Origin of the sequence: Nocardia sp. NPDC049220, assembly GCF_040647855.1 — a bacterium.
Taxonomy (GTDB): Bacteria; Actinomycetota; Actinomycetes; order Mycobacteriales; family Mycobacteriaceae; genus Nocardia.
In genome coordinates this window covers 173,014-288,356 of sequence record NZ_JBEZDA010000004.1, presented here as the reverse complement: position 1 = coordinate 288,356, position 115,343 = coordinate 173,014, and the positions used below count along the sequence as shown (strand labels likewise).

General features: G+C 65.9%; 103 protein-coding genes, 1 tRNA gene and 1 pseudogene (2 of these 105 only partly in view). 57 read left to right on the top strand and 48 right to left on the bottom strand.

The genetic code is table 11. The features are described from left to right. The 4 genes from AB0C34_RS15195 to AB0C34_RS15180 all read right to left on the bottom strand — a co-directional run. Positions 1-210, bottom strand: partial view of a hypothetical protein gene (locus tag AB0C34_RS15195; RefSeq protein ID WP_357072077.1) — the beginning only. 492 nt of this gene lie to the left of the window's left edge; the window shows 210 of its 702 coding nt (coding positions 1-210); the start codon lies at positions 208-210; its stop codon lies beyond the left edge, outside the window. 218 nt (positions 211-428) lie between these two features. After that, entirely contained in the window at positions 429-1,469 is a 1,041-nt protein-coding gene (dmpG, locus tag AB0C34_RS15190; RefSeq protein WP_357072074.1) for a 4-hydroxy-2-oxovalerate aldolase, read from the bottom strand. A 2-nt stretch (positions 1,470-1,471) separates the two neighbouring features. Further along, positions 1,472-2,398, bottom strand: a complete 927-nt coding sequence (locus tag AB0C34_RS15185) for an acetaldehyde dehydrogenase (acetylating) (RefSeq protein WP_357072071.1) — start codon at positions 2,396-2,398, stop codon at positions 1,472-1,474. Then, a complete protein-coding gene (locus AB0C34_RS15180; protein ID WP_357072068.1) occupies positions 2,395-3,207 on the bottom strand; it encodes a fumarylacetoacetate hydrolase family protein in 813 nt (270 codons plus the stop codon). The genes AB0C34_RS15185 and AB0C34_RS15180 overlap by 4 nt, the downstream gene beginning before the upstream one ends. 426 nt (positions 3,208-3,633) lie before the next feature. On the opposite strand from AB0C34_RS15180, the gene AB0C34_RS15175 reads away from it, so the two are divergent. The 5 genes from AB0C34_RS15175 (at position 3,634) to AB0C34_RS15155 (ending at position 10,469) form a co-directional block, all read left to right on the top strand. Then, a complete protein-coding gene (locus AB0C34_RS15175) occupies positions 3,634-4,422 on the top strand; it encodes an enoyl-CoA hydratase-related protein (protein ID WP_357072065.1) in 789 nt (262 codons plus the stop codon). Positions 4,423-4,452: 30 nt separating this feature from the next. Then, positions 4,453-5,430, top strand: a complete 978-nt coding sequence (locus AB0C34_RS15170) for an ABC transporter substrate-binding protein (protein ID WP_357072062.1) — start codon at positions 4,453-4,455, stop codon at positions 5,428-5,430. A gap of 140 nt (positions 5,431-5,570) precedes the next feature. Then, complete coding sequence (locus tag AB0C34_RS15165) at positions 5,571-7,916, top strand: CoA transferase (protein ID WP_357072059.1); 2,346 nt, start codon at positions 5,571-5,573, stop codon at positions 7,914-7,916. 44 nt (positions 7,917-7,960) lie between these two features. Further along, the gene (locus AB0C34_RS15160; protein ID WP_357072056.1) at positions 7,961-8,908 is read left to right on the top strand and encodes a zinc-binding dehydrogenase; all 948 of its coding nucleotides are present in this window, start codon (positions 7,961-7,963) and stop codon (positions 8,906-8,908) included. Between the two features lie 4 nt (positions 8,909-8,912). Then, a complete protein-coding gene (locus AB0C34_RS15155; RefSeq protein WP_357072053.1) occupies positions 8,913-10,469 on the top strand; it encodes an AMP-binding protein in 1,557 nt (518 codons plus the stop codon). Positions 10,470-10,481: 12 nt separating this feature from the next. Here the strand turns inward: AB0C34_RS15155 and AB0C34_RS15150 are convergent, their stop codons facing one another. The 15 genes from AB0C34_RS15150 to AB0C34_RS15080 form a co-directional block, all read right to left on the bottom strand. Further along, positions 10,482-11,378, bottom strand: coding sequence for an IclR family transcriptional regulator (locus AB0C34_RS15150; protein WP_357072050.1), 897 nt, complete (start codon positions 11,376-11,378; stop codon positions 10,482-10,484). 125 nt (positions 11,379-11,503) lie between these two features. Beyond that, complete coding sequence (locus tag AB0C34_RS15145) at positions 11,504-12,343, bottom strand: alpha/beta hydrolase (protein ID WP_357072047.1); 840 nt, start codon at positions 12,341-12,343, stop codon at positions 11,504-11,506. Next, positions 12,343-12,663 carry a ferredoxin gene (gene fdxA / locus AB0C34_RS15140; protein WP_357072044.1) on the bottom strand — a complete coding sequence of 107 codons (321 nt, stop codon included), beginning with the start codon at positions 12,661-12,663 and terminating at the stop codon, positions 12,343-12,345. The genes AB0C34_RS15145 and fdxA overlap by 1 nt, the downstream gene beginning before the upstream one ends. A 3-nt stretch (positions 12,664-12,666) precedes the next feature. After that, the gene (locus AB0C34_RS15135) at positions 12,667-13,677 is read right to left on the bottom strand and encodes an NAD(P)/FAD-dependent oxidoreductase (protein WP_357072041.1); all 1,011 of its coding nucleotides are present in this window, start codon (positions 13,675-13,677) and stop codon (positions 12,667-12,669) included. A 161-nt stretch (positions 13,678-13,838) separates the two neighbouring features. After that, positions 13,839-14,624, bottom strand: coding sequence for a class II aldolase/adducin family protein (locus AB0C34_RS15130; RefSeq protein ID WP_357072038.1), 786 nt, complete (start codon positions 14,622-14,624; stop codon positions 13,839-13,841). Between the two features lie 13 nt (positions 14,625-14,637). Beyond that, entirely contained in the window at positions 14,638-15,474 is an 837-nt protein-coding gene (locus tag AB0C34_RS15125; protein ID WP_357072036.1) for an ABC transporter permease, read from the bottom strand. After that, the gene (locus AB0C34_RS15120; RefSeq protein ID WP_357072033.1) at positions 15,471-16,277 is read right to left on the bottom strand and encodes an ABC transporter ATP-binding protein; all 807 of its coding nucleotides are present in this window, start codon (positions 16,275-16,277) and stop codon (positions 15,471-15,473) included. The genes AB0C34_RS15125 and AB0C34_RS15120 overlap by 4 nt, the downstream gene beginning before the upstream one ends. Next, a complete protein-coding gene (locus tag AB0C34_RS15115) occupies positions 16,274-17,257 on the bottom strand; it encodes an ABC transporter substrate-binding protein (RefSeq protein WP_357072030.1) in 984 nt (327 codons plus the stop codon). Before AB0C34_RS15115 ends, AB0C34_RS15120 begins: the two co-directional genes overlap by 4 nt. 202 nt (positions 17,258-17,459) lie before the next feature. Next, positions 17,460-18,413, bottom strand: a complete 954-nt coding sequence (locus tag AB0C34_RS15110) for an NAD(P)-dependent oxidoreductase (RefSeq protein WP_357072027.1) — start codon at positions 18,411-18,413, stop codon at positions 17,460-17,462. An 88-nt stretch (positions 18,414-18,501) separates the two neighbouring features. After that, positions 18,502-19,374 (bottom strand): alpha/beta fold hydrolase, encoded by an 873-nt coding sequence (locus tag AB0C34_RS15105; protein ID WP_357072024.1) that lies wholly within the window; start codon positions 19,372-19,374, stop codon positions 18,502-18,504. Further along, positions 19,371-20,339: a catechol 1,2-dioxygenase gene (locus tag AB0C34_RS15100; RefSeq protein ID WP_357072021.1), complete on the bottom strand. Its 969-nt coding sequence runs from the start codon at positions 20,337-20,339 to the stop codon at positions 19,371-19,373. Before AB0C34_RS15100 ends, AB0C34_RS15105 begins: the two co-directional genes overlap by 4 nt. Then, positions 20,339-21,685: a deacylase gene (locus AB0C34_RS15095; RefSeq protein ID WP_357072018.1), complete on the bottom strand. Its 1,347-nt coding sequence runs from the start codon at positions 21,683-21,685 to the stop codon at positions 20,339-20,341. Before AB0C34_RS15095 ends, AB0C34_RS15100 begins: the two co-directional genes overlap by 1 nt. 121 nt (positions 21,686-21,806) lie before the next feature. After that, positions 21,807-23,096 (bottom strand): aromatic ring-hydroxylating dioxygenase subunit alpha, encoded by a 1,290-nt coding sequence (locus AB0C34_RS15090; RefSeq protein ID WP_357072015.1) that lies wholly within the window; start codon positions 23,094-23,096, stop codon positions 21,807-21,809. A 79-nt stretch (positions 23,097-23,175) separates the two neighbouring features. Further along, positions 23,176-23,598, bottom strand: coding sequence for an acyl dehydratase (locus tag AB0C34_RS15085; RefSeq protein WP_357072013.1), 423 nt, complete (start codon positions 23,596-23,598; stop codon positions 23,176-23,178). Next, complete coding sequence (locus AB0C34_RS15080) at positions 23,595-24,080, bottom strand: MaoC family dehydratase N-terminal domain-containing protein (RefSeq protein WP_357072010.1); 486 nt, start codon at positions 24,078-24,080, stop codon at positions 23,595-23,597. The genes AB0C34_RS15085 and AB0C34_RS15080 overlap by 4 nt, the downstream gene beginning before the upstream one ends. A gap of 102 nt (positions 24,081-24,182) precedes the next feature. Here AB0C34_RS15080 and AB0C34_RS15075 point away from each other — a divergent pair, with 102 nt between their 5' ends. Both AB0C34_RS15075 and AB0C34_RS15070 read left to right on the top strand, forming a co-directional pair. After that, entirely contained in the window at positions 24,183-25,034 is an 852-nt protein-coding gene (locus AB0C34_RS15075) for an alpha/beta hydrolase (RefSeq protein ID WP_357072007.1), read from the top strand. Further along, positions 25,015-26,274, top strand: coding sequence for a multidrug effflux MFS transporter (locus AB0C34_RS15070; RefSeq protein WP_357072004.1), 1,260 nt, complete (start codon positions 25,015-25,017; stop codon positions 26,272-26,274). The genes AB0C34_RS15075 and AB0C34_RS15070 overlap by 20 nt, the downstream gene beginning before the upstream one ends. A gap of 211 nt (positions 26,275-26,485) precedes the next feature. Here the strand turns inward: AB0C34_RS15070 and AB0C34_RS15065 are convergent, their stop codons facing one another. The 3 genes from AB0C34_RS15065 to AB0C34_RS15055 form a co-directional block, all read right to left on the bottom strand. Beyond that, on the bottom strand, positions 26,486-27,019 hold the full coding sequence (locus AB0C34_RS15065; RefSeq protein ID WP_357072001.1) for a YbhB/YbcL family Raf kinase inhibitor-like protein: 534 nt from the start codon (positions 27,017-27,019) through the stop codon (positions 26,486-26,488). Positions 27,020-27,039: 20 nt separating this feature from the next. Continuing rightward, positions 27,040-28,401: a M20/M25/M40 family metallo-hydrolase gene (locus AB0C34_RS15060; RefSeq protein WP_357071998.1), complete on the bottom strand. Its 1,362-nt coding sequence runs from the start codon at positions 28,399-28,401 to the stop codon at positions 27,040-27,042. A 184-nt stretch (positions 28,402-28,585) separates the two neighbouring features. After that, the gene (locus AB0C34_RS15055; protein WP_357071995.1) at positions 28,586-28,942 is read right to left on the bottom strand and encodes a helix-turn-helix domain-containing protein; all 357 of its coding nucleotides are present in this window, start codon (positions 28,940-28,942) and stop codon (positions 28,586-28,588) included. Positions 28,943-29,093: 151 nt separating this feature from the next. Between AB0C34_RS15055 and AB0C34_RS15050 the strand changes: the two genes are divergently transcribed. The 3 genes and pseudogenes from AB0C34_RS15050 to AB0C34_RS15040 form a co-directional block, all read left to right on the top strand. Next, positions 29,094-29,963, top strand: coding sequence for an NAD(P)-binding domain-containing protein (locus AB0C34_RS15050; protein WP_357071992.1), 870 nt, complete (start codon positions 29,094-29,096; stop codon positions 29,961-29,963). 138 nt (positions 29,964-30,101) lie between these two features. Next, positions 30,102-30,186: transfer RNA gene (locus tag AB0C34_RS15045), tRNA-Leu, on the top strand. Between the two features lie 424 nt (positions 30,187-30,610). Then, positions 30,611-31,098, top strand: a pseudogene (locus tag AB0C34_RS15040) (IS30 family transposase); the annotation flags it as partial. On the opposite strand, the gene AB0C34_RS15035 reads toward AB0C34_RS15040, so the two are convergent. Beyond that, positions 31,084-32,451, bottom strand: coding sequence for a lipase family protein (locus tag AB0C34_RS15035; protein ID WP_357071989.1), 1,368 nt, complete (start codon positions 32,449-32,451; stop codon positions 31,084-31,086). The pseudogene AB0C34_RS15040 and the gene AB0C34_RS15035 overlap by 15 nt on opposite strands. Before the next feature lie 571 nt (positions 32,452-33,022). On the opposite strand from AB0C34_RS15035, the gene AB0C34_RS15030 reads away from it, so the two are divergent. Further along, positions 33,023-34,543: an alpha/beta fold hydrolase gene (locus AB0C34_RS15030; protein WP_357071986.1), complete on the top strand. Its 1,521-nt coding sequence runs from the start codon at positions 33,023-33,025 to the stop codon at positions 34,541-34,543. Between the two features lie 260 nt (positions 34,544-34,803). Here the strand turns inward: AB0C34_RS15030 and AB0C34_RS15025 are convergent, their stop codons facing one another. Continuing rightward, entirely contained in the window at positions 34,804-35,454 is a 651-nt protein-coding gene (locus AB0C34_RS15025) for a GntR family transcriptional regulator (protein ID WP_357071982.1), read from the bottom strand. A gap of 401 nt (positions 35,455-35,855) precedes the next feature. On the opposite strand from AB0C34_RS15025, the gene AB0C34_RS15020 reads away from it, so the two are divergent. From AB0C34_RS15020 to AB0C34_RS14995, 6 genes are all read left to right on the top strand, one after another. Then, the gene (locus AB0C34_RS15020) at positions 35,856-35,978 is read left to right on the top strand and encodes a hypothetical protein (protein WP_357071979.1); all 123 of its coding nucleotides are present in this window, start codon (positions 35,856-35,858) and stop codon (positions 35,976-35,978) included. 154 nt (positions 35,979-36,132) lie between these two features. After that, positions 36,133-37,506, top strand: a complete 1,374-nt coding sequence (locus AB0C34_RS15015; protein WP_357071976.1) for an NtaA/DmoA family FMN-dependent monooxygenase — start codon at positions 36,133-36,135, stop codon at positions 37,504-37,506. Continuing rightward, positions 37,503-38,351, top strand: a complete 849-nt coding sequence (locus AB0C34_RS15010; protein WP_357071973.1) for a rhodanese-like domain-containing protein — start codon at positions 37,503-37,505, stop codon at positions 38,349-38,351. Before AB0C34_RS15015 ends, AB0C34_RS15010 begins: the two co-directional genes overlap by 4 nt. Next, the gene (locus AB0C34_RS15005) at positions 38,348-39,223 is read left to right on the top strand and encodes an ABC transporter permease (RefSeq protein ID WP_357071970.1); all 876 of its coding nucleotides are present in this window, start codon (positions 38,348-38,350) and stop codon (positions 39,221-39,223) included. Before AB0C34_RS15010 ends, AB0C34_RS15005 begins: the two co-directional genes overlap by 4 nt. A 43-nt stretch (positions 39,224-39,266) precedes the next feature. After that, the gene (locus AB0C34_RS15000; RefSeq protein ID WP_357071968.1) at positions 39,267-40,223 is read left to right on the top strand and encodes an ABC transporter substrate-binding protein; all 957 of its coding nucleotides are present in this window, start codon (positions 39,267-39,269) and stop codon (positions 40,221-40,223) included. After that, positions 40,220-41,029 (top strand): ABC transporter ATP-binding protein, encoded by an 810-nt coding sequence (locus AB0C34_RS14995; RefSeq protein ID WP_357071965.1) that lies wholly within the window; start codon positions 40,220-40,222, stop codon positions 41,027-41,029. The genes AB0C34_RS15000 and AB0C34_RS14995 overlap by 4 nt, the downstream gene beginning before the upstream one ends. A 347-nt stretch (positions 41,030-41,376) precedes the next feature. On the opposite strand, the gene AB0C34_RS14990 is transcribed toward AB0C34_RS14995, so the two are convergent. The 7 genes from AB0C34_RS14990 to AB0C34_RS14960 are packed head-to-tail and all read right to left on the bottom strand — an operon-like array spanning position 41,377 to position 49,046. Continuing rightward, positions 41,377-42,366: an Lrp/AsnC family transcriptional regulator gene (locus AB0C34_RS14990; RefSeq protein ID WP_357071962.1), complete on the bottom strand. Its 990-nt coding sequence runs from the start codon at positions 42,364-42,366 to the stop codon at positions 41,377-41,379. After that, positions 42,359-43,201: an alpha/beta hydrolase gene (locus tag AB0C34_RS14985; RefSeq protein ID WP_357071959.1), complete on the bottom strand. Its 843-nt coding sequence runs from the start codon at positions 43,199-43,201 to the stop codon at positions 42,359-42,361. The genes AB0C34_RS14990 and AB0C34_RS14985 overlap by 8 nt, the downstream gene beginning before the upstream one ends. A 24-nt stretch (positions 43,202-43,225) precedes the next feature. After that, entirely contained in the window at positions 43,226-44,392 is a 1,167-nt protein-coding gene (locus AB0C34_RS14980; protein WP_357071956.1) for a Xaa-Pro peptidase family protein, read from the bottom strand. A 3-nt stretch (positions 44,393-44,395) separates the two neighbouring features. Beyond that, positions 44,396-45,286: an ABC transporter permease gene (locus AB0C34_RS14975; protein WP_357071953.1), complete on the bottom strand. Its 891-nt coding sequence runs from the start codon at positions 45,284-45,286 to the stop codon at positions 44,396-44,398. After that, complete coding sequence (locus AB0C34_RS14970; protein WP_357071950.1) at positions 45,283-46,248, bottom strand: ABC transporter permease; 966 nt, start codon at positions 46,246-46,248, stop codon at positions 45,283-45,285. The genes AB0C34_RS14975 and AB0C34_RS14970 overlap by 4 nt, the downstream gene beginning before the upstream one ends. 5 nt (positions 46,249-46,253) lie before the next feature. Then, complete coding sequence (locus tag AB0C34_RS14965) at positions 46,254-47,837, bottom strand: ABC transporter substrate-binding protein (RefSeq protein ID WP_357071947.1); 1,584 nt, start codon at positions 47,835-47,837, stop codon at positions 46,254-46,256. Further along, positions 47,838-49,046, bottom strand: coding sequence for a membrane dipeptidase (locus tag AB0C34_RS14960; RefSeq protein ID WP_357071944.1), 1,209 nt, complete (start codon positions 49,044-49,046; stop codon positions 47,838-47,840). 244 nt (positions 49,047-49,290) lie between these two features. On the opposite strand from AB0C34_RS14960, the gene AB0C34_RS14955 reads away from it, so the two are divergent. Both AB0C34_RS14955 and AB0C34_RS14950 read left to right on the top strand, forming a co-directional pair. Beyond that, positions 49,291-50,292 carry an ABC transporter ATP-binding protein gene (locus tag AB0C34_RS14955; RefSeq protein ID WP_357071941.1) on the top strand — a complete coding sequence of 334 codons (1,002 nt, stop codon included), beginning with the start codon at positions 49,291-49,293 and terminating at the stop codon, positions 50,290-50,292. Then, positions 50,273-51,292 carry an oligopeptide/dipeptide ABC transporter ATP-binding protein gene (locus tag AB0C34_RS14950; RefSeq protein ID WP_357071938.1) on the top strand — a complete coding sequence of 340 codons (1,020 nt, stop codon included), beginning with the start codon at positions 50,273-50,275 and terminating at the stop codon, positions 51,290-51,292. Before AB0C34_RS14955 ends, AB0C34_RS14950 begins: the two co-directional genes overlap by 20 nt. A gap of 171 nt (positions 51,293-51,463) precedes the next feature. On the opposite strand, the gene AB0C34_RS14945 is transcribed toward AB0C34_RS14950, so the two are convergent. Both AB0C34_RS14945 and AB0C34_RS14940 read right to left on the bottom strand, forming a co-directional pair. Further along, a complete protein-coding gene (locus AB0C34_RS14945) occupies positions 51,464-51,715 on the bottom strand; it encodes a hypothetical protein (protein WP_357071935.1) in 252 nt (83 codons plus the stop codon). Positions 51,716-51,807: 92 nt separating this feature from the next. After that, positions 51,808-52,026 (bottom strand): hypothetical protein, encoded by a 219-nt coding sequence (locus AB0C34_RS14940; protein WP_357071932.1) that lies wholly within the window; start codon positions 52,024-52,026, stop codon positions 51,808-51,810. A 534-nt stretch (positions 52,027-52,560) separates the two neighbouring features. On the opposite strand from AB0C34_RS14940, the gene AB0C34_RS14935 reads away from it, so the two are divergent. The 3 genes from AB0C34_RS14935 (at position 52,561) to AB0C34_RS14925 (ending at position 55,581) form a co-directional block, all read left to right on the top strand. Continuing rightward, positions 52,561-53,490 (top strand): IPT/TIG domain-containing protein, encoded by a 930-nt coding sequence (locus tag AB0C34_RS14935; RefSeq protein ID WP_357071929.1) that lies wholly within the window; start codon positions 52,561-52,563, stop codon positions 53,488-53,490. Positions 53,491-53,728: 238 nt separating this feature from the next. Continuing rightward, positions 53,729-54,031 carry an IPT/TIG domain-containing protein gene (locus AB0C34_RS14930; protein ID WP_357071926.1) on the top strand — a complete coding sequence of 101 codons (303 nt, stop codon included), beginning with the start codon at positions 53,729-53,731 and terminating at the stop codon, positions 54,029-54,031. Then, the gene (locus tag AB0C34_RS14925) at positions 53,989-55,581 is read left to right on the top strand and encodes an HD domain-containing phosphohydrolase (protein ID WP_357071923.1); all 1,593 of its coding nucleotides are present in this window, start codon (positions 53,989-53,991) and stop codon (positions 55,579-55,581) included. The genes AB0C34_RS14930 and AB0C34_RS14925 overlap by 43 nt, the downstream gene beginning before the upstream one ends. Before the next feature lie 376 nt (positions 55,582-55,957). On the opposite strand, the gene AB0C34_RS14920 is transcribed toward AB0C34_RS14925, so the two are convergent. After that, a complete protein-coding gene (locus tag AB0C34_RS14920) occupies positions 55,958-57,769 on the bottom strand; it encodes an ATP-binding cassette domain-containing protein (protein ID WP_357071920.1) in 1,812 nt (603 codons plus the stop codon). Between the two features lie 219 nt (positions 57,770-57,988). On the opposite strand from AB0C34_RS14920, the gene AB0C34_RS14915 reads away from it, so the two are divergent. The 4 genes from AB0C34_RS14915 (at position 57,989) to AB0C34_RS14900 (ending at position 59,801) form a co-directional block, all read left to right on the top strand. Then, positions 57,989-58,180, top strand: coding sequence for a hypothetical protein (locus tag AB0C34_RS14915; RefSeq protein ID WP_357071917.1), 192 nt, complete (start codon positions 57,989-57,991; stop codon positions 58,178-58,180). Positions 58,181-58,198: 18 nt separating this feature from the next. Further along, the gene (locus AB0C34_RS14910) at positions 58,199-58,360 is read left to right on the top strand and encodes a hypothetical protein (RefSeq protein ID WP_357071914.1); all 162 of its coding nucleotides are present in this window, start codon (positions 58,199-58,201) and stop codon (positions 58,358-58,360) included. A gap of 372 nt (positions 58,361-58,732) precedes the next feature. Further along, positions 58,733-58,903 carry a hypothetical protein gene (locus AB0C34_RS14905; protein ID WP_357071911.1) on the top strand — a complete coding sequence of 57 codons (171 nt, stop codon included), beginning with the start codon at positions 58,733-58,735 and terminating at the stop codon, positions 58,901-58,903. Between the two features lie 22 nt (positions 58,904-58,925). Continuing rightward, positions 58,926-59,801, top strand: coding sequence for a hypothetical protein (locus tag AB0C34_RS14900; protein WP_357071908.1), 876 nt, complete (start codon positions 58,926-58,928; stop codon positions 59,799-59,801). Between the two features lie 619 nt (positions 59,802-60,420). Here AB0C34_RS14900 and AB0C34_RS14895 read toward each other — a convergent pair. Then, complete coding sequence (locus AB0C34_RS14895) at positions 60,421-60,648, bottom strand: hypothetical protein (RefSeq protein WP_357071906.1); 228 nt, start codon at positions 60,646-60,648, stop codon at positions 60,421-60,423. 55 nt (positions 60,649-60,703) lie between these two features. Beyond that, positions 60,704-61,168 (bottom strand): carboxymuconolactone decarboxylase family protein, encoded by a 465-nt coding sequence (locus AB0C34_RS14890; RefSeq protein WP_357071903.1) that lies wholly within the window; start codon positions 61,166-61,168, stop codon positions 60,704-60,706. Positions 61,169-61,246: 78 nt separating this feature from the next. Here AB0C34_RS14890 and AB0C34_RS14885 point away from each other — a divergent pair, with 78 nt between their 5' ends. The 4 genes from AB0C34_RS14885 to AB0C34_RS14870 all read left to right on the top strand — a co-directional run bounded on the left by AB0C34_RS14885 (position 61,247) and on the right by AB0C34_RS14870 (position 66,142). After that, positions 61,247-61,720 (top strand): Rrf2 family transcriptional regulator, encoded by a 474-nt coding sequence (locus AB0C34_RS14885; protein WP_357071900.1) that lies wholly within the window; start codon positions 61,247-61,249, stop codon positions 61,718-61,720. Positions 61,721-61,811: 91 nt separating this feature from the next. Continuing rightward, positions 61,812-63,131 carry a wax ester/triacylglycerol synthase domain-containing protein gene (locus AB0C34_RS14880; protein WP_357071897.1) on the top strand — a complete coding sequence of 440 codons (1,320 nt, stop codon included), beginning with the start codon at positions 61,812-61,814 and terminating at the stop codon, positions 63,129-63,131. 703 nt (positions 63,132-63,834) lie between these two features. Then, on the top strand, positions 63,835-64,932 hold the full coding sequence (locus AB0C34_RS14875; protein ID WP_357071894.1) for an SDR family oxidoreductase: 1,098 nt from the start codon (positions 63,835-63,837) through the stop codon (positions 64,930-64,932). A 94-nt stretch (positions 64,933-65,026) separates the two neighbouring features. After that, the gene (locus AB0C34_RS14870; RefSeq protein WP_357071892.1) at positions 65,027-66,142 is read left to right on the top strand and encodes a cytochrome P450; all 1,116 of its coding nucleotides are present in this window, start codon (positions 65,027-65,029) and stop codon (positions 66,140-66,142) included. A gap of 39 nt (positions 66,143-66,181) precedes the next feature. Here AB0C34_RS14870 and AB0C34_RS14865 read toward each other — a convergent pair whose 3' ends face one another. From AB0C34_RS14865 to AB0C34_RS14855, 3 genes are read right to left on the bottom strand one after another with little or no spacing between them, the layout of a single operon-like run. Next, positions 66,182-67,138: an aldo/keto reductase gene (locus AB0C34_RS14865; protein ID WP_357072243.1), complete on the bottom strand. Its 957-nt coding sequence runs from the start codon at positions 67,136-67,138 to the stop codon at positions 66,182-66,184. Positions 67,139-67,198: 60 nt separating this feature from the next. Then, positions 67,199-68,569 carry an aldehyde dehydrogenase family protein gene (locus AB0C34_RS14860; RefSeq protein WP_357071890.1) on the bottom strand — a complete coding sequence of 457 codons (1,371 nt, stop codon included), beginning with the start codon at positions 68,567-68,569 and terminating at the stop codon, positions 67,199-67,201. Beyond that, positions 68,569-69,669, bottom strand: coding sequence for a phenazine antibiotic biosynthesis protein (locus AB0C34_RS14855; RefSeq protein WP_357071887.1), 1,101 nt, complete (start codon positions 69,667-69,669; stop codon positions 68,569-68,571). The genes AB0C34_RS14860 and AB0C34_RS14855 overlap by 1 nt, the downstream gene beginning before the upstream one ends. A 130-nt stretch (positions 69,670-69,799) precedes the next feature. Between AB0C34_RS14855 and AB0C34_RS14850 the strand changes: the two genes are divergently transcribed. From AB0C34_RS14850 to AB0C34_RS14835, 4 genes are all read left to right on the top strand, one after another. Continuing rightward, positions 69,800-76,450: an SDR family NAD(P)-dependent oxidoreductase gene (locus tag AB0C34_RS14850; RefSeq protein ID WP_357071884.1), complete on the top strand. Its 6,651-nt coding sequence runs from the start codon at positions 69,800-69,802 to the stop codon at positions 76,448-76,450. Positions 76,451-76,522: 72 nt separating this feature from the next. Further along, entirely contained in the window at positions 76,523-76,789 is a 267-nt protein-coding gene (locus tag AB0C34_RS14845) for an acyl carrier protein (protein ID WP_357071881.1), read from the top strand. 34 nt (positions 76,790-76,823) lie between these two features. Beyond that, positions 76,824-78,071, top strand: coding sequence for a wax ester/triacylglycerol synthase domain-containing protein (locus AB0C34_RS14840; protein WP_357071878.1), 1,248 nt, complete (start codon positions 76,824-76,826; stop codon positions 78,069-78,071). Between the two features lie 151 nt (positions 78,072-78,222). After that, on the top strand, positions 78,223-79,392 hold the full coding sequence (locus AB0C34_RS14835) for an acyl-CoA dehydrogenase family protein (RefSeq protein ID WP_357071875.1): 1,170 nt from the start codon (positions 78,223-78,225) through the stop codon (positions 79,390-79,392). Here the strand turns inward: AB0C34_RS14835 and AB0C34_RS14830 are convergent, their stop codons facing one another. Next, positions 79,393-80,022, bottom strand: coding sequence for a hypothetical protein (locus AB0C34_RS14830; protein WP_357071872.1), 630 nt, complete (start codon positions 80,020-80,022; stop codon positions 79,393-79,395). It lies immediately after the preceding gene. A 239-nt stretch (positions 80,023-80,261) separates the two neighbouring features. Continuing rightward, entirely contained in the window at positions 80,262-80,477 is a 216-nt protein-coding gene (locus tag AB0C34_RS14825) for a hypothetical protein (RefSeq protein ID WP_357071869.1), read from the bottom strand. 29 nt (positions 80,478-80,506) lie between these two features. Here AB0C34_RS14825 and AB0C34_RS14820 point away from each other — a divergent pair, with 29 nt between their 5' ends. Further along, positions 80,507-81,163, top strand: a complete 657-nt coding sequence (locus tag AB0C34_RS14820; RefSeq protein WP_357071867.1) for an SDR family oxidoreductase — start codon at positions 80,507-80,509, stop codon at positions 81,161-81,163. 293 nt (positions 81,164-81,456) lie between these two features. On the opposite strand, the gene AB0C34_RS14815 is transcribed toward AB0C34_RS14820, so the two are convergent. From AB0C34_RS14815 to AB0C34_RS14805, 3 genes are all read right to left on the bottom strand, one after another. Continuing rightward, positions 81,457-82,077 (bottom strand): hypothetical protein, encoded by a 621-nt coding sequence (locus tag AB0C34_RS14815; protein ID WP_357071864.1) that lies wholly within the window; start codon positions 82,075-82,077, stop codon positions 81,457-81,459. A gap of 70 nt (positions 82,078-82,147) precedes the next feature. Then, positions 82,148-82,909 carry an alpha/beta hydrolase gene (locus AB0C34_RS14810; RefSeq protein WP_357071861.1) on the bottom strand — a complete coding sequence of 254 codons (762 nt, stop codon included), beginning with the start codon at positions 82,907-82,909 and terminating at the stop codon, positions 82,148-82,150. Between the two features lie 265 nt (positions 82,910-83,174). Beyond that, positions 83,175-84,038 carry a LysR family transcriptional regulator gene (locus tag AB0C34_RS14805; protein ID WP_357071858.1) on the bottom strand — a complete coding sequence of 288 codons (864 nt, stop codon included), beginning with the start codon at positions 84,036-84,038 and terminating at the stop codon, positions 83,175-83,177. A gap of 112 nt (positions 84,039-84,150) precedes the next feature. Here AB0C34_RS14805 and AB0C34_RS14800 point away from each other — a divergent pair, with 112 nt between their 5' ends. Then, on the top strand, positions 84,151-84,861 hold the full coding sequence (locus tag AB0C34_RS14800; protein WP_357071855.1) for an SDR family oxidoreductase: 711 nt from the start codon (positions 84,151-84,153) through the stop codon (positions 84,859-84,861). A 264-nt stretch (positions 84,862-85,125) separates the two neighbouring features. On the opposite strand, the gene AB0C34_RS14795 is transcribed toward AB0C34_RS14800, so the two are convergent. Together AB0C34_RS14795 and AB0C34_RS14790 are read right to left on the bottom strand one after the other, a co-directional pair. Further along, on the bottom strand, positions 85,126-87,555 hold the full coding sequence (locus tag AB0C34_RS14795) for an SDR family oxidoreductase (protein WP_357071852.1): 2,430 nt from the start codon (positions 87,553-87,555) through the stop codon (positions 85,126-85,128). Between the two features lie 156 nt (positions 87,556-87,711). Continuing rightward, entirely contained in the window at positions 87,712-88,179 is a 468-nt protein-coding gene (locus AB0C34_RS14790) for an SRPBCC family protein (RefSeq protein ID WP_357071849.1), read from the bottom strand. Positions 88,180-88,516: 337 nt separating this feature from the next. Between AB0C34_RS14790 and AB0C34_RS14785 the strand changes: the two genes are divergently transcribed. The 4 genes from AB0C34_RS14785 (at position 88,517) to AB0C34_RS14770 (ending at position 93,948) form a co-directional block, all read left to right on the top strand. Further along, a complete protein-coding gene (locus AB0C34_RS14785) occupies positions 88,517-89,923 on the top strand; it encodes a cytochrome P450 (RefSeq protein WP_357071846.1) in 1,407 nt (468 codons plus the stop codon). Between the two features lie 961 nt (positions 89,924-90,884). Beyond that, the gene (locus AB0C34_RS14780) at positions 90,885-92,141 is read left to right on the top strand and encodes an acyl-CoA dehydrogenase family protein (RefSeq protein WP_357071843.1); all 1,257 of its coding nucleotides are present in this window, start codon (positions 90,885-90,887) and stop codon (positions 92,139-92,141) included. Beyond that, the gene (locus tag AB0C34_RS14775) at positions 92,138-92,914 is read left to right on the top strand and encodes an SDR family oxidoreductase (protein WP_357071840.1); all 777 of its coding nucleotides are present in this window, start codon (positions 92,138-92,140) and stop codon (positions 92,912-92,914) included. The genes AB0C34_RS14780 and AB0C34_RS14775 overlap by 4 nt, the downstream gene beginning before the upstream one ends. Continuing rightward, positions 92,911-93,948 (top strand): phosphotransferase family protein, encoded by a 1,038-nt coding sequence (locus tag AB0C34_RS14770; protein ID WP_357071836.1) that lies wholly within the window; start codon positions 92,911-92,913, stop codon positions 93,946-93,948. The genes AB0C34_RS14775 and AB0C34_RS14770 overlap by 4 nt, the downstream gene beginning before the upstream one ends. Positions 93,949-94,091: 143 nt before the next feature. On the opposite strand, the gene AB0C34_RS14765 is transcribed toward AB0C34_RS14770, so the two are convergent. Together AB0C34_RS14765 and AB0C34_RS14760 are read right to left on the bottom strand one after the other, a co-directional pair. Continuing rightward, positions 94,092-95,021, bottom strand: coding sequence for a TetR family transcriptional regulator (locus AB0C34_RS14765; protein WP_357071833.1), 930 nt, complete (start codon positions 95,019-95,021; stop codon positions 94,092-94,094). 192 nt (positions 95,022-95,213) lie between these two features. Further along, a complete protein-coding gene (locus AB0C34_RS14760) occupies positions 95,214-96,008 on the bottom strand; it encodes a methyltransferase domain-containing protein (protein ID WP_357071830.1) in 795 nt (264 codons plus the stop codon). A 367-nt stretch (positions 96,009-96,375) separates the two neighbouring features. Between AB0C34_RS14760 and AB0C34_RS14755 the strand changes: the two genes are divergently transcribed. From AB0C34_RS14755 to AB0C34_RS14675, 17 genes are all read left to right on the top strand, one after another. Then, positions 96,376-97,239: an IclR family transcriptional regulator gene (locus AB0C34_RS14755; protein WP_357071827.1), complete on the top strand. Its 864-nt coding sequence runs from the start codon at positions 96,376-96,378 to the stop codon at positions 97,237-97,239. A 439-nt stretch (positions 97,240-97,678) separates the two neighbouring features. Next, entirely contained in the window at positions 97,679-98,836 is a 1,158-nt protein-coding gene (locus AB0C34_RS14750) for an ABC transporter substrate-binding protein (protein WP_357071824.1), read from the top strand. 83 nt (positions 98,837-98,919) lie between these two features. Beyond that, on the top strand, positions 98,920-99,801 hold the full coding sequence (locus AB0C34_RS14745) for a branched-chain amino acid ABC transporter permease (protein ID WP_357071820.1): 882 nt from the start codon (positions 98,920-98,922) through the stop codon (positions 99,799-99,801). 4 nt (positions 99,802-99,805) lie between these two features. Continuing rightward, complete coding sequence (locus tag AB0C34_RS14740; RefSeq protein ID WP_357071817.1) at positions 99,806-100,726, top strand: branched-chain amino acid ABC transporter permease; 921 nt, start codon at positions 99,806-99,808, stop codon at positions 100,724-100,726. Beyond that, positions 100,723-101,523 (top strand): ABC transporter ATP-binding protein, encoded by an 801-nt coding sequence (locus AB0C34_RS14735; protein ID WP_357071814.1) that lies wholly within the window; start codon positions 100,723-100,725, stop codon positions 101,521-101,523. Before AB0C34_RS14740 ends, AB0C34_RS14735 begins: the two co-directional genes overlap by 4 nt. Before the next feature lie 66 nt (positions 101,524-101,589). Then, entirely contained in the window at positions 101,590-102,300 is a 711-nt protein-coding gene (locus AB0C34_RS14730) for an ABC transporter ATP-binding protein (RefSeq protein ID WP_357071811.1), read from the top strand. After that, positions 102,297-103,871: an alpha/beta fold hydrolase gene (locus tag AB0C34_RS14725; protein WP_357071808.1), complete on the top strand. Its 1,575-nt coding sequence runs from the start codon at positions 102,297-102,299 to the stop codon at positions 103,869-103,871. Before AB0C34_RS14730 ends, AB0C34_RS14725 begins: the two co-directional genes overlap by 4 nt. Positions 103,872-103,888: 17 nt before the next feature. Continuing rightward, positions 103,889-104,851: a cyclase family protein gene (locus tag AB0C34_RS14720; RefSeq protein ID WP_357071805.1), complete on the top strand. Its 963-nt coding sequence runs from the start codon at positions 103,889-103,891 to the stop codon at positions 104,849-104,851. A gap of 18 nt (positions 104,852-104,869) precedes the next feature. Beyond that, positions 104,870-105,799 (top strand): phosphoglycerate dehydrogenase, encoded by a 930-nt coding sequence (locus tag AB0C34_RS14715; RefSeq protein ID WP_357071802.1) that lies wholly within the window; start codon positions 104,870-104,872, stop codon positions 105,797-105,799. Then, the gene (locus tag AB0C34_RS14710) at positions 105,796-106,638 is read left to right on the top strand and encodes a fumarylacetoacetate hydrolase family protein (protein ID WP_357071799.1); all 843 of its coding nucleotides are present in this window, start codon (positions 105,796-105,798) and stop codon (positions 106,636-106,638) included. The genes AB0C34_RS14715 and AB0C34_RS14710 overlap by 4 nt, the downstream gene beginning before the upstream one ends. Beyond that, on the top strand, positions 106,635-108,248 hold the full coding sequence (locus AB0C34_RS14705; protein WP_357071796.1) for an FAD-dependent oxidoreductase: 1,614 nt from the start codon (positions 106,635-106,637) through the stop codon (positions 108,246-108,248). The genes AB0C34_RS14710 and AB0C34_RS14705 overlap by 4 nt, the downstream gene beginning before the upstream one ends. Positions 108,249-108,440: 192 nt before the next feature. Further along, positions 108,441-109,313, top strand: a complete 873-nt coding sequence (locus tag AB0C34_RS14700) for an isocitrate lyase/PEP mutase family protein (RefSeq protein WP_357071793.1) — start codon at positions 108,441-108,443, stop codon at positions 109,311-109,313. Between the two features lie 2 nt (positions 109,314-109,315). Continuing rightward, a complete protein-coding gene (locus AB0C34_RS14695) occupies positions 109,316-110,581 on the top strand; it encodes an aconitase family protein (RefSeq protein WP_357071790.1) in 1,266 nt (421 codons plus the stop codon). Further along, positions 110,581-111,126 carry a 3-isopropylmalate dehydratase gene (locus AB0C34_RS14690; protein ID WP_357072240.1) on the top strand — a complete coding sequence of 182 codons (546 nt, stop codon included), beginning with the start codon at positions 110,581-110,583 and terminating at the stop codon, positions 111,124-111,126. The genes AB0C34_RS14695 and AB0C34_RS14690 overlap by 1 nt, the downstream gene beginning before the upstream one ends. A 36-nt stretch (positions 111,127-111,162) precedes the next feature. Continuing rightward, positions 111,163-111,597, top strand: coding sequence for an organic hydroperoxide resistance protein (locus AB0C34_RS14685; RefSeq protein WP_357071787.1), 435 nt, complete (start codon positions 111,163-111,165; stop codon positions 111,595-111,597). Between the two features lie 44 nt (positions 111,598-111,641). Further along, complete coding sequence (locus tag AB0C34_RS14680) at positions 111,642-113,312, top strand: AMP-binding protein (protein WP_357071784.1); 1,671 nt, start codon at positions 111,642-111,644, stop codon at positions 113,310-113,312. 533 nt (positions 113,313-113,845) lie between these two features. Then, a protein-coding gene (locus AB0C34_RS14675) for a serine/threonine-protein kinase (RefSeq protein ID WP_357071781.1) crosses the window boundary here: on the top strand, positions 113,846-115,343 show its 5' portion. It continues 584 nt past the right edge of the window; 1,498 of the gene's 2,082 nt are visible here — the first part of the coding sequence; its start codon is at positions 113,846-113,848; the stop codon falls past the right edge of the window.

Sequence of the window (115,343 nt, the reverse complement as noted above, 5' to 3'; positions counted from 1 at the left end):
GAGCGTGGTGCCGTTGGCAGCCTTGATCTTGAAGGTGTCGTCCTCGATGACCATGGAACCGGCATCGGTCTTGATGATGGACTGACTGTCGGTGGCGCTGGCGGTGAAGCCGACCGGGCTGTCGTCGGCGACGGGTTGCGCGCCGGCAGTGCCGGACGCGATCCCGACCGCGGCGACCAGACCGGCGGTCACTGCTACGAATTTCCTCATCATTTTTCTTTCTTCTCGGGGTTTCTCATGAAGGTCGGGCACGCCGAGCGCGCCGGATGCCGGGCGCGGATCGCACCGGCAGGTCTACTGTCGGGCCGAGCACGTGGAAGCTGGCCCAGGCGACGTGCGGCATCGCCGGTGGCGCCGCCTGCCGCATCGTGCGCACCGGGTGGCTGCCGGCGGCTCGGGAAGTACGCGGGAAGTACGCGGTGGAGTGATCAGTGACCGACACGGTGACGCAGGTCCAATGCAACATCGGTGATCATGTCCTCTTGCCCGCCCACGAGACCTCGTCTTCCGACTTCGATGAGGATGTCGCGGGTGTCGAGCCCGTAGGTCGCCGCGGCATTCTCGGCGTGCCGGAGGAAGCTCGAGTACACGCCCGCGTAGCCGAGCGTCAACGTCTCCCGGTCCACCTGCACCGGCCGGTCCTGCAGTGGACGGACCAGGTCGTCGGCCGCATCCTGCAACGCGAACAGGTCGCAGGAGTGCTTCCACCCGGCAAGGTCGGCGACTGCCACGAAGGGCTCGATCGGACAGTTGCCGGCTCCGGCGCCATGTCCGGCCAGCGACGCATCGACGCGGATCACTCCTTCTTCGACCGCGACGACGGAGTTGGCGACCGACAGCGACAGGTTCTGATGCGCGTGGATTCCGATCTGGGTGCTCGGCTCGAGGACGTCCCGATAGGCGCGGACCCGATCCCGGACGCCGTCCATGGTGAGTCGGCCACCGGAGTCGGTGACATACACGCAGTGCGCGCCGTAGGACTCCATCAGCCGAGCCTGGGCGGCGAGTTCTTGCGGCGATGCCATGTGCGACATCATCAAGAACCCGGACACATCCATACCCAGCTCGCGGGCGGTCGCGATGTGCTGGGCGGAGACGTCGGCCTCGGTGCAGTGTGTGGCCACCCGCACGGAAGCCACACCCAGGTCGTGTGCTCGCTTCAGTTCGTGAATCGTGCCGATTCCGGGCAGGAGCAACGTGGTGAGTTTCGCCGAATGTATCGCCGACGCGGCCGCTTCGAGCCATTCCCAGTCGGTGTGCGAACCGGGGCCGTAGGTCAGCGAGTGCCCGGCGAGCCCGTCGCCGTGTGATACCTCGATGGCGGCGACGCCGGCCCGGTCGAGGGCGCCCGCGATCGAGGCGACGTTCTCGGGAGTGATCCGGTGCCGAATCGCGTGCATCCCGTCCCGCAGGGTCACGTCCTGGATGTACAGCGCTGCTCCGTCGGTGACGGTTTCTCGTGTCGTCACGGTCAAGACGCCACCTTCTTCTGTGCCGCGATCTCGCGCGCCACACCGAGTGCCGCCGAGGTCATGATGTCCAAGTTGCCGGCGTACGCGGGCAGATAGTGTGCGGCGCCCTCGACTTCGAGGAATACCGACACCTTCCACAGCGGACCGGTGTGATCGGTCAACGTCGGCACCGGTTCGCTGATCGGGGTGAACTGCACCTGCTGCTTGAGCCGGTATCCCGGAACGTACGCGGCCACTTTCTCCGTCATCGACATGATCGAGGCGGCGATGTCGTCCTTGCGGTCCTCCCCCACCAAGGCCAAGACGGTGTCGCGCATGATCAGGGGCGGTTCGGCCGGGTTCAAGATAATGATCGCTTTACCTCGCGCCGCACCGCCGACCCGCACGATCGCTTCCGACGTCGTCTCGGTGAACTCGTCGATATTCGCCCGGGTCCCCGGTCCCGCGGACTTGGAGGCGATCGACGCCACGATTTCCGCCCAGTACACCGGCGTGACCTGTGCGATCGCCGCGACAATGGGGATGGTCGCCTGACCACCGCAGGTGACCATGTTGACGTTCGGCGCGTCGAGGTGTTCGGTCAGGTTCACCGGTGGGACCACATATGGTCCGATCGCCGCCGGCGTGAGGTCGATCAGCCGTTTTCCATAGGGTCGCAATGCGCTCGAGTTGAATTCGTGTGCTTTCGCCGACGTCGCGTCGAAAATGATCTCGATCTCGTCGAACCGAGGGTGGTCGATCAGTCCTTGTACCCCCGTCGAGATCGCGTCGACTCCCAGACGCGCGGCACGCGCCAATCCGTCCGAAGTCGGATCGATGCCCACGAGTGCGAGAACCTCGAGTTCGCCCTCGGCGAGTCGCTTGATCTTGATCAGCAGATCCGTGCCGATGTTCCCGGGCCCGATGATGGCCACTTTGGTGCTCACGCCGATGCTCCCTCGGTGAAAAGGGTCGACACGGCGCCGATACCGCTGATCGTCGCGGTGTAGGTGGCGCCGGGGGTGACCGGGGCCATCGGTCCGAGGGCGCCGGAGAGCACCACCTCTCCAGCGCGCAAGGGGGCTCCGAGTTCGCGGGATGTGTTGGCCAACCAGGCCAAGGCCGCCCACGGCGAACCGAGACAGTCCGCACCCTTACCTTCCGACACCATTGTGCCGTTTTCGGCCATCGACATCGCGATTGTGGTCAGGTCTGGTAACTCACCGACCGGAACCCGGTCCCCCAGCGCATACAGGCCGGATGACGCGTTGTCGGCGATGGTGTCCCCCAGCGTGATGTCCCATCCCGCGACTCGCGAATCGACGATCTCGAGGGCGGCGACGCCGCACTCCACGTACGCACGCACAGTGACCGCGTCCACCTCGACGTCGATGTCGCCGCTCAACACGAACGCCACCTCGGCCTCGACTTTGGGCTGCAGCAGTCGGCGCACATCGACCGGTTGCGTCGTGGGGCAGTTCATGTCCGAGAACAGGACGCCGAAGTCGGGTTGGTCCACTCCCAGCTGTGCTTGAACGGCAGGCGATGTCAACCCGATCTTCCGGCCGACCGGCGTTCGGCCGCCTGCCACGAAGTCCGCGATGATGCGGGATTGCACCGCGTATGCCGCCGCGATGTTCGCGGGGCCGATCAGGTCTCGCACCGGGGCACACGGCACACCGTCACGCTGCGCGGTCGACAACCGCGTTGCAGCCGCAACGATCTGTCCGAAATCCACCGTCGATACGCTTGCCATCGATTCGCGCCTCCGCCAGGTTGTGTCCCGCACCACTACCGTGCGAGTGATAGCTGCAAGGTGCACGAGACGGCGTGTCTGGTCAATACCCGCGGTCCGCTCAGCTGACCGGTCGCGGAATTTGCGGACACTTGTGCGGAACGATCTGCCCGAAATCCACCGTCGATCGGCTTGCCATCGATTCGCGCCTCCGCCACTTGTGTCCATCATCACTGCCGTGTGAGTGATAGCTGCAAGATGTACTAGACGGCGTGTTTGGTCAATACCCGCGGTCCGCTCAGTAGACCGCCTGCGGAATCTGCGGAAACTTAAAGGAGTGCGCTGCCGGTTTACTCACCGAACCCTCGTTCGTGTCGTCACCGACCGATGGGTCGATACTGGCTTGACTCTGTTCGACCGTCACTTCCACATCGAGGTAGGTACCTGATGCCCGAGCAATCGAGACTCACCGCTTTCCTCCGATCAACGGTGTCGGAGGGGATCGCGACGATCACCATCGACCGACCGCCGGCCAACGCCTTCGACCCCACAGTCATCAGGGAATTTTTGAGCGTGCTTCCGCCGCTCGTCGACGACCCCGACGTCCGGTGCATCGTTGTCCGGGGCACCGGACGGTTCTTCGTGGCAGGCGCCGATATCGCGGTCATGCGGGACCTCACCGAGGCCACGCAGCGTGCGATGCGCCCGTGGGTCGAGGTGCAGCGGTTGCTCGAGACCGCCCCGAAGCCCGTGCTGGCAGCCCTGAACGGGCACGCGCTCGGCGGCGGCGCCGAACTGGCTCTGGCCTGTGACATGAGGGTGATGGCGGAGTCGGCGACCATAGGCTTTCCCGAGATCTCCCTCGGTCTGTTCCCGGGCGCGGGTGGCAGCCAACGGCTGCCCCGGCTGCTCGGTGCGCATCGGGCCAAGCTGCTGATGATCGAGGGCACCCGGCTCACCGCCGCGGACGCGCTGCGCATCGGACTGGTGGACCGGGTTGTCGCCGACGCCGAATTCGATGAGCACATCCGCTCGACCGCACGCACGCTCGCCGACCAGCCGACCCGGACGATCGGCCTGCTCAAACGTGTTGTGCAGGAGGGCGCGGCGCTGCCCCTCGATCAAGCGCTGGACCTCGAATTCGCCGCGGTGCTCGAGCTGATCGCAACCGCTGACGCCGCGGAGGGTCTGCAGGCCTTCCTCGACAAGCGCGCGCCGACCTTCACCGGCCGCTGACATACGCACTGGGAACTCGAAGGGATCCAGATGAAGAAGAAGTTTTGGCGACGCGGAGCAGCAGCCGTGGCGGTCCTTGCCGCGTTCGCCGCCGCCACCGCGGCCTGCGCCCGGCCCGCCACCAACACCGCCGCCGCCAACACCGCAGGTGAGCGGGTTCGTATCTCGGTGGGTGTCGACCCTTCCTACGCACCGTTCTTCCTTGCCGACCGCGAAGGGCTGTTCAAGGCGGCGGGCCTCGATGTACAGATCATCCAGACCGAGGGTGGTGCGGCAGGCGCGCAGAACGTCGTCGCGGGGACGTCGGAAATGTCCGGCAACGCCAACTCGACCGCGCTCACCGTCATGGCTGGTAACCCCAAACTCCGGGCGTTGGGTGTGTATGAGGAGTCCGACCGATACTTCCAAGTGGTTCTGCGCGACGGTGTCACGCCCAACTCGATCAAGACCATGGGTGTCTTCCCTGGTATCGGGCTGTACTTCACCGACCTGTACCTGAGGAGTCTCGGGCTCGATCCGGCCTCGATCGCGCTGGTGACGACCAGTCCACCCGAACAGCCCGCGCTTCTCGCGCGCGGCGACATCGACGGCTTCATCTCGTTCGACCCTTGGATCACGCAGGCGGTCGGCAAGGGAAGCCATGTCGTCGGGACGACGGGTAATTTCGGAGCCAAGTATTCGCAGTGGCTTGTGGCGTCGGACAGTTGGCTGTCCGGTCACCAGGAACTCGCAGGCCGAGTGTTCCGTGTGTTGGCGCAAGCCGCCGACATCGTCGCGTCCGATCCTGACCGGGCTGGGAAGGCAGTTGCCGCAGCGATTCAGATGGATCCGATCGAAGCGCGCAAACAGGTCACCCAGATCGACTTCAAGGGACGGGATTTCACCGCCGACGATCTCGACCAGGCGCGCCGGCTGGTCGACTTCTTCCGCGGTCAGGGCAAGATCAACGGTGACATCGATCCGCAGAAAGTGCTGCTGAGCGGCTGGTTCAACCAGAACGCCAAGTAGCCGACCGCCCCGCGGTGCTGACCGGCCGGTACGGGTCCGGTCAGCAGAACGCAACCATCCCACTCCGCCCCGGCCGGTCATAGTGTCGGTCTCATGCTCCCGGCGGGAGGGCACGCACACCAGTACGGAATGGAGCCACCGTGGTCGAATCCACTATTCGTGTCGTGGAGCTGTCGAGCCCGTTCGCCCGATTCGCCGGTCGAATACTTGTCGGTCTCGGGTACGAGGTCATCCTCGTCGAGCCCCCGGAGGGCGACCCGACGCGCCGCGAACTCGACGGATACGCCTTCGCTCACTGGCATGCGGGTAAGCGCTCGATCGTGCTCGACCTGTCCACCGATGCCGACCGAAGGGTCCTCGACGACTTGGTCGCGGGGGCGGACATCCTTCTCGACGGCAGCGATGTCGGCTCGGAACCGTCTGTTGCTCAGCATGATTCGCTCGTCCATGTCCGCGTCACGCCTTTCGGTGTGACCGGCCCGCGGAGCGGGTGGGCGGCGACGAACCTCACGGTGGCTGCGCTGGGCGGCATGCTGGCGCAGGTCGGCGAGCCGGATGGGGCCCCGCTGAGCCTGCCCGAAGCGCAGGCCGAGCAACTTGCCGGGGTCAATGCGGCGATCGGTGCGCTGCTGGGCTTGCGGGCCAGACGGTTCGGCCGTGCGCCGATGATCGATATCTCGGCCCAGGAGTGTGTGGCAGCGAGTCTGGAGGCGGGAACCCTGGCATACGTGCACGAAGACCGTGTTCCGGGTCGGCCGGGCCGGGTGCATCCACTGGTCCCACACGGGTTGTTCCGCGCCGCCGACGGGTTTCTCGGGGGCGGGCTCGGCGGCAGTCCCCGAATGTGGGACGCCACGCTGCAGTGGCTGATCGAAGAAGGCGTCCAGGACGACTTGGATCACCCACGCTGGAGTGATCCCGTCGAACGCAAGACGCACCAGGCGCACCTGTTCGAGGTTCTGCAGCGCTTCCTGTCGAAATGGCCGAAGGAAGAGTTCGCTGTCCGCGCGCAGGAACGCAAACTTCCGTGGGCGGCGGTGGACGGACCCGCCGAACTGCTGATCAATCCCCAGCTGAACGATCGGGACTTCTTTCTCGATGTGGTCTCCGGGGACGAGGTGACCCGCGATCTCGGATTCGGATTCGCCTTCCCCGAGGGGCGGCGGATTCGTGAGCTCACGGTCGCGGAACTCGGCGCCGACCAGTCGGTGACCATCGAATCCCGCACCCACACAGCGGTATCCGCCGCCGAGGCGTGGCCGGGCAGACGCAGTCTCGACGGGATTCGAGTGCTCGATCTGACCTGGGTTCTCGCCGGTCCCTACTGCACCCGAATCCTCGCCGACCACGGCGCCGAAGTCATCAAGGTCGAATCGTCGGGTCGGCCGGACCCGACCCGGTTCGCCCCCGCCATGCACCTGTCGCGCGGTCCACACGACGATCCCGACACCAGCGGCTACTTCAACGATGTCAACCGCAACAAGCGCAGCATCACCCTCAACACCCGTTCCGCCGAAGGACTCGAGGTGCTCGCCGACCTGATCGCCGCAAGCGACGTCGTAATCGAGAACTTCAGCTCTTCGGTGATGGCGAAGATGGGACTCGGCTACGAGCAGTTGCGTGCCCTGCGTCCTGACATCGTCTATGTCTCGATGTCCGGCATGGGCCATACCGGTCCGCGTAGCAGTTGGGTGTCGTACGCGGACATCGTGTCGGCCAGCACGGGGCTGACCGCGTTGACCGGATGGAGCGCCGACGAAGTTGTCGGCGTCATCTACGGTCACGGCGATATCGTGGCCGGTCTGCAGGCGGCGACCGCCACTGTGGCCGCGCTCGAACACCGGGATCGCACCGGCCGAGGGCAGCACGTCGACCTGTCCCAACTCGAGGCGATGGCCGCGCACATGGGGACCAGCGTCATTCAGTCCACCGGCACAGGTCGACTGCCGGAGCCGACCGGAAACGCTCATCCCGGGTTCTCGCCGCACGGTGTGTTCCGGTGTGTGGGCCCGGACCGCTGGGTGGCGATCGCCGTGCGCGACGAGACCGATTGGCGCGCCTTGTGCGAGCTGATCGAGCGCCCGGAGTGGGCCGCGGCCGAGGGCTATCGCACTGCTGGGGAACGCGAGGCCCGCAGACCGGAGATCGCGACGGCGGTCACGGCGTGGACGAGGACGTTGCCCGCCGACGCGGTCACCGAGTTGCTGCAGCGGGCGGGTGTGCCTGCCGGCACCGTGCAGGACGGCAGAGACCTGATCGAGGCCGACACGCATCTGCGCGCCCGTGGCTTCTTCGTGCGGCGAACGCACCCGCGCGCAGGCGCGTTCCTGCATGAGGGGGTGCCTGTCCGGCTCGATCATGCGTCCGGTGCAGTACGTAGCGCCGCACCACTTCTGGGTGCCGACACGGACTCGGTGCTCGGCGACATCCTGCGGTACCCGCAGGACAAGATCGCACGTCTTCGTGCGGGTTCGGTTCTGTCTTGAGCCCTCTCCGCTGAACCATTCGCAACCTCATTCGAAGGAGATCCATGCGCGCCGCGCGGTTACACAGTTTCGGTCAGAGTCCCGTCATCGACGAGGTCGACATTCCCACCCGAGCGGCAGGGCAGACGTTGGTCCGGATCGACGCGGCAGCACTCGGTCACCTCGACATGACCGTCGCGAGCGGCAAGTTCAACGTCAAGCCCTCGCTGCCGCACATCGGCGGCACCGACGGCGCCGCGACAGTGGTCGAATCGGAGACGTTCGCACCCGGAACCAGGGTGCTGGTACGCGGCGGCGGCATCGGTCTGTTCAAGAACGGATGCTGGGCCGAATATCTGGTGGCGGCCGACAAAGCGTTCACACCGTTCGATTCCGCTCTCGCGCCGGAGGTGGCCGCGACGTTCTTCTTGCCGAGCACCACCGGCTACGTGACCGTGAACGATATCGCCAAGATCGGTCCCGGTGAACGGGTCGTGGTTTCTGGCGCCTCGGGCGCGGTCGGCTCGATGGCCGCTCAGTTCGCCAAGCTCGCTGGTGCCGGGGAGGTGATCGGAGTCGTTCCCCGACCGGACCAGGTACATTTGCTTCCCGCCGGCGTCCGGCCGGTCGTGGGTCGCGGTGCGGAACTGGCGAAGAAGCTCGGTGACGGTCCCGTGGCCGATGTGCTCATCGATACGCTCGGTGGTGACTCGCTCCCGCCGTTGCTCGAGCGGGTCGAACCGGGTGGGCGGGCCGCGCTGATCGGATACACGCTGGGCACCGAATTGACGCTCGATCTGCCCAACTGGCTGCTCAGTGACGTACAGATCCTGCCGGTCAACATGATGCGCAGAACAGCCCGCCAAGCCGAACTCGCTCCCGAACTGATCGGCAAGCTGGTCGCGGGTGAGGTGTCGCTCGCGGTGCAGACATTCCCGCTCGATCAGATCGCCGAGGCCCTGCAGTTGATGCGGGAGGGCAAGGTGGCCGGGCGCGCCGTAGTCGTACCCTGAGCCCATGCCTGCACCGAACGTGTGGTCGCGGTTGCCGGCGGTGATGACCATTCCGGCGCTGCTCATCGCCAGGGCCGAGGAGTGCGGTGATCGGATCGCCGTGCGCGCCGGCGCTGTCGAGGTGAGCTATCGCGAACTGGCGCACCGGGCGTCGTCCATGGCGAACTCGTTGCACGCGCATGGTGTTCGAGCCGGTGACCGGGTCGCCGCGCTGGCGGGCAATCGGCTCGAACTCGTCGATCTCTTGCTCGGTTGCAGCTGGTTGGGGGCCACGGCGGTCCCACTCAACGTCGCGTTGCGGGGCGATGGTTTGACGCATGTGCTCGTCGAGTCCGGCGCGCAGTGGTTGCTCGTCGAGCCACGGTATGTCGAGTACGTGAATTCGATCGTGTTCAGCGGTGAGTGCTGGATCGTCGGTTCCGCATCCGCGCCGTGCGTCGATAGCGCCGACCTCGATCCACTCCGTGATCCGGCGCCGGCTGACGCTCTCGATATCGCCGTGGTGCTGTTCACCTCGGGCACCACCGGGATGCCGAAAGGTGTGCGCTGCCCGCACGCCCAGTTCCTCTGGTGGGGTGACGGGGTCGGACGTTCACTCGGCCTCGGCACCGGCGACGTTTTGTACACCTGCCTTCCGCTGTTCCACACCAACGCCCTCGGCGCCCTGTTCCAGGCCCTGGTGTGTCGCAGCACATTCGTCCTCGGGGGACGATTCTCGGCAAGCCGCTACTGGGCCGAGGTGACGGAATCCGGTGCGACCGTGATCTACCTGCTGGGTGCGATGGTCGCCATGCTGATGAACCGGCCACCGTCGCCGACCGATCGTGCGCATCACGTCACCCGGTCGCTGTCGCCCGCGACGCCGGCGCACCTGTACGAGCCGTTCCGCATCCGATTCGGCATCGAACTCGTCGACGGATTCGGCAGCACCGAGACCAACCTCGTTCTGGGGTCGATGCCGGGGTGTCGCCGGGACGGTTTCATCGGCACGGTGATGGACGGTTACGAAGCCGCCGTCGTCGACGAAGGCGCGGTCGTCCCGGACGGCACCCCGGGCGAGCTGGTGGTCCGCAGTCTGCGCCGCGGCGGGTTCGCTCAGGGATACCTGGGTGAACCGACCCCGGCGACAGGTACCTGGCTACCGACCGGCGACCGGGTTGTTCGCGGATCCGACGGCTGGTTCCGATTCGTGGATCGCATCAAGGACGTGATCCGCCGACGCGGCGAGAACATCTCGGCGACTGAAGTGGAGTCGGTCCTGGCGCAACATCCCGGCGTCGCGCAGGTGGCGGTGTTCGCGGTGCCGTCCACGCTGGCCGAGGACGAGATCATGGCGGCGGTCGTGCCGCGCGACGGCAGCACCCTCGACCCCGCCGATCTATTGCGCTTCGGCGAGCAGAACCTGGCCTACTTCGCGCTTCCCCGCTACGTCGACGTTGTTGCGGTGCTACCGCTCACCGAGACGGGCAAGGTGCGCAAGCCGCAGTTGCGCTCGCGCGGTGTCGGTCCGGACACCTGGGATGCGCAGCGGCAGGGGTTCCGGCCGACGCGAGAGCGATGAACGAATCCGGAATTATTTTCCGCACCCGTTGAACGAGCACATCGCGGGACTGCACGCGCGGTCGCGGGCTGCGCTGTCACCCGGCGAGTGGGTGCATCGCATCGCGTGCAACGTCCGGGTGATCCCGACGCCGGCGGTCCGCAACGCGCCGGTGATCCGACTGACATTGAGCCTGGCGGTGGGCGCGGTGACCGACAGCGCTCCGGCCAGCGTCCGAGGGCCACTGAATACCGGGACGGCGACGCTCATGTAGCCGAGCCGGGTTTCCTCGACCTCGACGGCCAGTTGCTCCTTACGCATCCGCTCGAGCTGCTGTCGGAGCACACCGACCGACATCGTGGTGCGGTTGGTGAGCGCGGTGAGTCCTTGTTCGACGACTTCGTCGAACACCGACTGGGGGGAAAACGCCAGAATCATCTTTCCGGTGGCGGTGCAGTAGAGCGGCAATCTGCCGGCCACGCGGGACTGCTGATTGAGTCCGCGGTGCCCGACGATCTTCTCGATGTAGAGCACGTCGATCCCGTCGCGGACCGCGAAATGCACCGTCTCCTGTGTGGCCAGCAGGAGATCCTCCATGTAGGGCAGTGCCGCGTCACGAAGGATGCGCTGTCGGGGCACCAATTGACCCAGCTCGAACAGCCGCAGCCCGAGCCGATATTTCGTTCCCGCTCGTTCGAGCAGGCCCCACTCGACCAACTCGCCGGCCAGCCGATGCACCGTGGCCTTCGCGACGCCACTGCGGCGGGCGAGTTCGGTCAACGACAGGTCGTTGTGCTGACTGTCGAAGGCATCGAGGATCAGGCGCGCCTTGCCGAGCACGGAGGATATGTCCCCGCTCGTTTGCTGAACGGCCGTCTTGATGGGTACTACCGATCCGAGTTCAGTGGATCTTCGTGCGGCTGTGGTCAACGGGCTGCCTCCTGGCCGGTCGAGGTCGAACGAGCGTTGTCACGACAAGCGACGCGCTCACCTGACGTTGCGACGCTACGGTACCGCCACGGCGAGAACCACGTCACATGGTCCGGTCAGTGGACTCATTCCACAGAATTTACCTTCGACGGTCCGCTTTCGATGGTTGCCAGGAAGTCGCGAACCACCGACGCCACCGCTGCTGCCTCGCGTTCGACAAGTGCCACCGTGCCGTTCTGGATGACGACGCGGCGCACCGAGGCCGCCCCCGTCAGACGCGACTCCAGGATCGGCAGGTTCGGCATCGAGAACGGGTCCTCGCTCGCGCCGATCAGCAGCACCGGCGCGGTCACCGAGCCGATCCGATCCTCCATCCGGTAACGGGCGCAGGCCCGGTGGCCCTCCGCCGGATCGACTCCGGGTGCGAGCGCGTCTCGGATGAACCGGTCGAGCAGTCCGGCGACCGGTTGCGGGTAGTACGGTCGACGCAGGTCCCACAAGGTCTGCAGGTGTGCCCCGTCCTCGCTCCGCTCGGCCTGGTCGACACCGACTGCGACGGCGTGGTCGGCGCGATACCGCTCATCGGCCCACGGGCACGACGACAACATCACCGCACCGATTCGGTGGCTGTCCCCGGCGGCCATTTCCATCGCCACGGCCGCACCGGTGTGGTGTCCGAGGACCGCCGCGAGTCCGACACCGAGTGCGTCCAACAGCTCCCACGCTCCACGCGCGAAGGCCTCGATGGTCTGCGGCGCCGGCAGCGTGGCGCTGGCGCCGAAACCCACCATGTCCATCGCGATCACCCGGTGATCGACGGCGAGCAGGGGAATCAGTTCCCGGAATTCATCCCAGGACCGGGGGGTCTGGTGCAGCAGGAGCAGCACCGGACCGTCACCTTGCTCGGCGTAGTGCACTTGACCGAATGACGTATCCGCGTAGGCGAATCGGAAGTCGGCGCCCATCAGTACGCCGCGACCATCGGTGTGTCGACGCCGATCACGTCGATCTTCGCGGCGCCCCCGGGATTGCCCACGGGTTCGGTGCGGGTCGGCAAGATATCCAGGAAGAAGCGTTTGTTGTCCTCTTTGAATTCTGGCTCGGCCTTCCGATCCACCGTGATCGCCTCGACGGGGCACGCCAGTTCGCAGGCGCCGCAGTCGATGCATTCGTTCGGATTGATGTACAGCTTGCGGTCGCCTTCGTAGATGCAGTCGACCGGGCATTCCTCCATGCACGAGCGATCGGTGTAGTCGATGCAGGCCTCGCCTATCACGAAAGTCATTGTTCAGCCCTCCTGTTCGGTGGAATGTCCGGGGAAGATCTCCGCGTCGGGGTCGAGTACGGCTGCGGCGTTGTTGACGGCGGTGGCGGCTTCGCCGAAGCCGACGGAGATGAGCCGCACCTTTCCGGGATAGTCGGTGATGTCGCCGGCCGCGTAGACGCGCGCGACGTTGGTCTGCATGCGGGTGTTCACGACGATGTGCCGAGAGTCGATGTCGATCCCCCAGTCCAGCATCGGACCCAGATCCGCGGTGAAACCCAGTGCCGCGATGACCGATTGAGCGCGGAGGGTGGTCGTGGACTTGTCGAGCTTGTGGGCGATGTCCACTTCGGTGATCCAGCCGTTGCCGCGAACGTCCGCCACGTCCGCGTTGACCAGGACCTGTACCGAGCTGTCGTACACCTTGGTCACGCTCGATTTGTGGGCGCGGAACTTGTCGCGCCGATGCACCAGGGTGACGGAGTTGGCGATCGGTTCGAGGTGCATCGCCCAGTCGAAGGCGCTGTCGCCGCCCCCGACGATCACCACATCCCTGCCCTGGTGTGCCGACAGGTCGGGGACGAAATAGCTCAGTCCACGATCGAGGAAATCCAGCCCTTTCGTCAACGGACGGGGTGTGAAGGTCCCGATTCCGCCGGTGATGATCACCGCACCCGCGGTGATGGTGCGGCCCTTGCTCGTTCCCACGACGGCGTTGCCGGACACGTCGTGGGCCAGGCTCTGTGCCTGTTCTCCCATCAGGTAGATCGGATCGAACGCAGCGGCCTGTTCCAGGAGTCCCGTGATGAGATCGCGCCCCTTCACGGCGGGAAAGCCGGCGATGTCGAGGATCGCCTTCTCGGGGTACATCGCGCTGACCTGGCCGCCCGGCTCCACGAGCGCGTCGACCACGGCGACGCGAAGGCCACGGAAGCCCGCGTAGTACGCGGCATAGAGCCCCGCTGGGCCAGCTCCGATGACCAGAATATCGACGTCGAGCTCGGTATCCGTCGACGAGGAGGACGATGTATTCACTGTGGGAACGCTAATCAGCGTGCGGCGCTTCATAAATGAAACCGGTCCGGTCAGCAGACTCCGTTCGGCCCGGGAGTGACACACGAAAACGGGCCCGTCGGCCATAGGTGTGGCCGGCGGGCCCGCGATAACGGACAGCGCGCATCTGCGTGTGCGACCGATCAGGCGCCGAAGATCTCCGGTTCCTCCGCGGCGATTTTCTGGATGATGGTCGAGTAGGCGAACCAGCCGACCTTCTCGGTGCCCACTGCCTCGTAGGTCTGGGCCGCGATCTTGTCGTGCAGTGTGATCGGTTCGCCGGCGGCGCGTGCGGCGAGCTCGGCCTGCATCGACCGTTCCATCGACACGTACCACCACACCGCGCTCTCCACCGACGTGCCTACGGTCAGGTGTCCGTGGTTGCTGAGGATCACCGCCTTGTTGGCGCCGAGCGCCTGCGCGATCCGTCGGCCCTCCTCCTCGTCCAGCGCGACACCGTGGTATTCCTCGTAGATCGAGTGGTCGTCGTAGAACGCGCACGCGTCCTGCGTGATCGGCGTGAGCAGCCGGTGCAGCGAAGAGAACGCCTTACCCTGCAGTCCATGGGCGTGGACAGCGCCGATCACATCGGGTCGGGCCTCGTGCACTTTCGAGTGGATGACGAACGCGGCACGGTTGAGTGGTCCTTCTCCGGACAGGATCGTGCCGTCGGAGTCCACGTGCAACAGTTCGTCCGGCATCACCTTCGAGAAGTGACGTCCGAACGGGGCTGTCCAGAAGGTGTCGGTGCGCTCCGGGTCGCGAGCGGTGATGTGGCCGGAGATTCCCTCATCCAGCCCGAACCGCGACAGGATTCGATAACCACCGATCACCGCTACCTTGCGGCGACGGCGCTCCTGGTCGAGATTCGCCGATTCCGGTGCTCCGGGAATGCCCGCCAGTTCGGCGATCGTCGGAGACTGAGTCATTGTGTGCTCCTACTCATTTGACGCCGTATCGGGAGAGGAACGTCGTCGAGAAGATCCGCAGGATGCGGTCGAAGATGAAACCCATGATGCCGAGAACGATGATTCCGACGAACGTCCAATCGATGCGACCGTAGTTGCGGGCCTGCCAGATCATCGACCCGATCCCGTGGTCGGCGGCGACGATCTCGGCGGAGACGATGGTGAGGAAGCTGTTGCCCATCGCGAGCCGGGCGCCGGTCACGATGCCGGGCACCGCCGAGGGCAGCACGACGGTCTTCATGAGCTGGAACTTGTTCGCACCCAGACTGGTCGCGGCCTGGAATTTGTTCTCACTGATCGCGACGGTGGCGGCGATCGTGCTCACCGTGACGATGAACACCGAGGTGTAGAAGATCAGGACGACCTTGGAGGTCTCGCCGATCCCGAACCACACCACCGCGAGTGTCACGAAGGCGATCGGCGGGATGAAGCGGAAGAACTCGATGTAGGGATCCAGCAGTTGACGCACGATGTTGACGCGCCCCATCAGGATTCCGATCGGGGCGCCGATGACGACACCGAGGCTCCAGCCGATGAGGATCCGCTGCGCGGATGCCCAGATCGAGGTCCACAACACTCCGCGCTGCGCGAGTTCGACCGCGGCCGTCCACACCGCGCCGGGCGAAGCGATGGTGGTGGGTCCATACCACCACGCGAGAAACGACCAGACGGCGAGACCGAGCACAGCCGACGCCACCCACAGCAACGCGGTGCGTGTTGCCTGGCCGGCGACGCTCGCCGATTTGCTCCGGGTCCGTCTCGACTTCGCTTTTCCCGCCGGCACTGCCGGCCTCTGCACGACCGCGGTCATAGCACGTCCTCTTCGATACCCTGATTACGCAACGACGTCACGACCTCGGCACGGATGTCGTCGCGCAGTTGTTCATACAGATCGATCACATCCGGATGGGTGCGGTCCCGCGGTCGCGGTGCACGGACCTCGTAGATGCTCTTGATGCGCGCCTGGGGTCCGGCGGACATCACCACCACTCGATCGGCGAGTGTGAGCGCCTCGTCGATGTCGTGAGTGACGAACACGACGGTGCAGCCGGTGTGCCGCCAAATCTTGTCCAACTCGATCTGCAACACCTGCCGGGTTTGCGCGTCCAAGGCGCCGAACGGCTCGTCCATCAAGACGAGCGAAGGCTGATTGGCCAGTACCCGGGCGATCTGCACCCGCTGGCGCATACCACCCGACAGCTGGGACGGGAATTTCTCACCCGAATGGGGCAGGCCCACCATAGCGAGGTATTCGGCCGCGATTCGTGCCTGCTCCGCCCGGCTCGCACCGTGCATGCGCGGGCCATACGAGACATTCTGGTTGACGGTCATCCATTCGAAGAGCGCCTCCGAACTTTGGAAGACCATGCCCGCGTGCGCGTTGCTTCCCTTTACCTCATCACCGTCGCAGATTATTTCGCCCGCGGTCGGTTGGATGAATCCGGCCATCGACGACAGCAGCGTCGACTTTCCACACCCGCTGGGGCCGAGGAGACAGATGAATTCTCCCTCCCGGACATGCAGGTCGATTCCCGAAACGATCTCTGCAGCCCCGAAGCTGATCCCGAGATCTCTGATGTCTACGGGAACACCTTTGATCGCTGTCACACTCATTGAGCACTCTTCTTGTACCAGTCGACGAGCATCGTCGATTTGAGGTCCGGCTGCACGGTCATTACTCCGAGTTTCTTGTAGAAATCGACCACTGATTGGGCCGCCTCGATGTCGCCGGTGGCGAGATTCTCTACAGCGAAGTCGATTTCGTCGACGGCGGTGATGGTCTGGTCCTGGGCGACATTCACTGCGGATTCCGTCGCCGTGGCGGCCAGCTTGGGGTCTGATTCGACCAACTGCGTCGCCTTGTCCAGAACCTGGGCGACCTTGCGGGCCGTCGAGTCGTTCGCACTCAACCACGGCTGTGTGGTGATTGCCCAGTGGTGGTAGAACCAGTCGAAATCGCCCGTCCGCGCGACGACGTGTCCGATGCCCTGGCTCAGCGCGGCAGCCGGCCACGGCTCCCACATCACGTAACCGTCGATGTCGCCGCGGCCGAGCAACGCGGGCATGTCGTTCGGCGTGGCCGTGACCATCTTGACCGAATCGGGCGATACGCCGTTCGCCTCGAGGTATTTGTTGGTCGAGATCTGGCTCAGTCCGGGAACGATACCCATCGTCTTCACCTCCGCCGCCGACTCGACACCGTTGCGCAGGACGACCTTGATGTACCGGCCAGATGCCTCGTATGCGTACATCGCGCGCAGCGACGGGTTCTGCTGGAGTTGCTGAATCGTGGTGGTGTCGGAGCTTCCGGCGATCTGAACCTGACCGGTAGCGAGAGCGTCGACCGCTTCGCCGCCTCGCCCGAACTGCACGAGCTGCACATTCAGGCCCGCATCCTTGAACAGACCTTTCTTGTCGGCGACAAAGAACGGGGCGTAGGAAGCGTCGATGCCGACCGCGATCCGGACAGGTCCACTACCTGCCGTATCGGCGGTGCTCTGCGTCGCCGGGCGACTGCACGCACCGATGGTCATCGTGAGAAGTACTGCCGCCGACGCGAGAGCAGTTTTGCCGAGTTGGGATCGCCAGGCCATGTGCCGACACCTTCGTTCTGTGATCTGGGCCGCAATTGCGGGCTTTGTGTGAAGCAACCTAACCGCGGTGACCAGGCCCGAGAATCATCTCGGTCCGCCGTGCGGACCATGGACCAGAACTTACCTCGGCGCAACTCGGGGTGCCCATATGGTGTGGTTTCCGAAAACATCGATGAAACATTCGCGTCGTCGGGCTTTCTGTCTACAGCGTCCATCGCGGTCGATCGCCGGCGCAGACTCGTGCCACATTCTCGGCGGTCATCGCATAGATCTGTTGTCGCGCTGTACTGCTGCCACCGGCGACGTGCGGGCTCAGCAATACGGTGTCCAGGGTGCGCAGGGGACTGTCGGAGCGGAGCGGCTCGCTGGCGAACACGTCGAGTGCGGCCCCGGCGATTGCGCCCGAACGCAGCGCCGCGACGAGTGCCGATTCGTCCACCACATGTCCGCGCGCGACGTTCACGACCAGCGCCCCCGCCGGCAGCATCGACAGTTCTGCGGCGGCGAGCAGCCCGTGGGTTTGCGTGGTCAAAGGCACCGCCACAACCAGCACATCGGCGACCGGCAGCAGATCGTCCATCGGCAGGTAGCGTGCCGTCGCGGTCTGGTGGCGGGTTCGCGCGGTGTAGGCGACCTCGCATCCGAACGCGGCGAACAGCGCTGCGCACCGACGGCCGACCGCGCCGAAGCCGACGATCCCGACCCGGAGCTCACCGAGGTCACGGCAGCCCTTAGCCAATATCGTCTCCTGAGGCCAGCGCCCCTCCGAAACTTCCGTGTGAGCCCAGGGCATGGACCTGCTCAGGCTTGCCGCCGCGACAACCGCCCATTCGGCGACCGACGCCGCGTTGGCGCCCGGGGTGTTGGCTACCGGGACCCCCACGGCGGCCCACGCGGCCAGGTCGATGAAGTTCACGCCGGCCCCGGGTTGCTGAATCAGTTTCAGTCGGCCGGCGAGAGTCGCCTCGGTCGCGCCCAGCGGCAGCGCGCCACTCCAATCGCCGACCACGATATCGGCGTCCGGCAGCAATCCACGCAGTTCATCGACGGTCCGGTACGTCGGACGCAGTACCTGCCCGGCCCCGCCGACGGCCGCGCGGATCGCCGCACCGAGTCCGTCGTCCTCATCCGCGGCCAACACTACGATCCGGTTCATCGGCCGTCCTACTCTCTTCTGCTGAGCACCGCGGGCCGACCACGCGCGCGATGCGTGACCGGCCCGCGGCGGCACGGCCTGGATCAGCTCAGGCCGATGCCTTCGCCTGCGCGGACGCCTTCGCCAGAAAGTCCAGGCTCAGCGGGTTGTACAACGCTGCCTGCTCGTGCTGCGGCCAGTGGCCGCACTCGGCGTAGAGCTGCAGCTGGGCGCCGGGAATGTCCTCCGCCATCTTCTTGGCTTCCGGCACGTCGCCGAACGGATTCTCGTGGCCCCACACCACCAAGGTGGGTGCCTGAATTTTCGCGAGACGCTCCGGACGCAGGAGGTTGCGTTGCCGGACCTCCATCTCCTGCAGCGACAGCAGGTTGTGGATGTTCGCGACGAAGTCCGGCTGGTGGTAGATCCGGTGTCGGACCTCGACGAGTTCCTCGGTGGCATCGGCCGGGTCATGCATCAGCAACCGAAGGCGGGCCCTGGTGAGTTCGATGTCGTCGCTGCGCACCGCCTTGGTGGTGGAGGTCTTGATCCGTTCCATGATGGTGGGGTTCGCGACAGTGCCACCGGCGGCGAGCAGCTGCAGTGACAGCACCCGGTCGGGCTGTTCGCTGGCGAGATGAGCGGCGACCCAGCCACCCAGCGACTCGCCGACCAAATGTGCCCGCTCGATCCCGACGGCATCGAGGTAGTCGACCAGATGCTGGACGTAGCGGGGGATCTCGTAGGGGTAGTCCGGCTTGCCCGTGTAGCCGTGGCCGAGCATGTCGATGGCGTGGCACCGGTAATGCGGCGCGTGCGCGGCGATGTTGCGGGCGAACGCTTCGAGGTGACCGCTGGTGCCGTGTAGGAACACCACCGCCTCGTCTCCGGAACCGGCTTGCAGTGCGCGGGTGGGGATGCCGTTCGCGTCGACCGTCCGCAGTGTGAAGTCCAGTCCGGCCAATTCGTTCCAGATTGTCATGATTGCGTCCCTCGTGACGATGAGTGGGGGGTGGTGGGGTCCAGAACCGCAACGCCCATTCCGGTGAGCCATTCCGGAATAGCCTCATAGGCGAGGCGCTCGGCGGGGATGTAGTCCATGATCGCGGCCATCATCAACCACGTGCGCAGTTCCTGTGCGCCGTTACCGGCCGCATCCTCGACGTAGCTGGTGGAGTACTCGGCCAGCTCCGAACCCTTGCCGGCCACCAACAGATCGAGGACATGGTCATCGAACTCGGGAGTGATGGCGGCCTCGGCGGCCCGAATGATCTGTCGGCGGCGCACGTCGTAGTCCGACCAGTTCTCCCGGCCGTCCAGCCAGGCCTGGACCATGAAGTCCTCGTCCTCGCCGTGCGGGTCGCGCCAGTCCGGCCACGGCAGTCGGTGCGAAAGGCCACCGGAGGCGATGACAACGACCCGCTTCTCCTCGGGGTAACCGGCGATCGCCGAGCGCAGTGCGATGGCGAGTTCCGCGCACCGCTGAAAAGTCGGCAACGGTGGTGCGAAGACATTGACGACCAGCGGGACGATCGGCACGTCGAGCCCCTCGAGCAGGTACTGGATCGCGTGGGACTGTCCGTGATCGATCTGCAGCCGTGCCGAGTACGCCAGGTCGAAGCGCCCGCCCTCGATCACCTCGTTCGCCAAGTGCCGGGCGAAATCGACATCGACCTGCTGCGGGCCCTTCGGGGTTCCGGATTCGCCACTGGAATTCACTTCGCCCACACCCAGCGTGAAGGCGGGAATGAGATCGAGCCAGAACCCACGGAAGTGGTTGGATCCGATGATCAACACCACATCCGGTGCCGCGGCCGCGATCCGGTCCCGCGTGGCGTACAGCGCGTCCCGGAAACGGCAGGCCTCCGCCTTGTGCGTCGTCTCCTCCCAGTGGGTATTCATCAGGGTGCTGTGCGAGGCGCCGACACCCAACACGATTGTCGCCATCAGTAGCTCCCTACTTCGTCGAGTGTGCGTGTGACCGTGTCGAGGGCGACACGGATGAGATACTTGGTGAGCTTCTCCGCTTCCCGGAGATCCACCGTGTTCATGCCCATGGCGAAGTCCACCTCGAAGGGCGCGTCTACGACCTTCGGCATGCCTACCCGCACCGTGGGGATTCCACGTCCGCGCAGAATATTCGCGTCGGTGGCGCCGCTGGCGTCGTGGAACTCCTGATGCGGCGCGGCTTCGGCCGCTTCCCACGCTTCGATCGCCTTGCGGCACAGCCACATCTGCGGATCAGAGCCCGCACCGGGAATCGCCAGGACCTGTTCCACGTCGATCCGGATGCCGCCGAGGTCGGCGGCGATCTGCCGTACCGCCGCGACGAGTTCGCGTTTGGCCACAGTAGGAGTGGTGCGTGGGCTGAGCCGAAGATCGACCATCATGCGGACGTTCTCCGGAGTGAAGGACGCGGTGCGCTCCCAGCCACCCCGAATGTTCGCCACCATGCCTTGCGGCAAAACCAGGCCGTCGCGGTGTGCCAGCGAATACTGCGGGAACCACTCTTCCAATCGCGTCGCGACCGCCCCGGCCGCGGCGACCGGATTCTGGTACGGCAGTCGATGGCGGGAACCCACATAGGTGTGGCTGCCATGCACCGTGATCTCGAACCAGGCAAGTCCGACTTCTTCCCAGGACACGGTCCATCCCGGTTTCGCGATCAGCGCGAAGTCTGCCCACACACCCTGCTCGAGCAGGAAGGAACAGCCGACACCTTGGCCGGTGTTGCGGCGCGGATTACCCACGCCCGGGCGCGCGTTGGTCGGCATCCCACCGGCGCCGAAGCCGAGCAAGAGGTCTCCGGTGAGCGGAATTCCAGCAGCGCGAATCGCTTCTCCGGCCGCCAGCACACACGCCGCGTGCCCCTTGGGATTCGAGGCACCGAGTCCGATGACGTAATCCTCGACGGATGCGGCCCGCGCGACCATGTCGGCGCGGAGCGATTCGCCGACCCACGGCAGATCTTCCTCGGCGTTGCCACTGGTCACCGTATCGATCGGGGCATACAGCAGCAGGTCCGGACCGGTTCCGTTCCCTGGCACTCGACCCCACGAGTTGGCCTGCCGGTCATCGAGATACATCGTGCGCGCCGAAATCCCCGCCGCCTCCAGGGTGGTGGTGATGTGTCGGGCGAGTGGTGCCTCATCGCCGGTCGGGCTGGCAATGTCGACGAGCCCGGTCAGCAGGTCGCGCAGCCGGTCGCGGTTCACCTGCGCGCAGGCAGCTGCTACCCAGCGGCGACGCTGCGCATCCAGGCCCGCGAGCGTATCGACTTCGCCGACCGTCATGGAGTGACCTGATGGACCTGGGTGTTGCTGTGTCGAGCGACGAACCGCCAGGCGATGGGTGCGACCGCGACGACAGCCCCGCCGGCGAACAGAGCGATCAGTGTCTTGAACATGGGTTCCTCTATTCGCTCGACGTGACGGGTTCTGCGGACTTGGCTGCTGCCGTGCCACCGCGCGATGCGGGTGCCCGGCGCTCACGTGTCCGGGCGACGGGTTGCGGTGTGAATTCGGCGGCTGCGGTGAGCTTCGCGGCGTACTCTTCCTCGGCGAGATTGCGCCACGTGGTGAGCGAGACGTCGGGCCGGTATAGCTTCTCCGGCGGTGCGTCGGTGACCTCGACCATCCAGGCGTCCTGTCCGGAGAACTGGCCGTGGAACAGCCAGCGGATCGCCCCCAGATACTTCGCGTAGAAGCCGAGCTTTTTGACCCCCGACACGAAGTTCACCATCAATCCGACGTACCTGTGCCGGTCATCGTCGACCGGCACGTAGAACTCGTAGTGGATGAAGTTGGGGTAGGCGATGCGCAGTACGCCGGGCATGGACAGGGAAGCGAATCCGGGGAAGTTCTGCGCCGCGATGACGGGATTGACCTCGAGTCCGGCACCGACGTTGCCGATCTGGGACACCTTGGTCTCGTCCGGCTTCTTCTTCCACCACCGCTTGTTGGTCCAGGTCCCGACACCTGGGAAATCGGCCTCCCAGTACACCTCGTCCTGCACCCGATAGATCCACCGGCCCTCGGGCACGATCCGCGTGATGTTCCAGGTCGGCATCGGCTTGAACAGCCGCCACAGCGCCGTGCGATGGAGGTATTTCGCGTGCCCCTCGTCGAAGCCGTTCTCGCAGGCGAAACGCCAATTTCCCGCGCGCGGCTGGATGCGGCCGCCGACAACTCCGGCGTTCTCGACCAGTTCTCGCGGCAGCTGCTCGTCGATCGGAGGCGCCGGCTCGCTCGCGATCGGGATGTACACCCAGACGAGTCCCAGACGCTCCTCGACCGCATACGTCTGGACCGAGAGTTTGCCGCAGATCTTGGAGTCGGGGCCGTCGGTGATGACCGCGGCGAGCTTGCCGTCGGTCAAGCGATACGTCCATCCGTGGTACGGGCAACTCACCGTTCCCGGGAATTGCTGGTTGCCTTCCGAGAGCGGCACGCCACGGTGTGGGCAACGGTCGTGCAGCGCGTAGGCCTTGCCGGCGTCTCGGATGATGGCGAGCTTCTCACCGCAGATCGTGTAGCTTTTCGGGTTCTTGGTGATGTGACTGGACCAGGTGACGGGGTACCAATACCCCCGGTACCCGCTACCCGCCGCGTTGTACTTCGGCCAAGCCGTCCAGTCCTGTCGACCGGCCGCGCGCGGCCGCTCCGGGACAGCTTGGGTGTCTTCCGGCGCGTCGACACCAGTCATGTGAAGTCCTTTCGACACGAGATGTTTGTTACGGCGATCCTGGGTGAATGCTGAGCGAGCGCCAACGGATCGGGTTTACTCAGCAGACCGGTTCCGCGTTACCGACCACCACGGCTTCCCCTACCGCGCACGGTGCGCCGTCGCCGCAGCGTTCCTCGAGATCGAGCGTGACGAGCCCGTCGGCGATCTCACGAACGACTCCGGTCACGACGAGTTCACAGCCCACATACGCGGGCGCGCGGTTGCGCCAGCCGACGGAGACCACACCGCGCGGACCGCCGGCGAACAGCGCCGCGGCACGGTAGAACAATGTCCCGTGCAACTGTGCCATCACCACCGGGCCGTCGAGGCCCTCGATTCCGGCGTACTGGTGGTCGTAGTGGATGCGATGCGAATTGTGCGTGGCGGCGCCGAACCGGAGCAGCCGAACCGGATCTGTTTGCAGGACAACAGGTTCGATGTGCTGGCCGACTGCGGCGCGGTGACTCGGTGCTGTGGTCATCGGACGATGAACCTCTCGATGACGGTGGCGAGGTCGCCTGCCCTGCGGGCGCGATACGTTTTCGACACGGTGAGCAGCAGAAACTCCGAGCCCGGCTTGCCCTTGCGCTCGACGGTTTCGAGAACGCGGCGCACGGTGACCGGATCACCGAGGGGGACCGGGCGGTGGAAGGTGATGGTTTGCCCGCCCGCCATCAGACGCACGTCGAGTCCATCGGTTCCGGGAACCTCGTCCCGGAACATGCCGTCGGCCCGATAGTCGCCGGCGAATCCGCCGTCGGGACCCCGGAGTTGACTGGGCAGGTATAGCGGATGCACCTCGAAGCCCGCCGAGTCGGGATCGAGCAGGCGCGGGTCGGTCTCTGCGCATGCACGCGCGAACGCGACCGTTTCCGGCGCGCGTAGTGGGCCGAGATCCCGGTGCTCGACGGTTCCGACCAGGGCACTTGCCCGCCGTTCGGCAGCCCGCAAGTCTGATCTCATGCGCCGATGCTAGGGCTGCGTCACGACATGAAACCACAGACCGGGACCATCCAGCGGACCGCGATACTTCACACCTACTGCCGGATGGAGTCAGGTGTGCCCATGGCACATCCACCGAACAGCTTGTACGCCAGCGCAGCCGGCGTGAAGTTCCACTACCACGATCTCGGCGAGGGGGCTCCCACGATCTTCCTGCACGGTGGTGGACCCGGATGCACCGCCTGGTCCGACTTCGGGCCGGTGGCGCCGTTGTTCGCCCGCGATCGCCGCGCGATACTCGTCGACATCCTGCAGTACGGCCGGTCGGAGAAGTGCACGATCACCGGACCGATGTGGGACTTCCACGCCGCGAAGATCGTGGCCCTGCTCGATGAACTCGGGATCGCCCGCGCCGACTTCATCTGCAACTCCTGGGGTGGGACGATCGCCCTGAATCTCGCCGCCAAATACCCCGACCGGGTTCGCACGTTGGTGGTCACCGGCAGCATGCCGGTGTTCTATGGTCCCCTTGCTCCCCTGCCGGAAAACGGTCACCGTGGGCGTACCGCCCGGGATGTCTACTACGGCGGAGAGGGACCGACCCGGGAGAAGATGCGCCAACTGATCACGCGACTCGAATGGTTCGACGGGGACAAGCTTCCCGAACAGACACTCGACATGCGTTACCAGCAGAGCCTCGATCCCGAAGAGATGGCGCTCGCGGCGTCCTCGGACAATCCGCGCGGTGACTGGCAGGATCTCACCGCCGAACTCGGGATGATCAAGGCCCCGGTGTTGTTCGCCTGGGGAATGAACGACGCATTCCTCACCCCGGACTATCCCTTGATGCTGGCCCGCATGATCACGCACGGCCACCTGTATGTGATGGACAAGGCGTCACATCACCTGCAAGAGGAACGACCCTTCGACTACTACTCCGTGGTGACCGGATTCCTTGACCAACAGCATCAGTAACCCGCAGGTCGTCGCTTCTTCCGAGCGCGGAAGCCGCCTACGACTGGTCCTGATCCTAGGAATGCTCACCGCCCTCGGGCCCTTCACCGTCGACATGTATCTGCCGGCGCTGCCAACGATCACCGCCCAGTTCCACACCACCGAAACCGCAGTGCAACTCACCCTGACGGGGACATTGGTCGGACTTGCGATCGGTCAGCTCGTCGTCGGTCCGTTGTCGGACATCTATGGGCGCCGCCGACCACTCGTCGTGGGCACCGTTGTGCATGTCGGGGCTTCGGTGCTGTGCTTCTTCGCCCCGTCCATCGCAGCCCTCGGGGCTTTGCGGACGCTGCAGGGATTCGGCGCGGCCGCGACCGGGGTGATCGCCATGGCGGTCGTACGCGACCTGTTCGTGGGTCGAGCAGCCGCCGTCGTCATGTCGCGGCTGATGCTCGTGATGGGCGTGGCGCCGATCCTGGCCCCGTCGGTCGGCGGACTTCTCCTGACCGCGGTTTCGTGGCAGGGAGTGTTCCTCGTTCTGGCCGGACTCGGCCTGCTGATGATGCTGCTGGGTGGGTATGTGATGCCGGAGACGCTGCCGCCCGCCGCCCGCACCAGCCGGGGGATCGCCGCAATCGCGCGGACGTATCTGATGCTGGGCCGGGATCTCCATTTCCTCGTCCTGGTGCTGGTGTGCGGGATGGGGCGAGGTGTCCTGTGGGCATACGTCGCCGGTTCGTCGTTCGTGCTGCAAGGCCAATTCGGGCTCGACCCGGAGTGGTACGGTTTCGCCTTCGCCGCCGGCGCCGTGGTGCTGATCGGTGCGTCGCAATTGAACGTGGTGCTGCTCGATCGGTGGTCACCGCATCGCATCAGCATCGCCTCGCTCTTGGTCAGCACCGGCGTCGGCGTCGTCTTCGTCGCCGTGGCAGCCAGCGAAACCGGAGGGTTCCTCGGCTTCGCGCTACCGGTTCTCGTGCTGCTCTGCGCGACCGGCTTCGTGATGCCGAATGCGCCGGCACTGGCCCTCTCGCGGCACGGTGCGGTCGCCGGCACAGCCGCCGCGATGGTCGGCTTCACGCAGTTCGCAGCGGCAGCCATCGTCGCACCGGTAGTAGGACTGCTCGGAAATACCAGCCTCGCGGTGGCGGTAGCGATGACAGTGTCGGCGACGCTAGGATTCCTCGCCCTGGCGACGGTGCGCGAGGGTTCCCGTACGAGGCGCTTCAAGCCACGCGTCCGAGCGGCGTCCGGCTGATCCCTAAACACGTGGACGTCGGCCGGGCCGGACAGCGTGTCGAGATGTATCCGGCGGTGAAAAATCGACATCGACCGATCAGCCCGCGTGGCGGCCTTATCGAACCGGTCCTCCGCCGTGAAGCAGTCGTCTGGACCGTGGTGTTCCTCCCGCGAAAGGCTGTTGGCTCGGAGTGGAACTCTCAGGGCCAACAGGTTCGCGGCGGGACCGACTACTTCTGCTCGTACGTGCCGATCAGCGTGGCGCGGGCCAGCGTGTGCGAGAACAGATTGAAGCCGAGGTAGGCGGACGAGGCGTTCTCGTCGACCCCGAGGCTGTCGACGTCCACGGCGTGCACGACGATGAAGTACCGGTGCGGCCCGTGACCCGGTGGCGGCGCGGCACCAACGAAGCCGTGGAAACCGCCATCGTTGCGCAGCGTGATCGCCCCCGTCGGTAGCGCCCCGCCCTCCGCCCCACTACCTGCGCCGCTAGGTAGCGAGGTCACGCTCGCCGGAATGTCCGCGACCGCCCAGTGCCAGAAGCCGGAAGCGGTCGGAGCATCGGGGTCGTACACCGTGACCACGAAGCCCTTGGTCTCCGCGGGAAATCCCGACCAGGACAGCTGCGGCGAGATATCCCTGCCTCCCGCGCCGAACACACCGCTGACCTGGTCATTGCCCAGCGGCTGCCCGTCGGTGAGATCATCAGAGGTGAGCGTGAACGACGGTACCGCCGGAAGCGCGTCGTACGGGTTGTAGGTCATGGAGCCCCTTTCGGTTCGGTTCAGCTGTGCAGCAGGAAGTGTTCCAGTACGCGGGTGCCGAATTCGAGCGCTTCCACCGGAACCCGCTCATCCACACCGTGGAACAGGGCAGAGAAGTCGAGGTCCGGCGGCAGCTGCAGCGGTGCGAAACCGAAGCAGCGAATGCCCAACCGGGCGAACGCTTTCGCATCCGTGCCGCCGGAGAGCATGTAGGGCACGGTCCGGCCCTGTGGATCATGCGCCAGCACGGCGTTGTTCATCGCGTCGACCAGGTCGCCGTCGAAGGTCGTCTCATAGGAGTCGAGTTTGGTGATCCACTCGCGCTCGACATCGGGACCGATCAGCTCGTCCACCTCGCGCTCGAACGCCGCCTGCCGCCCGGGGACCACGCGGCAGTCCACCACGGCCTCGGCGGTTTGTGGAATCACGTTGGCCTTGTAACCGGCCTGCAGCATGGTCGGATTCGCGGTGTCGCGCAGCGTCGCGCCGATGATGCGGGAGATCGTGCCCAGTTTGGCGAGTTGACCCTCGATGTCGCGCCCGGTGGGATCGAACTCCAGCCCGGTCTCCTCGGTGACCGCCGCGAGGAACGCGGCAACCGACTCCGACAGCACCAGGGGGAAGATATGTTGGCCCAGTCGCGCCACCGCGGCGGCCAGGATGGTCACCGCGTTGTCCTCGTGCAGGAACGAGCCGTGACCGGCGCGGGTCTTGGCGCGCAACCGCATCCAGCCCAGGCCCTTCTCGGCCGTCTCGACCAGGTAGAGCCGGCGTTCGGTGCCGTCAGGGCGCGGGACGGTCAGCGAGAACCCACCGACCTCCCCCACCGCCTCGGTAACGTCCTCGAACAGGTCGGGCCGGTTGTCCACCAGCCATTGCGACCCCCACTTGCCGCCGTTCTCCTCGTCGGCGAGGAACGCGAACAGCAGATCACGCGGCGGCACCGTGCCCTCGAGTTTGAATTGGCGGGCCACCGCCAGCATCATCCCGACCATGTCTTTCATGTCGATCGCGCCGCGACCCCACACATAGCCGTCGCGTACGGCGCCGGAGAACGGGTGCACGCTCCAATCCGCAGCTTCAGCCGGCACCACATCCAGGTGCCCGTGAATCATCAGCGCGCCCCGGCTCGGATCGGCTCCGGCCAGCCGCGCGAAGACGTTGCCACGTCCCTGCGCTCCGGATTCGACGTACTCGGTGATATATCCCGCCTGCTGCAGTTGGTCGGCCACCCACTGCGCGCACTCGCATTCGCCCTTGGTGGTGGCCAGGTCACCGGTGTTGGAGGTATCGAAGCGGATCAGCGTGCTGACCAACTCCACCACTTCCGACACCGCGCGAGAGTTTCGGTTCGGATCTGTTCCATCGCCAGTTGCGGACACGCATCCTTTCCTACCATCTGACACACCGGTCGCTGTGCGCCCGGCCGCCGAGCCCCGCCAGCCGTGCGTCGGGTGTCCTCGGCCGCGGTGGGCAGTCGCGGGCCGGCGAAGGCGGCGAATTTCGTCGGCCCGAAGGGGATCGCCTGTTCACGGAGAATCGTTCGGACGCACAGTGACAGGTGGATCAGCCGCCTTGGTGCACGCGGTCCGCGCCGATCCGATCGATCCGTTCGCGACCCCACGTACCCAACGGCTGCAGTGCGACGTTCAGTGCGACCCCGAGATCGGTGAGGCGATATTCGACGCGGGGTGGTACCTCGCGATAGACCTCTCGGCTGACGATCCCGTCCTCCTCCAGCTCGCGCAATTGCTGGATCAGCATCTTCTCCGAGACGCCGGGCAGGCCCTTGCGCAATGCAGCGAAGCGTCGAACGCCGTGGTTGTCGAGCTCCCACAGAATCAACGATTTCCATTTCCCGCCGACGACGTCCATCGCCGCGTCGATGCCACAGAAATATGGCCCGGTCCTCTTTTCGCCCATCGTTCGTCCTCCCACCTGGACGCACACTTCCTGGTAAGTACCAAACCAAATAGTAGGTACTTGTCGCTTGGTCGAGTACAGCGCAACCTGGTTCGAGTGCGCTGACCACGAAATTTCGAACGTTCACTGACGCCAAGGGGTTGACTCTGCGATGACGAAAACATCGAAAACCCCGGTGACGATCCTGGGGCTCGGCGCGATGGGTCGAGCGCTCGCCTCCGCGTTCTGCACGGCCGGACTGCCGACGACAGTATGGAACCGCACCCCGGGCACACACGCCGACCTCATCGCCGCGGGAGCCACCAGCGCACCGTCCGTCGAGAAGGCGATCAGGGCGGGTGGCCCGATCATCACAGTCCTCCTCGATCACGCCTCGGTGCAGGAGACCCTGGACCCGGTCGCAGACCGGATGGTAGGCCGCCAACTGATCAACCTGACCAGCACCGCGCCCGGGGAGGCCCGCGAACTCGCGGCGTGGGCCGCCGACCACGCCATCGACTACCTCGACGGCGGCATCATGGCGGTCCCGTCGATGATCGGCACACCCGGCGCCGCCATTCTCTACAGCGGCTCGCGGCAGGTCTTCGACACCCACCGTGCAATCCTCGAATTGTTAGCTGCCGCAGAGTACTTCGGTGACGACGCCGGTCTCGCCTCCACCTACGATTTCGCCCTGCTGGCCACGATGTACGCCATGTTCGGCGGTTTCCTGCACGGCGCGGCCCTGATGCGGTCGGTCGGCGTCTCCGCTACCCAGTTCGGCGAACGGGCTGCGGCATGGGTGACGGCGATGACACAGTCACTGCCTCACCAGGGTCGAGTCATCGACACCGCCGACTACACCGATCCCGTCCAGTCCATCGCCTTCCACAAATCCGCGATCGACGCGATCTATCGTGCGAGCCGCGACGCGGGCGTGTCTTCCGACTTCGTCGCCCCGCTGAAGAACCTTCTCGACCGTCAGGTCGCCGACGGCCACGGAACTCTCGGATTCGAGCGCACATTCGAGGAACTCTCCTGAATCGCGCCCGGCGGTGCATCCGACCCCGATCGGCCGCACGGCTCTCGCCGCAAGTCCGGCGAAACCACGAAGAATCTGCAGTTCCAGGCACGATTTGGTCCACGAGGGGTGATCCGATAATCTTGCTGAGCATCACCGGTCCGGGTGGCGGAATGGCAGACGCGCTAGCTTGAGGTGCTAGTGCCCTTTATCGGGCGTGGGGGTTCAAGTCCCCCTCCGGACACAATCACTAGACCCACGGGCGGCTAGGGGACAGCTTCGGCTTCTACCGTTCGTGTGGCTGAAAGTTGGTTTCAAGCCGGGGCCTCGATAAACTTTCTGCTTATCGGCCGTTTCTGCTGTGCGGAGGGTCGCGGCAAGGCCACCGAAGGCTTCAGTAAGTCGCGTAATCTCCTTTCTTGCTCAACTGTCGTTGAGCGTCCCATGTGGCTTCGAGTGTCGCTATCTGGGCGGTGACGTTCTCGTTGGTGATGGACTGTTGGCAGAACGTGAAAACTGATCACCGCGCGGCAACTCAAAATAGACCATCTGATCGGTGACCCTGGCTTGATCCGAGCCAGGGAGGATCGAGGGGATGCTTGCTGTGGAGGATTGCGCTGAGATTCGTCGTTTGCGCCGGTCAGAGGGGGTCATGATCAGCGACCGGCCCCGCCGAGGTCGAAGACCGCGCGGTGCCCGGCCACTGGGGAAGGCGACCTGATCACCGGGGAGCACAGCAAGTCCGCGATCGCGACCCTGGTCGAACGCACCACCCGGTACACCATGCTCGTCCACCTCCCCCACGGCCATGACGCCGAAACCGTCCGCAACGGCCTCATAGCCACGATGAAGACCCTGCCCGAACACCTGCGGGGGTCTCTGACCGGGGACCAACGCGCCGAGATGGCGCGGCACAAGCAGTTCAGCGTCGCCACCGACATCGACGTCTACTTCTTCGACCCAGCCAGTCCCTGGCAACGCGGCACCAACGAGAACACGAACGGTCTCCTGCGCCAATACTTCCCGAAAGGCACCGACCTGAGCGTTTACGGACCCGAAGACCTCGAACACGTCGCCCAGCAACTCAACGGCCGCCCACGCAAAACTCTCGGCTGGGCTACCAGCCGAGCGTCTACGTGATCTACTTACCGCCTGAATCAGGCAGTGTTGCGACGACCCCTGGAATCCGTCCCACACAGCCCGGGGCCGGCGGGGTGCCGGAGAAGCGGTCGGCGAGGAAGTTCATGCCGCCGAAGGCTTCGCCCGCGGCGGCTCCGATGTGAGTCGGGAACTGCGAGTGGGTCGCGGTGAGGGTGGCGCCCTGAGCGCAGTAGGCATCGACAAGGGCGGTGTATCCGGCGACGGGAATCTTCTCGTCGGTGAGGCTGTGGTACAGGTACAGCGGAGTGTCGGGGGCGGTGCCGCCGAGTTCGTTGTGCGTGGCTGCGCTGCGGAAAGCGGGATGCGCTAGCAAGTTCGGGACCGCGGTGAAGTCGTCGAGGTGGACGTCGGGGTATTTCTGAGCCAGATCCGCACCGCAGGCGGAGGTGTCCGCGGCGAGCAGCGCGCGGCGGCCCCGGTCGTTCAGCAAATCGGCCAGCCGGGAGTCGGGTTCATTGCGGGCCAGCCCGAGCAGTATCAGCATGGCTCCCACGGCCCCGTCGGCGCGTTGTGCCATGGTCGGGATATCGGTGGGGATTCCGCCGGCGCTGGCGCCGGCGAACCGCACGTCTGGCGCGTATTCCCGACGCAACTGCGTGGCCCACAACGTGGCGAAGGCTCCGCTCGAGTATCCCCAGGCGCCGATCGGGCTAGAGGTATCGATGCCGGCGGGCGGGAAGGATCGTGCGGCTCGGATTCCGTCCAGAACCCCACGCCCGGATGTCACGCCGTCGAAAAGTCGAGACTGCGGCCCTTCGTAGTCGCTGACCACGACGGCCCACCCGCGCCGCAGTGCCTCCGCGATGAACGGCATATCCTGCGCAGTGTTCGCTATGTCGGTGTTGCGTCCGCCGCGCAGCGTGAACGACGGCGCGCACCGGGTGTCGAGACTGTTCTCGGGTACCTGGTACGACAACACCGGCCGCGGCCCGGTCCACGGCAGCGGTGGCACCAGGACCGTCGTCACATTCAGCTGCGGATGCTCTCCGGAATCGGTTGTGCGATAACGTAGTTGCCAGGCCGACACTGGTATCGGCAGGCCGAGTAGGGCGATCGTTCGCGACCCGAGCAACGTTCCGTTCGGATGCGACGCCAGATCGGTGGGCGCGGCATAGAAGGGATCATCGCCAGGGAGTGGCACTGCGGCTCGCGCGACCGGCATCGACAATGCTGCCGGCAGCATGATCCCGGTGAGCGCGAGGATCGCAAGCCATTGCCGACCGATCCGCCACCACATCACTTGTGGCCAGTGCGTGCCGTCGACTGGCAGATCAGGCGCAACGGTAGCCGAATGCGCTGTGCGGCAAGCATTCTTCCGATACGTCGACAACGTGTGACCGGATTCCATCGCGCCTCCCGCGTCCACTATCGACGCGTAGGCACTCCGGCCCCGCACCGACCCGCCACGCCCTTATGGGTCAAGGTCACGGTAACATAACGAAGTCGAGTATGCACTGGATCGACCAGGAGCTCAGCGCAAGAGGCGCTGGCCGCGATGGTGGGAAGATGCCGACCGACATGGTCGCCGAGATGCCGTGACACCGATCCCGCCGATCTCCGACAAGGGCCTTGCTGAAGAAGTTTCCAACAACTGTTGCGGTCGCCCTGCGAGAAGGAGGAGGCCCGGTGGACCGAGCCGAAACCAGCGCGAGTGCTGCCATCGACATGGCGGGCTATTGCCCGGCATACACCGCTATCGTGCGGTCCTGCGAACTGCACATAACTTAGTCAGCATAAAACCACATGTAGGAGGCGCAATCGACGTGATCGGTGGTGGGCATGGGCAACAACCACTGGCAGCCACGGCTTCGCCGCGCCGATTCCAGCAAACGGCTGTAGGGTGTTGGTTTCGAGGCCGCCGAAGATGGCTGTGCGCCGGAAAAGGGATGCGTACACCGAGGTCGCGGGCAGGAGATGCGATGCCGATACCATGGATTCGATCACTTGTGCTGGGCGTCATATCGGCAGCCACCTTCGCCACATTGCCCATGGGACCGGCAAGCGCCGCCTCAGTCCCTGACATCCCGGGTGGGCTGGAGTCGTTCTATCATCAGCAGCTGGACTGGAAGCCGTGTCACGACGCGCTTCTCGACGAGGCGGGGGCTCGATGTGCGGGCGTTGTCGTACCGCTCGACTACAGTCGACCGGATTCACGCACGCTGACCGTGGCGATCTCGCGCATCCCAGCCACCGACCCGGACCTCAGACGCGGGATCATGCTGTCCAACCCCGGCGGTCCCGGCGGTCCGGGCCTGAGCATGATGGCCGCCCTGCGGGATCGGTTCACACCGGACGTACGTGCCCGATATGACCTGATCGGCATGGACCCGCGTGGCATCGGCCGATCGGACCCGGTGAATTGTGCGCTGCCGCTGCCCACCGTGTTGTTCTCGGCCGGCTTCGACACCTTCGGCTACGCGCGCGACGCCGCCCTGGCTGCAGCGTTCGCTGCGTCCTGTGTAGCGCCCGATCCTGAGAAGGCCCGCCACATCACTACCCGCAATACCGCCAGGGACATGGATGTCATCCGCAGCGCATTCGGTGAAGGCAAAATCAACTACTACGGCGGCTCCTACGGCACCTACCTGGGTGCGGTGTACACACAAATGTTCCCTCAGCACAGCGACCGGATCGTGCTGGACAGCGCCATCGATCCGGACCGTTACTGGAGCGGTACCTATCAGGACATGGGCGCGATCAACGAAGCCGGGCTCGACGACTGGGCGACCTGGGCGGCCCGCCACGACGCCGACTACCACTTCGGCAGTACCGGACCGCAGGTCCGAGCGTTTGTCGAGGACACGATCCGACGTGCCGCCACGCATCCGGTCATCGGAAACGGTTACCTCATCGATGAGCACACCGTGCCGGTGATGCTGATGGCGCTGCTGTCGAATCCGCAGTTGAACACCAACCTCGCCGACGTCATGCGGATCGTGGCCGACGCAGTGTCCGGGCTGCCCATCGACATGGAGCAGCTGAAAACGAAGATCAGCGGCCCCGTTTCGCTGGATGCCTCGGGCATGGCCGCAGTCCTGTGTGGCGACAAGGCCGCACCCCGAGATCCGGCCTGGTATCTCCGCAACATCGAAAGCGTCCGGGCGACCCAACCAGTGTTCGGCGCGTTCGCCAACAACATCACCGCCTGCGCGTTCTGGCCGGAACCGATCGAGCCGCCCACCGTCGTGCACAATCCGACACCAGCCCTGATCCTGCACGCAACCCGCGACACCCGCGTCGCCTACCAGCAAGGCGTTGCGCTGCACCAGGACCTGACAGCGTCACGATTGGTCACACTGGCAGACACCCGTATTCACGGCATCCTCCGCGCCGACCTGAGCCACTGCGTGAACAACATCGTCAACGCCTACTACCGCGACGGCACCCTCCCCAGCGTCGACCTCACCTGCCAGCCCGACCCCAACTATCTCCCCGACTAGACGCAATGCCGTTCACTGCACGGCATTGCGCTCAGGTATCGGCGCAGGTTTGTTGCGTTCGAGTTTCGCGCGCGGCCGGGTGCCGCTGCCCGCTCGTTGTCACCGGAGCAGCCAGTGGATGTGGTTGCCCGATGACCGCGACCAACACCTTCGCGCATTCGACGAGGGATCGCAGATAGTGGCAATCGTCATCAGCCCCATGCCCTCGGCGTAACTACACGAAGGCATTCGTCTTGGGAATGGTGCCGGTTGCCAACCTCTCAGCCGAAACGCCGGACCAGGCTCGCCACTCGCAGATCACGCATCCGTGTCAGGTGGGCCGACATTGCGGCAGTGGCGAGTTGGCTGTTTCCCGCACGCACGGCGTCGAGCACCGCTTCATGTTCCTCGACCGTTCGGTCGACCATCGCCGTCGATGATCGGTTCGGCCGGTATACCGTCAGGAGGTCGTCGAGTCGATCGAGTGTCGAAGCGATGACCTCGCTGCGGGCGGCCGCCCGCAGCGCGCGATGGAACTGCTCGTTCAACGCGCTGTGCGTGGCCGGGTCTTGTGCCGCGCGCCGTGCCTCGAGCAGATGCTCGAGCCGTTCGAGGTCGACACTGCCGCGGCGCTCTGCCGCCAAAGCCGCAGCGGTCGTCTCGAGGGGGATGCGGGCCTCGTAGATCGCGAGGATTTCCTCCGGCGAGCGCTTCCTGACCACGAACCCGCGTGCCGACCGTTCGATCAGCCGGTCCTGCGCGAGCCTGGCCAGCGCCTCACGCATCGGCGTCCGGGAAACCCCGTATATCTTGCCGAGCGCGGTCTCGAGCAACACCGTCCCCGGCGGGAACCGCCCGCCGAGCAGATCGGATTTCACTCGCCGGTAATGCATATCAGGCGACGATTCACCACCGATGTCCTCCGCGCCCAACCATGCCTCCCACCCGCACCAATTCCGGCAGCAACACTTTACTCGGCCCTGCACCACGTCGCGGCAGAGATTGTCGCGCGGTCGCTGCCTGTATCGGTGATCACTGCCACGCCGTGGCAGGTGAGTTCTGCGTCGTCCCGCCGCGGACGTCGGTGCGCTGGTTCGATGCATTCGAGCAGGTCCGCGCCGAGCTGTCCGTGTGCGGGATATCCAGTTCTCGCCTGGCGTTCTCGTCCACCACTGAGCCCGGAATCATGAGGGCGAGAATTCGAACCACGCGGATTCTAAGGCTGTCGTCCGGTGCGCCGGGTGGGAAAAATACCGAAGTGTGGCGTCATCCGACGGCATTGACATCTCAGTCGCGTATACGCTCGTATACACGCCTTGATCGAAGGAGGCGCATGATCGACGATGTCCCGCAATCCCGCGCGGTAGACGATGGCGCCGTCCCGGTCGATGTTCTGGTGGTCCGGTGTCGGTGTGCAGACCTGCTGCTGATCTCCAGCTGTCTGCGTTACTCCTGACCAGGCTCGGGCCGCTCGCGGTGCGGCGTCACCGTAACGGCCCGACCGTCGCCCGAATTCTCGAGAAGACCCACTTCTCGTCTCCGCGCCGCCCAGTGGGGAGGTGGCTGCTTCCTCCTTGATTCCTCCTCTGTGCCGAAAGGCAGTTACCGCCATGTCCGATCTTTCTCGACGCATGCATCTCGGCCTCACCATCTGGCCGACCGGATTCCATCCCGCAGCCTGGCGAATCCCCGGGGCGCCCAGCGATGGCAACTCGAACCCGGCGCTGTTGCAGCAGGCCGCTCGTAGCGCCGAGCGCGGGTTGTTCGACTTTTTCTTTATCGGGGACCGGTTGGTAGGGCTGACCGGGTCTCAGTTCGCGGCACCCAACGAGGTCTTGCGCCCGGAGGCTTTGACGCTGGCATCGAACATCGCCGGGGTGACCGAACGGATCGGCTTGATCACCACGATCAACACCACGTATTCCGACCCGTACAACGTCGCGCGAGCGACGGCGACTATCGATCACCTCAGCCGAGGCCGGGTGGGGCTGAATATCGTGACGGGGAAGAACGCGGAGGCGGCTCGGAACTTCGGCCGGGACCAGCATTGGGACAACGACCGTCGATACGACTGGGCCACCGAGTACATCCAGGTCCTGCGGCTGCTATGGGACAGTTGGGAAGACGATGCCCGCATCGCGAACCCCGGCACAGGCCAGTTCGTGGATCCCGAACGGGTACACCGGATCGACTTCCGCGGCGAGTTCTTCTCCGTCGACGGACCGCTCAACGTCGAACGTCCCGTCCAGGGACAGCTTCCGATCGTCAACGCGGGAGCGTCCGAGCGATCCCGCGAACTCGGAGCCGAGTACTCGGACCTGCGGTTCACCAACTCATCGCAGCTCGGACTCGCCGGCGCCCGTGCGTACTACGCGGACCTGAAGAGCAGGTTGCCCAAGTACGGTCGCGAGGCCGCAGACCAACTCGTTATTCCTGGCATGGCGATCTATGTCGAGGAGACCGAGCGGGAAGCGCGCACGGCGTACGCGACCTTGCAGGGATTACTGGAGACCGGGCCGGCTGGGCGCGCGCAGTTGTCCGAGGTGTTCGGCACCGATCTGACCGAGACGCGGGGGGATGCGCCGCTCGATGATGTCATCGAGTTGGCTGATCTCGCCCCGGAAGCACGCAGGCTCGTGCAGTCGGCTCGCGAACTCTACGGACGTGACGGGGTGACAGTCGCGGAGGTTACCGCCACCCTCGTCCGCAATGGTTTGTTCAAGGAGGTCGTCGGGTCGCCGACGCAGGTGGCGGATGTCCTCGAGGAGTGGTTCGAAACCGGCGCGGCCGATGGGTTCATGATCTTCCCGCCGCGGGTGCCGCACGGTATCGAGGCGTTCGTAGACCTCGTGGTTCCCGAACTCCAGCGGCGGGGGTTGCACCATCGGGAGTACGCGGGGACGACGCTGCGCGATCACCTCGGCTTACAGCGACCCCGTAACCAGTTCGCTGTGACGGCCGAACGCGCGGCGGTGTCCGAATGAGCGAGTCGCCTGTGCCGGTATTCGTCAGCGTGGAGAAACTTGCTGGTCTGGTCCAATCGAATCCTGGCGGTGTGCGGCTGCTGGAGGTCCGCGACGAATCGCACGGTTCGGCAGCGGCCGGCCCGCTCGATCACCTGCCCGGGGCGGTCGTCGTCGACCTCGCCACGGAACTCGCCCGCACCGACGCACCACCGACGGAGGGTCGACGCCCTCTCCCACGTGTCGAGGACCTGCAGCGGGCGGCCCGAAGCTGGGGCCTGCACGACGACTCCACAGTGATCGTTTACGACGACCGCGGTGGACTGGTCGCGGCCCGGGCTTGGTGGGTATTGCGCTGGGCGGGGCTGACCCGGGTCGGCATCCTGGAGGGAGGGCTGCGGGCCTGGATCGCTGCCGGACGGACGGTGGGCCCGATCGCTGAGCGCGTCATCCCCGGCGACGTGACGCTCCGGGCGGGCCAGCTGCCCGAGTTGGACGCCGACGAGGCCGCCGCGCTTGCCACCCGCCACTTGCTGATCGACGCGCGCGCCGAGGAGGCCTATCGCGCAGGACACATCCCTCGATCCCGCAACATCAGCTCCCGGGACGCCCTCACCCTTGATGGCACGTTGCGCGCCGCCGCCGAGCTGCGCGCCCTGTATCGCGTCGCCGCGCCCGACCCGCCGGTCCCTGGGATGTCCTGCGGGGGTGGTGTGGCCGGTGCCTTCGGGGTCGCGGTCTTGGCTCACCTCGGAGTTACGGCGGCGCTGTATGTCGGCTCGTTCTCCGCTTGGAGCGCGGATCCGCACCGCCCGGTCGAGACCGGACCGGAACTCGATCTGTCCACAGCGCAGCGTGCGCGATGACCGACCTCGGTCCAGCCGTCACGACGTCCGTCGACCCCACGGCCATTGATGAGGATCGGCGCACGGGGCCCGGGATCTCCGCGGCCGGTGACGCACTGCTCGACGCGGATCGCAGGCAGGCGATGCGCTTCCGCGGCGCGGTCCTGGCCGGACGGCTCGCCGTGGCGGTAATCGTGCTCGGGGCCTGGCAGCTGTCCTCGGACCGGATCGCCCCGTCGTTCTACGTCTCCTCGCCTGCCGCGATCGCCGGCCGGCTGGTCGACCTCGTCACTACCGGAGAGCTGTGGCCGCACCTCACCGAGACCCTCATCGAGGTGGGTGTCGGCCTGCTCGTAGGTGTCCCGGTCGGAGTGGTCCTCGGCGCCGCCCTCGGCTTCTCCCAACTGCTCAGCGGATGGCTACTGCCCTATGTGATGGCGCTCTACAGCCTCCCACGAGTCGCCCTCGCGCCATTGTTCATCGTGTGGTTCGGTGTCGGCCTGCTGTCGAAGATCACCATGGTCGTGACCATGGTCCTCTTCGTGATCTTCTACAACGTCTACCAAGGTGTGCGAGAGATCGACACCGACCTGCTCGACGTGGCCCGCACGTTCCGCGCCAGGAGCTGGCAGACCGCGTTCTGGATCGTCCTGCCCTCGCTGGTCCCGTGGCTGATCACCGCACTGCGACTGTCCATCGGCATTGCACTCATCGGGGCCGTCATCGCCGAGATGATCGCCGCGAGCGCAGGACTCGGCTACTACATCAAATACGCCTCCGGGTTGCTGGACGTGACCGGCGTCTTCGCCGGGCTGGCCGTCATCACTGTTCTGGCGACTGGCCTCGACCAGCTGCTGAAGTGGGCCGAGCGGCGCGTAGTGCGCCGGCACTGACCAACTTTCGAAAGACTTTCCGCGTAGAACGAAGGAACAACCAATGAGCATCAAGCCGTGGCGATGGATCGCCACGCTCACCCTCACCGCCGTGCTCGCCGCCGGCTGCTCCACCGCTTCCGACACGCCGAACATCCGGGTCGGCATCGTCTGCGGCGGCATCGGCCTGGCCGCACTCACCATCGACGAAGGGGGTTTGCCAGACGGGGTTCAGGCGCAGCAGGTGTGCTTCGACAGCGGCTCCAGCGCCGTCCAGGCACTCGCCGGCGGGAGTATCGACGCCTTCGTCGGCTCCGCTGACCACATCGTGAACAACCGCGCCAAGGGGCTCGACGTCAAGGGCTACGCGGTGGTCAGCGAAAATCCGCCGTACTCCCTGGTCAGCCCCGCCTCTGCGCCGGTAGCGCGGGTCGCCGACCTCGCGGGAAAGTCGGTCGCCGTCACCGCGCCGGGAAGTCTGTCGGACACCGAACTCCAGCGCGCGGCGGCCGAGGCGGGCATCCCATACAAAGGACTGCACGTGGTGGCCGCAGGTACCGGGGCGACCATGCAGGCCACGGTCGAGAAGGGTGGCGCCGCCGCCGGAATGGTCAGCGATCCGCTGCTCACGACTATGGTCCAATCTGGCGAGTTCACCGTGACGTGGAAGCCGTCGTTCCGTTTCATCGCCCTGACCGTGATCGCCAGGTCGTCGTGGGTGGACAGGCACAAGCCCACAATGCAGGCGTTCCTGACGGCGGTGCGGGCCACCCGGGACCGGGCACAGTCGGACCCGACGGGCACGCTGGCCACCGCGCGGAAGCAGGCACCCGCCCTGAGCCCACAGGCGCTGACGGCGGTGCTGCAGGCGACGCTGGATCAGGCGCCCGCCGAGCTCACCATCGACGAGGGCCTCTACCAGGACACCACCGAAGTGCTGGTTCAGGTCGGACAGACGCAGCGGGACAAGATCCCGTCGTTCTCCGACTCCTTCGACTTCAGCCTCGTGGGACACCGATGACCATGGTCCGTCCGTACGACTCCCGCGCCGCGCTACCGTCTCGGTCCGCCGACGTCGCCGTGCGCGATCTGCGCGTCGCCTACCGCACCCGCAACGGTCGCCATCTCGCGCTCGATGTAGCGGATCTCACCGTCGACGCCGGCGAGTTCGTCGCTCTCGTCGGCCCCAGCGGATGTGGCAAATCGACGCTGCTGAAGGCGGTCGCCGGGCTGGTCGAGCCGGCGACGGGTGGGGCGTCGATCGGTGGGCGGCCCGTCGTCGGGCCGCCGCCAGGGGTCGGAATGGTGTTCCAGAACGACGCGCTGTTGCCGTGGCGGACCGTCTACGAGAACGTGCGGTTCCCGCTCCAGGTCGCCGGTGGCCGCCGAGCCGAGCAGGACGCGCGGATTCGCGACCTGCTCGACCAGGTGGGTCTCGCCGAGTTCGCCGGCTACCTGCCGCAGCAGCTGTCCGGCGGCATGCGCAAACGCGTCGCCCTCGCGCGGACACTCGCCGCAGATCCCGTCCTGTTCCTCATGGATGAGCCGTTCGGTCCCCTCGATGCGTTGACCCGGCGGCGCATCGGTGCCGAGTTTCTGCGACTGTGGGAGACCTTGCGAACAACGGTGATCTTCGTGACTCACGATGTCGACGAAGCTCTTCTCCTCGCCGACCGGGTCGTCGTCATGAGCCCGGCACCCGGGCGTGTGCACCGGGAATTCTCGGTCACACTCGAGCGCCCGCGCGATACCCGCGAGCTGAGGTTCACCCCGAGATACCGGGATCTCCACGACGCCATTTCCGACGCGCTCGGCGTTTCGGGCTGAATCTGTGATGTGGTGTCGGATCTTGGTGTGGACGAGTTGGATTGGTGGATGTCGGCGATCGCTGCCCGGTTCGCGCGGTGAGAGTCGCAGGCTCGGGCGCTGGAGTATGTGTCAGTGAACGTCACTGTCGACGTGGCGGATCCCGAGCCAGTTGAGCTGACCGAGCACGACGCCTACGCCTGGACCAGTCTGACCGAAGAGCCGCCCGTCGGTGATGCGGTGATGCGGTGATGCGGTGATGCGGTGATGCGAGTCTTGCTGAGGTATCGGGGAATTGCGTTAGCCGCGGTCGGTCGGACTGCGTCTGGCCCGTGTCCAGAAGAAGTTGGTCGCGGGCGCGCCGTCGCTCACCATTGCGCGCTCTCGAGACTCGCCCTCCACCAGGGCGTCTCGACGAACCCACGGCGGAGGACGAGCAGCACCACACTCGCGGTCCAGCCCTGCACCCCTTCCAGCCGGCCGAGCGTGTTGGTGGTGAAATCGAACAGATCCTGCGTGCTCGGCAGGATCAGCTCGCACATCAACGCGTTGCTGCTCAGCATCGCGGCGACGTACCGCACCCCCCGGTAGCGGGAGAGGGTGCGCGCCACCGAGTCGAGGAACGGGGGGGAGACCGTGATGCTGAGGATGATCTCCGACTCGAATCCCAGCGCGGAGGCCGGGACCAGCGTGGTTACCAGGATGCAGCCGCGGCTCAGGAGCGTCTCGAACCGTCGGCGGACGGTGCTCTCGTTGAGCCCCACCTCGGCAGCCACGGTCCGGAAGCTGGACCGGCCGTCCTCGCGCATCAGCTCGACAATCTGACGGTCCGCCGAGTCGAAGTGGCTGGGATCGCACTGGTGCGCCTCCGCCACCTGCTCCGGCGGGACGTCGCTGAGCAATTGCCGGCTCCAGTCGTGCGCCACCTTGTACACGTGCAAGGTCAGGTCGGTGTCGCAACGCAGCACGCCCTTTATGGCCAGGATCCCATCGACGATCCGCGCCTGCAGCGACTCCTCGCGAGGCAGATTCAGCTCGGCCAGGATGTCGTACGTGCCGGTCACCAGGCCGAGGAAGCGCAGATTGGTGTGCTGGACCAGCTCGGTCAGCACCTCCATCTGGGTGCCCGGCGCGCAGGTGATCCGGAGTACGAACAGATCCGCCCCGGCGTGGTGGGTGCTGGGAACCACCGCGACCCGGACCACCCCGTCGCGCAGCAACTGCTGGCCGCGGCGAGCCACGGTCGCGACCGAGCTGCCGGACAGTTCCGCGATCTCCGTCCAGCTGGCTCGACCGTCGCCCTGCAACGCGGCGATGATCCGCCGATCGAGGTCGCCCAGGTGGTCGGTACTAGTCATCGGCGCCCACCTCGTGGAGGAAGTCCCGCACCACCTGTCTCCACTGCTCTGCCTCCTCGATCTGCGGTGAGTGCCCGGACTTTTCGAACACGACGAGCCTAGCGTCCGGAATCAGGGATGCGATGATCTCGCTGCTCGCCACCGGCGTGATCCAGTCATCCCGGCCGACGGTGACCAGGGTCGGGCAGGTGATTCGGGACAGCAGCGGCTTGATGTCGTAGTTCGGCATGTTGACCGAGAACGCATAGTTGTGCGTCTGATAGCGGTACGGCGTTGTCTCGACTCGCTCGGCCACCTTTGCCGGGTCGTACACGTGGTCATAGAGCGGCAGAATCTCCCGCCAGCAGTCGCGCAGGTCCTCGTCGTCGCGGGTCTGCCCGGTGTTGATCCGGTCGAGTTTGGCCAGGTCGATGGTGACCCGCGTGGAGGTCTCGGCGTTGTGCCGGGCCGCCTTGTCGTTCTCGTGGTCGGCCGAGGTGTCCCGCAGCACGAGCGCACGCACCCGCTCCGGGTGACGGATCGCGTACTCCATCGAGATGAACCCGCCGTACGAGCCGCCGGCCATGACGAACCGCTCCACCCCGGCCCATTCGCGCAGCGCGTCCACGTCGGCCACCCACTGCTCATGGCTGAACGGTGGTCGCCCCTCGCTGACGCCGGATCCGCGGGCGTCGAAAGTGATCACTCGGAAGGTGTCCGCGAACGGGCTGAACGTGGCTCGCGGTTCGGACCGCGAACCGAGACCGGGCGCACCGTGATGGGTGATCATGACCGGGGCGTCATCCGGGCCGAAGACCTCGACCTCGAGTTCGTTGCCGTTGATGGTGAGCCGCACAGAACTTCCTTCTTCCTAGAGCACCTAGAGCGCGACGACGACGTCGTCGAGAGAGCGGGGGTACGCGGTGAACGGTCGGGCGCCGTCCTCCGTGATCAGCATCGAGTCGGAGATGCGGTAGCCGCCGTGGCCCGGCACATAGATGCCTGGCTCATTGGAGACGATCATGCCGACGGCCAGCGGGGTGTCGTCGCCATCGGAGAGCCACGGTGGCTCATGCATGCCCAGGCCGATGCCGTGGCCCTGCCGGTGGCGCAGATATTCGGCCAGCCCGGCGGCCCGGATCACGTCCAGGCACTCCTTGTTCGCCTGGGCGCAGGGCACGCCTGGGCGCAGCGCCTCGCCGCCGATCTGTTGGGCCTGCCTTACCGCCTCGTAGTAGCGGCGTTGTTCGGCGGTGGGCTCGCCGAGGATGAAGGTGCGCTCCCCCTCGACGAACCGGCCGCCGACCGCGCAGCCGAGGGAGAGCATGAAGACGTCGCCAGGGCGCAGCCGGTAACCCGACGGTAGCGCGTGCGGGCGGGCGCTGTTCGGCCCGGCATACACCAACCCGCCGGCCAGCGGCGAGACCACCACCACGTCGGCGTGCTCGGCGTACATCGTGTGCGTGCCGACCCCGGTGATGTAGCCGGCCAGTTCGGCCTCGCTGGGTAGGTCACCGCCGGCGGCCAGCGCGTCCTCGATCAGGGTACGACCGGCGGCCAGCATCAGGTCGGTGATCCGGGCCGCCTCGGTATGCAATGCGATCTCCGCCGGCCGCTTGCGTAGCCGGGTCCGGGTGAGCAGGTCGGTACGAATCAGGGTGGCGTCCGGGAAGGCCGCGGTCACCTCGGCCAACCGGTCCACACTCATGCTGCCCGCGTAGCCGATCCGGCCAGCCACCTGATCGAGGTAGGTGAACGGTGGGCGAAGCCCGGGGAACTCCGGGTAGGCGACCAGCTCGGCCACGGTGCGCTGCGCCTCGGCGTGCTCACGCTCCAACTCGGGCAGCAGCAGCCGGGTGGTCCCGTCGACCGGGAGCAACACCGCCACCGGCCGCTCGCCGGGGTGGTGGAAGAACCCGGTCACGTAGGCGACATCCGACGGATCGTCGGCGAGTATCGCGTCCAAGCCCAACTGGGTCAGTTCGCCACGGAGGTCGTCTTGCAGGGTGGTGTAGAAGGTGGTGGGCAGCCGTTGAGTGTCCAGCATGGACTAGTCCTCCCGGGTACGAGGATTGCGGGCGTCGTTGTACGCGATCGAAATCAAGGTCGCCGACACCACCAGGGCGAGCATGGCCAGCGACGGGAACAGAGTGGTCCACCAGGCGCTGGACATCGCCCCGGACTGCTGCGCCTCGTAGAGGATCCGTCCCCACGACCAGCTGTTCGGGTCGCCGAGACCGAGGAAGGCCAGGCCGGCGGCGGAGAGAACGGCCCGGGAGGCGGTCAATACCACGGAGACCACGATCACTGGGGCGACCGCGGGCAGCAGATGCTTACGGATGATCCAGACGGACGAACCGCCGGTGAGCCGGGCTGCGTCCATGTAGGGCTGCCGGACCTCCGACAACGCCTGGGAGCGGACCACCCTGGTCACCTCTGGCCAGGAGAAGAACGCGATGACCAGCACGACGGTGACCAGGCTCGGCCCGGCCAGCGCCGCGACCAGGATCATCAGCGGCAGCACGGGCAGTGACAAGCAGAGGTCGACCACGGTGCCGATCAGTGTGTCGGCTTTCGGGAAATAGGCGCCGAGCACCGCGATCAGCACGCCGAGCATGATCGCCAGCGCGGAGGACAGTGCGGCGACCACGATGCTGATCCTGGTCCCCCACACCACCTCGGCGAAGATGTCCCGGCCGAGGTTGTCCGTGCCGAACCAGTGTGCGCCCGACGGCGGGTGTAGGACCTGGTCGCCGTACCCGGACGGGAAGGCCGCGATCAGTGGCGCGCAGACGCCGATGATCAGCAGCAGGGCCAGGATCCCGACCGCGATCAGGCCGATCGGGTTGCGCCGGAAGGCCGACCAGGTGGCCTGGGCGGCGGATACCTGGTCGGTGGCCAATGTCTCCAGCGGCTCGGCGGTAACACCGGTGGCGGTCATGCGGTCCTCACTCTCGGGTCGAGCAGGCCGTACGCCAGGTCGGTCAGCACGTTGGCGACCACCACGGCGGCGGCGAGCAGCACGAACGCGCCTTGGAGAACCGGGAAGTCGAGCTGGGTGACCGCCTCGTAGATGCCCCGGCCGATCCCCGGGTAGGCGAAGACGGTCTCGGTCAGCACCGCACCGCCGACCAAGAAGCCCAGTTGCAGCCCGACCAGTGTGGTGGTGGGCAGCAGCGCGTTGCGCAGCCCGTGTTTCCAGACCACTTTCCGGTTGGGCAGGCCCTTGGCCCGGGCCAGTACGCAGTAGTCCTCGCCGAGCGAGCCGATCAGGGTGGAGCGCAGGGTCAGCACGTACGAGCCGAGCTGCACCAGAACCAAGCTGAAACAGGGCAGGATCAGGTGTTCGAGCACGTCGCCGTACCACGCCGCGCCGTAGACCCCGGGACTGTAGGCGCCACCGATGGGTAACCAGTGAAACTGGAGCCCGAACATGAAGAGTAGGAAGATGCCCACGCTCGGGACGAACAGCGACTGGCCGGTTACCCCGCCGACCTGGACCAGTCGGTCCAGCACGCCGTGCGGGCGGGTCGCCGCCAGCACCCCGAGCGGGACGCCGACGGCGACCGTCACCAGCAGTGACGTGATGGTCAACAGCAGGGTCCACGGCAGGCGCCCCATGAGCACATCCGTGACCGAGATCTGCTGAGTGAACGAGATCCCCAGGTTGCCATGCAGCAACTGCCACAGATACTTGCCGTACTGGGCGAGCAGCGGCTGGTCCAAACCGTACTGCTGCAGCAAGATCTGGCGGGCCTGCGGCGTCATATTCGGGCTGGCCACCGCCAGCGCGGGGTCACCCGGCAGCAGCCGGAGCAGCAGGAAGGTGACCGTGGCCGCGAACCACAGGGTCAGTACTCCCCTGCCTAGCCTGCGCACCGCGAATCGGACAACCTGGGGCATCGGCGTCAGCTCTTCGTCACGTTGGCCAGCGACTGCGGATCCACGAGGGAGAGCAGTTCGCTGGGCTTGATCACGAACCCGGACCACTTGTCGCTGTGCGCGCAGTAGAGGTTCTGCATGTACATGACGTTGTCGTAGACGTTGTCGTGCACCAGCTTCGCGCCCTGCTGGACCAACTGCTTCTGCTCAGCCTGGTCGGTGGTCGTCTGCGCTTTGGTGATCAATGCGCTCAGCTCCGGGTCGTCGGTCTTCGAGTAGTTGATCGCGCCCTCGGGCAGGAAGGTCAGCGCCATGTTGGTGGTCGGGTCATCCATGATGGCGAAGTTGCCCGCATAGATGTCGTAGTCACCCGCTGCTGTCTTGGCCAGGTACGTGTTGCGATCCATGCCCTGCAGGTTGATGGTGATGCCGGCCTTGGCCGAGTCGTCCTTGACCATGGTCGCCCACTGGGAGGTGACCGCGTCCTGCAAGGAGTAGATCATTGTCAGTGAGAGGGGCTTGCCAGGTCCGTAGCCGGCCTCGGCGAGCAGTTGTTTCGATAGGTCGGGGTCGAAGCTGTACTCCTGCGATGACGGGTCGGCGAAGTTCTTGAGCACCGGCGGGATCGGGCTGGAGCCGGTGCTGACCGCCTGACCCTGCAGCACCACCGAACGGATCGCGTTGTAGTCCACCGCGTGGGCCAGGGCCTGCCGTACCTGGAGGTTGTCCAGCGGCTTGCGGGTCATGTTGTACGCCATGTGCGCGTACCCCAAGCCTGGCACCTCCTCGACTTTGATCCCGCTGGCTGCCTGCAGGTTCTTCACCTGTGCCGGCGGTAGCGTGTTGGCGATCAGGTCCACGTCGCCGTTCTTCAGCGCGAGGATCTCGGTGTTGATATCGGGGTAGACCCGGTACACGATCTTCGACACCGTGGGGGTGTTGTTCGGCGCCAACGGGTACGGGGTGACCCGATCCAAGGTGTAGCTCTGCCCTTTGGCGAAGCTGGTCAACTTGTACGGACCGGCGCTGACCCAGTTGCTGTTGTTGGCGAACGTGGCGACGCTTCCCGCTGGCTCGAAGACGTGCTGCGGGACCACGTTCATCCAGAACCCGGCCTCGCTGACCACGGTCGAGTCTGCGGTCTTGAGCGTCAACTCGACCCGGGTGGGCGACGGCGCCGAGGCGGAGTCGACGTTGACCAGTTGGCCGTAGGTGGTGTTGCCGGCCGGCTTGTCCTTCAGGATGGCGTTGATGGTGTAGGCGACGTCGCTGGCGGTGACCGGCTTGCCGTCGCTCCACTTCATGTCGTCGCGCAGTTCGTAGAACCCGGTGGTCGGGTCGGTGTAACCGAACGACTTGGCCAGGTACGGCTGCTTGGCGCCGTTGGCGTCGATGGTGAGCAGCCGCGGATACATCAGGCTGGTGATCCAGTTGTCGGTCCGGCTGTTGCCGACCAACGGGTTGAAGTTGACCACATCGGTGGTGGTCGCGATGGTGAGTACGGCGTCGCTGCCGCTGGCCGAGTTCGACGGCGCGGACGGGCCGCAGGCGCCGACCGCGGACGCCACGACGAGGGCGGCGACCGCGACGAGGGGAGAACGAACACGCATTTAGACCCAGACCTCCTCGAGGACACGGAGGGTGTTGCCGCCGACGACCTTGCGGATCTCGTCGTCGGAGTAGCCGTGGCTGACCAGCCATCCGATGATGTTGTAGAAGCATTCGGCCGGGTTCTCCAGGCCGTCGACGTACTCCACCTTCGGGTGGTCGACGTGACCGTGTGCCTGAGCGATGGACAGGTTGCTGGAGAACGCGTCGTGCAGACCGACGTGGTCACCGAAGAGGGTGTCCGGACCGAACGTCACGTGGTCGATGCCGATCTTGTCGACGAGGTGCGTGAAGTGGTCCATCACCGACTCGAGCGAGTGGCTCGGGTGCGCTGCGGACAGGGTGGTGTGCGGTGCCGCCTCGATCCCGATCACGCCGCCGCGCTCGGCACACGCTTTGATCAGGGCGTCCGGCTTCATCCGGTTGGTCGGCCACACCTCACGGGAACCGCAGTGGGTGATCATGACCGGCTTCTTGGAGTAGTTGATGACGTCCAGCGCGGTGCGGTCGCCGGAGTGCGAGATGTCGATGGCGAAGCCGAGCTTGTTCATCCGTTCCACGGCCCGCTCGCCGAAGTAGGTCAGGCCGCCGTCGCCCCGCTCCTTGAGCCCGCTGCCGAGGTAGTTGGCCTCGGAGTAGGCGATGCCGATCTGCCGTACGCCGAAGCCGTACAGCACGTCGAGCCGGTCCACCTCGTTCTCGATCGGGGTGGCCGCCTCCAGCGCGAAGACGTGGGCGAGCCGGCCGGTCTCATGCGCGTAGTGGATGTCCTTGAGCGACTCCGCCTTGATGACGTAGTCCTGATGGGCCAGGTCGGCCATCCGAACGCCGAGATCGAAGAGCACGTCCTGGTATTTCCAGCCGGCGTCGCTGGAGATGCAGCAGGTGCCGTCCATTCCGTTGTCGAAGACCGCGGTCATGCCGGAACGGGCCAGGCCCTTGTAACCGGTTGGTTCCCGGCCTTGCCGGATGTGTTCGCGGAGTAGGCCCATGTCCTCCGGGAAAATCTGGACATGGTCGTGCAGGGAGATCACGATCTCGTCGGTGAGTAGCCGAACGGTTCGCTCCCGCTGGCTGTCCGAAAGCTCCAGGCCTTGGTAGGCGGGCACCCGGCTGATCTGTTCGGCGTACTTGAAGACCTTGTAGTCCTTGCCCGGTTCCAGATAGTCGTACGCGGTGTAGCCGGTGTATAGCTTTGCGCTCTCAAGCATTGACGCTCCCTGTCGGCGGTAGCGCGACGTCAACATGTGGTGTTTCTTGGTGTCATCCATTCGGGCACCCGGTGATGTCGCAATGTTGTCGCCGCCGCCGGTCTTACCAGCAGCGGGGTGACGCATGCAAGGCTTGCAATAATCCGGTACAGAAGTCAAGATGCAAAAGAGAAATCGGCACCAAGGGTGCTAGTGGAGTGATCTACGGGCAGAATCGTCCGAATTATTTACCGGGAGGAAACACATGGGTGACCCCCCCGACTCCGCGTTGCATATACGCGGCCTTTCGGTCACTTTCGGCACTCGGCGTGGGCCGGTACCGGCGGTCGTCGGCGTCGACCTCGATGTTGCCCCAGGTGAACTGGTGGGGCTACTCGGAGAATCCGGCTCGGGCAAGTCGGCCGCCGCCCGGGCGATGATGGGACTCTCCGCCCGCAACGCCACGGTCACCGCCGACCGGATCCAGCTCGGCGATACCGATCTGCTCGCCTTGACCGACCGGCAACGCCGGGAGATCCGGGGCAATCGGATGAGCATGGTCTTCCAGGATGCGCTCTCCGCGCTGAATCCGGTGCTCTCCATCGGGGACCAGCTCGGCGAGCTGTTCCGCGAACACCGGGATGCCTCCCGCCGGCAGGCCCGGTCGGCTGTTATCGAGTTGCTCGGTGAGGTCGGAATTCCCGCCCCGGCGAGCCGGGTCGACGACTACCCGCATCAGTTCTCCGGCGGCATGCGCCAACGCATCCTGATCGCGATGGCGATCGCACTCCGCCCCGAACTGGTCATCGCCGACGAGCCGACCACCGCACTCGACGTGACCGTCCAGGCCCAGATCCTGGACCTGCTGAACAAGCTGCGCAGTGAGCTGAACATGGCGGTCCTGCTGATCACCCACGATCTCGGCGTGGTCTCCGAGGTCGCCGACCGGGTGATGGTGATGTACGCCGGCCGGGTGGTGGAGGCGGGCGGCGCCGACGATCTGCTGAGCCGACCGGCCCACCCCTACACCGAGGCGCTGCTGCGCTCGGTGCCCCAGGTCGAACACCATGGCAAGGACCTGTACGCCATCCCGGGCAGCCCACCCAGCCCGGCACATCAACCGGCCGGCTGCCCATTCCATCCTCGGTGCGCGATGGTCATCGAGCGCTGCCGGACCGAACGTCCCGAGCTGACCGTCGTCTCCGGCGGCCGTACTGTGGCTTGTCACCGAACCGAGGAGGTCCGCCATGCCGCCGTCACCGGGTGACCTCGTGCTCGACGCCCGAGACCTGCACAAGACGTACAACACCGGCCGGTCCGGTCTGCGCCGGTCCCGGGTCAGCGCGGTGGACGGGGTGACCCTGCGGCTGCACGCTGGTGAGTCGTTGGGCATCGTCGGCGAATCCGGCTGCGGCAAGTCCACGCTGGCCCGGATGCTGGTCGGTCTAGAACGGCCGGACTCCGGCAGCATCGAGATCCACGGTAGGGACGTCACCCGGGTCCGGGGTCGCGACCGGCGGCTGCTGCGCCGGCAGGTGCAGATGGTCTTCCAGGACCCGTACACCTCACTGGATCCCCGGATGAGTGTGCTCGACCTGATCTCCGAACCGCTGGTGGTGCACAAGCGGGTGTCCGGCGGCGCGGCCCGCCGGGACAAGGTCGCCGAATTGCTCAGCCTGGTCAATCTGGCGCCCGAGCTGATGCACCGCTATCCGCACCAGTTCTCCGGCGGGCAACGCCAGCGGATCGGCATCGCCCGGGCACTCGCCCTGGATCCCGAAGTGCTGGTCTGCGACGAGCCGGTCTCCGCGCTGGACATGTCGGTCCAGGCGCAGGTGGTCAACTTGCTACGCGACCTGCAACGGCGGATGGGCATCGCGTTGCTGTTCATCGCGCATGACCTGTCGGTGGTCCGGCACGTAGCGGACCGGACCGCGGTGATGTACCTGGGCCGGCTCGCCGAGATCGGCGACACCACCATGGTGTACGAGGATCCAGCCCACCCGTACACCCAGGCGTTGCTGTCGGCCGCACCGGTGGTGGACCGTAGCCGACGTCGGTTGGCCGACCGGATCATGCTCGCCGGTGATCCGCCCAGCCCGACCAATCCGCCCACCGGCTGCCGGTTCCACACCCGCTGTAGATTCGCCCAGCAGCGGTGCGCCGAGGAACAGCCGGTGCCGCGCCCGATCGACTCCGGCCTGGACCGGACCGTAGCCTGCCACTTCGCCGAGGAGATATCGGCCTCGGCGGTACCGCCGACATAGGTCGGACGACCGCCGATCGTCAGGTGACGACCCGCAACGCAATATGGGTCAGCCATGACTACTTCCGCGCCGCAGGAACGCTACCAGCACGAACTCGACGTACTCGGCGCCGTCGACGGGGCGGGCCGGACGAGTTGTGGGTTCTGGTCGAGCCGTTACTTCCGGAGCCCATTACGCGCGCAGGGCGGTAGCGTCGCCCCGGCCGACGAGCGTGCGGTATGCAGGCGCGGTGTTCGTGCTGACCGGTGGTTGTGCATGGGGGTTGCTGCCGCCCTCGTACGGCGGGACGACCGTCGGCGCCGAGCAGATCGCATTGTCCAACTGACGTGACAGCGAACGGCGGTAGCGGCGGTCGGTGCACGAGCAGCGGACGGTGTTCACTGGTTTCACCGGTCCCGGAGCCCTTTCCAGTGGCGTGTCCATCGCGACACCTTGCGGGGCAGACCTTCGCACGCCCACGAACGCGCCACCGCCGCAACGGTACTCATCGAGAAGGATGCATGTCGGGCGGGGCGCTAGGCGGTCTGGTAGTGGATGTCGTGGCGCGCGGCGACCGGGTTGATCTCGGCCGGATCGAGCGCTCCATCGGTGAGTACCGTGGGACCGGCTTCGAACAGATCCTCCAGGTAGCACTCCCATCCGCGCCAGAGGAAGGCATCAGCCGCGAAATGGATTTCCTGGCGCTTCTGAAAACGCCTTCGCCTCTTCACGCCGCCGCCCGGATCCGCCAGCATCGAGGCTCTCGAGCTCCTGCGTGTCGTCGGCCCGGAGACCGCCCACCGCAGCCACCAACACGAGCCCAGCACGGCTCACAGCACTCACCATGACCCGGCACCTCTTGCGGCGCCTTTCCTCATGGTTCACCACGACGGCCTTCAGCAACGCAGCATAGGCGGTTGAATCCTCACTCTACAGGGCGGCTCCGAAGGGCTAGATCTTCATTTTCTACCCAGCGCCGCTCCAGTTGGGTCTCCTACGCCGACTTCTCTTTCGCACTCAGGACGCAACACAGGTATTCACAATATCTCTTGCACGTAATTGTACTGAGCCGGTTAAGAGCTGAATCCGATCCCTCACGAACTCTCCGGCCCGAGCAGATTTGACCGATACGTCCAGGTCTAGTCATCAGAAAACGGACGAAAACGGATCGAGAGACCCATTGCCGTGGTACCGGTATAGGTGCGTTACTGAAATGGAGCCAGGACCAAGCGAGTTGGCCACCCTGATGTAACGGAACCCATTCCTACCGTGGGCAAGGAGGCAGCACTATGTTGCCCATCACCTCCCCGCCTACGGCGCCAACCCTAGTCTCGGCGAGCCCAGGTTCGGGACCAATCATCGGCGGAACCGCGGTCACCTTGACCGGGACGAATCTGACTGGAGCTGCGGCGGTAAGATTCGGCACCACTCCAGCTATCTCATTCACGGTCGACTCGGCAACGCAGATCACAGCTATTTCTCCTGCTGTATCGGGAGTCGTGCTGGTCACAGTCACCACGCCGAGCGGGGTGAGTAACGGAGTCTCGTTCACTTATGCGGGCAGGTCTCCGCTGTCCAGGATGAACTTCGGTCCGGGGACGTCGATCATCTCTGACGGCGGACCGCCCTGTGGAAGCTGGGGCACTGTCGCGGCTGTCGGATATGACAAACTCGGCAACCTGGTAGCCCTCACGGCCGGGCACATGATGACTCGAAACACCGGAACTCAGGAGGTATTCCTTACGGGAAATCCCGGACTCGGTCCGATCGGTTACTACGCCACGTGGACCACGAATTGGCCCGGGTTTCCGTCGACACAGTTTCCGGTTGATTCGTCGAAGGATTACGCAGTCATCATGCTGAACGAAACGAAGATCAATCCGATGAACACGACGCCGAACGGGACCGTGATCAGCCAGATCGGTGCGGATCCGGTTCCGCTCTCGGACATCATGTGCAAGTACGGCCAGGTGTCCGGAACGACATGTGGTCTCGTGATCGAGTATAAAAACAACGTCATTCGTTCCTGGGCCGCAGTTGTTCCGGGCGATAGCGGTGGCCCGGTGACCACGGCGAGTGGTTTGGTTGGAATCACCTCCGCAATCAATCCTCTCAGTCCGTGGGCACCGTTTCAGTTCTCCGGTATCCATGGCATTCTCGACGACATCGCAGCGCAAGGACCGAGCACAATCGGAATCGGATTCACGCCGCTTCCGTGATTGCTCCGGACGGCGCGCGCCAGCGTGGCAAAGGTAGCGGAGGTCTCGACGTGGGTGTCGATCTGTCCGATGCTGCACCAGCGGCATCGTTCACCGTCGACTCCCCCACCCAGATACCACCGTCGCCCCCGCCGGGACCGTAACGGTACTGGTCACCGTCACCACCGCGGGTGGAACCAGCAACGGCATCACCTACACCTACGTCGCACTACCCGCCCTCACCACGATCGTCCCGAACGTGGGGCCGGTGGCCGGTGGGACAAAGGTCGTGATCAGTGGAACAGGCCTGACCGGAGCCACAGCGGTCACCTTCGGCGCCACCCCGGCGACCTCGTTCACCGTCAACTCCGACACCCAGATCACCGCTCTCGCCCACGCGGGCGCGGCCGGGACAGCGCAGGTCACCGTCACCACGGCGGGTGGAACCAGCAACGTCTCTGGCCGGTGTCTCATGTCTTCCGCGCCGAGTTGGTCGTTGTTCGCGTGGATAATGGGAAGATGCACCCGCATGGGACGCTGTCCAGCTCGGGAAAGGGTTTGAGCAGAGCCGAACTGCTGGCCGCGATATCGCTTGCGATCGACCTCGGTTTGGGTCAGCCGATGGAACACATGCTTCGGTCGTCCTTGATCGCGACGCGGATCGCCGAGCGGATGGGGCTCGACCTGCGACAGCGAGCGACCGTGTACTACGCCAATCTGGTCGGGTGGATCGGGTGTCACGCCGACTCTCACGAACTCTCGGCGCTCTTCGGTGACGATATCGCCTTCCGGGCCGACACCTACACGGTGGACATGACCGGCCTGCCGTTTCTGCGGCTGATGATGAGTCATGTCGGACGCGGATTGCCAGGCTGGGAACGCGGCATCCGTGCCACTGCGTTTCTGGTCACGGCGCGCAGCCAGGTCGCCACACTGATCCAGTCGCATTGCAGTTCCGCCGGGCTTCTCTCCGATCGGATGGGCTTGGATGGGCAGGTCGGAAAGGCGCTGGCCTACGTCTTCGAACGCTGGGACGGCCGGGGGTTGCCCAACGGTTCCCGCGGAGAGGATATCCCGGTCGAGATCCACATCGCTCACGTCGCGGACGTCGTCGAGGTGCACCTGCGGACCGGTGGGCTCGACCACGCGAAGGACGTCCTGCGTTCTCGGCGCGGCAGCCAGTTCAGCCCAGCTGTGGCAGCGGTGTTCGATCGTGATGCGGCGGCGATCGTGGACGGGTTGCTCGAAATCGACGTCTGGACCAGTGCGTTGGCCCAAGCACCGGATCGTGACCGAACCCTGACAGACGAGGAGAGCGACGAGTTGCTCGAGGCCATGGCTGATTTCGTCGATCTCAAATGTCCGTTCACTCTGGGGCATTCGCGTGGCGTTGCGAATCTGGTGGCCGGGGCGGCCCGACACCTGGGCATGTCGCCGTCGGACATCACGCGTCTCTACCGTGCCGGCCTGGTGCACGGTCTCGGCAAAATGGGAGTGTCCAACCAGATCTGGGAGAAGAAGGGGCCGCTCACTACGGCTGAATGGGAGCGGGTACGGATGTATCCGGATCTGACCGGCCGGATACTGAGCCGAGTCAACGGCTTGGAGGCGGTCGTGCCCGTCGCGATGAAGCATCGGGAACGGATCGACGGGTCCGGCTTTCCCCGGGGGATCGCCGGCGCGGAGTTGACCGCGCAGGACCGGCTGCTTGCCGCAGCGGAGGCTTATCAGCGACTGCTCGAGCCGCGTCCCCACCGTCCGCCGCTCGATCGTCGGGGTGCTGCTGATCAGCTACAAAAGGATGCGCGCGCCGGACGCTTCGACGCCGAGTCGGCTGCGGCCGTGCTCGCGGTGGCCGGTCCGCGGATATCGCGGCGGACGCCTTGGCCCGCCGGGCTGACCAGCCGCGAGGTCGAGATCCTGCGGCTCGTCGCGCAGGGCCGGTCGAACCGAGAAATCGCCGCCGAACTGTTCATCGCCGAGAAAACGGCACGCAACCACGTCGAACGTGTCTACGCCAAACTCGGCGTCAACAACCGCACGCAGGCCAGTCTCGCAGCGATCGATCGGGGTCTGGCGGGCTTCCGGGTCAACGCGGCCGTGGGAAAGTGAAAGCATTCGCCGCGCCGGATACTTCAGCTCGGCAACCGCAACCACCAATAATGCTGCCCGGTGCGATATGGCTCAGCACATAGTCGATGCGCGTCCGGGGTGGACGGCTGGCAGACGAGCAGATCAGCGGGCGAAACGCGCCGAATACCCGGTGGATCAGCACAATTGGGACCGATAACCGGTGGGCCGAGCCGACAGCGCGCGTCCGGTTCGCGGCCCAGACATCGACCCGGCGCCGCTTCGGCCCACCTGGACTCGTCTTGACGGGCCGGTGTGGACATCGGGCTGTGCGCTCGGAAAATCGTTGGTGCCACACACCCGGAGCCCGCCGACATCTGCTCAGACATCGGGTGTGACCGACTGCGCGGGGTCTTCATCACCGGGATGCGCCGGGTTGGGACCGCCGGTTCAAGACCCATACTGTGGCCAGCATGAGGCCAACGGTAAATGAGGCGAGCGCGATAAGACTGGCGCTGGTGCTTCCGTGGAAGGTGTCGCGGTAGGCGGACATGGCCGGCACCGCGGCGGTGTACCGGTCGAGATCCAGGTCGTGACCCAGTGCTTCGAATGCGTGGCGGTTGGACAGGCCGAGACTCATCAGGCGCCCCGGGAGAGCCATCTCGTCAACGGGAACGATGGCGCCACCGAAGAGAACCTGAGGGAAGCAGAGCATCGGGAGGGCGAGGGCGGCCTGCGCCGCGTTGGAGACCACGGCCGAGGCGAGCAATCCGAGGGCCAGTGCCGAGGTCGCCTCGATCACCATCGTCACAAACAGGGCGGCGGACACGTCCCAGCCAACAGCGGGGAGTCGACCAAGCACCCGCAGCACACCGAGGAGTACCGCGCTCACCCCAGCCAGCACCGGAAGCAGGGCTGTCACCTTGGAGGCCACGTAGGCGCCCACGCTGAGCCCCGTCAGCCGCTCACGCCGGAAGATGGCCATCTCCCCGACGATCTGGAGCAGGCCGTAGGTAAGGCCGAAGAAGAAGCCCGCGAATGCGATCCAGAACACGACCTGGGCCGGCCCGAGGTCGGCTTCGCTATGCGGATCGAACGCGCCGCGTTTGAACAATGTCGCCATCATCGCCGTGACCAGGACCGGTGAGCCGAGCAGAACCGCCAAGGTCAACCGGTTGCGCAGGAGAACATCAACATTGCGTCGTGTAAGTAGCCACCATTGCTGGACCGTGCCCGTTCGCTTGATGTCTGAACGGGTGGCAGGGATGGGCGGTAGAGCCGAGCCAGGCCAGGCATTCGACTTCGCGCGGCTGGCCGCGAATCGCTCCGCCCAGATCTGCGGGGTGTGCTCACGAGCCAGCCGGTCATACACCTCGGCGAGATCCTCCACGCCGAAGTAGCGCCGAGCCTCGGTCGGGCTGCCGGTAAAGGCCAGGTGGCCGTCGCACGCCAGGAATACCACCCGGTCACACCGGTCGATGCCGGCCGGCTCATGTGTCGTGAGGACGACTGTCACCCCGCGCTGGCTGAGTCGGCGCAGCAGGCGCATCACGTGGGCTGCGGTCGACGGATCGAGCCCGGAGGTGGGTTCGTCGAGGAAGAAGAGGTGTGGCCGGGTCAGTAGCTCCACGGCGATACTGGTCCGCTTGCGCTGGCCGCCGGAGAGCGCACGGACCGGCGTCTCGGCCCGATCAGCCAGGTCGAGGTCATTCATGGTCTCTTCGACCATCTGGTCCGCCTCGGCCGCCGATGTGCCTGCGGGCAGCCGAAGCCGCGCCGCGTAGCGCAGCGTGCGGCGCAGGGGCATCTCGAGATGGATGATGTCCTCCTGGGGCACGTAACCGATACGGGAACCGGCGCTGACTCGGGCCCCGACAACGACGCCGTCATGCCGAACTTCCCCGGCAGAGGGTGGTCGCAGTCCCGCGAGGACCTCCAGCAATGTGCTCTTTCCCGCTCCACTGCCACCGGCAATGGCGACCAACTCGCCTGGTTCGACCGACAACGACAGCTTCTGGAGAATCTTCCGCGCTCCGACCCGCCGGCTGACGTCGACTGCATCGATCCGTCCTCCGCCCGGCACCCCAGGTGCGTGATCTGAAGTGCGCTGACCGAATCGCTCGACGGTCGGTGGTTCGAATGCCAATTCGGTCATGACCGGTGATCTCCGTGATTCCTGAACTCGGTTAGTCATGCCCTGATCATCGGTCCGCGGCCTCCGTGGTCGCATGAGGCGTTTGCCTCAAATCGCGCCCACCAGGGATCGATCGCTTCACCGGGCAGCGGGGTCCGCGGTGGACCCAGGTCGGCAGGGTTGCGCGAGGCAACTGTGTCGCGCGGTGTGGACGAGTTGGTGGGCGCACCCAGGGAAGTTCGATGAGGAGACTCGTGCTCGGGCGGTGCGTATTTGCCGGGCGAGTCCGGGAGACGGGCTGCCAAGGAGTCGGCGATGCCCGCGATCGGTCCGAAGCACTCGTCGCGCACCCTACTGCATCGGAAGTGTTCGACCGCCTCGAGCATTCGCGCGCACGGCGTCGGGCGCGCTCGCGCCCGAGCCCGCCAACGTGAGCAAGTCATCACCACCGCAGTCGAGCATTACCTCGCGTCCCGGGCAGTGATCGCGACCTGGGAAGTCAAATGACACAACGACATTGAGTAGATGCACCGACAGATCACGGTGCGACAACCGTATGCCGGCGAGGAGATCGCGAGCCATCGCACCCAACAGCCGTTGTCCGCGAGAATGATCCGCGACAAAGGGCACACCGACGACAACGCCGCCGGACTCCTCGAAATCACGCGAAGCCGGCGCGGCAACTGATCAGTGCGGCACGTACGGCGGCACGTACGGCGACAAGCGCGGACGAAAACGCCAGCGGGGCAGACGATTGCGTCGAGCCCGCGCGTAGCGCACAGCAACGCCGACGACAGCGCCGCGACAACTGACCGGAGGAACACGCTGACCCGCCATTATCGAGGCGACGAACCCGCCTCGGCGGGTACATCTCGATCAGTATTCGCTCGACACCGACATGGCTACACTCAGACCATGACGGGCACGTTGATCGGCTATGTTCGTTGCTCTACCGACGCCCAAGGATCTCACCGCCCAACGCGATCGGCTGCGCGAGCTCGACGTCATACTCTCGCGGCTGCGCATCTCTGGGCCAGGTGCCGCAACGAGCCGTGGCCCATGCAGAGCACTGGGGAGTACGCCATCGCTGGCCTCGCCGAGCTGTTCGCCATCTCCCGGCGCCTCGTCTACCGCACCCTCCAACGCGGCGGCGCCATGCCCCCAGGGGACGACACCGCCACAAATGGGCACCTAACCCTATCCACGGATACGCGGGGCTCGATCGCCTGATGCGCTCCACACAGGATTCCCCGTGAGATTCAGTAAGGCAGCGAGCGAGGCGTGGAAAGGAGTTCGCGATCGCCTGATGAGGGACGTCGGAAGAGGCGGCGACGCCGCCTCAGGCCTGATCCAAGGGAACGGCAGCGCCCCATCGTATGACGCAGCTCGTATATTCCCAGGCGAAGACAGAAGCCTCGAGGAAAGAGTCAGGCGGGCCTCTGGTGTCGAACCGCAACCCAATTCAGCGGATAGTATCGAGGATCCAGTGGATGTTGTGACACCTGTCGATGCACCCCCCCAAATCGACGTCGAACTCCTCAATTCCAAGCTTGCGAAGGCGATAGCATCGGAGCCGCCTATCACCCGTGATGTGCGAGACGTGATACGGAATGTGCGCGGCGGAAAACCTGTTGGTACGGACAAACGCATCAAGGAATTGGGTCCTTACGCTGAAAGGGTTGAGCGCTATATCATCGATCACCCGAATTGCACAATGGAGGAAGCGGCCTCTTCGCCGCCTGACCTATTAAGGTATACTGCACGAATTCCCTCGGGTCGATATACGAGCGGTGTGAACGATATTGTTTCTGGATTGAAATCAAAAAACTACAAACTTTTTCGATGGAAAAATACGTGGGATAGCTCAGGTTACAAAGGGGTCAGGTCATTTTGGGTAGACCATCGAACGGGGCAGGTCTTCGAGATTCAGATACATACACCGGAGAGCTATAAGGCGGCGGTCAAAGAGCATCACATATATGAACAGAGACGTCGATTGAGGGGCCAGCCGTCGATTGTTGCGGTGCTGGAGGAGCAATCCAATGAAATCTTCAAACGCGTCTCCCGGCCGGAAGGTTGGCGCAACATAATTGAACCGCAAATAGATCAGATCGATGGACGGCGGTGAATTCAATGATCAATACAACTTATTATGCCAGTGTAACCCCATCGCACCCACGCTCGGATCCCGCCGGTCTATTCCGTCGTATACATACTGAGCCGCTGCCTGTCGACGAGGCTCTGCATCGCGACCTTCGATGGCATCGAACGGAAGCTCTCTACCTGAACTGGCTGGGTTACGACGATTTCGACTACGTCGAGATCACGGAATCCGAGGCAGAGATGATCATCGATCGATGGACGCAAAAATGGCGGTAGAAACACTCGCCGAAATGTCTGCACATGACGCGGTCAGGTGGTGTGTGGTTCGGGTGCCGACGCGCGGGTGCTGTCGTGCAGACCGGTCGAGATCGTGACGTCTCGGGCACTTGGTCCTTGTTCGCCACAGGGTGGTTCGGGGAGGGGTACGAATATCGCGGACACCGGTTACGTCGAGACCCGCTCGACAAGCCTGCCGTCAGCTGGCTACGGTTCAATCCTCGTCGAAATCCGCTGCGTCCAAATCAGATTCCGGTAAGACGCGAACGAGGATATCGGGGTCGACCGGCCGTTCCGGCGGCTCGGCCGCCCCGTGCCACACCTCGTAACCGGTGTAGCGGGTTCGTCCGGATCGAGCGGACCGCGCTCTACGGCCAGGCGACTACCGAGCGGTGCTTGTTGCGATTGCGGTCGTAGACCGACGGGTATGGAATCGCCTCCGTGGTGAGGCGTTGCGCGACAGCGAGTACCGCTATGCCCAGCGCCTGTTCGGCTGGAACAGTGATCTCCGACGACATTTCGGTGAATCTCGACGGCAGCCTGAACAGGCTGGATGTCGGTTCGGCGAATTTCGGCGTCACGAGATCGCTTGTCAACCGTGCTCAGCGGCTAGGAGAGGCACCACGCTGCGGTGACCGCGGGGGCGCGGAATCACGTTGCGGCGCGGGCGGTGACGGTGTATCGGCTGGTGATGGCTACTCGATTGAAGGCGTTCATCACGATGGTCAACCAGGCGACCGCCGAGATCTGGTGTGGGGTGAGTTCGGTTGCCGCGGTCGCGTAGTGGTCATCGCTGACGTGGTCATTCGAGACGAGGGTGATCGCCTCGGCCAATTGCAGGGCAGCCCGCTCGGGCCTGGTGAAATAGCCGGTTTCGGCCCAGGCCGGCAGGACCGCGAGCCGATCGGGGCTCTCACCCTTCTGCAGGGCGTCGCGGGTATGCATGCGTAGGCAGAACGCGCATCCATTGATCTGGGAGGTGCGGATCTTTACCAACTCGACCAGGAGTGGGTCGAGTCCCGCTGCTGTCGCGCTCTGCTGAGCGGCCTCCGACAACGCCAGCAGTGCCTGGTAGTTGACGGGATCCTGCGTGCCGATGTTCACACGCTCCGGCATGACTTCTCCTCTCGTTGGATGCTCATCTAACCTATCTCGGACTAAATGAATCCGCAATATCTGAGATACGATGTGGTCATGAAGCTGCCCGTAAGCACCGAATGGCTGCTGCACTGTGCGAGCTCGCTGGCACAGCTGGAACCAGGAGGCACCGCGTCGGCGGCGCAGTTCGCACAGTATTTCGACTTACCGGCGGCCTACCTCGCCAAGCAACTGCAGGCGCTGGTGCGGGCCGGTGTGCTGGCCGCGACGACGGGTCCACGCGGCGGATTCCGGCTGGCCCGGCCCGCCGCCGAGATCACTCTGCTGGAGATCGTCGAAGCGGTGGACGGCGCGTCATCTCCTTACGAGTGCCGTGAGATCCGTCAACAGGGCCGTGGTGCGGTGCCCGCCGAGTTGTGCCGGGCCCCTTGCGTTCTCGCGGTGAAGATGGCCGAAGCGCATGAAGCCTGGCGGCGCAGCCTGGCCGCGACCACCCTCGCCGACATTATCGCCGCTCTACCCGATTCGATCCCGGCTCGTACCCGGCTGCGACTGACGGGACAGGAGTAGCCCAGACATTTATCGGATACCACACAGGCACGTTCCGCCGACGTGAGATTTGGCAGACACGGTACGGGCACACACAAGGTGATCCGGTCGTATGCTTTTACGAAGGCGGCGCGGGCTGATGAACGGGGGTGGCGGGATAACGATGGTCGCTATTCGCACTGTCCGGGGTGCATCCGCCGCAGCAGTGGACCGGGCGTTCCGGGCGCTTTCGCCCCACTCCCCCGATACACAAATGCTTGTCGGTGCGGTCCTCCACGCGGATGGTCGACCTCCAGACCTGAGCGTGCTTCGGGACCACATTGCCGCCCGGTTACCCGTAATCCCTGCCCTGACTTCGTATCTACCCCCTGAAGCCACCCGGTGGGCAGTCTCCCGCAACCCGGATCTCGCGGTTCACGTGGCAGAGCGTGTGGTGTCCGGTGAGCAGGAAAACTTGGAAAGTGTCGTCGCCGAACTCACCAGAACCGAATTGCCCGACGACGCCCCGCCTTGGCGACTGTGGCTGCTGCATGGCTATGCCCCACGGCAGTATGCCCTGCTGTATCTGGCCCATCACTACCTGCAGGACGCCGGAGGAATCTTGCGCACAGTGGAGTCGCTGTTCGGCCCGGAAATTCCTGCGGAGGCATCCTCAGCCGTATATCACGGCGTCACCCGGCGTCTCCCCACAGCGGCGGACTATGGGCGTTGTTTCATGATGTCCGTCCGCAACGTTCGGCAGGCGAAAAAGTGGAATGTGCAGCACTGCCGAACAACGCCCCACCGTACGCTCCACTGGAGCCGTGTACCCACCGACGCGCTCGGATCGATCGCCGCGACTTTCGGCGGAACCCGTAACGATGTTTACATCGCGGCCATAGCCCACAGCCTGGCGCATTGGCTGGATACGATGAGTGATAGTCCCAACCCACCCGACCTGGCTTTCGCAGTGCCGGCCAATGTCCGCCGGCCGGAGGAGGTGGATCTGCCGGGCAATCGAACCGCACTTGCCCACATCAGGCTGCCCGCAACGTCTCTCGATCCAGCGCGACGGATCGCCGGCACGATCCGCGCGACCACGCCTTTGAAATCTTCGTATGTCCGAGCAGCGCTACGTGCTGGCGTCGACTACGTGCCGATGTGGCTTGCGCGTGCCACGGTGAACACGATCGCAGGTCGTCGACGTGGCCCGGTAGGCGTATCGCAAAGTACTCTTCGGCACCGCCTGGCGTTCAGGGGCAGTCCCTTCACCGCCGTATACCCAGTGATGTGCGCACCTGCAGGGACTCCGCTCGCGGTCCTCTTGTTCACCTACGAGGGCTATGCCACGGTGTGTTTCAGAGCGGACAGCGGCTTTCCCGGCCTCGACGGGATACACCACACGTGGCGGGAAACAATCCGAACCTGGAGCGCGAGCACGCTCGGAAGTTGACTGCGCGATGCCCGGCGACCATCCGTCTCCCGCGCGCGGGCGAACCTCCCGAGCGGGGTGCGCATCACGCCGACACCTCTGCCCACCGGCCCGGTGCTACTGAAAGTCCTTGGCCTGTCACCGGTCTCTGTCCTTCGTCGATCACCTGGTCAACCATGTCACAGGGCTTGCCTGCCCGACCGATCCGAGCGCACCGCGATCGAACTCCCTGACCCGTACGCGCAACTACACCGCGGTGTACACGGTGTCCTCGTCGACACCACCTCGGCGGGCTTAGTCAAGGCTCCGCGGAGCCGCGACGCCGTCGGACCGGGCCCGGGAATCGTGGCCGGTGGCGATTGCGGCCTACCGTGCCGATACAGCGGCGGCGACCGACGCGCCCAGCTCGACGCGTGTCGCGAAGGCGGAGCCGAATTGGGCGGCAACGCAGGAGAAGTCGACAGCCGCACCGATCGCCGAGCATCCCTGGAACTGAGACCGCGACGGTGCCAGCATGATCCGCCGGGCGAATGTTCGTAGCGAATCCGAACACGCACTGAGACGGCGGCGATCGGCGATCCGGCACGACCGAGACGGCGGTCCCGCCTCGCGCGGGTCAATCGCCTCAACCCGTTATCGGGCAATAGTTTTCGCACCGATCCGGCCGAGATCGCAATGGAGAACCGGTAGTCTGAGTCTCGCCCGGCGGTCAGCAAAGGTCCATATGTCTTCTGTTGCAGTTACTGGTTCGACCGGTTTTCTCGGTCTTCACCTCGTTCGTGAGTTACTTGTTCGCAATCACGATCTCGTCGCTCTGGTCCGCGATCCGGGGGCGCTGGATCGTATCGCGAGGTTTCTCGAACTCGCGGGCGAGCCGCCTCAGTTACTGGATGCGCTGCCCCGGCGAATCCGCATTGTCGAATCCGACGTGTCGTTACCGATGCTCGGGCTGTCCCACAAGGCCTTTCAGCGGCTGGCCGACGAAGTCGACTTCGTCTGGCACAGTGCCGCCAGCACCGAACTACACGACGACCTGGAGTCACTGCGGCCGATCAACGTAGACGGAACCCGCCACATACTCGAACTGGTATCGGCCGGGCAACGCAGGCCGCTGCTGGGTCATGTCAGTACCGCTTTCGTGGCGGGAGCCCGTCGAGAGGGGGTGGTGTACGAGTCGGAACTGGACGGTTCGGCAGGGTTCGAGAACGCCTACGAGAAGTCCAAATTCGAGGCGGAAACACTGGTACGAGACTGGTCTCGGCGGCACGACCGGGCTGTGGTCGTTGCGCGTCCCAGTGTCTTGGTGACCGACCGCCCGCCGCATGCGGATCTGCCGTCGCATACGTTGTTGTCCCTCGGACAGATCATCCGGGATGCTGCTACCCGCCTGTGCGGGACATCGCGGACTGTGGTGCGCGTGGTCGCGCATCCCCAAGGGCACCTGAACTTCCTCCCGGTGGAACTTGCCGCGCAGACCTTGGCTCGGCTGACCGAAGCAAAGCACCCCCGGCGGGTCGCGACGTACCACGTCGTGCACGGACACGACGTTTCGGTGCGAGTGTTGATGGACCTCATGGAGACCCTGGCTCCGTTGCGGATGACGATCGAACCCGCAATGCCTGCCGACCGGACGGCACTGGAAGCATTCCTCGACAGGTCGCCCACGGCGGCAATGCTGAATCATCACCGTAGGTACGACGACACCCGGACAATGTCACTACTCGGCCCGCCCACGTCACCGGTCCGCATCGACCTCGACTACCTGTCAGCGGGTATCGATAACGCTCTGGTAGTCCCGCGGGCCCCGGCCTCAGAGATTTGAGCTGAACATGGCAAACGGCGCATACGACTTGCTCACCGCTGAAGCGAGGAACGATCCCTATCCTGTGCTGGGCCGGCTGCGGAACGATCGGCCGGTGACCTTCAGCGAACAGCTGCAAGCCTGGATCGTCACCAGCTATGCCGACCTCCGTTGCGGGCTGGCGGCCCCGGCGATCTCCGCCGACCGAATCAGCCCGCGCCTGGCCCAGTTTCCCAAAGCCGAACGGGATCGGTTCGATCCGCTGTATGAGATGTTGCATCGATGGCCATTGATGCTCGATCACGGCGAGCATGCTCGATTGCGGACGCCGATTACGCGAGCGATGACACCGGCGACCGTGGCGGGCTTCCGACAACTGATCCGTGATACCGTCCGGTCGATGCTGTGTGAGGGAGTCGAACGCGGCGGCATGGACATCATCGCGGAACTGGCCTTGCCGCTGCCATTGTCCGTGACATCGCGGATCCTCGGCGTCCCCGATGACGCGGTGGGCTTGTTGAAGCGCTGCGCTGTCGACATCGTCGACTTCTTCGGTGCGGATCCACAGACCTATCTGCCCCGCGCAGAGACCGCGATGGAAGCCGTCTTACAGACAAGCGACCTGCTACGTCCGATAGCGCGCGCCCGGCGCGAAAAACCGCGGCAAGATCTGCTGAGTTCCCTCGCGGGCGATCCGGCCCTGAGCGATGACGATATCGTCGCGATCTGCCTGATGATGGTTTTCGCCGGATTCGAGACCACGAGCAATCTGATCGGCAACGGGATCCTGCTGCTGCTCCGGCACCCGGAACAACACGCCGCGGTGCTCCAGGATCGCGGGCTGATCCGTGGCGCCGTAAAGGAAGCGCTTCGCTACGAAAGCCCCGTACAACGCATCTCTCGCCTGACGACTGCCGCGATCACCCTGCGCGGCACACAGATCGAACAGGGTAGCCTCGTGTACTTCCACGCGGGCGCGGCCAATCGCGACCCCGCGGTCTTCCCGGACCCGGATCGGTTCGACATCGGGCGCGGTAGCGACCGACACCTCGCGTTCGGTTATTCGGTGCACACCTGCCCCGGTTCGACGCTGGCGCAGGCCGAAGCAGAGATCGTGCTCGACGAGTTGTGTCGCATCGCGCCCACCGTCCGGCTCGTCGGTGAGCCGATTCGATGGCGGATGAACCTGTCTGTTCGCTCGCTCGAATCACTGCCGGTGACCTTCGTCTGATCCGCGGCGGCCCGGCCGTGGGCCGCCGGTCGGCGACCGTCACAGGCCCAATTGCCGGGCCATCGCGGGATCACAGCGTTCGCCAGCGACGGCAGTCGCCGCAACCGCGGCCGAGAGGTCACCCAGTTCGGATTCGGACAGGGTGAGGTCGGCCGCGAACACATTCTCCTCCAGATACTTTCGACGCTTCGTACCGGGAATCGCGACGACATCCACACCACGGTGATGTACCCAGGCCAGCGCCAGCTGTGCTGCAGTCACACCGCGGTGGTGCGCGAGCGCCTGGAGCCGGGCAACGATGGGCAGGTTGCGTTCCAGGTTCCCGTCGGCGAACCTCGGTTGGGTGACCCTGCGGAAGTCCAGTGGCTCGAAATCTGCTGCCGCAGTGAAACGTCCGGTAAAAAAACCCCGCCCGAGCGGAGAGGCCGCCACCAGAGTCACGCCGAGTTCCCGGCACGTTCTCAAAACGCCGTCCGCTTCCAGGTCACGGGTCCACAGCGACCATTCGCATTGGACAGCCGCGAGCGGATGTACTGCGTGCGCTCGTCGGATCGACGCGGCACCGGCTTCGGAGAGCCCCAGCTCCCGGACCTTGCCCGCGGCGACCAGCTCGGCCATCGCCGCGACGGTCTCCTCGATCGGAACCTCCGGATCGACGCGGTGCTGGTAGTAGAGATCGATATGGTCCACGCCGAGACGTCGCAGTGACTCCTCGCACGCGCGCCGTACATATCGGGCATCGCCGCGGACAGCTCTGGTGTATCCATCCGCGGCACGGACCAGGCCGAACTTGGTGGCGATCACCGCCTCGTCGCGACGTTTGGCGAGCGCGTGCCCGATCAGTTTCTCGTTCCCGCCCCGGCCGTAGATATCGGCTGTGTCGAAGAGTGTGACCCCAAGGTCCAGAGCCCGATGGATGGCGGCGGCAGACTCGACATCGTCTGTCGGCCCGTAGAATTCGCTCATTCCGGCACACCCGAGACCCTGCGCTCCCACAGTCAGACCGCCGACTCTGCGTATTTGCACCGAAGACCTCCTCTGCGTTCGGTCATGTTGTCATCGCCATACCACTTTGCCGCGCATCAGGAAATCCGCCAGGTATCCATCCGGTGGAATGCCCGCCTCCATAGCGCATGTCGGGTGGCTGCCGATATGGACGTTGCCGATCGACGGTTCGGCGACCAACTGCTCGATCAGTTCCTCGTCATCGGTCACCGCCGTCAGCACGAGCGTGTTCCGCAGCGGTCCCGGCCCGTGGGTCGGAGACCACGGGGCGACCCACACGCAGGGGAAGGGCAGTTCGACACCGATTTCCGCGGCCCCTGCCCGGTCCGCTTGCAGCACCGCCGGCCGCAGCACAGCGCTGCCGTCGCCCAGTTCGTCCACGACTCCGTCGCTGCCCAGCCAGTTCCGAGCATCCTGAACGTGACGCCGCAGGTACTGCTCGATCACCCGTGCGCTCGCCAGCGAACGCACGGGAAGTACTGCCCGGTCGTCCTGCGGCGGCAAGCTCGGCAACTCGGCCAGCCGCGCGGCCAGGGCTTCGGCGAGCGGCCCCGGATCACCGTCGACCAACACGGTTGTCGCATTCACACAGGTGGTGCCACCGTCGTTGGCCACCGAGTGCACCACCATGTCCAGATGATCACGCCAGTCGTCACCGGCGAGCAAGATCTTCGATCTCCCGGCGCCGTGCGTGGCAACGGTAGGGTCGGTCGCGTACCGGCCGGCCAGATCCGCTCCGTACACCACCGCCAAGTCCGCGCCGTGGATCAGTGGATCTACGCCCTCGGAGTCCGTCGGCAACAAGCTCACCTGATCCGCCCCGAAGCCGGCCGCGCGCAGCGCGGCAACGAGACGGTGCGGGGTGAACGGTTCCTGCCAGGAGGGCCGCACCGCGACGCGATATCCGAGCGCCGCCGCCTCCAGCCACTGCGATTGCACGGCGGGGTGATTACCCGCCGCGCTGACGGCGAGCACGTCACCGCGCCGAACCCAGCTGACGCGGCGAACTCCGAGTTCGGAACCGGTGCGAGCGCCGTTGTCCGCCGCCGCACGCGGACAGGCATCTGTCACCGCGCGTTCGACTTGTTCCGCGCAGGTCTGTATCCAGTGCGTCGCGCGGCGCACCGCCGCGATCGGCACACCACTGACCCGGCAGGTCAGCCACTGATAGTCGGCAGGCGACAGCCCGCACAGCGTGCTCGTCGCGAACAGGTGACCTGCCCGCGCCAGCATGGCGATGCGCTCGTGCGCCGGCGGCGCCGACGCTTGGCGCAGCGCGGACAATGCGCGACTCACGAACACCTGCGGCGCCAGGCTCAGTTCGGCAACCGAACTTCCGGTGACGTCGTCGACGCGTTGGCGGGTTACGGCACGGAACGCACCGCGCGGGCCGAGCACGTCGAGCTGCACGGGGTCCGGCATCAATAGACGCCTTCGATGATCGTTGTCCCGGCGAACGCAGTCATCGATGTGATGTCAGCGACCGAGTCGCCGAGGCGCCCCGGCGGCGGCTCGACCCGAATGGCGAGATCGCGCTCGGAGTTGTTGGGCAGCAACATCGCTCGGCTGACGTGGTTCACGATCACCTGGCCACGCTCGCCGTAGGCGACGGGTAGCCGGGTCTCCGGATCGACGACCTCGAGGGTGATGTGCGGAGAGAAGGTGTCGTAGACGCACCGACTATCGTCGGACAGACCGGGGCGCTCGATCGTCGTGCCCAGCATCGTGACGTTGCCGTAGTAGCCATACAGTTCGATGCCCGGGAACACGTCGGTGCGCAGGAACCAGCGGGTATCCGGATCCATTCGCGCTCCCCCCCACACGATCAGCTCGACCTTGGCGTTGATCAGTTCGACCAACTCGTCGTCCCGGCACAGCCGCTCCAGCAAGGGAGGAGTGCACACCAGCACTCCGATGTCCTGGCTGCGCAGGACGTGCGCGCTCTGCGCTATGAGATGGTCGACGTAGCGGTCGGTGACGGCGGACTCACCCGCACCGATCATCTTCTTCACCCAGCGAGGATCCATATTGATACAGAAGCGGACACCTCCCCGGCGCCGGACCAGTTCGGCGGTCCAGTCGCCGAACAATTGCGGCCCGCTCGGGACCAGGGTCAGCCAGTTGACGCCGTACGGGTGATTGCGGGCGTCCATGTCCCGCATCGCCCAGTCGATGACGCGGTCCATCCAGTCGGCCAGGAAGACCAGGCGTTTGGGGCTGCCCGTCGTACCGCCACTTTCGTAGACCCCGAACACCGGGGCGTCGCGGCCGTACCCCCGCGGAATCAGGTCCTGGACCGGCGCCGTGCGTAGTTCGTCGACAACGTTGGGAAACCGCCGGAGGTCGGCGAAGGCCCGGACATCGTGGACCGGATCGAAATCGAGCGTCGCGGCGCGGGCGAGCCAGAAGTTCGAGCCGGTGTCCGGGGAGAAATGCCAGCGCATGGCCGCGGCCAGGAAATCCTCGGTGTCGGGCGTTTCGCCGATGGTGGGCTCGAGAACCGAGTCCGGGAAGCCTCTCATGCGGATTCCTTTCGATCCCAAGTGTTTTCGCCTCGACGCACGATACGATCATGCCTCGAAGCGCAATGTGAACACTTTCCCGCGAATGCCGACCCACCTGTAATGCAAAGGCCCACAAAGGAAGTGTGCTGTGAACTCTAGCGAAGAGTCGATCGTTGCTCCAGATCGTTGGCAGCGGGGAGATGGTGGGTTCACTGTCGCCGACGACCGGCGCCTCGTCGAACTTGTTCGTGAGGCGGCCGCCCGAGCGCACGGAAACATTGCGGCCGAGGCCATCGCGATCGACCGGGCGTTCTGGGACTCCGGTCTCGGATCGATCGCCGGCGTAGGGCTGGCCAACCTCCTGTCCGACGCGCTCGATGTACCCATCGAAGCAAGTGTTGTCTTCGAGTACCCGACCCCGCGGGCACTCGCCGAATATCTCCGGAGCATCCTGACCGCCGCCACGCACTCGACGCGACCGACCGCGGCCGCATCGGATCGCGTCACGTCCGACGAGCCACTCGCCATCGTCGGAATGAGTTGCCGGCTGCCCGGCGGAGTGGCGTCCGCCGACGATCTGTGGCGGCTGGTCGCCGAAGAACGCTCGGCCCTGTCCCCGTTCCCCCGCGACCGGGGCTGGGACCTGGGCAGCCTCTTCGAACCGGACCCGGACCGCCCGGGCACCTGCTACGTGCGCCACGGCGGGTTCCTCGCCGATGCCGACCGCTTCGACGCGGCGTTCTTCGGCATCTCGCCCCGCGAGGCACTGGCGATGGACCCACAGCAGCGCCTGGTGCTGGAAACGACGTGGGAAGCGATCGAGCACGCCCGGATCGATCCAACCAGCCTGCGTGCGACGCAGACCGGCGTGTACCTCGGTATGACCACCCACGGGTACGAGAGCCTGCCGCATGAGCCCGGCCAGGACGGCGCGTATCTGGGCGCCGGCGACTCGTTCGCGGTCACCTCGGGACGCGTGGCATATGCGCTCGGATTCGAGGGCCCCGCGTTGACAGTGGACACCGCCTGCTCGTCCTCGCTGGTGGCACTGCACTTGGCGGGGCAGGCGCTGCGCTCGGGTGACTGTTCGTTGGCCGTGGCTGGCGGCGTGTCGGTGATCTGCACTCCGACGCCCTTCGTGCAGTTCAGCAAACAACGTGCCTTGGCGCCCGACGCCAGGTGCAAGGCCTTCTCCGCAGCGGCCGACGGAACCGCTTGGGGCGAAGGGGCAGCGGTACTGCTGGTGGAACGACTGGCCGATGCCCGCAGGAACGGACATCGGGTGCTCGCGGTCATTCGCGGATCGGCGATCAACCAGGACGGCCGCAGCAATGGTCTGACCGCACCGCATGGCCCCGCGCAGCGCCGGGTGATCCGGCAGGCGCTGGCCGACGCCGGCCTTGGGCCGCACGATGTCGACATGGTCGAGGCCCACGGCACCGGTACCCAACTGGGCGACCCGATCGAAGCTCGGGCGCTGATGGCGACCTACGGTCACGCGCGCCCGCCCGAGCGGCCGCTGTGGCTGGGCTCGGTGAAATCGAACCTCACCCACACTTTGGCAGCGGCTGGGATCGCTGGTGTCATCAAGGCCGTTCAGGCTATGCGCCACGGCGTGCTGCCGAGCACGCTGCACGTCGACCGACCGGCGGAGTTGGACTGGTCGGCCGGTGGGGTATCGCTGTTGACCGAGTCACGGCCGTGGCCATGCGTCGAACGCCCGCGCCGCGCCGGGGTGTCCTCGTTCGGAATCAGTGGAACGAACGCACACGTGATCCTGGAAGAGGAATCCGCACCCGACGGCCCGGTCTGCTCCGGTCCGAGTCCGACTCCCGAGCCCGGAACCGTGCCGTGGGTGGTGTCCGGCCGCAGCGGTCCCGCATTGCGCGCGCAGGCGGCCCGGCTCCTCGACCACCTGCGATCTCACCCGAATCTCCCGATGGTCGATATCGCTTATGCACTGGCCACCACCCGCACGGCCTTCGCACACCGCGCCGTCGTGCTCGCGGACGATCGGGACGGATACCTCGGTGGTCTCGAAGCGATTGCGGAGGGTCACGAGCAGCCGGGCGTAGTTAAGGGAACGGCGACAACGGACCCCAGGACCGCGTTCATGTTCACCGGCCAAGGGGCACAGCGGGTGGGCATGGGGCGCGAGCTGTACGACCATTCCCCCGTTTTCGCGGATGCGCTGGACACGGTCTGCGCCCATTTGGACCCGCTGCTGGATCGGCCGCTGCTGGAAGTCCTCTTCGCCGACCCGGGGTCCGCTGACGCCGAACTCCTCGATCGGACCGAGTTCACCCAACCGGCGCTGTTCGCGTGTGAACTGGCACTCGTGCGCCTCCTGGAGGTGGCTGGAGTTCGACCGGACGTGCTGTTCGGCCACTCGGTCGGCGAACTCGCCGCCGCACATGTCGCGGGCGTGTTGTCGTTGACGGATGCGTGCACACTGGTCGCCGCACGGGGCCGGCTGATGCAGGAGATGCCTTCCGGCGGAGCGATGCTGGCGGTGGGGGCCAGTGAACGCGAAGCCGCCGAGGCACTGGCGGTGCACCACCTCGACCTGGCCATCGGCGCGGTCAATGGGTCACAGTCCGTCGTGCTCTCGGGCGATGCGACGTCCATAGTCGACCAGGCCGCCTATTGGGAGAAGGCGGGGCGCCGAACCCGGCTACTGCGGGTCGGCCATGCCTTCCACTCACCGCACATGGACGGCATGCTCGAACGGTTTCGACAGGTGGCCGAAAGTGTCACATTCGCCGCGCCGCAGATCCCGATCATCTCGGGAGTCACCGGGGCTCCCCTCACGGCAGAGCAGGCATGCTCCCCGGAGTACTGGGTCCGGCAGGCCCGGGACACAGTACGCTGCTACGACGCGCTGCTCCGGATGGACGCCGACGGCGTCACCGGGTACCTGGAGATCGGCCCGGACGGAGTGCTCACCGCACTGGCTCGCGATTGCCTGCCCGAGGCCCGGCAACTCGGCCCGGTCCTGCGTCCCGGTCGGCCCGAAGCCCGCACCACAGCAACAACTCTGGCCAGAGCCCACGTCCACGGCGTGCCCCTGCACCAGGAAACTCTCTTCGCCGCACTTCGACCGAAAAAGGTCGACCTGCCGACTTACGCTTTCCAACGGCAACGCTACTGGCCCGCAGGCCGCGCAATCCCACGGATCGGCGCCGCCGACCACCCGTGGCTTTCCGCGCCCGTCGAGCTTGCCGGCACCGCCGGACATGTCTTCGACGGCCGGCTTTCCCGCCGCAACGACTCGTGGCTCGACGACCACACCATCCGCGGCAATCCGGTTCTCCCGGGAACAGCTCTGCTGGAGTTGGCGTTGCATGCCGGCGGTCACCTCGGCTGCAATCGGCTCGACGAACTGATCCTGCAGGAACCGCTGGTGCTGCCCGACGACACCGATATTCGGATTCAGGTCGAGGTCGGTGCGCCGGGGGCCGACGGCGACCGACCGTTGACCATCTACGCGCGGCCGGAAACAGCAGTGAATGCCGCCGAACCCGAGCCATGGATTCGGCACGCGACCGGAGTTCTATGTTCCGACGCCGAGCCACCCGCCGGCAATGTGCAGTGGCTTCCGCCCGATGCGGTCCCGCTCCCCGTGGACGACCTGTATGAGCAGCTCGACGCGCGGGGAATGGTCTACGGTCCCGCATTCCGTGGCCTGCGCGCTGCTTGGCGCTCGAATGCCGACATCTACGTGGAAGCACGTCTACCCGAAGGGGTATCCGTCGGTGGGTTCGGCATCCATCCTGCTCTCCTCGATACCCTTCTGCACGCCACCCTCGACACATTGATGCACACCACACAATTCGCGGTCCCGACTGGATTGTGGTTGCCGTTCTCGTGGAGTGGCGTCAGTCGGTGCGCCCTGCGTCCCGGTACGCTTCGGGCCCGGATCCGGGTCGATGGTCCCGATGCGAACGATTCGATAACGTTGTCGCTCAACGTGACCGACGAGACCGGCCGGCCGGTCATCGACGTCGCCTCGCTCATGTTGCGGCCCGTGCGCATGTCCGAGGCCACATTGTGCCCAGCTTCGGAGGTCGGCGCCTGTGTGAAGCACCGGCTGTTGGCCGCGCAGTCCACGGCGGAGGCCCTGTTCCGGCTCGACTGGGTTCCTGCCCCGACACTGGACACATCACCACGTTCCGCGAAACACAGTATCGCTGTGCTGGGCACCGACCGGATCGGCGGGACCGCCGCTCTGGAAACGAGTGGGTACTCGGTCCTGACCGTGCCCGACTGGAACAGCCTCGCTCGCACAGTGGGCCCCGGCGCACCAGCACCGGAGGTGGTGCTGATCCCCTGCGCAGTCCCGGACGGGAACGGCACAAGCGTGATCCAGGCGGGACACGCCGAGACCGCTCGCGTCCTGGATCTGCTTCGCGCCTGGCTCGCTGATGAGAGTTTCGCCGACTCGCGCCTGGCGGTGGTAACTCGCGAAGCGGTAGCGGTCACCGCGGGCGATCACGTCGCGGACCTCGCATGCGCACCGATCTGGGGGCTGGTCCGCGTCGCACAGACCGAGAACCCCGATCGGATCCTGTTGCTGGACGTGGACCAGGCCGCCGGCCTGCCTGCGGCCCTGAGCGCGGCGATCGTGTCCGGACAGACGCAGTCGGCTTCGCGGTCCGGCACCGTATACGTGCCGCGGCTGGCGCGCGCGAACACCGGAACCGCGGAACTCGAGCCACCCACCGACAGCTCATCGTGGCACCTGCACCTCGAGGAGTCGGGCGACCTCGACCAGATGACTCTCGTATCCCGTCCTCTCGCACCGCTGACGCCGGGGCAAGTGCGGATCGCCGTGCGCGCAGCGGGTATCAACTTCCGCGATGTGCTGGTCGCCTTGGACATCTACCCAGGCGTGTCGAGCATGGGGCGGGAGGCTGCCGGAGTGGTGACCGAAGTGGGCCCAGACGTCACCGCCTTCGCCGTCGGCGATCGGGTGATGGGCGTGTTCGACGACGCCTTCGCGACCCATGCCGACGCCGATCATCGCTGCCTGGTCCACATTCCGACCGATTGGTCGTTCGCTCAGGCAGCGGGATTCCCCATTGCGTTCCTCACCGCATATCACGCCCTGGTCGATCTGGCGCATCTCACACCGGGCGAGTCGATCCTGATCCATTCGGCCGCCGGAGGTGTTGGCATGGCGGCCGTGCAGTTGGCCCGTCATCTCGGAGCCGAGGCATTCGCCACCGCGAGCCCAAGCAAGTGGGTGGCCCTACGCCGCCAGGGCCTCGACGATCGGCATATTGCGTCCTCGCGCACGCTCGACTTCGAAGAACTCTTCCGGCAGGCAACGGACGAACGCGGAGTCGACGTAGTGCTCAACGCCTTGTCCAGGGAGTTCACCGATGCCTCGCTGCGCCTGCTGCCACGAGGCGGGCGTTTTCTGGAAATGGGCAAGACCGACCTCCGTGACCCCGACACGGTCACCGGCGAGCATCCTGGCGTCACCTACCGGCCGTTCGACCTCGCCGATCTCGAACTCGACCGAGTCGCCGACCTGTTCCGGGCGCTACAGGCACTGATCGATGACGGGGCCATCTGCCCGCTGCCGGTCCGCGCGTGGGACATCCGGCAGGCCGGAGACGCACTCCGCTACGTAAGCAATGCGCGACATACCGGCAAAGTCGTCCTTACCGTGCCGGTCCGGCCGGATCCGGAACGCGCTGTTCTCATCACCGGGGGCACCGGCACCCTCGGCGCTGAGATCGCACGGCACCTGGTAACCCGGCACGGTGCGCGGCGCCTGGTGCTGGCCGGCCGTAATGCGCCGACAGCCGATTCGGCCGCAGAACTCACGACCGAACTGGCTGCGCGGGGAGCAGATGTTCGCATTGTGTCTTGCGACGTCTCGGTGCGCGAAGAGGTCGCCGCACTGCTGGCCTCGATTCCTCACCTGGGATCTGTCGTGCACGCGGCAGGTATCGTGGCCGATGGCACCCTCGAATCCCTCGACACCGACCGGCTGGACCGTGTCCTGCGTCCGAAACTGGACGGCGCTGTTCACCTGCACGAACTGACCCGCGATCTGGATCTGGCCGAGTTCGTGCTGTTCTCCTCGGCCGCAGGCGTCTTCGGCAATGCCGGTCAAGCGAATTACGCTGCGGCCAACACATTTCTGGATGCCCTGGCCTACCACCGCAAGGCCGCGGGGCTGCCCGCCTGCACAGTCGCATGGGGCCTGTGGGCTGCACCGTCGCCGATCAGCAGCGGACTGGACCGAAGCGACCACCGACGCGTCACCCGTGGCGGAATGGTCCCGTTGTCCACCGCCGATGGCATCGAGATATTCGACGCGGCCCGCCGCAGCACCCGAGCGATGACGATTGCTGCACGGTGGGATTTGTCGGCCCTGCGCGCTTCCCGAGCCGAACAGCCGCCGATGCTCCGCGACCTTGTTCCTGGGCGCGAAGGCAGGAACGGCGCTACCACCGAACCAGCCCGACACAACAAGGGCTCGTGGACCGACAAGCTCATCGGAGTCACCGAACCGGAGCGGGACCGTCTCGTACTCGAACTGGTTCTCACGCAGGCAGCCGACGTCCTCGGCTACTCCGCCGGCCACTCGATCGCCGCAGACGAGACCTTCCAGGACCTCGGATTCGACTCACTCACCACCGTGGAGCTCCGCAACCGGGTGAATCGACTGACCGGCCTGCACCTGCGCACCGAGGCGCTCTTCGACAATCCCGATCCCGCTGGCCTCGCACGCCGAGTAAGCAAGGAACTCCTACGACGTCCGGCTGCCGATTCTCCCCAGTAGGGCGGCCGGTGACCAGCCGACACGAACAAATTTTTCAGATTCGCCATCAATTGCCGAAAGGAGTTCAACAGCATGTCGAGCTGGTTGAGCGACGAGCTACGCGGTGTCCTCCAAAAAGATCTCGCCCTCAGTGTGGAGAACATCAGTCCCGACGATCGTTTGATCGAAGATCTCGGCATGGATTCGGTGGCATTCGCGATCGCGCTGGTCGCCATCGAGGACCACACGGGACCGCAGGTGACCGGACAACTACTGATGGAGTGCCGCACGATAGGCGAAGTCGACGCTTTGGTTCGGGTCGCGCTTGCAGGCGGTCCGGGCACATCAGCGGATGCGTAACAGTCTCCGCTCGGACCAGAGGAGTACGACTGTCATGCCCGCCGAAATCGAATTGAGCAGCCTCGACAGCCACCACTTGCGCCTGGATGTTCCCGCACATCCGATGAATTGGGTTCTTGTGCTGGAATTGTCCCCCGAGGGCGAGCCCGTCCGGATCGGCGATCTACGGGCGCGGATCGCACAGCGGTTCGGCGAGAGCGATCTGTACCGATTGGTGCTGCCGACACATCCACGACGCAAACCCCGTTTCACTGTCGCAACCTCGATAGACCCGACCGAGCATGCGAAAGAGCATCATGTCGCGGACCGATTCGGGATGCTCCGGCAGGTGGAGGAACTCATGGGTAGCCGAATGCGGCGTGATGCTCCGCCTTGGGACTTCACGCTTGTCCACCAGCAGGACACCAAATCTCAGGCCTTGCTGTTGCGCGTGCATCATGCGTTGTCGGACGGGCTCGGCGCGCCCGGCTTCGTCGCAATGGTCATCGATACCGTCTCCGGAAGCACCGCTGAGTACCAGCGCTTTGTCGGCACGCCGCGATTCACAGTCGGTCCGGTCGGTGTGGTCGCGGCACTGGCGGCCGGGGCGCGCAGTTCCCGACTGGTCCGGCGTCAAGGTTGGCGCCCGAAACGCATACGCCCGGTGGGGGACCGGGCCGTGCGTCGGGTAGCCGAGATCGCGGTCCCCACCGAAACGGTGCGGCAGAACCGACTGAAGCTAGGCGCCTCGACGCAAGAGTATGTGTATGCCGCGGCCGGGCTCGCGTTCGCCCGGGCTTTCCCGGAACACGCCGACCGACCGCTACGCATAATGTTTCCGGTATCGCTGGACCAGACGATGGCACACACGGGGAATGCCGCGTCGCTGGCGATCCTCGAACTATCCGACGCAGCGGATTCATTGTCGAAGCGAGTCCACAGCATCCAGACGGCACTGCGCAGTTCGGATCCGTCGCGCCAAGCCATGGACGCCCCCAAGACCTCACACGGATTGAGCTATCTGCCGTGGCGCGCCCAGGTGTTGATGACCCAGCTGATGGCAGCCGACAGCTGGGACTTGGCAGTGGGCGTCAATCCTGCGTTCAGCCCGGACAACCGGTTGCTGGGGCGAGAGGTGACGAATGTCGTCGGCTTCCACCCGATGCTGGGTCGTGAGCTCGCGGTGACCGCCCTGATCCTGCGCGATCAGGTCACGATCGGGATGATGGCGGACCCCGCCGCGTTACCCGATGTCGGTCTGTTCGCCAAGCACTTGCGCGACCTGATCGTGGGCCAGGTGTGACGTGGGGGCGATGACCAGAAATTCTGATCTCGCCCAGGTCGCAAGCTGGCAGGGGGCTTCGAGGCATCCCTGATTCGGTTCCCGTCGGACAGTCCGGCGTGTTTGGTTCGCATCGGACAACCATAGGAGGCCCCTCGTGCCGAATAGCGCGATGACGAATGGTAGCTCGGTCGAGAATTTCTGTGCCGCAGTTGAGTCCGTGCTCGATGACAGATTTCGTGAGACGGTGGCGGAGGCAGAGCGACAGGGCGTTTTTCCACGAGAAGTTCTTGCCCGGCTCGGCGCTGCCGGGGTCTTCACCGATAAATGGGCGGGAGGGCATCGGTTTCAACTCGCCAAACTCGTCGGGTTGTACGCTGCACTCGGTGCGGAATGCTCGGGCGGCGTCGGCATGGGGGTGAGTCTGCACGATTCAGCGCTCGCAATACTTTACCGATTTGCCAGTTCGGATCATCTCCGCTCGCTCTGCGCCGACGCGACGGCAGGCACTGCGGTGCTCTGCATCGGCGCATCGGAGGAGACGGGCGGCTCGGATCTGCAAGCTGTACGGACGACCGCCATCCGCGACGGTGGCGGATATGTGCTGACCGGGGCGAAATCGTTCGTATCGCTGTCCAGCGTCGCGGACTTCGCGTTGGTGCTCGCGCAATGTGTAGAGAATGGAAGCGACCATCGCCCGGGGAACCTCGGCTTATTCGCACTGCCCCTGACGTCGGCGTCGGTGGGTAAACCATATGACAAGTTGGGGGCGAACTCATTGGACACGGCCCCGATCGAGTTCGATACGTGGTTGCCCGCTGAGGCACTTTTGGGTCGTCCTGGCATCGGATTGGCCGCGATAACATGGGGATTGACACACGAGCGTCTGTCGATCGCGGCTCAAGTTTCGGGCGCATGCGACCGAGTTCTCGGCCTCACTGTCGCGCGGATGATGCGACGTGAACAGTTCGGCAAACCCTTGTTCGGCCACCAGGCACTGCGCCTGCGGGTGGCAGAACTGCACGCCAAGGTCGCCATGCTGCGACTGGCATTGCAGGGGATGGCGGCATCGGAGCAGATCGACGTACGCACGGCTGCCGGCCTGAAAGTCACCGCTGCGCGGCTGGGTCAAGAAGTTGTCGGGGAATGCCTCCACATCTTCGGTGGCGCCGGATATCTGACGGCGGAAACTCCGCTTGCCCGATGGTGGCAGGACATGCGATTGTCCCGGATAGGCAGCGGCACCGACGAAGTGCTATGGGAAGTAGTCGCCGCGGGAATGAAGCCGGATTTCAATGAATACGATGCGCTGTTCGGCGAGCCTGAGCCAAGGAAGGAGTAGCTACCCATGGAGGTTGTCGAATACGACCAGTGGGTTGGAGCATAGGAACGCCAGCACCGGGGCCAAACTTCTCCCCTCTCGTCGAGGATGCGGATCGTCGTCGAAACGGCAACGATGACCTGGTCGATCGAATAGGGGTCCCCGGCACCGAACGATCGGCTGGTGCGGCATTGGCGCCGGCGCCATTGCGAATCGGGTATCGGTGGACGTTTCGCCGAAGCAGCGGGTGAAGATCTGTTGCAGGTGAGCGGTGTGATCATCGTTGCCGTAGGAGGGTTGGTGGGTGCTGTTGGCCAACAATCGCGGTGAGTATCTCGGGGGGCAAGCGAGTTCGCCACGGCGCTCAGCGAAGACCTTCTCCGCGTGCGCTCGCCCGCGAAGTTGGTCCTCGAGCCCGACGATTTCGGCGTGAGTGAACACGCACCCAACCTCGCCCCAGGTGCCGGCGCGGATTTCCGGGGTGAACACCCATACGCGGCTCGGGTCGCGGAGGTAAGCGCCCAGTTCGGCGTCGAGCACCAGCTCCGTGATCGCGGCGACGATGATTTGCCGTTGCTCGGTGTTGTACTGCCTTTGGGGCACCGGGGCGGCGATGCGATACGGGAGCGTCAGATGGTGTCCCGCCGACATACACCGCCTCGGGCCGGTTGAGAAAGGCCCAGGTGGTGGAGCAGATCGCTGGGTTGGTGAGGTCGCCGCCTTATCCGCTCTGGTGGTCGGCTGCCTCGCCCACCGTTATCCGGCCGGCGGCGCTCCGTGCGGCGACCTCGAAACGATCCTGGCGCGCTCGGAGCGCCGGGCAACCGTGAACCCGCGCAGCACACTCGAATTGGGTCTGATTCTCAGCTGGTCGAGCGACGGCGATGGGCTCAACGGACACGCGCGTCGATCAAGCCTTGTATATCGATCTTCGTCATCGCGTGCAGCGCGGTCAGGATTCGTTCAGCTGTGTCCGGTTCGGCGCCGCTCAACAGATTGCTCAGCGCCGTCGGAATGACTTGCCAGCTCACCCCGAAGCGGTCGGTCAGTGAACCACCTGGCCCCTCCTGTCCGCCACTGGTGAGTCCTGCCCACACGGTCTCCACCTCGTCCTGCGTGTCGCAGTCGACATACAGTGGGTGCGCTCGACACCGTTGCGCTGATCGAGAACGGCGGTGGGCAGGCGGTCGCGCTCCCGCTGGACGTCAGCCGCACCGAGACGTTCCCCGTATTCCGATTCCGGGACGACGTCGCCCAAGTGTTGAAGGACAAGTGGCAGCAGGAGACATTCGACATCCTGATCAACAACGCGGGCATCGGTGCGGCGATGCCGTTCGAGGACACCCCCGAGGAGATGTTCGATCGGTTGATGCGGATACACCTCAAAGGTCCGTACTTTCTCACCCAGACCTTGCTGCCCTTGCTGGCCGACGGCGGCGCGATCGTCAATATCACCAGCGGCGCAGCGCTGCCGACCAGTGTGGAGCCGGGCTATTCGGTCTACGGGTCGATGAAGGGTGGACTGCTCGTGCTGACCCGCCATATGGCCAAGGAACTGGCGAAGCGGGGCATTCGAGCGAACTCGGTCGCACCGGGAGCCACACGGACACGGCTGTCCGACAACGCCTTCGACCGATTCCCCGAAGTCATCCCGCCGCTCGTGGCCAACACTGCCCTCGGCCGGCTCGGCGAGCCCGCGGATGTAGCACTGGCGATCGCGGCGTTGGTGTCCGAGGAAGGCCGGCGGATCACCGCACAGGACATCGAGGTCTCCGGCGGTTTCGGTCTCTGATGCCGTCGATGGCGATCTGCTCGTACCAGGCCGCGGTGAGCGCGTCGCGCTATTGGGATGCTGATCGCGAATGACGATCCGCCCCGTAGCCGATTCACATGGCCCAGGGGTGTATTGCGAACCTCCGACATGTCGGCATCGGCGCGCACACGGCAAGCATGACGGATTCGGTGGAATGTGACCTGCGGAAATTCTGTGCGGCACACCGTGTCTCGTGAACGATCTCGGGCTCGAGAACTTTGCCGGACGCCGCCGCCAGTTTCCGGATTGCATGATCGACTCTGCACGAGCACTCAGCCGAACCAGACGACCAGGCGAACGTTTTCATCCCCATGCTCGGCAGCGAGATCCCGCATCGCCGTCCACAGTCGGGCCCAGCGTTCGTCGTCCGGAGGAGCGAACATCCGCGCAGTCACGACCACGGGCCGGTACACCGCGCCGTCCAGACACACCTCACCACCCGGCGGCCACTCCGATGGTGCGAGGAGCCGATCCCCGCCGAAGAGCTCGGTCGCCGCCTCGATCAGATCGCCCGAAGCCGCCCATGCAATGTCGGACAAGACAAGTTCGCCCTTCTTGTCTGACCGCCACTCGCCTGCATAGTAAAAGGCGGGCCCGTCGGCCAGCGGCGCATCCCAGTCGATCGCAGCGACTTCAGCCCACGTTGCGTACGTATGGTTGTGCTGGTAGTCGTTGTCGGGGTCAGTGCAACACTCCCGCACCGAATCCGATACGTCGTTCGGCAACCCTCTGTTGGCGAAGATCGGACGCAACTCCTCAATGCCACGGACGTCGAAAAGACAGCCCCACGCGTTGTAGTCCCGCCCGAGCTGCACGTCGAGCAGGTCGACCTCTATCGTCCAATACCCGTCGGCCGAACGGCTCTCGATGACACCGTCAATGTCTGTTCCCATCGAGAGAATGCTCTCAGCAGGCCAACGGCGGGGATATGCAGCCGAACGGTCGGCATCGAGACCTGACGGGTCAGCCGAGCGTGTCGAGGTGGGCCAGCGTGTCGGCCCAGGCGCTGCTCGACGGATCGATCAGCACGAAGTGGTCGCCCGGCACGGCGTGCAGTTCGGCGGTCGCACCGGCCTTGGTCATGGCGTCGACGTAGGCCTGCGACTGCGAGATCGGCACGTTGGTGTCGGCCGTCGCGTGGATGCACCAGACCGGGATGTCGAGCGGCACCTGGCGGATCGAGTCGAGCGGATCGTCGGCGTCGGTCGGCGGGTGACCGAGGAAGTTCTCGACGGCGCCGCCGCCGAGCTGGTCGACGTACGCCTGGCGCAGGTCGAGCACCCCGGCCTGCGAGACGACGTGGCTCACCTTCACCCGGTCCGGCTGCCAGGAGTCGAAGCGCCCCCGCGACGCCGCCCACGTAGCGAGGTGCCCGCCCGCCGAGTGCCCGAGCGTCACCACGGTCGAGGTTGTGTCGAGGCCGAGGTCGGCGATCTTGTCGATGCCGGCAGCGATGTCGTCGAACGTCGCCGGGTTGCCACCTCCGTTGCCCACGCGGCGGTACTCGAGATTCCATGCCGCCCAGCCCTGCTCGGACAGCGATGCCGCGAGCGGCGAGCCCAGCGTGTGGTCGTACTGCGAGCGCCAGAAGCCTCCATGGATGACGACCACGACCCCGCGCGGGGTGCCGCTGGGCAGGTAGAGCTCGCCGAACTGGCTCGGATCGCTGCCGTAGGGCGTCCGTCTCTCGCCGGCGCGGTCGGGCTGTCGTGTAGGAGTGGCCACGTTGTTACCTCCACAAAAAGCGGGTCGCCAGGTCGAGCGCACCGCAGTGCGGGCAGGCTCAGCAGCGACCGTATGTCCATCGGCCCCATCCTCCACTGGGCGGCGATTCACCCGCCACCGGTGTTCGCCGCGGCCCGACCCACGGATGTCGCGACGATGTTGCTCGACCTTCTTCCATAGCGAACGACAAGGGGATCCGGGTCAGGTGCCCGTGGTGCTGGCAGCGCGGCGGGGAGAGCGGCAAATGTGCGCGTTGAGGCCCGACTCAGTGCATATCGAGCGCGAGGATCTGCTCGAGGAACGCGCGGGTTGCCGTGGACGCGCTGGCGGACACGGCGATGCCCAAGCGCCGCACGGTCTTCGGGACGAGCGGCCGAATCACCACGCCGTCGGGCAGGCCGGGCAGGCCGGCACTTGGAAGGATGCTGACGCCGAGTCCCGCCCTGACGATCTCGAGCACCGCAGACATGTCGCGGGCTTCGAAATCGACGTCGAAGTCGACGCCGACCCGGCGTGCGACCGGGGTGAACACCTCGGCGCAGCCACCGGTGGAGCGGATGAACGGCTCTCGCGCCAACTCCGCGTAGCTCACATCTTTGCGGCCGGCCAGCCGGTTGGTCGAAGGCATCACCGCGACCATGTCCTGCTCTCCGAGCACCGCGGTGTCGAGTCCCTTGATGGGCAGGCTGACCACACCGGCCTCGGCGGCACCCCGATCCAACCAGTCCCTGACCTCCTCCTCGCTGCCCTCGAACAGTCGGATCGTGACGGCCGGATAGCGCTCGGAGAAGGTCCGCAGTTGCGGAGCGACGAGAGTTCCCGTAACGCTCGGCAGGCTCGCCAAGGTCAGTGTCCCCGTGAGCTCACCCTTCAGTGCCGTGACTTTCGCGCTCATCGACGTCAGGTGCCGCACCGCCTCCCGCGCATGGCCCAGCGCCAGAGCGCCCGCTCCAGTCAGTGAGACGCCGGCGCGGCTGCGGACGAGCAGCGGCAAGCCGAACTCTTTCTCGAGCGTGGCGACGGCGCGGCTGACCGCAGGTTGTGACAGACCGAGGCGTCGGCTCGCCGCGGTGAAACTGCCCTCGTCGACGACGGTCACGAAAGACTTCAACTGCAACAGGGTCGACATAGGCCCTCCGGATATGCGTTCGACTGCATACCTATATATCAAGTGCGTTATGCGATTTAGTCCCCTCCAAATTGTTGAGTGTGATGGCAAACCATTCAACGAGAGGGTCATCATGTCGCCACGACGAATATTGATCACAGGGGCATCGAGAGGCATCGGGCGTGCCGTCGCTGACCGACTGGCCGCGGCAGGAAGTCTGCCGGTGGGGCTCGCGCGAACCACGCCAGCGGACTTCCCGGGCGAGTTCTACGCGGTGGACCTGGCCGACCGGGCGGCCACCGCTGAAGTGTTGGAGCGGATCGTCGCCGCCAAGCCGATCGACGCGGTAGTCAACAACGCCGGCTACGCACGGTTCGCCCGGATCGGATCGATCGAACTGGACCAGCTGTTCGACACCTACGACCTCAACGTGCGCACCGCGGTGCAGGTCGTCCAGGCCGCACTGCCCGGAATGCTCGCCGCGGGCTGGGGCCGGATCGTCAACGTCACCAGCTTGACCACGCTCGGCACCCCAGAACGTACGCCGTATGCGGCGGCCAAGGCGGCATTGGAAGCCTGCACCCGGATCTGGGCCAACGAGTTGGCGTCGACCGGCATCACGGTGAACGCGGTCGCGCCCGGGCCCACCGAGACCGAGATGTACCGCGAGCGCAGCCCGATCGGGTCTGAGCGGGAAGCGCGCCTTCTGGCGAGGATTCCGCTGAATCGCGTCGGAACGCCGCGGGAGATCGCACACGCGATCTGCGCGCTGCTCGACGAGGACGCCGGCTATATCACCGGCCAGATCATCCGGGCCGACGGCGGCGGAAGCATCCCCGCATAGATGGGGCGATCCTTACTGGCACGCCCTGCTGCCGACGCTCGCCGCGGTCGGCGAAATGTTCCCCGATCGGCGGGCCACCGTCACGTCGGGGTATGACCGCGACGGGTGGCTGCTCAACCGGGGCCACCGTTGACCCCGCCGCACGGAGGGTGACGATGTCGCTGACGTGGGCGACCTGGATCGCTCTTCGCTCAGGCACTGATCGACGGGCGATCACCGCGTCGGGTCGCAGGTCAGTCGTGCGGGCAGAGCAGTCGACAGTAATCAGTCGTGCCGTTGTGCACTCGCGCCCTTACTCCTGCGTGCTGGACCCAGCAGCGCGATGAGCTCCCGGGTGGTGCCTACGGCGCGGCGCCGTGACGGCATGAAGCGCACGAACAGCGACGCCCGCAGCACCCAGGCCAGCCGGCCGGTGAACTGGATGCCGTACAGATGCAGCACACCCTTGCCCACGCCGAGGCTGCCGGCGCGGCCGAGCCCGAGGTAGCTGAAACGCAGTGGCCGCCGGCCGCGCAGGTCGCGAGCGACGTTACGTCCGATGAAGCTGCCGTGCTTGATCGCCCACAGGGCGTTGGGCGGGCACGTGTCACCGGTGACCAAATGCGGCACCGCGGCGGCGTCGCCGCCGGCCCACACTCCGGCCTGCCCTGGCACGCGCAGCTGGCCGTCGGTGCGAATGCGTCCGTCAGCGTCACGTTCGAGTTGTTCCGTTCCCGGAATCCGCACCGGGCGCTGCCCGAGCGCGGCGATGACGAGATCGGCCGCGAGCACGGTGCCGTCGGCGAGAACCACCTTGTGCTGGATCACCTTGTCGACGCGCGTGCCGGTCCGGATGTCCACGCCGTACTCGACCAGGCGGTCGTGGGCATAGCGCGCAAGGCGGCGGAACCGAGGTCGCAACTCCGGCAGCAGCTCGGCGCCGGAGTGGACCAGCACGATGCGGGGAGAAGGCCGGACGCCGGCGCGAACGAACCACTCGGCGACGGCGGCGCACATCTCCACACCGGCCAGGCCGCCACCGACGACTACGACCGTGCTCGCGGCCGCGTCCGGGTCCTCGGCGAGGGCCTGAAGCCGTTGGTGCAGCTTCGCCAGGTCGACGGGCTTTTTGGGCGACAGCGCGTTCTCGCCGAGCCCTGGCACCATGTCGCCATCGGCCGAACCCGGGCCGAGAACGAGGTGGTCGTAGTGCAGGACCGTCGTGCGATCCGTCCCGGCACCGGTCACTGCGTCACTCGCCCGCACGGTCACCGTGCGGCCGGGTAGATCGACCATCGTGACGACGCCGTCGATCACCTCGGCGTCGGGCCAGACGTCGGTGAAGAAGGTGCGCTGGTTCGCCAGGTCGAGGACACCGGTGAGCAATTCCCCCGTCCAGCCGTGGAAATGGTGCGCGCCGCCGGGGGCGATGATCGAGATCCGGACGCTGCCACCGGCCATCGCACGGCGTACCCGCCAACGCAGCGCACGGTAGGCCAGCAGACTGGTGTACCCGCCGCCGACCAGGACGATCCGGGTCACCCCCGGGGAGGAGCCGTCGGCCGGCGCGCCCCGAGGTTCGGGTTCGCGGTTCGTGCGGGACGCGGACTCTGCCGTGCCGCTGCGGCTCGATGCGGCGTACCAGGCGCAGAGATCGCCGAGCGTCGCGTCGTCGACGCCCTCGGGAGGCGCGCAACCCATGATCGCGTCGGTGTTGGCACGTACGAAGCGCCGGTCGCCGCGCAGGTACGTCGCGTAGAAGCTGAGCCGCTGGTCGAGCTCCCGCTCCGGATCCCGCAGCTGCGCTGGGTCACTCACGAACGTCGGGTCGGGCAGGTCGACCGCCCGGCACCACGCGGTGAGCAGCGCGCCGACGCCGACCGGACGCCCGCCCGTGAGGTGGTACACCGACTGGTCCGTTCCGCGCAGCCCGCAGCCGACCGCCTCGCGGGCGACCCGGTCGATCGGCACCACGTCCAGTGTGTCGTCAGGGTCGAGGGCGATCCGGACCGGGCCGCTGGGCCGTTCGTCGGTCGCGTACGACCCGAGGTGGTAACCCAAACCGTAGATGCCGGTCAGGCTGCCGCTGACGGCCGACGTCACGCTGTGCCCGACCACCACACTGGGCCGCAGGATCGTGACCCGCAACCCGGCGGGCGCCTGTGTCAGCACCAGTTTCTCGGCGCGAACCTTGGTCTCCTCGTACACGTTGTTCGATGTGCCGGCGTGGACCGGGTGCTCGAGCAGGCGGCCGTCGGCAACCCCCACAACGTAGGCGGTACTGAGGTAGTGGAACGCGCTCGCGCCGACGGCCCCCGCGAACCGCAGCATCCGTTCGGTTCCGTCGACATTGGTACGTTCCGCGATCTCCCGGTCCCGTTCGCGGTAGCGGAGGGAGGCGCCGCAATGCCAGATCTGGTCCACCTGCCCGGCAAGCGTGGTCGCGAGGTCGTCGAGTGCGCCGTCGAGGTCGCCGGGGACGGCTCGGCAGCGGCGGGCGATGTCGGCGCCGAGCGACTCGTCGAATCTGTACGCGACGGCGGCCTCCATGAGGGCCTCGTGGAGGCGCTCGTCGCTGTGCTCGGTGTCCGACGAATCCGTCGGTCGGACAAGACACATGACGTCGGCGTCTGTACGAGCGAGCAGTTCGAGGATGAGTGCGCGACCAACGAAGCCCGTGCCACCGGTCACCAGGTGGCTCCGCGGCCCAGCCATGAACGCTCCTTCAGTTGGTAGTCTCTTGACAAGATCAAGAAATATGATCACCTAAGCGCAATTCCTATGGCACCGGGGTACTGGCGGCGGACGGTGACAAGGCCTAGCTCGGCGACGATGTGGGACGGCCTCTTTGGGGGCGAGAAGTCGCGCCACTCAGGTACCGGGTGAAGTCCGCTCCATCAACTCCTTGAGGTTCGCCAACACTGCCGTCTGAGCCGAGACGACCCCCGTATGAACCGTTTTCATGAGCACGCGGGCTGCAGTGACGTCGATCCGCTCCCGCACCATCACACCCGTACCCTCGGGCTCGCACCACAGTGTCGTGCGCAGGCGGATGCCCGGTGGGACACGAGTGTCGTATTCGATCACGCCATCGACGTCGAGTGACACCCGGCTACGGTAGGTGAATGTGATCGGCAACGGACCGAACATCATTCGGTCGCGTACCAGAAAATGTTCCACCGAGGCGCCGTCGGTCGTCGTCTCCTTCAGGATGCTTGTGGCCGAGACCGCCAGCGGGTCGAGTGCGAGCATATCGGTCATCAGCCGAATGAGTCTTTCGCGCACCGTCTTCGCTGGAGCCGCGATCGACACGGCTTGATGGAAAGTCTTATGAGCCACGGACAGACCGCCGTTTTCCGGAGATGTCCACGCTCTGCTCTTCTCGAAGACTTCGCTTACTCATCTTCATGATCCTCAGGCTATTTTCTAACGACGGGCGACGGCGAAGGCCGGTGACCAGCACCCAGCACTTCCCTGCATTGGGAATCTTTAGCAGATGAGCCCAGCGAGCGTAGTGTCGCACGTCTCGACGGTCGCCGCGTCGAGATGTCGAATTCCGTTCACGAGAACGGCTTCACCAGGAAGTCCGTATGTCACGAAGTCTCCCGTTGTCGCCGTTGAGCGCCCGTCGATTCGATGCCGGTGCCGAATACCGTTCGCGCGAAGAAGGATCCAAATGAAGCCAATTCGAGTGGCATCCGCAGCATTGTCCGTCGCGGCCGGATGGGCCGCATGGCGTTCGTGGCGCAGTTACACCACCCCGGCTGACGTCCCGTCGGGCTACCGTCCTGCGCCGCTGGTGCTCGACGGCGCCGACGCCATTCCGCTCGTCGGCTTCGTGACCAGGTTGCGGAAGGTTGTCACCGACCCGGTGGGTTTGGTGTACAACTCGGCCCACAACCACGGCGCGGTCTTCACGATCCGCATCCCGTCCCGGTTCGACCTCACCTATCTGCTCGATCGAGCGGCATACGACAAGGTGATATCGCTGCCTGCCGAACACGCTGCCATGGGACCGGTTTTCGGGAACGTTCCGACCATTGGATTCTGGTTTCCTCGGCGCCAGAACGACCACGAGTCCCTGCAGGAACTCGTACTCACCGGAAAACGGATCATGGCGGGTTTCCTCTCACCGGAAAAGGTCGGTGGGCTGCCACCGCTGACCAAGTCTGTCGTGAACGAGCACCTCGCACGCTGGCCGCGAACGGTGGACCTCGCGCGCGCGATGTATCCCGCGATCTACGAGATATCCGGCCGATTCTTCGCCGGCGACGAATTCTGGGACCGTTACGGATACGAGATCACACCCGCGCTGCGCGCAATCGCCGACGGGATCGACATTCCTCGCGCAACGCTGGCGGTGACACCGTGGCGGTACGCGATGCCGGAGTATCGGGGGACTCGCCGTCTCGCGGGCATTCTCGCCGACGCGGCGCGAAATATGCCGGAAACGCCTCTGTTCCAGGCTATCCGGGCGGCGAATGTCCACGACGACGACGTGGCCTGGATGGCGATGTACGTGTTATGGAACGCCGTGACGTATCCGGGCAGTTACGGTGTGTGGACGTTGGTCGACATCGTGCGCGACCGCGGTATCTATGACACCGTTATGGACGCTCCGGATCGGCTGACCTACCTCGGCTGGTGCCTGTGGGAGACGATCCGCCTGAATCCGATCTCGTCGCTGGTCCGCGCTCTGCAGGCGCCGCTGACCTACGACAGCGGCGAGCAGCGGTACCACCTTCCCGCAGGGACGGTAGTCGGTGTTTGCCCCGCCATGCTCAACCGCGATCCTGCGGTCTGGAAGCAACCTGAAACCTATGTGCCGGAACGGTTCCAACAAATCGCAAACCCCCGTAGAGCACTCTTCGGCGCCGGAGCTTTTGGATGCGTCGCAGGTGAATTTTCCAGGTCGCTCATCGCCGGGGTGTGTGACGAGATTCTGAGCAATGTGTCACTGCAGTTGACCGACCCGGTGCCACAACGACGATGCCGGGTCCATCTCACCTATCCCGCCCAACCCATCCTGGCCACCCTGCATCCGATGGGAGCGACGGACCGATCGCTTGATCACATCGCCTAGCAACACACTGTCTAGTTCCTGTACCGGGCCGGCGGCGAACGCCGGTAGCGGAGCTTGCGCAGCGGGTGCGCACCGCCTCCTGCGAGGCCCTGCTGCCGGCGAATCCCTCGATCCTTCTGCCGATGGGGCAGGTCCACGCATGAAGGTCATCATCTTCGACGCGACCGGCGTGATTATCGCGCCGTGTATGCGGTTACGAGGCCGTTGATCCCGCTGTTGAAGCGGCTGGTGCCGAACGCGTCAACGATAATCGCGAGACCGGTCGCGCCATGGTCGACGGCGCGGCCTCCGGATCGGAGCACTCGCATGCTCACGCCCTAGAGATCACCGCGCGCACTGCGTCCTAGCGCGGAGTGTCGGCCACACGACAACCTGGTCGACTTGGTTAGCTGGCGACAGCGGTTGGTTTGACATGAGCCGACTGCTCACGCCAACCCGACGCTTCTCGCGCTGCCTACAGCGTGGAATCGCAGCAGCGTCGTCGCCCGTCGAGCAACCGAAGCCCGCGTTCGCCGCCGCGGAATGGCGGCGCCGAGATCGCCGACCCACTCGCTGACAAGTCGGCCAGGGGCCGGAACGAGCAACCGCACAGTGTCGGCGCGTGAATGACGCTAGCACCCCACCGTGCGATGTTCAGTTTAGCTGAACAACAATCTTTGGTGTCTACTGGCAAGGGTTGAGCTAAAAGATGCTACTGGACAGCAGTCACCGTGATCGCTACGCTCCGATCTGAACAAACCTGACCGAACGAACGGTTGGGCAAGCCGATACGCCTGCGCCGGCGTCCGATCAGCGCGCCAGCGCCGCACCTGTCAGCCGACGATCCATGCGCCGAGTCGACCTCTTTGTGTCGGACTCGACTTCAGCAGGCGTGTGTGGCGACTGGACCGCACGACCGGCTGATGTGCGCCACCCGGGCGACACTGGCGCAGTCCCGAAACCTTCGGCCAAAGGAGAGGCAATGTTTGAGATATCCGAGCGTTCGGCGCGCTACCGCGACGAACTGCTCGAATTCATGACCGACTCGGTCTATCCGGCCGAGTTGGAATACGAGCGTGAGATCGCTGAGTCGGGCGACCCGCATCATCAGCCGCAGGTCCTCGAACAGCTCAAAGCCGAGGCTCGCAGCCGCGGGCTGTGGAATCTGTTCCACCCCGATCCGAGGTGGGGTCCAGGGCTGAGCAATCTGGAGTACGCGCCGCTCGCGGAAATCATGGGTCGCAGCGCGATCGCGTCGGAGGCCTGCAACTGCAATGCCCCGGACACCGGCAACATCGAGGTGCTGAGCCGCTTCGGAACGGCGGAGCATCACGAGCGCTACCTCCAACCGTTGCTGGACGGAACGATGGCCTCGGGTTTCGCCATGACCGAGCCCGGCGTGGCGAGTTCGGACGCCACCAACATCGAACTCGACATCCGGCGCATCGGCGATCACTACATCCTCAACGGGCGGAAATGGTTCACCACCAACGCCTTGCACAAAAACTTCGGGGTGTTGATCGTGATGGGCAAGACCGATAGGTCTGCACCCACCCACCGGCAGCAGTCGATGCTCGTCATACCCGCTGACGCGCCGGGCATCACAATCATTCGCAACCTGCCCATCTTCGGCTACCACGATCGCGAAGGTCACGGGGAACTTCTGTTCGAAGACGTCCAGGTCCCAATTGCCGACCTGCTCGGCGAGGAAGGTGACGGATTCGCCATTGGCCAGGCCCGACTGGGGCCCGGTCGGATTCACCATTGCATGCGGGCGCTGGGTGCAGCCGAACGTGCGCTGGAACTGATGTGCCAGCGCGCCCAGTCTCGGACGACCTTCGGACTGCCGCTGGCTGAGCGCAGCAATATCCAGGATTGGATTGCCGAGTCCCGCATAGACATCGAGATGGCGCGGATGCTGACACTCAATGCGGCGCACCTGATGGACACCGTCGGGAACAAACAGGCCCAGACCGCGATCGCGGCGATCAAGGTGGCAGTACCAGCGGTTGCGCTGAAGGTCGTCGATCGCGCGATCCAGGTCCACGGAGGCGCGGGACTCACCGGCGACTTACCGTTGGCCCGCATGTACGCCCACCTGCGGACGTTGCGGCTCGCCGACGGGCCGGACGAGGTGCATAAGCGCGCGATCGCGCGCATCGAACTGCGGAAGCACTCCGCGTCGCAGAATACTGTCCGGGCAGAGCCTATTCCCGCGACCGCAGTGGGTAGACAATGACCAGCCAGCAGTTCACCGGCAAGGTCGCGATCGTAACCGGAGCGTCCCGCGGGATCGGCCTGGCGGCCGCACGAGCATTGGCCGCGGGCGGCGCCAATGTCGTCGCCACCGCGCGGACACTCGAGTCCGCCACAGCCGCGGCCGATGAAATCGGCAGTAGCGCAATCGGTTTCGCGGCTCATGCGGCAGACGAGAGCAGTGCCCGCGAGTGCATCGACTTCGCCGGGCGACGGTTCGGCCGGATCGACATTCTCGTCAACAATGCCGGCACCAATCCGGCATTCGGACCGATCCTCGACCAAGAGCATACGCGCTTCGCCAAACTGTTCGACACCAATCTTTGGGCACCGATCCTGTGGACGCAACTGGCCGCTGCGGCATGGATGCGCGAGCACGGCGGTGTTGTCATCAATACCGCATCGATCAACGGCATGTCGGTCAGCGCCGATTTGGGTCTGTACAACGTGTCCAAGGCCGCGTTGATTCATCTGACCAAGCAACTGGCGTTGGAGTTGGCCCCGCGAATCCGTGTCAACGCCGTCGCGCCCGGCGTGGTTCGCACAAAACTGGCCGAAGCGCTATGGAAGGACCATGAGGCAGAAGTCGCGGCATCGACCCCACTGGGGCGTATCGGTGAGCCTGAGGACATCGGTTCGGCCATCGCCTTTCTGGCTTCTGACGCGGCGTCGTGGATCACAGGTGAAACCTTGGTGATCGACGGCGGTCAACTGCTCGTCTACGCCGCCGAGCCCCGGACGAAGGCAGACCGTTGAGCACTGACGCCACGACGAAACCAGCGGTCGACACACACGCGGTCAGTAGTTGGTTCGACACGCTCGGCCTCACGCGGACCGGCTCGCTGCGATTCGACCGCATCGGGCTCGGTCAGTCGAATCTCACCTACCTGGTTCGCGACGACGCCGGGCATCAGTGGGTTCTGCGGAGGCCGCCGGTCGGACACACCCTGGATTCGGCGCACGACGTTGTTCGCGAAGCGCGGATTCTGCGAGCGTTGAACTCCACCGATGTGCCGGCTCCGCGGGTTCTCGGTGTCGCAGACGTCGGCATCGCAGGTGACTCCCCCATCGTCCTGATGGAATTCGTCGACGGGCACGTCATCGACGGCGAAGTAGCGCTGGAGTCGCTGACGCCACCACTGCGTCGGACCACAGCGCTATCCATGGTGGAAGCGCTCGCCCAGATCCATGCGGTGGACCTGGAACGGGCCGGATTGGCCGACATCGCCAGTCACAGCCCCTACGCTCAGCGGCAATTGAAACGATGGACACGGCAGTGGTACGCCACCTGGAGCGGGGACAACCGCGATTTCGACGAGTTGACCGCACGCCTTACCGCGGCAATTCCGGCGAAGCAGGAGATCTGCCTGGTACATGGCGATTTCCACCTGCGCAACGTCATCACTTCGCCGACAACCGGTACCGTGCGCGCCGTGCTGGACTGGGAGCTGTGCACCTTGGGCGACCCCTTGGCGGACATGGGTTCGACCCTGGCATATTGGCCCAGGCCGGGTGAAATCGCATTCGGTCACGGTCTGCCCGCGTTGGCGGGTATGCCCAGCCACGACGAAATGGCACAGGCATATCTGAGCGCGACCGGTCGAAACGGAGCGGCTCTGAGCTTCTGGTATGTGCTCGGATTGTGGAAGATCGCGGTTATCTACGCGGGCATCATGCGCCGCACACTCGATAACCCCGGCAACCGCTCGGGCATACAATCACCCGACGAAGCCGCTGTCCTGTCGCTGCTCAACTCGGCCGCCGACGCCGCGAAAGAGGTGGGGTTGTAGCGGAATGCCCGCCGGTTGCTCGGCATGCGACCCTCGAGTCGACGTCGGCGGGCGCTTCCACTGGATGGTGATCAAAGCGTGTACTCGGCGGGACGGGCGCAGTGCACCCAATGCGGTGAGCGGTGGGCGGCGACCGAGCGGCGCTAATTAGATTGCAGCACAACGGCATTGGTCCGACTCGGATGCGGACGCGGCGGGCTGCCATGTCCGCGCAGGACGTCGATGGCGAACTGGGCGTATTCGACCGCGATGCGCTGTTGGGAAACAAGGCCATCGGCGCGGAACCATTGTGGCAATGAGGTGCACATGGTCGAGATGGCGCGGGTGGCTTCGTGTGGGTAGGGAGTGGTGAACTCACCTGCGCGGATGCCCGCGGCGACCTGGTTGTCGAGCATGTGCTGGATGTCCATCCGGCGGGCGGCGATGCGCGTACGGTCGGGGTCGTCGAGGCTGCGCATTTCGCTGGCGCCGATGAACGCCAACTCGGGGCGGTGGGTGTGGAACAGTGCGAGGGCTTCGACCATGTTGGCGAATCGTTCGATCACATCGGCGCCGTCGTCGCGGGCGGCTGGGATGCGCCAGTGCAGTTCGGTCATCGCGAGGTCAAGGATGGCGACGAGCAGATCTCGTTTGCTCGGATAGTGGTGGTAGACGCCCGCGACGCTCATGCCGGCGTTTGCCGCGATACTCCGCATCGTCGCGCCGTGGTAGCCGGTTTCCATAAATGTCGATATCGCCGCCTCGAGGGCGGGATCGAGCGATAGTGGCGCGAAGGTCCGCCAGGTTTGTCGACCTTCGCTCGCGTCGGCGCGGTCGCCTATGCGGCTGTCGACGACCGATGAGGGGCTTGCGGTGAGGATGTCGACGGTGGATACACCCAGTTCGGCGGCGATGCGATCGAGCCGGTCCACGGTGAGGGGTGTCTTGCCGTTCTCGATGGCGCTCAGGGTTCCAGCGCTGACGTCGATCCGGCGTGCTAGCTCACGCAACGACACCCCGGCGGCGGCGCGAACCCGCCGCACGAGGTGACCCGCGCCGAGGGTAGCTTCGTCCCGCTCAGGGTGTTCAGTCATGCTGAACATGCTAGATCGATAGGGCAGGGAGTGCTAAGCGATCCCGCCACATTGCTCGACACTACGTGGCAGTCGTCGTGATCTTGATGACCATATGAAAGTAACCTGGATCGAACGTACGGTCTGTTCAGTCGCGTATGCAACGGACCATCTGCCAGTTCGGGCGTGCGGTGATCTGCCCGACGAATGGAATTACCGTCGCTTACCCCATGCTATGGACATCCCCATGCCGACATCGGTGAAATCTGGATCGCGCAACTGCGCGTCAGCCGCATCGAGAATCTGTCGGTCCACAAGTCCACTGCCGATGAGGTGGGCAGACATTTGATCAAAGGTGCCGGCCCAGAAGCGGGCTTGTGGGCCGGCACCGACAAGAGGTGGCACATCGACCCGGACGCCCACATCGACGAGTCCGCACTCGTGTAGCTGGTACGGATAGTGGTCGCCCCAGCCTGGATCGGCGGACAGGGTGCTGACCAGGCCTTCCCACAGCGCTCGATAGGCAACCCGGAAGGGTTGATGGCCGGTAACGGGCAAATACATCCGGCGCGGATCTGCCACGACCAGAACTCCGCCCGGCCGCAGCCAGGACGCCAACCGCTTCAGTACATCACGTCGCTGGGGCAGGAACATCAGCACGAACCGGCAGTGGATCAGGTCGAACGGTTCGTCGGGTTGCCATCGGTCCGCTGTCAGATCGGTGCGGACCACTTGAACATCGAGGTTGTCCAGGAAATGGGTGTCGCGGTCCACCGCGACGACCTCGGTGGTCCTGGGATTATCGGCAAGCCAGCGCGTAATAGTGCCGGGACCCGCGCCGACGTCCAGGCATCTTCCCTGGCACAGATCGCCTAGCACGGCCCGTGTACCCGCGTCGAACGCTTCGGCGAGCGATGAGACTCGTTCCCACTCGCCAACCCGGCCGGACTTGAACAGTTCGTGCCCGTACAACGCACGGCCCACCCGGCTGTCACGATCATCGGACATGACGGGATTCTAGAGGGGCCGCTGTCCGAAGGTCTCGCGCGACATGTTTCCGAACAGGCCGAAATGCTGGGTGCACTGCGCGGATTCAGCCGGCACCGAAGTGGTTGAGCCCAAGACTGTCGCTTGCCGCGCATCTCTTTCGGTCGCCGGAAAGGCGATCGAACCTGACTGCCGGTGGTGGCAGTGCAATAGGAGGGCCGACTCCCGCGCCGCCGCCCGTCTCGCGGTAGGCGACGCGTGGGCCAGCGCCGCCACGAACGAGTTGCGCACCTCGGGCCGTGAGAGCGCGCTGGCGTCGGCGGCGGGCATGTTCTCGATCGGCGTCCGCGAGAGCCGCTCCGGGTCCCTGCGCCTGTGGTGTCGCGACATGATCAGGTGGCCCGACGAAGTCCGTGCATCGCTACGCAACGACGCCCTGCCCAAAATTGCGAACCAGGTTCCGCATTCCGGTACGCTGCGGGCCATGGAGCCGGACATCGACCCGAAGAACATCGTCGGGTCCATCATCAAGGGGTCGCGCCTACTCGACCTCTACTCGACCGACCGGCGCGAGCTGTCGCTGGGCGACTTCACGCGTGAGACCGGGTACAACAAGACGACGACCTACCGGCTGCTGCAGACCCTGGTGGCCGTCGGCTGGCTGGTTCGGTCGGCGAACGGAGGGTACCGCCTGGGCACCCGGCTCCTGGTCCTGGGCGCGATCGCACGAGCTGATCTGGACCTGCGCAACGAGGCCCTGCCATTCATGCAGCGACTGGCGGACGAATTCGGTGATACCGCGTTCCTGATGGTCCCTGGCCAGCACGGAGCGGTGACGATCGAGACGAGCGTAGGTAGCAACCCGGTGCAGGTGCACGGCCTCGCGGTTGGTGCCGTGATCCCGTACCACGTCGCGGCCGGGCCGGTCGTGCTGGCGGCGTTCTCGCCGGAGATCGAGGCGGTTGCCCTGGCAGGTGAACGTCGACAGTTCACGCCCCGCAGCACTACCGCGAAGGCCGCACTGCGGGCCAAACTTGCCGAGGTCCGCGAGCAGGGCTACGCGATCAGCATGGAGGACTACATCGAGGACGTGTGTGCCGTCGCGGCCCCCGTGCTCGGCCCCGACGGCCATGCGGTGGCGTCGCTGAGCGTCGGCGGCCCGACCAACCGCTTCACCGACGACCTCTGCGAGCGGACCGTGGCGCGGGTAATCGAGTTCGCCGCCGAGCTGTCCACCCGAATGAACTCCTGACCGTCGACTGCTCTGCACCCCTCCCGGTGTGCGCGACGAGGGGTCGGCCGCATGCGCCGACACCTTCCGTGTCGGGCTATCTCGCGCCCACCGCACCTCTCGATCGGGGCTATCTCGCGCCCGCCCGGCATGATTCCCCGCTCGCGCTGGCACCTTCCAAGCGGGACTATGTCGCGCCCGCCTGGCAACATTCCAGCGTCTGCACTCTCGATTACCAGGCATTTGCCGCCAAACTGTTGACGCACATCACACTGCCGGTTTAGCGTCACCGTATTCCGAACCACGGTTCGGAAAGCGGAACAGACCACATCGTGGTCACCAGGGGTCTCGACTGACTGGGCGACGCTTCGGCGCCCCATCGGATCGAGCCGCCCAGCCCAACGGCGAGCTAGGAGGCTCCGTGCGCGCGACGCAGTCAACCACCCAGACAAGACGAGGCATGCGCAGGTCGTGGCGCATCGCCGTGGCCGTGATCGCGGCGACAGCGCTCGCCGCGACCGGCTGCGCGAAGGACAGCGGCGGCACCGGCAGCGCAACGATCAAGCTCGGAATGGTTGTGGCCGAGACCGGCCCCATCGCCGGCGCCGGCAAGACGTTCGCGAACGGTGCGCGCATTGCCGCCGATCAGATCAACAACGGTGACCTGATCGGCGGCGGCAAGAAGATCGAACTCGTCGCGAAGGAAGGATCCGAGGACCCGGCGAAGTCCGCCAGTGTCGTGGCCCAGCTCGTGGCCGACCAGGATGTCGTCGGCATCGCCTGCTGCATTCTCAGCACGGTCGCCGGGGCCGCGAAGCCGATCGTCGACAAGGCGAAGGTCCCGCTGGTTCTTTGGGGCGCCACCGATGTGGACCTCGCCGCCCCGCCGTACGTGTTCCGCACGGTGACCATGCCCCAGCCTGCCAACGAGAAGCTCGCGCAAACCGTCGCCGAGCAGAAGAAGCTTGCGACGGTCGCCTACGGCGTGATGACCGACAACTCGGGGATCGTGTCGCAGGCCGAGGCCTTCAAGAAGGGGATGACATCGGCTGGAGTCCAGAACCTCGGTCAGGTCGACACGCTCTCGACGCAGACCAACTTCACCAGCGCGGCAACCGACCTGATCCAGAAGAACGCGGACGCGATCGTCGTGGCGGGTACCCAGTCGAATGCTGTCGGGCTCATCGCGGCCTTGCACGACAAGGGCTACCCGGGTCAGATCGTCAGTGGCGAGACGATCAGCGGCACCGGCGTGTACAAGTCCCAGCCGCAGGCCCTCGGCAACGTTCCGTTCCCGGTCTACTTCCTCGCCAAAGAGGCCACCGGCGCCGGCCAGGCCTTCGCTGCGGACTACAAGGCGAAGTACGGCGACGACCCGGATGACTTCGCGGCGCAGGGCTTCAACGCGATCTACACCCTGGCAATGGGCCTGAAAGCAGCCGGACACGACACCACCCGCGCGGGCCTCTCGAAGGCCCTCGACACGATGACCGAACTCGACACGATCTACGGGAAGGTCACCTTCGACCACGGTCAGCTCAACGCCTCCTCGAGCGTGCAGATCGTCCATTACACGGCGCCGGACGGCGCCATCGCCCGCTGGACCCCTAGCAACTGACGATCGACCCGAGCGCCGCGGGGTCGCCCGATGCGGGGAGACCCCGCGGCTGCTGACCGGGCCATGTACCGAGAGGACCCACCATGCTGTTTCTCGAACAGCTGACAAACGGCATCTGTACCGGGTCGATCTACGCCCTGTTCGCCGTCGGGTTCGGGATCGTCTTCTCGACGATGCAGATCCTGAACCTGGCCCAGGGTGTCTACGCGACGTACGGCGCGATGATCACCTACTTCGCCATCGCCGACGCGGGCCTGCCGTACTGGCTGGCCGTGATCGTGGGCGTCCTGGCGGCAGGCCTCGTCGCCGTCTTCGTCGACCAGATCGCGTTCGAGCCCCTGCGCCGCCGGGGCGTGCAGCTCCTCGGCGCCGTCATCGCCAGCATCGGCATGTGGATCGGGCTCCGCGAGATCCTCAGCATCGCCACCGACGCCACCCCGGTCGGATTTCCCCCGTCGTCGGTCCCGCGCGGGCAGATCAGCATCGGCCCGATCGACATCCTGACAACCCAGCTCCTCGCGGTGGTCCTCGCCGCGGTGGTGATCACGGCCGTCTACTACCTGCTGCATCGCACGAACGTCGGCTCGGCGATCCGGGCGGTCGGCTACGAGAAGCGCTCCGCGCAGATCGCCGGGATCAACCCCCGGACCATGATCATCGGAGCGGCGATGCTCTCCGGTTCCGTCACCGGACTGGCGGGGATCATGCTGGCGGGCGGGCAGAGCTTCAACTTCAATTTGGGCGACGGCCTATTGCTGCAGGGCTTCGCCGCCGTCGTGATCGGTGGCATGGGTGACGTGCGGGGCAGTGCGTTGGGCGGATTGCTCATCGGCGTGGTCCAGACGCTGTCGGCGTCATACATCTCGGCGTCCTATCAGGACGCGATCACCTTCGGCCTCGTGCTCGTCGTGCTGCTCGCTCGTCCCACGGGCCTGCTCGGCACGGCCAATTTTCAAAGGGCGTGACGTCATGAATCCCACCCTGGTCCTCCTGCAGAGCGCGACCATGTTCGCGATGGCGGGCGCTGTGCTGGCGCTCAGCACGTACGTGACGTTGTGGACGGGGCTGCTCAGCTTCGGCACCGTCACCTTCGCCGCTATCGGCGCGTTCGGTTCCGTCTGGTTGATGACCGAGACCGGCCTCGGTCTCTGGCTCGCCATCTTGGTCAGCGCCGCAGGCGCCGGAATCTTCGGCCTGCTGGTCGGGCGCGTGTTCCTCAAACTCTCGAGCCACTGGCTCGCCCTGGCCACCGTGGCCCTGGTGCTGATCACCCGCGTGTTCGTGGTCAATCTCGGCGAGCACACCGGTGGATCGGGCGGTGAGGTCGTGCCCTACACGATGTCGATGCCGCAGATGGCGGCGCTGCTCGTCATCGTCTGCGCGCTCTTGTTCGCACTGCGTCGCTCGAAGTTCGGCGTCGCTGCCGACACCACGCGCGAAGACCCGGACGTGGCCAAGGCGCTCGGCATTCCCGTCGCCCGCATCAAGATCATCGCGTTCGGGCTCAGCGGCGCGATCGGCGCTGTGGGCGGCGCCATGCAGGCATCCCAGCTGTCCTACATCGGACCGGACACCTTCTACGTCGACCTATCGGTGACCGTCATCGCCTGCGTCGTGCTCGGCGGGGCCTACCACTGGTTCGGATCGGTGATCGGCGCGGTGGTGTTCACCGGCCTCCCGGTCTACATCAGTCAATACATCACCGCCGGCCAGTCGATCATCAACGGTGTCCTGCTGCTCGCGATCATTCTCTTCCTGCCCGGGGGCCTGATCGACCCGCTGCGCTGGCGGCGACGGCGGGAAAAGCGCCGCGCCCGGTCCCACCCACGAGTGGCGCCGCGCGACACCGACGACCGGCATCAACTGGAGAATGCGGGAGCGACCGAGTGACCGGCGGCCTGATCACCGAGAAGAAGAGCCTGTCCACCTCCGGAGTGGCGCTCAGCCTGGACTCGATCTCCAAGAGCTTCGGCGGCCTGCACGTGCTGTCGTCGGTGAGCTTCGACGTACCGGCCGCCACCATCTTCGGTGTCGCGGGCCCGAACGGCGCGGGCAAGACAACGCTGCTCAACCTGCTCACCGGCTTCGGCTCATTCAGCGGCGGCCGGATGACCATCGGCGGGGTCGATGCGACGGGTCGAGACGCCCGGGCCATCAGCGCCCTCGGCGTCGCGCGCACCTTCCAGAACATCCGGCTCTTCCGCGGGCTGTCCGTGCGCGAACAGGTGGAGGCCGGGACCTACCGGCACCGCAAGGCCTCACTCCTGTCGAGTCTGATCTCGCTGCCCGCCGACCGGCGCGACCGCGTCGACACCCGGGCGACGGCCGAGGAGATGCTGGCGTTCGTCGGGCTCTCCGACAGTGCCGACCGGCTTGCCGAGACGATGTCGTACGGCGACCAGCGCCGCATCGAGATCGCCCGCGCCCTCGCCATGCGTCCCTCGCTGCTCCTGCTGGACGAGCCCACCGCCGGGATGAACGACGCCGACTGGCTGCCGATCGCGAACTTGCTCGACCGGCTCCGCTCCGAGGGGATCACGATCGTCGTCGTCGAGCACAACATGCGTCTGCTCGAGCGTAGTTGCGACCGCGTGGCCGTCATCGCCGCTGGTGAGGTCATCGCCGAGGACGAGCCCGTCACCTGTCTGCGCCGCCCTGAGGTCCGGCGCGCTTATTTCGGAAAATAGGAGTCCTCGATGCCTCCCATCCTGACCGTCGACGATCTCGACGTCCGCTACGGAACAATCCCCGCCTTGTCCGGCCTGTCCCTCTCGGTGGAGCAAGGCTCGCTGACCGCGCTTCTCGGCGCGAACGGCGCAGGCAAGTCCACGACGCTCAACACGGTCGCCGGCCTGCTCCAGCCGACGCGGGGGAAGGTGACGTTCGCCGGGCGCGACATCACCGGCCGGCACGCCTACCGCATCACCCGGCATGGCCTCGCGCTCGTGCCCGAGGGCCGGCTCGTCGTCGCCCCGCTGACCGTCCTGGAGAACCTCCAGCTCAGCTCGTTCGCCCGTGGTCGGAGGCGCTCGGCCTCGCTCGACGAGGTGTGGGAGCTGTTCCCCCGTCTGGCCGAACGCAAGAACCAGCACGCCGGACTGATGAGCGGCGGCGAGCAGCAGATGCTGGCGATCGCCCGCGCCTGGATGACCAAGCCGACGATGATCCTGCTCGACGAGCCGTCGATGGGCCTGTCCCCCGCACTGGTGGATATCGTCTTCGAGGCGATCGCACAGATCCACGCCGCCGGCGCCACGGTGCTGCTGGTCGAGCAGAACGCGGCCAAAGCGCTTCCGATCTGCGACCACGCCTACCTCATCCACCGCGGCGACATCATCGCCTCCGGCTCCCCCGCCGAACTCGACAAGAACCCGGACCTCGTGGCCCGACACCTCGGGCTCGACCCGGAGATCGCGGTGCCCGAGATCGACCGCGCTCTGCTGGCGGCTGAGGAGCGCGCATGAGTGCCCTGCACTATGTCACCACCGAGCACGGGCAGGTCAGGCTGCACATCGGTGGGGCTGGACCCACGCTGGTCGCTTTGGCCGGTCCGACGCGTGCTGCCGCGGCGCTGCTGGACGACCTGCTCGCGACGGCACCCGGCCGCCGGGTGATCGTCCTCGATCCACCCGGCGTGGGTGGTTCGGCCCGGGTCCGCATGAAGTCCGTGGACGACTGCGCCGCTGCTGTCGCGGAGAGCCTCGCCTTTCTCGGTGACGAGCCCGTGGATCTCGTCGCGTTCGAGCTCTCCGCGGCACTGGTCCCCCAGGTGGTGCGGCGGCTGCGGACGTCGACGACTGTGCTGGTCGGCGTCGACGCCGCACTCGGCTGGGTCGAGCACGCGGTGACGCCGCCGTCCCCAATGGCCCGTAACGACGGGACGCACCTCAACGCGTTCTGGTCCTTTTTGCGCGACCGTCGGTTGGTGCGGGCCGACGATCCGACGCTGCCGATCGCGTTCGGCACGCCGCTGCCGGAGGTCGGCGATCTCAGCGAGACGTTCGTCGCGGCCATCACCTGCCCGGCGGCGTTCGTCCGATATTGGCAGCTCGCAGCGTCGGCGCTGCCCGGCGCGCTACAGTCGCTGCCCGACGCAACCAGGCTCACAACCCTCGGCGAACTTCGCGGCGTGTTCGCACCGCCCACGCGAGCGGCCGGAGCCGAGCCGCCGCCCACCGCGGCCGCTCCCGGCACCGAGATCTGGCATCAGTACCTCGACACGGTGTACGGCGTCGCCCATCTGCGTCGCGCCGGCTCAGCTGGTCGGCCGGTACTGGTGCTGCCCACCGGTGGCGGCTCGTCCGCCCAATTCGCTCCCGTGCTGCGCGGTCTGGCCGAGGATCGCACTGCGGTCGCGGTCGACTACTTCGGCAACGGACTGTCGCAGGCGCGCGACCGCGTCCCGGACATCGCTGTGCTCGCCCGCGAGGCCTTCGCAGTCGCCGACGCACTCGGGTGGGACACCTTCGATGTCTGGGGCTCGCACACCGGGGCCTGTGTCGCGCTCGAGATGACGATCATGGCTCCCGAACGGATCGGCAAGGGAGTTTACGAGGCGCCGGTCATGGTGACTCCGGAATTCCGCGACGACCTGCTGGCGAACTACTTTCCGGATTTCGTCCCGGATCCGTTCGGCCTGCACCTGCAGCTGGTCTGGAACTGGCGACGGGACATGTTCTTCTATTGGCCGTGGTACCGCGTCGAGCATGCGTCGACGCGTGCGATCGGCATCCCGGCCGCGGCCGAACTCCAGCTCTACGCCGTAGGGATTCTCGAGAGCGGGACGACCTACGATCTCGCCTACCGCGCCGGATTCGGTTACGACACCCGCTCGCGGCTGCCGCATCTGCGCCGGCCCGCGATCCTCACCGCGGGACCACACGACATGCTCGCGAACGCGCTGGACGACGCGGCGGCCCTCGTGCCGGGCGACCTGCTGAAGATCGTCCCCACCCCGGAGACGGTGTGGTGGCCGGACCCGGACCCGGTCGCGGCCGACGCGACGATGCGCATCTACCGCGACTTCCTCGGATGACCACGGAGGCATAGAGATTGACCGAGCATCAGCAGATGGCTCCGGGCGACGTCCACGCGCACGCCGTCAGCCTGGGGGTTCGACCGAACTGGGGTCGGTGGGGCGCCGAGGACGAGCGCGGGACGCTGAACCTCGTCACCGCCGACAACGTGCTGCGGGCGACCGCGGCCGTCCGGACCGGGACGGTGGTGTCGCTCGGCCGGCCGTTGGACCCGACCGACCCGCCCTACTACCCGCAGGGCCTCGACAGCGCGGTGCGCCACGAGATGGTGACGGCTTGGGGCTCGAACGCCGGCGGCGACGTCCAGGCCGCCAGCGACCAAGTGCATATCCAGTGCCACGGGCTCGACAACACGCATATGGACGCCCTCTGCCACATCGGCTACGGCGGCGTGGGCTACAACGGCCGCCCGTTCGCGTCGATGGTCGACATGACCGGCGCCTCGGTCAGCGACATGCTCGTCGGCGGACCGGTCGTCACCCGCGCCGTGTTGGTGGACGTCCCCCGGCTGCGCGGCGTGGATCACCTGGACGGCGGCGACCCCGTCACCGAGGACGACCTGCGAATGGCTGCTCCGGACCTGCGCCCAGGCGACGCCCTGATCGTGCGCACCGGCCGAGCGCGCGCGGTGGCCGGGTCGGTGAGCGCCGCCGAGGCCGAGGGTCGCACGGCCGAGCGGAAGTACGGACCCATCGCCGGGCTGCACCACGGCGCAATGCGTGTCGTCTCCGAACTCGACTGCGGACTGCTCGGCACCGACGGCTCGGCGGACAACTTCCCGGCTGTCGACGACCACCGGTTGCCGATCCACGTGCTCTGCCTGGTGCACCTGGGCGTGCACCTGCTGCACAACTTGGCGCTCGAGGAACTCGCCGACGCCCTGGCCGCGCGCGGTGGCTCGGACTTCCTGATCGTGGCGGCCCCGCTGCGACTGCCCGGCGGGACCGGCAGCCCCATCGCACCGGTCGCCGTGCTCTGACCTCGAGAGGATCACGCCATGACATGGACCGTGGTGTCCAGTTCCCCCAGTTTCGGTAGGTACTCCGACGAACCGGTCGATCTCCTGCGCGCCTCGGGTTGCCGGGTGCTGCTCGTGCCCCGCGGCGACCGTGCCGCCCTGCTCGAGTCACTGCGTGCCGCGGACGCCTGGATCCCGGGCTTCGAGTCGGTCGACGCCGACACGATCGGCGCGGCGTCCGAGCTGCGCGTCGTGGCGAAGTGTGGCGCCGGCATGGACAACTTCGACCTCTCCTACCTCGCCGAACGGGGGATCACGGCGGTCAACGTGCCGGGCGGCAACTCCGATGCCGTCGCCGAGTACGCCATCGGTCAGCTACTGGCGCTGAGCCGCGGCATCGCCGCGAACGACCAATCGGTCCGGGCCGGTCGCTGGGGTCCCGTAGTCGGGACCGGGCTGTCCGGGCGCACTCTGGGCGTCGTCGGCTTCGGTCGCATCGGACAGCGCGTCGCCGCACTCGCGACCGCGTTCGGCATGCGGGTGACCGCGGCCGATCCCGCGCTCGACACCGACGCCCTGCGTGCCCTCGGCGCGACGCCCTGTGCACTGCCGGAATTGTTCCGCACCTCGGACGCCGTCTCGCTGCACGTTCCGCTGGTGGACGCCACTCGCGACCTCGTCGGAGCGCAGGAACTGGCTCTGCTCGGTCCCCGCGGCATGCTGGTCAACTGCAGCCGCGGCGGCGTCGTCGACGAGTCCGCACTCGTCGACGCCCTGATCGCTGGCCGGATCGCCGGCGCCGCGCTCGACGTGTTCGCGCAGGAGCCGCTCCCCGCTGAGTCACCACTGTTCTGTGCCCCGAACCTGCTGCTCTCGTCGCACACCGCCGGCTACTCCGACACAGCGCTCGCCACCGTGACCCGACAATGCGCGCAGAACGTGCTTGCCGCGCTCGGGGAGGTGGCATGAGGATCGCGCGCCACGTCGGTGGCGGGTTCATTCTCGGCACGTCCCAGGGTGGCTGGGTGAGCACGGGTGCGTTGGGCGTGCGGGCCACGGTTCTCGCCGATCTGATCGAGCATCTCCCCGTTCTAGCGGAGTCGGCGGCGAGCGCGACGCCCGACGTCCACAATCCGCACCTCGCGGCCCCTGTCGGCCGACCGGGCAAGATCCTGGCCGTCGGACTGAACTACCTGCAGCACATCGCGGAACTCGGTAGGCCTCGCCCGTCTACTCCGATGATCTTCGCGAAGTACCCCAGCGCGGTGACCGGTCCGACCGATCCCATCGAGCTGAACCCGTCCGTCACCGCCGAGGTTGATTACGAGGCCGAGCTCGCCGTGGTGATCGGCTGGCCGGCGCGCAATGTCGACGCCACACACGCCGCCGAGCACATCCTGGGCTACTGCGTCGGGAACGATGTCTCGGCCCGCGACCTGCAACGCGCCGAGCCGCAGATCTCGCGTTCGAAGAGCCTCGACACGTTCTGCCCCATCGGACCCTGGATCACCACGGCCGACGAGGTCTCGGATCCGCAGTCGCTGCGGATCACCACCACCGTCAACGGCGTGACCCGCCAGGACTCCACCACCGCCGATCTGCTCTTCGGCGTCCCGGAACTCGTCGCACATCTGTCGCGCACGATGACGCTCGAGCCAGGCGACGTGATTCTGACGGGCACGCCGAGCGGGGTTGGTTCCGGCATGACTCCGCCCACCTATCTGAATGAGGGAGATATCGTGCGCTGCGAGATCGAGAAGCTCGGCCGCATCGAGAATCGCGTCGTGAGCCCGGCGGCGAACCGATGAGCGGGAACGAGTACGACGTCATCTGTGTCGGCGGCGGCCTCGGCGGCCTCGCCGCAGCGGTGCGCGCCCACGACCTGGGTGCCCGTGTGCTCGTGCTGGAGCGCTCGACGATGATCGGCGGCGTGGCCGCCTACAGCGGCGGGTTCTGCTGGGTCGGCGCCAACCATCTCGACGACGGTGCCGACACTTTGGCAGCAACCGAGGACTATCTCGACCACGTGCAGGGCGCCGGCCGTCCCGTCGACCGCGCGGCGCGCCGCGAGTACCTCGAGTCCGCGGTCGAGGCCACCCGCTGGTTCACCGAGGCCGGCGTACCGCTGTCGCTGATCCGGGATGCGGCCGATCTGTACGAACCGTGCTCCGGATCGACCGCCCAGGGCCGGCTGCTCGAATGTGTGGTCCCGGGGGCAGAGCTGGGTCTGTGGCGCGCGCACCTGCGCCCCAGCGTCTACTACCGCACCGGTGTCACGCGCGACGAGATCTACCATGTGCTCGCCGGCGACGTGGACGCCCGGCTCGCGCTGGCCGCCGAGCGGGAAAGCGATGACCTGCTGACACACGGCTTGGGCCTGGCGGGAGGCTTCGCCCGCGAGGCACTCGTGCGTCGCGGTGTGGAGTGCCGTCTCGAGCATCGCGTGCTGGCACTGCACCATGAGGACGGCCGGGTGACCGGGGTGACCGCCGAAGGCCCAGACGGTCCGGTCGAGATCGCCGCGACCCGGGGCGTGCTGCTCGCCGTCGGCGGCTACGGAAACTCGCCCGATGCCGCCGAACTCGAGGACGTCCCCGAGCTGATCGAGGCCGCACCGCCCGTCGTGAGCGGCGACGGGCTCACGCTGGGCCAGAGCGTCGGCGCGACCGTCGTACGCGGCGCGGACCCGTTCGTGGTGCTGGGCGCGCGCTTCGAGGAGCAGACACATCCCGGCAGCGACGAGCCGCTGTTCAGCCAGCTGTTGGAGAACCTCGGTTTCCCGCACTCGATCGTCGTGAACCGGGACGGCCACCGGTTCGGTGACGAGAGCTACTACGGAGCACTCATCCGCGGCCTGCGCACCTTCGACTCGCGTCGTAAGCAGTGGGCGAACTTTCCGTGCTGGCTCGTCTTCGACGAGTCGTTCCATCAGCGCTACCCCCTCGGTCCCTATCCCCCGGGCGCCGCCTATCCGGCCGACGTCCTACGGTTCGACTCGCTGGCGGAACTCGCGACGACGGTCGGCATTGACGAGGTGGGACTGGCGGCCACCGTGGAGCGGTTCAACCGGTTCGCCGCCGAGGGCGAGGACACCGACTTCGCGAGGGGATCACTGCCCTTCGCGCGCAAGGCGTACGGCGATCCCCGGTACCCGAACCCCAACATCGGGGCGGTCGCCACGGCGCCGTTCTACGCGGTACCCCTGCACGTGCTGGGGGTCGGTCTGTGCTCGCTCGGACTGGCGATCGACCCCTCGGCGCGGGTGCTGCGTCGGGACGGCGGCGCGATCGCCGGGCTGTACGCCACCGGCAACGCCGCGGCCACGCGCGAACTCAAGGGGTACGTCACCGGCCTGGCGAATGCCCGCAACTACACCTACGCCTATCGCGCGGTGAACGACATGCTTGCCGGCGGATAGTCGCCGCACCGGTCCACAGCGCGGCTGCCGATCCTCACCGAGGCGCATTCAGCCGCGCGGCTGGACGCTGCCCCGACGAGGCCGCGGAGCATCGGATGACGGGTCGAGCAGACGTTGACCCGACCAGATCAAAGGCATAACGTAAATACCGAATAACGGAAAGCATTCCGTATTATGAAACAGGTGGTTCTTATGGCACACCCCTCCTTGGCCGAGTTGATCGCCCGGGACGGCGTTATCCGCGCTCCCGGCGTCTGGGACGGTCTCTCGGCCCGCATCGCCCAGCAAGCGGGCTTCCCCGCGGTCTGCGCCTCGGGCTTCGCGATCGCCGCGGCGCTCGGCATGCCCGATGCCGAGGTGTTCACCGCGACGGAGGGAGTCGACGCCGTCCGCAAGATCCGTGAGGCCTGCGAGGTGCCGATCATCGCCGACATCGACACCGGCTACGGCAACGCGATCAACGCCCAACGCACCGCGGCGTCGATGCGTCGCGCCGGCGTCTCCGCCGTCTTCATGGAGGACCAGGTATCCCCCAAGCGGTGCCCGATCTGCGTCGGCGACCCCGTCGAGGTGACCCCACTGCCCGAAGCCATCGGCAAAGTGCGCGCGGCCAAGGAGGGCCTGGGCGAGGACGTCCTGCTCATTGCCCGCACGGACGCGGTCGGCGCCGAGGCGCTCGAGCGCGCCGAGGCCTATGTCGCCGCGGGCGCCGACCTGATCATGCCGGTCTCCAAGACCTTCAAAACCCTCGAGGAGTGGCACCGCTGCCACGAACTCACCAGCGTCCCCCTTGTCGCCTCGTTGACGGCATGGACCTGGGTCGAGCGCGAGTTCACCGACGACGCGATGGCGCAGGCGGGCATCAAGATCGCCATGGTCGCCACGCATGGCATCCTCGCGGCGGCGACCGCGATCCGCGACTCGTTCACCCGCCTCGCCGCCGGCGAGCCGCTGCCCGACGTCTCCGGCTCCTACATGGAGCACACGGACTTCGTGGACATGATCGGCTTTCCCGAGATGGAGGAGCGGCAGCGCGCCTACCTCCCCGCGGCAGTGGAGGTCTGATCATGGGCTCGACGATCACCGAGAAGATCCTGGCCCGCGCGGGCGGCCTCGATCACGTGGTACCGGCGCAGAACGCGCCGTTCCGGCCGGACTACATGATCGCCTACGACTACCCCGGCTATACCGACGTCATGTTCCGCCAGATGAAGGAGGATTTCGGCATCGACCGGGTCAAGGAGCCCGAGCGGTACGTCCTGTTCATCGACCACATGACGACGCGCAACAACGAGCGCGAGCTCCAGATGCACAACGTCACCCGGGACTGGGGCCGCCTCAACGGCGTCGAGGTGCACGAGGGAGTCGGCATCGGCCACCAGGTCGCGGCCGAGCTCGGCTACGCCGCGCCCGGGTCGTTCCTGGTCCACTTCGACGGGCACATCAGCGGGCTCGGTGCGTTCGGCGCACTCGGCTGGGGTGTCCGCAAGGACCTGCTCGAAGCCTGGGTGACCGGCGCGGTCTACCTCGACGTGCCCGCGAGCACCCGTTTCCACCTCGACGGCGGCTTCGCGGCGGGGGTCGACAACCGCGACCTCATCCACCACATCATCGCGACATACGGCGCGGATGCCTGCGCGCACCAGGTGATGGAATACACCGGTCCCGGCGCCGAGTCGATGCCGATCGGCCGCCGCCAGGGCCTGTGCGCGATGGCCATGTTCACCGGCGCCGTCTCAGCGATCTTCAACCCCGACGAACTGTCGCTGGAGTACTCGCGGCGGGTCGCTCGAGGCGAGTTCGACCCGATCTACAGCGACCCCGACGCGACGTACTCCGCGACGTATCACGTCGACCTCGACACGTTGTCGCCGCAGGTCGTGCTGCCGGGCTCCGCCAAATCGCGCAACACCCGGCCCGTTGAGGACCTGGTCGGCACCGAGCTCCAGCACGCCTACATCGGCTCCTGCGCCAGCGGGCGGATCGAGGAGATCCGGGCCGCGGCCGAGATCCTCCAAGGCAAGAAGGTGGCGGCCGGCTTGCGGTTCAACGTCGTACCCACTTCGAAACAGATCTACGACCAAGCTCAGTCCGAGGGCCTACTCGACATCCTCACCGAGGCGGGGGCCCGCGTCGCCGGGGCGTCCTGCGACTTCTGCGTCGGATACGCCTCGCCGTTGGAACCCGGCGACAAGTGCATCTCGACCGGGGTCCTCAACATCTCCGGGCGAATGGGCAGCACCGAGGCCGAGATCTACATGGGGTCGGCTTACACCGTGGCGGCGTCCGCCCTCGCCGGCAAGATCGTCGACCCCCGGGAGGTGCTGGCGTGATGATCGAGGACGTCTTCAAGGGCCGGGTGGCGTGGAAGTTCGGCGACGACTTCGACATCGATCTCGTCATCGGCGTCACGAACATCAAGTACTACGACCCAGACAAGCTCCGCTCGGTGCTGATGCAGGCCTACGACCCGACATTCGTCGACGACGTCAAGCCGGGCGACGTCTTGGTCGGTGGGCGCAACTTCGGGTACGGCCACCCGCACTACCCGGCCATGATCGCGATGCGCAACGCCGGCATCGTCGCCGTGGTCGCGGAGTCCTACGCCCCTGGATTCTGGCGCGGCGAGCTCTACCAGGGCATGCCGTTGGTGACTGTCCCGGGCATCGCGGCCGTGGTGGACCGGTGGGACGACGTCGAGGTCGACTGGCGCACGGCCACCGTCCGCGTCACCCGGACCGGGCAGCAGCTCGTGGGCACGGCACCGAGCCCGCACGCGATCGACGTCATCGAGGCCGGCGGCGGACTCAACCTGCTGCGTGCGCAGTACGGCCCGTCCGGGACGACTCCCGCACCTGCCGCCGCACCAGCGTACTGAGTACGGCGTCCACCTCTCCTCGAAAGGGATCACCACATGACCACCCAGCTCGACCGGATTGCCTACACCGCCCGCGCCACCGCGACGGGCGGACGGGCCGGCCACGCCCGCAGCGATGACGGCCACCTCGACGTCGACCTGCGGCCGCCGGTCGAGCTCGGTGGCCCCGGCGGTGCGACCAACCCGGAGCAGCTGTTCGCCGCCGGGTACGCCGCGTGCTTCCAGGGCGCGCTCGGCGTCGCCGGACGCCGGAACAAGGTCGACACGTCGCAGTCCCTCGTCACCGCAGAGGTCAGCATGGGTCCGGTAGGGGAGGCGTTCGGCCTTTCCGTCGTCCTCGAGGTCGAGATCCCCGGCGTCGATGAGGCGACCTGCCAGCGCCTGGCCGACGAGGCGCATGCCGTGTGTCCCTACTCGAATGCCACGCGCGGCAACATCCCGGTCGAGGTCCGCGCCCGCGTCGCCGGATGAGCGGCCATCGTGCCCGGGACCGGCACACACCGGGAGGTGCACAGTTGAGCGAGTCGACCACGGCCTACGCGGATCGACGCTGGTTGGCGCTGTACCGCGCGGGCCAGCCGCGCGACATCGAGCCCGAGTCCGCCAACCTCCTCGATATGTTCGCCGACGCGGTCCGGCGCGCACCCGACCAGGACGCGATCCGGTACTTCGACGGCGCGATGAGCGTGGCCGACCTGGACGCGGCGTCGGACGCGCTCGCGGCGACGCTCCAGGAGTTCGGCTTCGCCGCGGGCGACCGCCTGGCCCTCTTCTCTCAGAACAACCCCGCCTTCGTGATCGGCATGCTCGCGACATGGAAGGCGGGCGGCATCGCCGTCTCTGCCAACCCGATGTACAAAGCACGCGAACTCGGCCACGTCCTGCGCGACTCCGGTGCCCGCGCGCTGATCTGCCTCGACGAGCTGCACGGCACCGTGCGAACAGTACTGGCTGACGGCGATGCCGAGGTCGACATCGTCGTCTGCTGCTCGGGTCGCGACTTCCAGACCCGCGACGACGAGCGCGTGTTCGGCACCGGCGCCCGCCCCACGATCGAAGGGAAGCACGACCTCGTCACACTGCTCGAGGAACACGCCGGGCGTCGACCGCTCGCCGTTCCTCCCGCACGCCCCCAAGACACCGCGTTCCTCGTCTATACTTCCGGCACGACCGGCGACCCCAAGGGCGCGAGGCTCACGCATGCCAACTTCGTGTTCAACGCGCGCAGCTATCGCGAGTGGATGCAGCTCGGGCCCGAGGACGCGATCCTCGCCATCGCCCCCCTCTTCCACATCACCGGCCTTGTGGGCCATGGGATCCTGTCACTGCTCATCCCCGCGCCACTCGTGTTGGGCCACCGATTCCACCCCGCGGTCATGGTCGACGCGATCCGTGAGCACCGACCGGTGTTCACTGTCGGCGCGATCACCGCGTTCGCGGCTCTCGCCGCGGTGCCGGGCGTGGGCCCGGAGGACTTCCGGTCACTGACGAAGATCTACTCCGGCGGGGCACCGATCGCGCCGGCAGTGGCCGACAAACTCGAGGCCGTGCTCGGTGGCTACATCCACAACGCCTACGGGCTGACCGAGACATCCTCGATCACCCATGCTGTACCGCCGGACCGACGCGCGCCGGTCGACCCCGACTCGGGAGCGCTCTCGATCGGGGTGCCGATCGCTGCCGTCCATGCCCGGATCGTCGACGAGGACTATGGCGACCTCCCGCCGGGTGAGGTCGGCGAGCTACTGATCTCGGGGCCGCAGGTCGCCGCCGGTTACTGGGAGCGCCCGGACGCCACCGCCGCGTCCTTCCCGACCGGCGAACTGCGCACCGGCGACGTCGGGTTCATGGACCCCGACGGCTGGTTCTACCTTGTCGACCGCAAGAAGGACATGATCATCGCCGCCGGCTACAAGGTGTGGCCGCGTGAGGTCGAGGACGTGCTCTACACCCACGAGTCGGTTCGTGAGGCCGCCGTCATCGGCGTGCCGGACGAGTACCGAGGGGAGACGGTGCACGCGTTCGTCGCACTGCGCACGGGAGCCTCGGTGACCGAGGCCGAGCTGATCGACTTCTGCAAGGCGCGGATGGCAGCGTACAAATACCCGCGTGCGGTCTTCGTCGTCGACGAGCTCCCTAAAACCGCCAGCGGCAAAATCCTCCGACGCGAGTTGCGCGGGTCCTGAGCGCGGAGCCAGCCCCGCGTTCCCGGCAAATCAGGGCTGCCGCTGGGGGGACATCGAGCTACCACAGTCGCGATCGGCGGTGCACAGGATCAACACGGTCGACCAGTCGAAATATCTCCGAACCGAATTCAAATGGCACTTCGCAAATGTCAGAGAATTATCGGAGATGGCGGGAAAGATGTCGAGACAGATCTGCTCGCAATTGCCACCGGCCAACTATTGTTGCCGCGGTTGAAAACGGCGACACGATCGGAAAGTGAGCGAACCGGGTATATCCGGCGCAGGCTCGTACTCCGGTTTGTCAACCAGCAGTGAGATCCGGGGGGTCAGCATGAGGTTGCAGCATCCGTCGCGGTGACCTTCGGTCCGTGCAGCAACGTCCAGGCCACGCGGTGATCGTGCCTGCCATGTCGGGTGGCGACAATTTCGGGACCGACACGTTCGGAATCCGGGGCCGATATGATCGGTAGGCAACCTTTTCACGACGCGAATCTTTCATAGCGAACACCATCCATCCGTGCGGGAGGTGGTCGATGAATGGCATAGCGTTCGGCCGCTACCGATTGCAGGAGCTGATCGGTGAGGGCGGCATGGGCAAGGTATGGCGGGCCTACGACACCATCACCGACCGCATCGTGGCGATTAAATTGCTGCCCGAGCACTGCGCGACCGATCCTATCTTCCGGGAACGATTCCGCCGCGAGGCGCACGACACCGCCCAACTGCGCGAACCCCATGTGGTTCCGATCCACGGCTTCGGCGAGATCGATGGCCACCTCTACCTGGACATGCGTCTGATCGAAGGGGCCGACGCGAAGACCCTGCTCAACCGCGATGGTGCGATGAAGCCACAGACGGCGGTCGCGGTGATTACTCAGGCCGCGGCGGCGCTGGATGCGGCACACGCCCAAAGCATGGTGCACCGCGACGTCAAACCATCCAATCTGCTGGTCACCGACAGCGGCTTCGTGTATCTGATCGACTTCGGCATCGCCCACGCGGCCGACGATCCCGCGCTGACCAGCACCAGCACGAAGATCGGAACCCTGGCCTACATGGCTCCGGAGCGATTCACCACCAGCGTCGCCGATTCCCGGTCCGACGTGTACGCCCTCACCTGCGTGTTGTGCGAATGCCTGACCGGATTCCCGCCCTATCTGGGCAACAGCACGGAGCAACAGATCGCGGCACACCTGACAGCGGACCCCCCTGCACCGACCCGGCGGCGACCCGACCTGCCGGGCGGGTTCGACAACGTCGTGGCCCGGGGCATGGCGAAAAGCCCAGACGACCGCTACCCGACCGCAGGAGCGCTGGCCGCAGCCGCCGGCCGTGCCCTGAGTACTGGTCCTGTAGCCATCACCGGAAATGCCAGCAGAACTAGAACCGCATCAATTCCAACGCCTATGTTCGAAGGCCAGAGAAATAGGCTCGACCCACAGCCGCCGATCCCGTCCGCGGAATTGGACACGGAGCAAGATTCCACGGTTGATGCCGGACCTTCCGTCCACCCCGGCGGCCTGCAACCCATCCGCTCCGAATCGGTGCGGATCCGCCGAGACGGCCTGGTGCCGCCGCGCCGTAGACGGCCTGTCCTCCAGGTAACGGTGGCGGTGGTTGCCTTTTTGATCGCCGCGGCGATGGTGGCGGGACTTTGGCGGTTAACCCACCCCTCGATGGCCGAGCTGGCCTTCGACGGCAAATACGAAGTCACCTACACGCCCCGAACTATGAACGGGAAGCCCGACGACCGGCCGCAAGATACTCGGGTGTGGTCGGTTCGATCGCACTGCCCGCCGCACAGCGAACGCTGTGCAGCCGCGATAACCAGCCAGAACCCGTCCGAGCCCGAGAAAGCCCCAACTCAGTTCGTCGCAGACTATCGCGACGGCACATGGATCATCACCAGAGAGCTGTCGCCCCAGCCCGACACCGATTGCGAAAGTCCGATCACCCACGCGCCTCAAATCGTCCCGGCATGGCAGAGACTTCAATTCCGATTCAGCGCCCCGTCGTGGATTGGAACCTACT

Excerpts from the sequence above, each read along its gene's own strand:
- AB0C34_RS15005 (WP_357071970.1), top strand. The coding sequence starts at position 38,348 with ATGACCGACCTCGGTCCAGCCGTCACGACGTCCGTCGACCCCACGGCC.
- AB0C34_RS14995 (WP_357071965.1), top strand. The coding sequence starts at position 40,220 with ATGACCATGGTCCGTCCGTACGACTCCCGCGCCGCGCTACCGTCTCGG.
- AB0C34_RS14710 (WP_357071799.1), top strand. The coding sequence starts at position 105,796 with ATGAGGATCGCGCGCCACGTCGGTGGCGGGTTCATTCTCGGCACGTCC.
- AB0C34_RS14860 (WP_357071890.1), bottom strand. The coding sequence starts at position 68,569 with ATGCCGGACCCCGTGCAGCTCGACGTGCTCGGCCCGCGCGGTGCGTTC.
- AB0C34_RS15085 (WP_357072013.1), bottom strand. The coding sequence starts at position 23,598 with ATGACCACAGCACCGAGTCACCGCGCCGCAGTCGGCCAGCACATCGAA.
- AB0C34_RS15125 (WP_357072036.1), bottom strand. The coding sequence starts at position 15,474 with ATGACCGCGGTCGTGCAGAGGCCGGCAGTGCCGGCGGGAAAAGCGAAG.
- fdxA (WP_357072044.1), bottom strand. The coding sequence starts at position 12,663 with ATGACTTTCGTGATAGGCGAGGCCTGCATCGACTACACCGATCGCTCG.
- AB0C34_RS14905 (WP_357071911.1), top strand. The coding sequence starts at position 58,733 with ATGCAGAGCACTGGGGAGTACGCCATCGCTGGCCTCGCCGAGCTGTTC.
- AB0C34_RS14975 (WP_357071953.1), bottom strand. The coding sequence starts at position 45,286 with ATGACCGCCACCGGTGTTACCGCCGAGCCGCTGGAGACATTGGCCACC.
- AB0C34_RS14775 (WP_357071840.1), top strand. The coding sequence starts at position 92,138 with ATGACCAGCCAGCAGTTCACCGGCAAGGTCGCGATCGTAACCGGAGCG.
- AB0C34_RS14815 (WP_357071864.1), bottom strand. The coding sequence starts at position 82,077 with ATGGGAACAGACATTGACGGTGTCATCGAGAGCCGTTCGGCCGACGGG.
- AB0C34_RS14830 (WP_357071872.1), bottom strand. The coding sequence starts at position 80,022 with ATGTCGGCGGGACACCATCTGACGCTCCCGTATCGCATCGCCGCCCCG.
- AB0C34_RS15020 (WP_357071979.1), top strand. The coding sequence starts at position 35,856 with ATGATCGACGATGTCCCGCAATCCCGCGCGGTAGACGATGGCGCCGTC.
- AB0C34_RS14785 (WP_357071846.1), top strand. The coding sequence starts at position 88,517 with ATGAAGCCAATTCGAGTGGCATCCGCAGCATTGTCCGTCGCGGCCGGA.
- AB0C34_RS14755 (WP_357071827.1), top strand. The coding sequence starts at position 96,376 with ATGATCAGGTGGCCCGACGAAGTCCGTGCATCGCTACGCAACGACGCC.
- AB0C34_RS15010 (WP_357071973.1), top strand. The coding sequence starts at position 37,503 with ATGAGCGAGTCGCCTGTGCCGGTATTCGTCAGCGTGGAGAAACTTGCT.
- AB0C34_RS14700 (WP_357071793.1), top strand. The coding sequence starts at position 108,441 with ATGGCACACCCCTCCTTGGCCGAGTTGATCGCCCGGGACGGCGTTATC.
- AB0C34_RS14855 (WP_357071887.1), bottom strand. The coding sequence starts at position 69,669 with ATGAGAGGCTTCCCGGACTCGGTTCTCGAGCCCACCATCGGCGAAACG.
- AB0C34_RS14835 (WP_357071875.1), top strand. The coding sequence starts at position 78,223 with ATGACGAATGGTAGCTCGGTCGAGAATTTCTGTGCCGCAGTTGAGTCC.
- AB0C34_RS14705 (WP_357071796.1), top strand. The coding sequence starts at position 106,635 with ATGAGCGGGAACGAGTACGACGTCATCTGTGTCGGCGGCGGCCTCGGC.
- AB0C34_RS14845 (WP_357071881.1), top strand. The coding sequence starts at position 76,523 with ATGTCGAGCTGGTTGAGCGACGAGCTACGCGGTGTCCTCCAAAAAGAT.
- AB0C34_RS14910 (WP_357071914.1), top strand. The coding sequence starts at position 58,199 with ATGCACCGACAGATCACGGTGCGACAACCGTATGCCGGCGAGGAGATC.
- AB0C34_RS15115 (WP_357072030.1), bottom strand. The coding sequence starts at position 17,257 with ATGGCCTGGCGATCCCAACTCGGCAAAACTGCTCTCGCGTCGGCGGCA.
- AB0C34_RS15170 (WP_357072062.1), top strand. The coding sequence starts at position 4,453 with ATGAAGAAGAAGTTTTGGCGACGCGGAGCAGCAGCCGTGGCGGTCCTT.
- AB0C34_RS14980 (WP_357071956.1), bottom strand. The coding sequence starts at position 44,392 with ATGCTGGACACTCAACGGCTGCCCACCACCTTCTACACCACCCTGCAA.
- AB0C34_RS15130 (WP_357072038.1), bottom strand. The coding sequence starts at position 14,624 with ATGACTCAGTCTCCGACGATCGCCGAACTGGCGGGCATTCCCGGAGCA.
- AB0C34_RS15145 (WP_357072047.1), bottom strand. The coding sequence starts at position 12,343 with ATGGGCGCCGACTTCCGATTCGCCTACGCGGATACGTCATTCGGTCAA.
- AB0C34_RS15120 (WP_357072033.1), bottom strand. The coding sequence starts at position 16,277 with ATGAGTGTGACAGCGATCAAAGGTGTTCCCGTAGACATCAGAGATCTC.
- AB0C34_RS15015 (WP_357071976.1), top strand. The coding sequence starts at position 36,133 with ATGTCCGATCTTTCTCGACGCATGCATCTCGGCCTCACCATCTGGCCG.
- AB0C34_RS15030 (WP_357071986.1), top strand. The coding sequence starts at position 33,023 with ATGCCGATACCATGGATTCGATCACTTGTGCTGGGCGTCATATCGGCA.
- AB0C34_RS14960 (WP_357071944.1), bottom strand. The coding sequence starts at position 49,046 with ATGCTTGAGAGCGCAAAGCTATACACCGGCTACACCGCGTACGACTAT.
- AB0C34_RS14925 (WP_357071923.1), top strand. The coding sequence starts at position 53,989 with ATGCACCCGCATGGGACGCTGTCCAGCTCGGGAAAGGGTTTGAGCAGA.
- AB0C34_RS15110 (WP_357072027.1), bottom strand. The coding sequence starts at position 18,413 with ATGAACCGGATCGTAGTGTTGGCCGCGGATGAGGACGACGGACTCGGT.
- AB0C34_RS14695 (WP_357071790.1), top strand. The coding sequence starts at position 109,316 with ATGGGCTCGACGATCACCGAGAAGATCCTGGCCCGCGCGGGCGGCCTC.
- AB0C34_RS14965 (WP_357071947.1), bottom strand. The coding sequence starts at position 47,837 with ATGCGTGTTCGTTCTCCCCTCGTCGCGGTCGCCGCCCTCGTCGTGGCG.
- AB0C34_RS14940 (WP_357071932.1), bottom strand. The coding sequence starts at position 52,026 with ATGCTGGCGGATCCGGGCGGCGGCGTGAAGAGGCGAAGGCGTTTTCAG.
- AB0C34_RS14800 (WP_357071855.1), top strand. The coding sequence starts at position 84,151 with ATGTCGCCACGACGAATATTGATCACAGGGGCATCGAGAGGCATCGGG.
- AB0C34_RS15035 (WP_357071989.1), bottom strand. The coding sequence starts at position 32,451 with ATGGAATCCGGTCACACGTTGTCGACGTATCGGAAGAATGCTTGCCGC.
- AB0C34_RS14685 (WP_357071787.1), top strand. The coding sequence starts at position 111,163 with ATGACCACCCAGCTCGACCGGATTGCCTACACCGCCCGCGCCACCGCG.
- AB0C34_RS14955 (WP_357071941.1), top strand. The coding sequence starts at position 49,291 with ATGGGTGACCCCCCCGACTCCGCGTTGCATATACGCGGCCTTTCGGTC.
- AB0C34_RS14915 (WP_357071917.1), top strand. The coding sequence starts at position 57,989 with ATGCCCGCGATCGGTCCGAAGCACTCGTCGCGCACCCTACTGCATCGG.
- AB0C34_RS15065 (WP_357072001.1), bottom strand. The coding sequence starts at position 27,019 with ATGACCTACAACCCGTACGACGCGCTTCCGGCGGTACCGTCGTTCACG.
- AB0C34_RS15000 (WP_357071968.1), top strand. The coding sequence starts at position 39,267 with ATGAGCATCAAGCCGTGGCGATGGATCGCCACGCTCACCCTCACCGCC.
- AB0C34_RS14840 (WP_357071878.1), top strand. The coding sequence starts at position 76,824 with ATGCCCGCCGAAATCGAATTGAGCAGCCTCGACAGCCACCACTTGCGC.
- AB0C34_RS14750 (WP_357071824.1), top strand. The coding sequence starts at position 97,679 with ATGCGCAGGTCGTGGCGCATCGCCGTGGCCGTGATCGCGGCGACAGCG.
- AB0C34_RS14715 (WP_357071802.1), top strand. The coding sequence starts at position 104,870 with ATGACATGGACCGTGGTGTCCAGTTCCCCCAGTTTCGGTAGGTACTCC.
- AB0C34_RS14745 (WP_357071820.1), top strand. The coding sequence starts at position 98,920 with ATGCTGTTTCTCGAACAGCTGACAAACGGCATCTGTACCGGGTCGATC.
- AB0C34_RS15160 (WP_357072056.1), top strand. The coding sequence starts at position 7,961 with ATGCGCGCCGCGCGGTTACACAGTTTCGGTCAGAGTCCCGTCATCGAC.
- AB0C34_RS14690 (WP_357072240.1), top strand. The coding sequence starts at position 110,581 with ATGATCGAGGACGTCTTCAAGGGCCGGGTGGCGTGGAAGTTCGGCGAC.
- AB0C34_RS14945 (WP_357071935.1), bottom strand. The coding sequence starts at position 51,715 with ATGGACACGCCACTGGAAAGGGCTCCGGGACCGGTGAAACCAGTGAAC.
- AB0C34_RS14885 (WP_357071900.1), top strand. The coding sequence starts at position 61,247 with ATGAAGCTGCCCGTAAGCACCGAATGGCTGCTGCACTGTGCGAGCTCG.
- AB0C34_RS15080 (WP_357072010.1), bottom strand. The coding sequence starts at position 24,080 with ATGAGATCAGACTTGCGGGCTGCCGAACGGCGGGCAAGTGCCCTGGTC.
- AB0C34_RS15095 (WP_357072018.1), bottom strand. The coding sequence starts at position 21,685 with ATGACGGTCGGCGAAGTCGATACGCTCGCGGGCCTGGATGCGCAGCGT.
- AB0C34_RS14950 (WP_357071938.1), top strand. The coding sequence starts at position 50,273 with ATGCCGCCGTCACCGGGTGACCTCGTGCTCGACGCCCGAGACCTGCAC.
- AB0C34_RS15175 (WP_357072065.1), top strand. The coding sequence starts at position 3,634 with ATGCCCGAGCAATCGAGACTCACCGCTTTCCTCCGATCAACGGTGTCG.
- AB0C34_RS14970 (WP_357071950.1), bottom strand. The coding sequence starts at position 46,248 with ATGCCCCAGGTTGTCCGATTCGCGGTGCGCAGGCTAGGCAGGGGAGTA.
- AB0C34_RS14880 (WP_357071897.1), top strand. The coding sequence starts at position 61,812 with ATGCTTTTACGAAGGCGGCGCGGGCTGATGAACGGGGGTGGCGGGATA.
- AB0C34_RS14875 (WP_357071894.1), top strand. The coding sequence starts at position 63,835 with ATGTCTTCTGTTGCAGTTACTGGTTCGACCGGTTTTCTCGGTCTTCAC.
- AB0C34_RS14740 (WP_357071817.1), top strand. The coding sequence starts at position 99,806 with ATGAATCCCACCCTGGTCCTCCTGCAGAGCGCGACCATGTTCGCGATG.
- AB0C34_RS14795 (WP_357071852.1), bottom strand. The coding sequence starts at position 87,555 with ATGGCTGGGCCGCGGAGCCACCTGGTGACCGGTGGCACGGGCTTCGTT.
- AB0C34_RS14765 (WP_357071833.1), bottom strand. The coding sequence starts at position 95,021 with ATGACTGAACACCCTGAGCGGGACGAAGCTACCCTCGGCGCGGGTCAC.
- AB0C34_RS14780 (WP_357071843.1), top strand. The coding sequence starts at position 90,885 with ATGTTTGAGATATCCGAGCGTTCGGCGCGCTACCGCGACGAACTGCTC.
- AB0C34_RS14935 (WP_357071929.1), top strand. The coding sequence starts at position 52,561 with ATGTTGCCCATCACCTCCCCGCCTACGGCGCCAACCCTAGTCTCGGCG.
- AB0C34_RS14760 (WP_357071830.1), bottom strand. The coding sequence starts at position 96,008 with ATGTCCGATGATCGTGACAGCCGGGTGGGCCGTGCGTTGTACGGGCAC.
- AB0C34_RS15075 (WP_357072007.1), top strand. The coding sequence starts at position 24,183 with ATGGCACATCCACCGAACAGCTTGTACGCCAGCGCAGCCGGCGTGAAG.
- AB0C34_RS15050 (WP_357071992.1), top strand. The coding sequence starts at position 29,094 with ATGACGAAAACATCGAAAACCCCGGTGACGATCCTGGGGCTCGGCGCG.
- AB0C34_RS15100 (WP_357072021.1), bottom strand. The coding sequence starts at position 20,339 with ATGGCGACAATCGTGTTGGGTGTCGGCGCCTCGCACAGCACCCTGATG.
- AB0C34_RS15155 (WP_357072053.1), top strand. The coding sequence starts at position 8,913 with ATGCCTGCACCGAACGTGTGGTCGCGGTTGCCGGCGGTGATGACCATT.
- AB0C34_RS15055 (WP_357071995.1), bottom strand. The coding sequence starts at position 28,942 with ATGGGCGAAAAGAGGACCGGGCCATATTTCTGTGGCATCGACGCGGCG.
- AB0C34_RS14725 (WP_357071808.1), top strand. The coding sequence starts at position 102,297 with ATGAGTGCCCTGCACTATGTCACCACCGAGCACGGGCAGGTCAGGCTG.
- AB0C34_RS15090 (WP_357072015.1), bottom strand. The coding sequence starts at position 23,096 with ATGACTGGTGTCGACGCGCCGGAAGACACCCAAGCTGTCCCGGAGCGG.
- AB0C34_RS14805 (WP_357071858.1), bottom strand. The coding sequence starts at position 84,038 with ATGTCGACCCTGTTGCAGTTGAAGTCTTTCGTGACCGTCGTCGACGAG.
- AB0C34_RS14920 (WP_357071920.1), bottom strand. The coding sequence starts at position 57,769 with ATGCGACCACGGAGGCCGCGGACCGATGATCAGGGCATGACTAACCGA.
- AB0C34_RS14890 (WP_357071903.1), bottom strand. The coding sequence starts at position 61,168 with ATGCCGGAGCGTGTGAACATCGGCACGCAGGATCCCGTCAACTACCAG.
- AB0C34_RS14990 (WP_357071962.1), bottom strand. The coding sequence starts at position 42,366 with ATGACTAGTACCGACCACCTGGGCGACCTCGATCGGCGGATCATCGCC.
- AB0C34_RS15180 (WP_357072068.1), bottom strand. The coding sequence starts at position 3,207 with ATGGCAAGCGTATCGACGGTGGATTTCGGACAGATCGTTGCGGCTGCA.
- AB0C34_RS15105 (WP_357072024.1), bottom strand. The coding sequence starts at position 19,374 with ATGACAATCTGGAACGAATTGGCCGGACTGGACTTCACACTGCGGACG.